Genomic DNA, 115,343 nt, shown 5'->3' with positions numbered 1-115,343 from the left:
GTCTCGATGACACGGTGATCCTCGACGGCGCCAGCCGCCGCAACCTGGAGCTGGATATCAACCTCAGCGGTGGTCGCGAGAACACCCTGCAATCGGTGGTCGACCGTTGCCAGACCGCCATGGCCAGCCGCCTGATGAGCCGCTGGCTGAACCGTCCGCTGCGTGACCGCGCGGTGCTGGAGGCCCGCCAGGAGTCCATCGCCTGCCTGCTCGAACGCTACCGCTTCGAGAACCTGCAACCGCAGCTCAAGGAAATCGGCGACCTCGAACGTATCCTCGCCCGCATCGGCCTGCGCAATGCCCGCCCTCGCGACCTGGCGCGCCTGCGCGACGCGCTGGCGGCGTTGCCGGACCTGCAGAACGCCATGACCGAACTGGAGGCGCCGCACCTGCAGGCGCTGGCCACCACCATCGGCACCTATCCCGAACTCGCCGAACTGCTGGCCAAGGCGATCATCGACAACCCGCCGGCGGTGATCCGCGATGGCGGCGTGATCAAGACCGGCTATGACGCCGAACTGGACGAGCTGCAGGCACTGAGCGAGAACGCCGGACAGTTCCTGATGGACCTGGAGGCCCGCGAGAAAGCCCGCACCGGGCTGCCCAACCTGAAGGTCGGCTACAACCGCATCCACGGCTACTTCATCGAGCTGCCGCGGGTACAGGCCGAGCAGGCCCCGGCCGACTACATCCGCCGCCAGACCCTGAAGGGCGCCGAGCGCTTCATCACGCCGGAACTGAAGGCCTTCGAGGACAAGGCGCTGTCGGCCCAGAGCCGCGCCCTGGCACGCGAGAAAGCGCTCTACGAAGAGCTGCTGGAACGCCTGATCGGCCATCTCGCCCCGCTCCAGGACAGCGCCTCGGCGCTGGCGGAGCTGGACGTGCTGGCGAATCTCGCCGAACGCGCGCTGAACCTCGACCTGAATCGCCCGCGGTTCGTCGAACATACCTGCCTGCACATCGAGCAGGGCCGCCATCCGGTGGTCGAGCAGGTGCTGGAGACGCCGTTCGTGGCCAACGACCTGGCGCTGGACGCCGACACCCGCATGCTGGTGATAACCGGCCCGAACATGGGCGGTAAATCCACCTATATGCGGCAAACCGCGCTGATCGTGCTACTCGCTCACATCGGCAGCTTCGTTCCCGCCGCACGCTGCGAGCTGTCCCTGGTGGACCGCATCTTCACCCGCATCGGCTCGTCCGACGACCTTGCGGGCGGCCGCTCGACCTTCATGGTGGAGATGAGCGAAACCGCCAACATCCTGCACAACGCCACCGACAAGAGCCTAGTGCTGATGGACGAGGTCGGCCGCGGCACCAGCACCTTCGACGGCCTGTCGCTGGCCTGGGCGGCGGCCGAGGACCTGGCGCGGACCCGCGCCTTCACCCTGTTCGCCACCCACTACTTCGAGCTGACCGTGCTGCCGGAAAGCCAGCCGGCGGTAGCCAACGTGCACTTGAACGCAACCGAGCACAACGAGCGCATCGTGTTCCTCCACCACGTCCTGCCGGGTCCGGCGAGCCAGAGCTACGGCCTGGCAGTGGCCCAGTTGGCCGGCGTGCCGAGCCCGGTGATCCAGCGCGCCCGCGAGCACCTCAAGCGCCTGGAGACCACCAGCCTGCCGCACGAGGTGCCAAGCCAGCAGAGCGGCAAGCCCGCTTCGCCGATGCAGAGCGACCTGTTCGCCAGCCTGCCGCACCCGGTGATCGATGAATTGTCGAGGATCAATCCCGACGATATCAGCCCGCGGCAAGCTCTCGATCTGTTATATGCATGGAAGATGCGGGTCTGACGGACCACCGCACAAGCTGCTAGAATCGCGCGCGCTTAGCCGCCCGCCTGAGGAGAGAATTAGAAAATGACCTTCGTCGTCACCGACAACTGCATCAAGTGCAAATACACCGACTGCGTGGAAGTCTGCCCGGTAGACTGCTTCTACGAAGGACCCAATTTCCTGGTCATCCACCCGGACGAGTGCATCGACTGCGCCCTGTGCGAGCCCGAATGTCCGGCCCAGGCGATTTTCTCCGAAGACGAAGTGCCGGAGAACATGCAGGAGTTCATCGAGCTGAACAGCGAGCTGGCGGAAGTCTGGCCGAACATCACCGAGAAGAAGGATGCTCTGCCCGACGCCGAGGAATGGGACGGCGTCGCCGGCAAGCTCCAGCACCTGGAGCGCTGATACGCCAAGGCCCGCAAACAGCGGGCCTTTTATTTGGCGATGGGTAAAACGGCAGGTAAAAAAAAGGGGCGGGGTATTCCCCCGCCCACTCTTCAGTCCCTCGTCATCATCCTGATGAATCGCCTCCCTGGCGATGTCCCTTCCCCGATCCTTCGGGGCTGCGTGTTCCCTGTACGCAGGAGTGATATTAGCGATTCCCCAAGAGCCCGCAACCTGGCAGAAACCGCAGCGAGGCTTTGTCAGCGAGCACTCCTTGAAAAATAAACCTTTTATTTTCAATAAGTTATATTTATACGCGAGAATTCTTCACCATCTTCCCGGGGTTTTATCTACTTAGGCTCACACACCGTGTAAGTTAATGCTTACAAGAGCAGACACAAAAAACCCGGCGAACGCCGGGTCTTGTGGGGGTCCAAGGATTCCTGTCACTGGAACAGCGCGTCGCTCGACAGGCCGTTCTTCTCCAGTATCTCGCGCAGGCGCTTGAGTGCCTCCACCTGGATCTGGCGGACCCGCTCGCGGGTCAGGCCGATTTCCTGGCCAACCTCCTCCAGCGTGCTGCTTTCATGCCCGCGCAGACCGAAGCGGCGAATCACCACTTCACGCTGCTTGTCGGTGAGTTCCGACAGCCACTGGTCGATGCTTTCGCTGAGGTCGTCGTCCTGCAGCAACTCGCACGGGTCGGTGGGGCGATCGTCGGTCAGGGTGTCGAGCAGGGTCTTGTCGGAGTCCGGGCCAAGGGAAACGTCTACCGAAGTGACCCGCTCGTTCAGGCCGAGCATGCGCTTGACCTCGGCGACCGGTTTTTCCAGCAGGTTGGCGATTTCCTCGGGGGACGGTTCGTGGTCGAGCTTGTGGGTCAGCTCCCGCGCCGCACGCAGGTAGACGTTCAGCTCCTTGACCACATGGATCGGCAAACGGATGGTCCGGGTCTGGTTCATGATGGCCCGTTCGATGGTCTGGCGGATCCACCAGGTGGCGTAGGTCGAGAACCGGAATCCGCGCTCCGGATCGAACTTCTCCACGGCGCGGATCAGGCCGAGGTTGCCTTCCTCGATCAGGTCGAGCAGGGACAGTCCGCGATTGACATAGCGCCGGGCGATCTTCACCACCAGTCGCAGGTTGCTCTCGATCATCCGCTTCCGACCAGCGGGATCGCCCTTCTGCGCCAGACGGGCGAAGTGGACTTCCTCTTCGGGCGTCAGCAGGGGCGAGAAACCGATTTCGTTGAGATACAGCTGCGTTGCGTCCAACGCGCGCGTGTAGTCGATGTGCTTGTGTTGCTTGGAAGAGAAGGAGGTGGTGGCTTTTGGAGTTGCCCGGAGAGAAGGCTGCTCGTCGGCAGACAGCTCGTCCAGCATGATGCCGGGCTCCAGGAGGAGCACTTCGTCATCGTGGTCAAACTCCGGCCCTTCTTTTTTGAGTGCCATGTCGTTATCCCTTGCATGAGTTCGACTCAAGCCCGGACGACTCCTTTTCCGCTGGGAACGCCCGGACCCGCTCACCTACATGTGGGCGGGCGAACTCCGGTCAGCGACGTGGCAAGTATTGCAGTGGATCGACAGGTTTACCCTGGCGGCGAATCTCGAAGTGCAGCTTCACCCGATCGGTTCCTGTGGAGCCCATCTCGGCAATCGATTGCCCTACCTTGACCTGTTGCCCTTCCCGCACCAGCAGCCTGCGGTTGTGACCGTAGGCACTCACGTAGGTCTCGTTGTGTTTGATGATGACCAACTCGCCGTAGCCCCGCAAACCACTACCGGCGTATACAACGGTCCCACCAGACGCAGCCAGGACAGGCTGGCCCAATTGACCAGCTATATCAATCCCTTTATTCAAACTTCCGTTTGAGGCAAAACGACCTATCAGCGTACCGCTTGCCGGCCATGCCCAACCGCCTGCCGCAGCCCCTGCGACGACGGGAGTCGCGCCGCTGCTGGGTGGGCTGGAGGTCGCGGCCGGAGCCGGCGCGGGTTTGGCAGGTACCGACGTACTAACAGCGGGTGGAACCGGGGCCGGCCTGGTCGCCACCGGCGGAGCGACGACCGGCGTGTTTTTCGCGACGGACGGCTGGCTCGGCGCCCGCCCACCAAATTGGATAGCTTGACCGACATGAATGGTATAGGGCGGCGCGATGCCATTGCGTGCGGCCAGCGCCTTCCAGTCCCAGCCAAAGCGGAAGGCGATGGAATACAGGGTGTCGCCGCGACGGACGATGTACTGCCCGCTGGTGACAGGCGCACGGCGCGCCGCAGCGGATGCGGAGCCGTTGCGGTCGACGACCTTGACCCCACCGGGGGGGGACGACGAACAGGCGGCGAGAAGGGAACAGACGACGGCGCCAAGCACCAGGTGGCCACCACCGTAGACCCGAGTCCATTGCCGCAGGGTCGCTGCTAGCCTCAATCCTTCCCCCTTATCCATCTGTTCGCGTTCGGTCGGTTGGGCCGGCATCCACCAGCCACAGGCTCAGGCGATCGGGCCGTTGAGCAGCGGGACGAAACGCACCGAGTCGAGCACCTGCCGACTGAAGCCGTCCTCGGTACGCACGATCAGCATCAATTGCTGGACTTCCCCGCCACCCACCGGGATCACCAGGCGGCCGCCCGGCGCGAGCTGGTCCAGCAGCGACTGCGGGACTTCCGAAGCCGCCGCGGTGACGATGATTCCATTGTAGGGAGCCAGCGCCGACCAGCCCTCCCAGCCGTCGCCCCAACGAAAGACAACATTGCGCAGGTTTAGCTCCGCAAGACGTTCCTTCGCCTTGTCCTGCAGTGCCTGGATCCGCTCGACGGAGAACACCCGCTCGACCAGTTGCGCCAGTACCGCGGTCTGGTAGCCGGAACCGGTGCCGATCTCCATGACCTTGTCCAGCGGGCCGGCGGCCAGCAGCAACTCGGTCATCCGCGCCACCATGAACGGCTGGGAAATGGTCTGGTTGTGGCCGATCGGCAGGGCGGTGTCTTCGTAGGCGCGATGCGCGAGCGCTTCGTCGACGAAAAGATGCCGCGGCGTACGGCGGATCACCTCGAGCACGCGGGCATTCGACAGGCCTTCCTCGTACAACCGCTGGATCAGGCGTTCGCGGGTACGCTGGGAGGTCATGCCGATACCGCGGCGGTGCAGGTCTTCGGACATCACTTCAGCCCTCCCAGCCATTCGTCGAGACCACCGAAGGCTTCATGGAAGGTGCGGTCCAGTTGCAGCGGGGTGATCGACACGTAGCCCTGCATCACGGCGTGGAAGTCGGTTCCGGGGCCGCCGTCCTCGGCGTCGCCGGCGGCGGAAATCCAGTAGCCTTCCTTGCCGCGCGGATTGACCACCTTCACCGGCGCGGCGGCGCGGGCGCGATGGCCGAGGCGGGTCAGCTGGATGCCACGCACGCGCTCCAGCGGCAGGTTGGGGACGTTGACGTTGAGCACGGTGCGCGGCGGCACGGCCAGCCGCTCGTGGGCGGCGACCAGCAGGCGGGCGAAATGCATGGCGGTGGGCAGGTTGTCCGGCAGCCGCGAGACCAGCGAGAAGGCGAAGGCCGGGCAGTTCAGGAAACGCCCCTCGATAGCCGCGGCCACGGTCCCTGAATAGAGCACGTCGTCGCCGAGGTTGGCGCCCAGGTTGATCCCCGACGCCACCATGTCCGGCAGTTCCTCCAGCAGGCCATTCAGGCCCAGGTGCACGCAATCGGTCGGCGTGCCGTTGAGGCTGATGAATCCATTGTTCAGGCGCTGCGGATGCAGCGGGCGGTCCAGCGTCAGGGAACTGCTGGCGCCGCTCTTGTCCTGGTCGGGGGCGATCACTACGCAATCGGCATGATCCGCCAGCGCGTCGTAAAGCGCGGCGATACCGGGTGCGGTCACCCCGTCGTCGTTGGCAATCAGTATGCGCATGGGTTTTCCGTCTGCCCTGTCGGTACCAGGTCGAGGATTTCGCGCACCACTACGGTGGCGAAACAACCGGCCGGCAGGACGAATTCCAGTTGCAGAACATCAGGTTCGGGATAATGCCACGCCAGCCCCTGGATGGGGAGCCGCAGGATGCGCCGTTCGTGCGCCATGCCCGCCTTCGCCAGCCAGCGGCACAGCGCCGGCTCGCTCCCGGCCAGGGCCAGCTCGCGTTCGAGGGTGCCAGCGCCGCTCGGCGGATCGCCCTCGCCCCAGAGCGGGCCGGTGGGGTGCAGGTCGAGGGCGGCCAGGCGGGCATCGCGGCATTCTTCCTCGCCGGCGGGGAAAAAGCTGCGGCTGTCGGTGAAGGCCAGCAGGTCGCCGACCGCTGCACGGTTCCAGCTGCCCTCCGCGACCCGCTCGGCGAGCAGGCGGTTGAACAGGTAGCTGCGCCCGGCGGAAAGGAAGCGCGAACGCAGGTTGCGATTCGCCGGCAGCAGGTCCTGCTCCGCGCAACTGCGCGCGTCGACCAGGTTGCCGCCGCCATGGCCGAAGCGCTGCAGGCCGAAATAGTTGGGCACGCCGACCGCGGCGATACGTTCGAGCCGCGCGTCGAGAAGGACGCGCTCCGCCCGCAGAGCGGTCAGGCGCAGGGTGAAGCCGTTGGCGGCATGCGCGCCCCGCTGCAACTTGCGCGAGTGACGGGTGCGGCGAAGGATCCGCAGGTCTTCGCCCTCGGCTGCGCCCAGGTCGGGGTCGGCCTTGCCCGGCAGGTGCAGGCTGAACCATTGCCGGGTCAGGGCCTGGCGATCCTTCAGCCCGGCATAGCTGACATGCTTCTGCTGCACACCGGCGGCGCGGCCCAGGCGTCGGGCCGCCTCCTCGGTGTTCAGCCCGCGCTTTTCCACCCAAAGCCAGAGGTGCTCGCCTTCACCGCTGAGGGGAATGTCCAGCACCTCGTCGACCTGGAAATCCTCGGCCACCGCCTTCAAGACCGCCTCGCCGCAGGCCGCGCCATGGGCGCGCGGTCCGAGCAGGTCGAGCTCGCCGAGAACGCTCATCGGGCCATCAGCAAAGCGACCGCATGTACAGCAATGCCCTCTTCGCGTCCGGTGAAACCAAGCCGTTCGGTAGTGGTGGCCTTGACGTTGACCTGGTCGAGCGCGACACCGAGATCCTCGGCGATCAACCCGCGCATGGTCTCGATGTGCGGCGCCATCTTCGGCGCCTGGGCGACGATGGTGGCGTCGACGTTGCCGACCTTCCAGCCCTTCTCGGCGACGATGGCGACCACATGTCGCAGCAACGCGCGACTGTCGGCGCCCTTGAAGCGCGGGTCGGTGTCCGGGAAGTGCTTGCCGATGTCGCCCAGCGCCGCCGCGCCCAGCAGCGCGTCGGACAAGGCGTGCAACAGCACGTCGCCGTCGGAGTGGGCGACCAGCCCGTGTTTGTGGGGAATGCGCACGCCACCGAGGGTGATGTAGTCGCCCTCGCCGAAGCGATGCACGTCGTAGCCATGGCCAATTCGCATGAAAAAACGCCCTGGTTGGAATCAGGGCGTGATTCTACCCCGGATCGGGACAGGCTTCAGGTATCGCGGATCAACCGTCGAGAACCCGGGCATGGTGTCGCAGGTGATCCTCGATGAAGCTGGCGATGAAGTAGTAGCTGTGGTCATAGCCCGGCTGCAAACGCAGCTCCAGCGGATGACCGGCCTCCCGCGCGGCGCGGCGCAGCGCTTCCGGCTTGAGCTGGACGGCGAGGAAGTCGTCGCGCTCGCCCTGGTCGACCAGGATCGGCAGGCGTTCGGAGGCAGTTTCGAGCAACGCGCAGGCATCCCACTCGCGCCAGGCCGCCGGCTCCTCGCCGAGATAACGGGAGAACGCCTTCTGCCCCCAGGGACAATCGCTCGGATTGCAGATCGGGGCGAACGCCGACAGCGACAGGTAGCGTCCCGGGTTGCGCAGGGCACAGACCAGCGCGCCATGCCCGCCCATCGAGTGGCCGCTGATGCCGCGCCGCTGCGACACCGGGAAATGCGCCTCGATCAGTGCCGGCAGTTCGTGGACCACATAGTCGTGCATGCGGTAGTGCGCGGACCAGGGCTCCTGCGTGGCGTTCAGGTAGAAGCCTGCGCCCAGGCCGAAATCCCAGGCGCCGTCGGGATCGCCGGGCACGCCGCTGCCGCGCGGGCTGGTATCCGGCGCCACCAGCACCAGGCCGAGTTCGGCGGCGACGCGCTGGGCGCCGGCCTTCTGCATGAAGTTCTCGTCGTTGCAAGTCAGACCGGACAGCCAGTACAGCGCCGGCAGCGCAGCCTCCGGCTCGGCCTGGGGCGGCAGGTAGATGGCGAAGACCATCTCGCAGTTCAGGGTCCGGGAAAAATGCCGGTAGCGCTGGTGCCAGCCGCCGAAGCTCTTCTGGCTGCCGATCAGTTCGAGGGAATCCTTCACGTGACCTCCGTGAAACGGTCGTGGCGAGCCGCAGGGTCCGCCACGATGGCTTGTCAGTAATGAATGACGGTGCGGATGCTCTTGCCTTCGTGCATCAGCTCGAAGGCCTCGTTGATGTCCTCCAGCCCCATGGTGTGGGTGATGAAGGTATCCAGCGGGATCTCGCCCTGCTGCGCCTTCTCGACATAGCTCGGCAGCTCGCTGCGTCCGCGCACGCCGCCGAACGCCGAACCGCGCCAGACGCGCCCGGTGACCAGCTGGAAGGGCCGGGTGCTGATTTCCTGGCCGGCACCGGCGACACCGATGATCACCGACTCGCCCCAGCCCTTGTGGCAGCACTCCAGGGCGGCGCGCATCAGTTGCACATTGCCGACGCACTCGAAGGAATAGTCGACGCCGCCATCGGTCAGTTCGACGATGACGTCCTGGATCGGCCTGTCATGTTCCTTCGGATTGATGAAGTCGGTGGCGCCCAGTTCCCTGGCGATGTCGAACTTGGCCGGGTTGATGTCGACCGCGATGATGCGCGAGGCCTTGGCCATCTTCGCCCCGATGATCGCCGCCAGGCCGATGCCACCCAGGCCGAAGATGGCGACGGTGGCGCCCTCTTCCACCTTGGCGGTATTGAGCACCGCGCCGATCCCGGTGGTGACGCCGCAGCCGAGCAGACAGACCTTTTCCAGCGGGGCGTCCTTGGGAATCTTCGCCAGGGAGATTTCCGGCAGCACGGTGTACTCGGAGAAGGTCGAGCAGCCCATGTAGTGGTAGACCGGCTCGCCCTTGTAGGAGAAGCGACTGGTGCCGTCGGGCATCAGGCCCTTGCCCTGGGTGGCGCGCACCGCCTGGCAGAGGTTGGTCTTGCCGGACAGGCAGAACTTGCACTTGCCGCATTCGGCGGTGTACAGCGGGATGACGTGGTCGCCCACCTGGAGGGAGGTCACGCCCTCGCCCACCGCTTCGACGATACCGCCCCCTTCATGACCCAGGATGCATGGGAACACCCCTTCGGAATCCTGGCCGGACAGGGTGTACGCGTCGGTATGGCAGACGCCGGTGGCGACGATGCGCACCAGTACCTCGCCCTTCTGCGGCGGCGCCACATCCACTTCGACGATTTCCAACGGCTGGTTGGGGGCGAAGGCGACGGCGGCACGGGACTTGATCATCTCGGAACTCCTGAACGATGGAAGCCGGCAGGCCTCGACGCGACCCGCCAAAACGGAAAGTGTAGAAAACCCCGTTTCAAGGAATAATCAGGCAATAATCAAAACATTATTGCCATGCAGGGACAATCCAGATGAATCGCTGGGAAGGACTGGACGAATTCGTCGCCGTCGCCGAAACCGGGCAGTTCACCGCCGCGGCCGAACGCATGGGCGTCTCCTCTTCGCACATCAGCCGCCAGGTCGCCCGCCTGGAGGAACGCCTGCAGACCCGCCTGCTCTACCGCAGCACCCGGCGGGTATCGTTGAGCGAGGCCGGGCAGACCTTCCTGCAACACTGCCAGCGCCTGCAGGACGCCCGCGACGAGGCCCTGCGCGCGGTCAGCGACCTCTCCGCGGAGCCCAAGGGCCTGCTGCGCATGACCTGCGCGGTGGCCTACGGCGAACGTTTCATCGTGCCGCTGGTGAATGCCTTCATGGCCGACTATCCGCAACTGCGGGTCGACATCGAACTCTCCAACCGCCAGTTGGACCTGCTCCACGAGGGCTTCGACCTGGCCATCCGCCTCGGCCGCCTGAGCGATTCGCGTCTGGTCGCCACGCGCCTGGCGCCGCGCGTCATGTACCTCTGCGCCACCCCGGAATACCTGCGCCGCCACGGCACTCCGCAGTCACCGGCGGAACTCGGCCAGTTCAACTGCCTGATCGGCAGCAGCGACCTGTGGAGCTTTCTCGAGGACGGCCGGGAAACCCAGCACCGGGTCCAGGGCAACTGGCGCTGCAACAGCGGCCAGGCGGTACTCGACGCCGCGCTGCGTGGCTTCGGTCTATGCCAGTTGCCCGACTACTATGTGATCGACCACCTGCGCAGCGGCCGGCTGGTCTCCCTGCTGCAAGGCCACCAGCCACCGAACACCGCGGTGTGGGCGCTGTACCCGCAGCAGCGGCACCTGTCGCCGAAAGTCAGGCAACTGGTGGACTATCTCAAGGAAGGCCTGGCGCGGTCCCATCCGGGGCTCGCCGAGGAGAAAAACCTGCGCTGAAGCAGTAAGGAAAATCCACGCTGCGATAGACTTGGCGGTTTCCCGTTCCACCCGCCATCGATTCAAGGAAGTCGCATGTCTGCCTTCAACGCGTTTCGCCAACGCTACCTGGTGAGGTTCTGGTCGCCGCTGCCGGCGCTGGTCGCCCTCGGCGTCGCCTCCGCCTACTACTTCGCCATCACCGGCACCTTCTGGGCGGTGACCGGCGAATTCACCCGCTGGGGCGGCCACGTGCTGTCCTGGTTCGGCTACCAGACACAGGACTGGAGCTATTTCCGGCTGATCGGCCTGCAAGGCACGCCGCTGGACCGGGTCGACGGGGTGATGATCATCGGCATGCTCCTCGGCGCCCTGTGCTGCGCGCTGTGGGCCGGCAATGTCAGCCTGCGCTGGCCGACCAGCAAGCGGCGCCTGTTGCAGGGCCTGGTCGGCGGGATCATCGCCGGCTTCGGCGCGCGCCTGGCGATGGGCTGCAACCTGGCGGCGTTCTTCACTGGCATCCCGATGTTCTCCGTGCACGCCTGGGCCTTCATGTTCGCCACCGTCGGCGGCGCCTGGATCGGCGTGAAGATCAGCCTGCTGCCGTTCCTGCGCACGCCGCTGAAGGTCGGCGCCGGCGCCAGCGCGCTGCCCAGCGCCGAAAGCCTGGCCCGGCGCGCACGCCTGCAGGCCCGCCTGGGCCTGGCGGTACTGGCGTTCGCCGCACTGTTCGCCGCCTGGCGCTTCGAAGCATCGCTGGTGCTGGGCATGGCCTGCCTGTTCGGCCTGCTGTTCGGCGGCCTGATCGAGCGCGCGCAGATCTGCTTCACCAGCGCCGCGCGCGACCTCTGGACCACCGGCCGGACCCGCGCCGCCTTCGGCATCCTGCTCGGCATGGCGGCCGCCTGCATCGGCACCTTCGCCGCGATCCGCCTGGGCGTCGCGCCGAAGATCTTCTGGATGGGACCGAACGCGATCATCGGCGGCATCCTCTTCGGCATCGGCATCGTCCTCGCCGGCGGTTGCGAGACCGGCTGGATGTACCGCTCGATGGAGGGCCAGGTGCACTTCTGGGTGGTCGGCATCGGCAACGTCATCGGCGGCACCCTGGTGGCGGTGTTCTGGGACCAGTTGGGTACCCGCCTCGCCCTGCCCTATCCCAAGATCGACCTGCTGGAAAGCTTCGGCCCCGGCAACGGCCTGCTGCTGACCTTCGCCGGCCTCGCCCTGTGCCTGCTGCTGGTACAACTGAACGCCTCCCGATTCACCCGACCGCGGAAACCGAACCATGAGCCAGCCCGACAAACCGACCCTGTCGCTTGACCTGCGCGGCGAACATTGCCCGTACAACGCCATCGCCACCCTGGAAACCCTGGCCACCATGCAGCCGGGCGAACGCCTGGAAGTGGTCACCGACTGCTCGCAGTCGGTCCACGGCATTCCCGAAGACACCCAGCGACAGGGCTACAAATGCCTGGCGGTGGAGCAGCACGGCGCGCTGTTCCGCTTCCTCATAGAGGTGCCGCTGGAAGGCTGAGCGGCGATCGCGCAGATACGGAAAAGCCGACCCCAGGGTCGGCTTTTTTACTGCACGTGCATACCGTCAGTGCGGAAAACTTCGCTGCAGGCGCAGCAGGTCTTCCGGGGTGGTTATCTTCAGGTTGTCGGCGCGCCCTTCCACCAGCTTCGGTGCATAGCCGGCCCACTCCATCGCCGAAGCCTCGTCGGTGATCGCCACGCCGGCCACCAGCGCATCGGCCAGCGCCCGATGCAGGGTGCCGAGGCGGAACATCTGCGGCGTGTAGGCCAACCAGACCACCGAGCGGTCGATGGTTTCGCTGACCCGGCCGTCGCGGTCGGCGCGCTTGAGAGTGTCCCGCGCCGGTACCGCCAGCAGGCCACCGACCGGATCCTCGGCGAGTTCTTCGAGCAGGCGGTCGAGGTCGCCGCGTGTCAGGTTCGGCCGGGCCGCATCGTGCACCAGCACCCAGTCGTCGGCCCGGGCGCCCAGTTCCAGCAGGCGCAGCAAGCCGCTGAGCACCGAGTCGGCCCGTTCGACGCCGCCGGCCGCTCGCTGCACGTGCCGGCTGGCGGCGCAATCCAGCCCGGGCCAGTAGGGATCGTCCTCGGCCAGACAGACCACCAGGCCCCTGAGCATAGGATGCTCGAGGAAACAGTCGAGGGTGCGTTCGATCACGGTGCGACCGGCAAGATCGAGGTATTGCTTCGGGCGGTCGGCGCGCATGCGCGAACCCACGCCGGCGGCGGGGATCACCGTCCAGAAGGCGGGAAGGTCGGAAGTCGTCATCGGGAAAAGGGTCGTCAGCTCACTTGGCGAGCTGGTAGAGGGTTTCGCCGTCCTTGACCATGCCGAGTTCGTGTCGCGCACGCTCCTCGACGGTCTCGGTGCCTTTCTTCAGCTCGGCGACTTCGGCTTCGAGAATCCGGTTGCGCTCCAGCAGGCGCTCGTTCTCGCCATGCTGGTCGGCGATCTGCTTCTGCAGGTCGCGCACCTGCGCCAGGCTGCCATCGCCAACCCAGAGGCGATACTGCAGGCCCGCCAGCGCGAGGATCAGCACCACGAACAGCCAGTAGGGGCTACGTAACCTCAAGCCTCGAACTCCTTGAGAAGAAAAGGGGTGGCTCTTGCCACCCCTTCACCGTACCAGACCAGGCTCAGCCGCGGAATTCCGCGCGACCACGGTACGGCGCGTTGGCGCCCAGCTGCTCTTCGATACGCAGCAGCTGGTTGTACTTGGACACGCGGTCGGAGCGGCACAGCGAACCGGTCTTGATCTGACCGGCGGCGGTGCCCACGGCCAGGTCGGCGATGGTCGAGTCCTCGGTTTCACCGGAACGGTGCGAGATCACCGCAGTATAGCCGGCGGCCTTGGCCATCTGGATGGCTTCCAGGGTCTCGGTCAGCGAACCGATCTGGTTGAACTTGATCAGGATCGAATTGCCGATGCCCTTCTCGATGCCTTCCTTGAGGATCTTGGTGTTGGTCACGAACAGGTCGTCGCCGACCAGCTGGACCTTGGCGCCGATCTTGTCGGTCAGGCCCTTCCAGCCGGCCCAGTCGGACTCGTCCATGCCGTCCTCGATGGAGATGATCGGGTAACGCTGGGTCAGGCCGGCCAGGTAGTCGGCGAAACCGGCGGCGTCGAATACCTTGCCTTCGCCTTCGAGGTCGTACTTGCCGTCCTTGAAGAACTCGCTGGAGGCGCAGTCCAGGGCCAGGGTCACGTCGTCGCCCAGCTTGTAGCCGGCCTTCTCGACGGCCTCGGCGATGGCGGCCAGGGCGTCTTCGTTGGACGACAGGTTCGGCGCGAAGCCGCCTTCGTCACCGACCGCGGTGTTCAGGCCACGGGCCTTCAGCACGGCCTTGAGGTGATGGAAGATCTCGGCGCCCATGCGCAGCGCCTCGGCGAAGTTCTTCGCGCCGACCGGCTGGACCATGAATTCCTGGATATCGACGTTGTTGTCGGCATGCTCGCCGCCGTTGATGATGTTCATCATCGGCACCGGCATGGAGTACTGGCCGGGGGTGCCGTTGAGGTCGGCGATGTGCGCGTACAGCGGCACGCCCTTGGCCTGGGCGGCGGCCTTGGCGGCGGCCAGGGACACCGCGAGGATCGCGTTGGCGCCCAGCTTGGCCTTGTTCTCGGTGCCGTCCAGCTCGATCATCGCGTGGTCGAGGGCTTTCTGGTCGGCCGCGTCCTTGCCCAGCAGCAGGTCGCGGATCGGGCCGTTGATATTGGCCACGGCTTTCAGCACGCCCTTGCCCAGGTAACGGCTCTTGTCGCCATCGCGCAGCTCGAGGGCCTCGCGGGAACCGGTGGAAGCACCGGAAGGCGCGCAGGCGCTGCCGACGATGCCGTTGTCCAGGATCACGTCCGCTTCAACGGTCGGGTTGCCGCGGGAGTCCAGGACCTCACGGCCCTTGATGTCGACGATCTTTGCCATTCTTGTTAACACTCCGGAGTGAATGAACGGGGCGGTCTGAGGAGACTAGGCAGTCTCGATTGCAGGAAAGCTCTTGATCAGCTCGTCCAGTTGCTTGAGCTGGGACAGGAAGGCTTCGAGTTTGTTCAGGCGCAGCGCGCACGGACCGTCGCACTTGGCGTGCTCGGGGTCCGGATGGGCCTCGAGGAACAGCCCGGCGAGCTTCTGGCTGAGCCCGGCCTTGGCCAGGTCGGTGACCTGGGCGCGCCGGCCGCCGGCGGAATCCGCGCGACCGCCGGGCATCTGCAGGGCGTGGGTGACGTCGAAGAACACCGGGTACTCGAACTGCTTCATGATGCCGAAGCCGAGCATGTCGACCACCAGGTTGTTGTAGCCGAAGGAGGAGCCGCGCTCGCAGAGGATCAGGCGGTCGTTGCCGGCTTCCTCGCACTTGGTCAGGATGTGCTTCATCTCCTGGGGCGCGAGGAACTGGGCCTTCTTGATATTGATCACCGCGTTGGTCCTGGCCATCGCCACCACCAGGTCGGTCTGCCGCGAGAGGAAGGCCGGCAGTTGGATGATGTCGCAGACCTCGGCCACCGGCTGGGCCTGGTGCGGCTCGTGGACGTCGGTGATGACCGGTACCTTGAAGGTCTTCTTGATCTCTTCGAAGATCTTCATCCCCTCCTCCAGGCCCGGGCCACGGAACGAGTGGATCGAGGAGCGGTTGGCCTTGTCGAAGCTGGCCTTGAATACATAGGGGATACCGAGTTTCTCGGTAACCCGTACGTATTCTTCGCAGACCTGCATGGCCAGGTCGCGCGACTCCAGCACGTTCATGCCGCCGAACAGCACGAACGGCAGGTCGTTGCCGATCTGGATATCGCCGACGCGAACGATCTTCTGTGCCATGCTCAGGCCTTCCCGGAATATTTCAGCGCGGCGTTGACGAAACCGCTGAACAGCGGGTGGCCATCACGCGGTGTGGAGGTGAACTCCGGGTGGAACTGGCAGGCGACGAACCACGGATGTTCCGGGGCCTCGACCACTTCCACCAGGGCGCCGTCGCCGGAGCGGCCGGAAATCTTCAGGCCGGCCTGCTCCAGTTGCGGCAGCAGGTTGTTGTTCACTTCGTAGCGATGACGATGGCGCTCGACGATCACGTCCTTGGCATAGCAGTCGTGCACCAGGGTGCCGGTCTGCAACTGGCATTCCTGGGCGCCCAGGCGCATGGTACCGCCCAGGTCGGAAGCTTCGGTGCGGATCTCGGTGGCGCCGGTCGCGTCCTGCCATTCGGTGATCAGGCCGACCACCGGATGGCCGCTGGACTTGTCGAACTCGGTGGAGTTGGCATCGCTCCAGCCGAGCACGTTGCGCGCGTATTCGATGACCGCGACCTGCATGCCCAGGCAGATGCCCAGGTAGGGGATCTTGTTCTCGCGGGCGTACTGCACGGTGCTGATCTTGCCTTCCACGCCGCGCAGGCCGAAGCCGCCCGGGACCAGGATGGCGTCGACGCCTTCCAGCAGACTGGTGCCCTGCTGCTCGATGTCCTCGGAGTCGATGTAGCGCAGGTTGACCTTGGTGCGACTCTGGATGCCGGCGTGGGTCATCGCCTCGATCAGCGACTTGTACGCGTCGAGCAGTTCCATGTACTTGCCGACCATGGCGATGGTGACTTCACGCTCGGGGTTGAGCTTGGCATCGACCACCCGGTCCCACTCGGACAGGTCGGCCTGGCCGCATTCCAGGCCGAAGCGCTCGACGACGATGTCGTCCAGGCCCTGGGCGTGCAGCACCGACGGGATGCGGTAGATGGTGTCGACGTCTTCCAGGGCGATCACCGCGCGCTCTTCCACGTTGGTGAAGAGCGCGATCTTGCGCCGCGAGGAGACGTCGATCGGGTGGTCGGAACGGCAGACCAGCACGTCCGGCTGCAGGCCGATGGAGCGCAGCTCCTTGACCGAGTGCTGGGTCGGCTTGGTCTTGGTTTCGCCGGCGGTGGCGATGTACGGGACCAGGGTCAGGTGCATCAGCATCGCGCGCTTGGCGCCGATCTCGACGCGCAGCTGGCGGATCGCCTCGAGGAACGGCTGCGACTCGATGTCGCCGACGGTACCGCCGATCTCCACCAGGGCCACGTCGGCATCGCCGGCGCCCTTGATGATGCGCCGCTTGATCTCGTCGGTGATGTGCGGGATCACCTGCACGGTGGCGCCCAGGTAGTCGCCGCGGCGCTCCTTGCGCAGCACGTCCATGTAGACGCGGCCGGTGGTGAAGTTGTTGTTCTGGGTCATGGTGGTACGAACGAAGCGCTCGTAATGGCCCAGGTCCAGGTCGGTCTCGGCGCCGTCCTGGGTCACGAAGACCTCACCGTGCTGGAACGGGCTCATGGTGCCCGGGTCCACGTTGATGTAAGGGTCCAGCTTGAGCATCGTGATCTTCAGGCCACGCGCTTCCAAGATCGCAGCCAGAGAAGCCGAAGCGATGCCTTTCCCCAATGAAGAAACAACACCACCCGTGACGAAGATGTAGCGCGTCATGAAAAACCCTAGAAGTCAGCGTTTAGGCGGGATCAGCCGCCGGGGATTCGGAGAAGGGAGGCCAGCTCCCGCCACGGACAAATCCGTGGGCAAAGCAAACTCCTGCTGATTCCGGAGGGAATCGGCGGGAGCAGTACAAGACGGGAGCGTAGTCTACTGGAAACGGCTTACTAGCTCAAACCCGGGTCGTTCGTCGGCGGGCTCCAGGACAACCGCCAGCCTCCCTCGCGGGGACCGTCCAGGCCAGGAATGTTGGCCACCGCGAGCAGTTCGTCGGCGCGGAAGAGTAGCGGCAAACGACCGCGCAGGAAGCTCGGTACGCCCGCCTCGTTGAGCAAACGCTTGAGGTCGCGGCGACCGCGCCCGGCCAGGGCCAGTACTTCCCCACCCCGCCGGTAGTCGACGCGCAGCGGACCGGGCGGAAGTTCGCCGAGCAATGCCAGTCGACCGTTGCCGGGCAGCGCCAGCGGATGGGCGGGATGTTCCCAGACGAACGGTCCCGCCGCCGCGCGCCAGGCCGCCGGCAGCCACCAGAGCCGCCCCGCGCCGCGGCGCAGCTCGCCGCTCTCCAGGCGCCAGATCGGGTCGGCATCTTCGCCGGCGTCGCGCAGCGATTCCCAGCCGGCCCAGTGGTCGCTGTCCGGCAAGCGCGTCAGCGGTGCCAGCCACGCCCGCAGCAGGTTGCGCTGGCGCGCGGCGCCGAGGCGGCGCAAAGGTTCCAGGGCGATCCGGGGCAGGTCCAGCCAGTCCGGATCCGAGGGTGCGCGGCAGGCTCGGAGGTCGATGGCCGCCAGCTCACCCAGCAGCTCTTCGGCCTCGCGCAGGTGCGCCGCGCAGCGCGCCATGCCGGCGGCGGCCTGCGGCCAGTGGGAGGCGAGACGCGGCATGACCTCCTGGCGCAGGTAGTTGCGCGAGAAGCGCGGGTCCTGGTTGGAAGGATCCTCCACCCAGTCCAGCCGGTGCGTCTGCGCATAGGCTTCCAGTTCGGCGCGGGAAACCCCGAGCAAGGGTCGGCACAGGCGGCCGCCGCCCAGCGGCCGGCTCGCCGGCATCGCCGCCAGGCCGCGCAGGCCCGCTCCACGCAACAGGCGGAACAGCAAGGTCTCGGCCTGGTCGTCGAGATGCTGCGCGGTGAGCAGCACCTGCCCTTCGCCCAGGCTCGCCTGGAATGCGCGATAACGGGCAGCGCGCGCCGCCTGCTCGATGCTGCCGCCAACGGCGACCTGCACCCGCTCGACCCGCAGCGGGATGCCCAGCGACCGGCAGACCACCTGGCAGTGCGCCGGCCAGGCGTCCGCCGCAGTCTGCAAGCCATGATGGACATGCAGCGCCGACAGCGCCGGCAGGGCTTCGCTCCGAGCCAGGCGGGCCAGGAGGTGCAGCAACACCGTGGAATCCAGCCCGCCGGAAAAAGCCACGCACCAGCCCCTCGCTTCGCGCCAGGGCGCCAGGGCCTGTAACAGACGGGATTCGAGCGGCACTGCCGGCATGCTTGCGCTCCTCATGCGACAAGCCCGGCGAATGCCGGGCTTGTCGATCGTACCAGTGCGCCGGATGGCTTACGGCGCGCCGTAGCTCATCAGGCGGTCGTAACGACGCTCCAGCAACTCACCCATTTCCAGGCCCTGGAGCATCTTCAGTTGCGCCAGCAGTTCGCCACGGATCGATTCGGCCATGCTCGCCGGATCGCGATGGGCGCCGCCCAGCGGTTCGTCGATGACCTTGTCGACGATGCCCAGGCCTTTCAGGCGCTCGGCGGTGATGCCCATGGCCTCGGCGGCTTCCGGCGCCTTCTCGGCGGTTTTCCAGAGGATGGACGCGCAGCCTTCCGGCGAGATCACCGAGTAGGTGGAGTATTGCAGCATGTTCAGTTGGTCGCAGACGCCGATGGCCAGCGCGCCGCCGGAACCGCCCTCGCCGATCACGGTGGCGATGATCGGCGTCTTCAGCCGTGCCATCACCCGCAGGTTCCAGGCGATCGCCTCGCTCTGGCCGCGTTCCTCGGCATCGATGCCCGGGTAGGCGCCGGGCGTGTCGATGAAGGTCAGGATGGGCATCTTGAAGCGCTCGGCCATTTCCATCAGGCGGCAGGCCTTGCGATAGCCTTCCGGACGCGGCATGCCGAAGTTGCGCCGGACCTTCTCGCGCACCTCGCGGCCTTTCTGGTGGCCGATGACCATCACCGGGGAGCCGTCGAGACGGGCAACGCCGCCGACGATCGCCGGGTCGTCGGCGAAATGCCGGTCGCCGTGCAGCTCCTCGAAATCGCTGAACAGGTAGCCGATGTAATCGAGGGTATAGGGACGCTTGGGATGGCGCGCGAGCTGGGCGATCTGCCAGCTGGACAGATTGCCGAAGATGTTTTCGGTGAGCGCCTTGCTCTTGTCCTGCAGACGCGAGATTTCGTCGCTGATGTTCAGCGCATTGTCGTTGCCCACCAGGCGCAGCTCTTCGATCTTGGCTTGCAGGTCGGCGATCGGCTGTTCGAAATCAAGAAAGTTCGGGTTCATAGGCTTCCGTCGTGCGCAGATTCTAGTGGGCCGTTTCCGTTTGGCGCCCTACCTTACGGGATCGGGCGCCAGGGGTCGAGCCGGGAGCAAGGGCGATCCGCGTTTTCCCGCCGCAGAGCGCGGAACAACGGCGTTATCGCCCATCGCGATTAACGATAATTGAGGAAGACGTTGTCGCGCCCGAACTGGTCACGCAATGCCTGGATCAGATCGTCCGCCGGATCCACCCGCCAGCTCTCGCCGAACTGCAGCAGGGCCTTGGCGTCGGCGCTGGTGTAGTCCAGGGTGATCGGACAGGAACCGCGATGGCGGTTGAACAGTTCGCCCAGCCAGCGCAGGCGGTCGCCCTTCAACAGGTCGGCGTGCAGTTTCATCCGCAGGCTCTCCGCCAGCCCGGTGCGCGCCTCCTCCAGGCTCATCACGCGCTTGGCGCGCAGGCGCAGGCCGCCGGAGAAGTCATCCTGGCTGACCTCGCCCTCGACCACCACCAGCGCGTCGGTCTGCAGCAGCGACTGGGCCGCGGCGAAGGCTTCGGAGAACAGCGAGGCCTCGATCCGCCCGGAGCGGTCGTCGAGGGTGACGAAGCCCATCTTGTCGCCCTTCTTGTTCTTCATCACCCGCAGGTTGACGATCAGCCCTGCCACCGTCTGGGTATCGCGCGCCGGCTTCAGCTCGACGATGCGCTGGCGGGCGAAGCGCCGCACCTCGCCTTCGTATTCGTCGATCGGGTGGCCGGTCAGGTACAGGCCGAGGGTGTCCTTCTCGCCCTTCAGGCGTTCCTTGAGGGTCAGCTCCTTGACCTTGCGGTGGTTGGCGTAGACATCCGCCTCCGGCTCGGCGAAGACCCCGCCGAACAGGTCCATGTGCCCGCTGTCGTGGCTGCGCGCGGTCTGCTCCGCGGCCTGGATCGCTTCCTCCATCGCTGCCAGCAGCACCGCGCGATTGAGGTCGACGGTGGCCTGGTAGGCCTTGAGCTCGTCGTGGTAGTGCGGCCCGAGGCGATCCAGCGCGCCGGCGCGGATCAGCGCTTCCAGGGTGCGCTTGTTGATGCGCTTGAGGTCGACGCGGTCGCAGAAGTCGAACAGGGTGTTGAACGGCCCGCCTTCGGCGCGGCACTCGGTGATCGCCTCCACCGGCCCTTCGCCGACGCCCTTGATCGCACCCAGGCCGTAGACGATGCGGCCGTCGTCGTCGACGGTGAAGCGGAACTCGGAGTTGTTCACGTCCGGCGCGACGATACGCAGCTTCATGTGCCGGCATTCTTCGATCAGCGTCACCACCTTGTCGGTGTTCTGCATATCCGCGGTGAGCACCGCGGCCATGAACGGCGCCGGGAAGTGGGTCTTCAGCCAGGCGGTCTGGTAGGAGACCAGGCCGTAGGCGGCCGAGTGCGACTTGTTGAAGCCGTAGCCGGCGAACTTTTCCACCAGGTCGAAGATGTTGCCCGCCAGGTCGGCATCGATGCCGTTGTTCTTGCAGCCCTCGATGAAGCCACCGCGCTGCTTGGCCATTTCCTCCGGCTTCTTCTTGCCCATGGCCCGGCGCAGCATGTCCGCGCCGCCGAGGGTGTAGCCGGCCATGACCTGGGCGATCTGCATCACCTGTTCCTGGTACAGGATGATGCCGTAGGTAGGCTTGAGCACCGGCTCCAGGCCGGCGTACTGGTAGTCGGGATGCGGATAGGACAGCTCGGCGCGGCCGTGCTTGCGGTTGATGAAGTCGTCCACCATGCCCGACTGCAACGGGCCCGGGCGGAACAGCGCCACCAGGGCGATGAGGTCTTCCAGGCAGTCCGGCTTGAGCTTCTTGATCAGCTCCTTCATGCCGCGCGATTCGAGCTGGAACACCGCGGTGGTCTCGGCTTTCTGCAACAGCGCGTAGGTCGGCTTGTCGTCCAGCGGAATGAAGTCGATGTTCACCGGTTCCAGGCCCTTCTTGGCCTGTTCGCGGTTGATGATCTCCATCGCCCACTTGATGATGGTCAGGGTCCGCAGGCCGAGGAAGTCGAACTTCACCAGGCCGGCCGCCTCCACGTCGTCCTTGTCGAACTGGGTCACCAGGCCGCCGCCTTCCTCGTCGCAGGCGATCGGCGAGAAGTCGGTCAGCTTGGTCGGCGCGATCACCACGCCACCGGCGTGCTTGCCGGTACCACGGGTGATGCCTTCCAGCTTGAGGGCCATCTCCCAGATTTCGGCGGCTTCCTCGTCGCTCTTGAGGAAGTCGCGGAGCATTTCTTCCTGCTCGTAGGCTTTTTCCAGGGTCATGCCGACTTCGAACGGGATCATCTTCGACAGCCGGTCGGCGAGGCCGTAGGACTTGCCCTGGACCCGGGCCACGTCGCGCACCACCGCCTTCGCCGCCATGGTGCCGAAGGTGATGATCTGGCTGACCGCGTTGCGCCCGTAGGCATCGGCCACGTAGTCGATCACCCGGTCGCGGCCTTCCATGCAGAAGTCGACGTCGAAGTCGGGCATGGAGATCCGTTCCGGGTTGAGGAAACGTTCGAACAGCAGGTCGTAGGCCAGCGGGTCGAGGTCGGTGATCTTCAGCACGTAAGCCACCAGCGAGCCGGCGCCCGAGCCCCGCCCGGGGCCTACCGGCACGCCGTTGTTCTTCGCCCACTTGATGAAGTCCATCACGATGAGGAAGTAACCGGGGAAGCCCATCTGGATGATGATGTCGAGCTCGAAGTTCAGACGGTCGACGTAGACCTGGCGCCTGGCCTCGTAGTCCGGGGTATCCTTCGGCAGCAGCACCTCCAGGCGCTCCTCGAGGCCTTCGAAGGAAGCGTGCCGCAGGTAGTCGTCGATACCCATGCCATTGGGCGTGGGAAAGTCCGGCAGGAAGTACTTGCCCAGCTGCACCTCGATGTTGCAGCGCTTGGCGATCTCCACGGTGTTCTCCAGCGCCTCGGGGAGGTCGCTGAACAGCTCGGCCATTTCCGCCGGCGACTTCAGGTACTGCTGGTCCGAATAGGTGCGCGGCCGCCGCGGATCGTCGAGGGTCCGTCCCTCGCCGATGCAGACGCGGGTCTCGTGGGCCTCGAAGTCTTCCTGCCTGATGAAGCGCACGTCGTTGGTCGCCACCAGCGGCGCATTGCAGCGTGACGCCAGGGCCACCGCCGCATGCAGGTGCTCCTCGTCGTTGACCCGGCTGGTGCGTTGCACTTCGACGTAGAAGCGTTCGGGGAACACCTCCATCCATTCGCGCAACAGCGCCTCGGCCTTGGCCTCCTCGCCGTCGAGCAGCGCGTGGCCGATCTCGCCTTCCTTGGCCGCGGACAGCGCGATCAGGCCCTCCGCCGCCGCCTTGACCCAGTCGCGCTCGATGATGATCTCGCCGTTGCGCTGGCCTTCGCTCCAGCCGCGGGAAATCAGCTCGGTGAGATTGCGGTAGCCCCTGGCGTTCATCGCCAGCAGGCTCAGGCGGCTGAGCGGACCGTCTTCCTCGCGGCTGGCGAGCCAGATGTCGGCCCCGCAGATCGGCTTGATGCCGGCACCCATGGCGGTCTTGTAGAACTTCACCAGCGAACACATGTTGCTCTGGTCGGTGACCGCCACCGCCGGCATGCCCAGTCCCGCCACCGCCTTGGCCAGGGGCTTGACCCGGACCAGGCCGTCGACCAGGGAGAATTCGGTATGCAGACGCAGGTGAACGAAGGATACGGTCATGAAGGCCCCGGAGCAGAAATAACGCAAAAACGACAAGGCCCGGATTGTACCGGGCCTGGTGGCAAAGCTACAGGTTCAAGAGCGGGCGATGCGCGTGGGGTTCGTCACGCGACGTCGCCCCGCCCACGCGCTCAGGCGCGGCGGTCGTCCCAGATGCCCGGCTCGAGCTTCCGCTGGACTTCCGGGAACTGGCTGGCATCGAAGGTCGGCAGCTTGCCGGCCTTGCGCTGGGCGTTGTAGTCCCTGGCCAGCTTGATCGCCAGGTTGGACAGCAGCAGGATCGCGATCAGGTTGGTGATCGCCATCAGCCCCATCGACACGTCGGCGAGGTTCCAGACGAACGGCAGCGAAGCCATCGCACCGAACATCACCATGGCCAGCACGATCAGGCGGAAGATCAGCAGGCCAGCCAAGTGGTTGTGCTCGAGGAAGACCAGGCAGTTCTCGGCATAGAAATAGTTGGCGACGATGGAGGTGAAGGCGAAGAACAGGATGATCACCGCCAGGAAGTAGCGGCCCCAGTCGCCGACCTGGCTGGTCAGGGCATTCTGCACCAGCATGATGCCCTCGCCTTCCTGCGGTCCGGCCAGCAGGATGATGGCCGCCGAGGCGGTGCAGATCAGCAGGGTGTCGATGAACACGCCGGCCATCTGCACGTAGCCCTGGGACGCCGGGTGCGGCGGATAGGGGGTGGCCGAGGCGGCGGCGTTGGGCGCCGAACCCATGCCCGCCTCGTTGGAGAACAGGCCGCGCTTGAAGCCATTGAGGATCGCCGCGCCGAGGCCGCCGGCGGCGGCCTCGTGCCAGCCGAAGGCGCTCTTCACCACCATCGCCAGGACGCCCGGCAGCTCGCTGAGGTTGAACAGGATGATGCCGACCGCCAGCAGCAGGTAGGCCACCGCCATGAAGGGTACCGCCAGCTCGGAGAAGCGCGCGATGGAGCGCAGGCCGCCGAAGATGATCAGCGCGGTGAGGATCACCACGGCGATGCCGCTGATCCAGGTCGGCACGCCGAAGGCGCCCTGCATGGCGCCGGTGATGGTGTTGGCCTGCACCGAGTTGAAGACGAAGCCGAAGGCGATGATCAGGAAGATCGAGAACAGGATGCCCATCCAGCGCGCACCCAGGCCTTTCTCCATGTAGTAGGCCGGGCCGCCGCGGAACTGGCCCTTGTCGTCGCGGATCTTGAACAACTGGGCGAGGGTCGCCTCGACGAAGCCGGTGGCCATGCCCACCAGGGCGATCGCCCACATCCAGAACACCGCGCCGGGCCCGCCGAGAGTGATCGCCACCGCCACGCCGGCCACGTTGCCGGTACCGACCCGCGCCGCCAGCGAGGTGCACAGCGCCTGGAAGGAGGAGATACCCGAGTCGTCGGACTGCCGGCTGCCCTTGAGCACGCTGAAGGTGTGGCCGAAGTGGCGGAACTGGATCAGGCCCAGGCGCACGGTGAAGTACAGGCCGCAACCGACCAGCAGCCAGATGAGGATCTTGCCCCAGATAAGGCCGTTGAGCAGGTCGACGACCTGAGTGGCGAATTCTTGCATGGATAACTCCCCTGTTCCGCTTGTGGCGGATTGTTGTCAGCCGACCCTCCGGGCAGAAGGCCGCGTGTTTCGGACACATACGGTATGACGTGCGAGCCGAACGAAATTTCGCTGTGATTGGCACTTGGCAGGAAGGGGCAGGACTTTCCGCTATTGACACGGCCCACCGCTTGCCACCAGGCGACGGATACGATCATCCACGCGACATGCGATCGATTATCCGATCAATTACTCGACAGAGGCATCCAGCAATTCGCGAACCGGCGCAAAGGAACGCCGGTGGATCGGCGTGGGCCCCAGGCGGGAAAGCGCCTCGAGATGGACCGCGGTCGGGTAGCCCTTGTGCCCGGCCATGCCGTAGCCCGGGTAGAGCCGGTCGAGTTCGACCATTTCCCGGTCGCGACTGACCTTGGCCAGGATCGATGCCGCGGCGATCGCCGGCACCTGGCTGTCCCCCTTGACCACCGGTGCGCTGGGCACCGCCAGCCGGGGACAACGGTTACCGTCGATCAGGGCCAGGCGCGGGGTCACGCTCAGGCCCTCGACCGCGCGCTGCATGGCGAGCATGGTGGCATGGAGGATATTCAGGCGGTCGATTTCCTCGACCTCGGCGCGGGCGACGCACCAGGCCAGGGCCTTCTCGCGGATCTCTTCGAACAGCGCCTCGCGGCGGGCTTCGCTGAGCTTCTTCGAGTCGTTCAGGCCGAGGATCGGCCGGCTCGGATCGAGGATCACCGCGGCGGTCACCACCGGCCCGCACAAGGGGCCGCGACCGACCTCGTCGACACCGGCGACCAGGTCCTCGACCAGGTTGAAATCCAGGCCCAGTTGCATCAGCGGCGCTCCACCAGTTGCAGGACGGCATCCGCCGCCTGTGCCGACGCATCCTGGCGCAGGGCGCGGTGGATGGCGTCGAAGAATTCGACCTGCTGCGAACCGTCGTCCAGCAGCGGCGAGAGGGTCGTGGCCAGCGCTCGCGGGGTCGCGGCGTCCTGGATCAGCTCCGGCACCAGCAGGCGCCCGGCCAGCAGGTTGGGTAGAGAGATGTAGGGGCTTTTCACCAGGCGCTTGAGGATCCGGTAGGTCAACCCGGCGACCCGATAGGCCACCACCATCGGCCGCTTGTAGAGCAGCGCCTCGAGGGTCGCGGTGCCGGAGGCGATCAGCACCGCATCGCAGGCGGCCAGCGCTTCGTGGGAAGCGCCGTCGAGTAGCGTCAATGGCAGAGGCTCACGGCCCTGGAGCATCCGCTCGATCTGTTCGCGCCGTGCGGCACTGGCGCAGGGCAGCACGAAACGCAGGCCCGGCCGCTCGCCGAGCAGGCGCTGGGCGGTGTCGAGGAACAGTTCGCCAAGCTTGCCGACCTCTCCGCCACGACTGCCCGGCATCAGCGCCACGACCTGTCCGTCCAGCGGCAGCCCGAGCCGCTCGCGAGCCGCCACGCGATCCGCCTGCAGGGGAATGGTGTTGGCCAGTGGATGGCCGACGAAACGCACGGGAACGCCATGCTCCTCGTAGAAACGCGCCTCGAAGGGAAACAGCGCGAGCATCAGGTCACAGGCCTCGCGGATCTTCAGCACCCGCTTCTGCCGCCAGGCCCACACCGAAGGACTGACGTAGTGCACGGTACGCAGGCCGGCCTGGCGCAACCGGTGCTCGACGCCGAGGGTGAAGTCGGGAGCGTCGATGCCGATCATCACGTCCGGGCGGGCGTCGATCAGCGTACGGATCAGGCGCTTGCGCCGCCGCAGCAGCTCCGGCAAGCGACCCAGCACTTCGACCAGGCCCATCACCGACAGGCGCTCCATGGGGAAATAGCTGGACAGCCCTTCGGCCTCCATGCGCGGACCGCCGACGCCGATGAACTCGATCTCCGGATGCCGCGCCCGCAGCGCCTGCATCAGGCCGGAACCGAGGATATCCCCGGACGCCTCGCCGGCGACCAGGGCTACACGCAATCTGCCAGCCATGGGTCAGCGGGTGATGCCGCGGGTGGCGCTCTGGATCGAGTCGCGGAACACCGCGACCTCGGGGAACTGCGCCGCGCTTTCGGCCAGTTCGGCCAGGGCCTCCTCGACGGTATGCCCCTGGCGATAGACCACCTTGTAGGCACGCCGCAGGGCATGGATCGCCTCGCTGCTGAAGCCGCGCCGGCGCATGCCTTCGAAGTTCATGCTACGCGCCTCGGCCGGGTTGCCGAAGACCGTCACGTAGGCCGGGACGTCCTTGCCGATGGCGCTGCCCATGCCGGAAAAGCTGTGCGCGCCGATCCGGCAGTACTGGTGCACCAGGGTGTAGCCGGAGAGGATCGCCCAGTCGTCCACGTGGACATGCCCGGCCAGCGCTGTGTTGTTCACCAGGATGCAATGGTTGCCGATCACGCTGTCATGGCCGATATGCGCATAGGCCATGATCAGGTTGTGGTCGCCAATGGTGGTTTCCGCGCGATCCTGGACGGTTCCGCGATGAATGGTCACCCCTTCGCGGATCACGTTGTGGTCACCGATCACCAGGCGCGTCGGCTCGCCCTTGTATTTCAGGTCGGGAGTGTCCTCGCCGACGCTGGAAAACTGGTAGATGCGGTTGTGCTTGCCGATCTTCGTGGGCCCCTTGAGCACCACGTGCGGACCGATCACCGTCCCTTCACCGATCTCCACTTCCGCCCCGACGATGGACCACGGGCCCACCTGGACGTCAGGCGCCAGTCTGGCGCTCGGATCGATGATGGCGCGAGGATCGATCAAACTCATAGTTTGCGTTCCGCACAGATGATTTCGGCCGAGCATACCGGCTTGTCGTCGACGGTAGCGTGGCAGTCGAACTTCCAGATGCTGCGCTTGACGCTGATGAACTTGGCGTGCAACTGCAACTGGTCGCCCGGCAGGACCGGCTGGCGGAAGCGCAGCTTGTCCGAACCGACGAAGTAGTACAGGGTACCGTCGGCCGGCTTCACGTCGAGCATCTTGAAACCGAGGATACCGGCCGCCTGGGCCATCGCCTCGATGATCAGCACGCCCGGCATGATCGGATGTTCCGGGAAATGTCCGTTGAAGAACGGCTCATTGATGCTGACATTCTTGTAGGCGCGAATGCGCTTGCCTTCGATGTCCAGCTCTACCACCCGATCCACCAGCAGGAAAGGGTAGCGATGAGGCAGGTATTCGCGAATCTCGTTGATGTCCATCATGTTAGGGGGAGCCTGTTCAGAAAAGGGTGACGCAAAAAACGTCAATTACGCATCAGATGAAGCGTCACCGCTTGAGGTCACGGCAGCCAGGCGTTTTTCCAGCTGCTGAAGTCGACGCGCCATGTCGTCCAGTTGACGAATGCGCGCGGCGCTTTTTTTCCATTCGGCCGCCGGTTGCATGGCGGTACCGGAGGAATACGATCCCGGCTCGGTGATCGAGCGGGTCACCATGGTCATGCCGGTCACGAAAACGTTGTCGCAGATCTCGATATGCCCGACCAGGCCGACACCGCCGGCGAGCATGCAGTGCCTGCCGATCTTGGCGCTGCCGGAAATGCCGACGCAAGCGGCCATGGCGGTATGATCGCCGATCTGCACGTTGTGCGCGATCATGATCTGGTTGTCCAGCTTCACACCGTTGCCGATCAGCGTATCGGACAACGCGCCACGGTCGATGGTGGTGTTCGCGCCGATCTCGACGTCGTCGCCGATGGTCACCCCGCCGATCTGGGCGATCTTCTGCCAGACGCCCTTCTCGTTGGCGAAGCCGAAGCCTTCGCCGCCGATCACCGCGCCGGACTGGATGCTCACCCGTGCGCCGATGTTGACGTCGTGGTAGAGCGTGACCCGCGGCGCCAGCCAGCCGCCTTCGCCGATCACGCTGCGGGCGCCGACCACGCAGTGCGCGCCGATGCTGACGCCGGCGCCGATGCGCGCGCCGCCCTCGACCACCGCGTAGGCGCCGATGCTGGCGCTCGGATGAACCTCGGCGTCCGCCGCGACGATGGCGGTCGGATGGATGCCGGCAGCAGCCCTGGGTTTGCGGTCGAACAGGTGCGACAGGCTGGCATAGGCCAGGTAGGGGTTGGCCACCACCAGTGCGGTACCGGCGAACCCGTCGGCGTCGGCAGCCGTCAGCAGGACGGCGCCAGCACGGCTTTCGGGCAGGTACTTGCGATACTGCGGATTGGCCAGGAAGCTCAGATGGGCCGGTCCGGCTTCCTGCAAGGTCGCCAGGCCCTGGATCGGCAGGTCCGCGTCGCCACGGACTTGCGCGCCGACATGCGCGGCCAGCTGGCCCAGGGTGTAGGACAAGGTACTCATCATCAACGCAGCTGGTTCATCCGCTCGATCACCTGGCGGGTGATGTCGTACTGCGGCTTGACGTCGACCACGGCGCCACGCTCGATGACCATGTCGTAGCCGCCTTTCTTGATGGTTTCCTCGACGGCCCGGTCCAGCTTCGGCTTGAGCTTCTTCAGCATGTCGCGGTCGGCGGCGGCCTTCGACTCGTTCAGCTCCTTGGACTGGAACTGGAAGTCACGGGCCTTCTGCTTGAAATCCAGCTCGGCCTTCTCGCGGTCGCCCTGGGACATCTTGCTGCCGTTGGAAACCAGCTTGTCCTGCAGCGCCTTGGCGTCGCGCTCGAGGTTCTTCAGCTTGTTCAGCTGGGGGCCGAACTTCTTCTCGGCATCCACGGCGTATTGCTTGGCGGCATCGGACTCGAGCAGCGCCATCTGGTAGTTGAGCACCGCGATCTTCATTTCAGCGAACGCCGAAGGAGCCGCCATGATGGCCGCGGTGATCAGGACGAACTGGGTGAACTTACGCACGATGCACTCCTGCACAAAGCATGGTTTCGTTACTCGGTACTACGTACAAATCAGAAGGTCTGGCCCAGGGAGAACTGGAAGACCTGGGTTTCCGCGTTGTCCGGCTTCTTGATCGGGGTCGCCAGGCTGAAGCTCAGCGGGCCCAGCGCGGTGATCCAGGTCAGGCCGACACCCACCGAACTGGCGATGTTGTCGGTCTTGATACCGTCGCAGTTGGTGGTGGTCTTGGTCGGGCAGTCGGTATCGAAGGTGCTACCCACGTCCCAGAACAGCACGGTACGCAACTGGCGCTGGTCCTTGACGAACGGCATCGGGAACAGCAGCTCGGCGCCGCCGGTGATCAGGATGTTACCACCGAAGGCTTCGGGATCCTGGTCCGGGTCGGTATAGCGACCTTTTGAATCTGGTACTCCGTCGGGCAGACGATTGCCATTGGCATCGCGAGCGACTGACGGAGTACTGCGCGGCCCTAGCGTACTGTCCTTGAAACCCCGCACCGAGTTGAAGCCGCCGGCGTAGTAGTTCTCGTAGAACGGCAGGCGCTCGGTGGATCCGTAGCCGTCGCCATAGCCCAGCTCGGTGTGGAAGCGCATGGTGTAGTTGTCGGTCAGCGGGGCGAAGACCTGCCCGCGGTAGTCGATTTTGTAGAACGACAGGTCGCTGCCCGGCAGGGTGGTTTCCAGGGTCAGGCTCTGCGAGTGACCACGGGTGGCCAGCACGCCCTTGTTCAGGGTCGACTCGGACCAGCCGATGGAAGCCTTGAAGTTGGTGAAGTTGTCGCCTTCCTTGTCGAGGAAGTCGTAGATCTCGTCCACGGTATAGCGGCCGGTGTCGATCTGGTCGCGCTGCACGCTCAGGCCGTAGGTCAGGCGCGAGGTCTCGCTGATCGGATAGCCGATGCTCATGCCGGCGCCCAGGCTGTTCACCGAGTAGCTGGCGACGTCGACGTCGAGCTCGTCGTAGTCGGTCTTCCGATAGAAGGCGTTGTAGCCGAGGCTGACGCCGTCGACGGTCCAGTAGGGGTCGACGAAGCCGAAGTTGTAGCGGGTCTGGTACTCGCTGCGGGTCAGGCCGATGCTGACCTTGTTGCCGGTACCCAGGAAGTTGTTCTGGCTGATCGAGCCGCCGAGGATCAGGCCGGCGCTCTGGGCGAAGCCGACGCTGGCGGTGATCGAGCCGGACGGTTGCTCTTCGACGCTGTAGTTGACGTCGACCTGGTCGTCGGTGCCGGGAACCGCCGGGGTCTCGACGTTGACTTCCTTGAAGTAGCCGAGGCGCTCCAGGCGGGCCTTGGACTGGTCGATCAGGTAGGTGGAGGCCCAGCCGCCTTCCATCTGGCGCATTTCGCGGCGCAGCACTTCGTCCTCGGTCTTGGTGTTGCCGCGGAAGTTGATGCGGTTGACGTAGGCGCGCTTGCCCGGGTCGACGACGAAGGTCACCGAGACGGTCTTGTCATCGTCGTGGGCTTCCGGCACGCCGTTGACGTTGGCGAAGGTGTAGCCCTCGTTGCCCAGGCGACGGGTGATCAGGTCGGAGGTGGTGGTCATCACCTTGCGCGAGAACACCTGGCCCTTCTGCACCAGCAGCAGGCGCTTCACTTCCTCTTCCGGCACCTTCAGGTCGCCGGTCAGCTTCACGTCGCGGATGGTGTACTTCTCACCCTCGTTGATGTTGACGGTGATGTAGACGTGCTTCTTGTCCGGGGTGATGGATACCTGGGTGGAGGCGATATCCATGTTGATGTAGCCGCGGTCCAGGTAGTAGGAACGCAGGCGCTCGAGGTCGCCGGAGAGCTTCTCGCGGGCGTACTTGTCGTCGTTCTTGAAGAACGACAGCCAGTTGGTGGTCTTCAGTTCGAACAGGTCGGTCAGGTCTTCTTCGGAGAAGACGGTGTTGCCCACCACGTTGATGTGGGAAATCGCGGCGACCGTGCCTTCGTTGATGTTGATCTTCAGCGCGACGCGGTTGCGCGGCTGCGGGATCACTTCCGCGTTGATCTCGGCCGAGTAGCGGCCCTGGGCCACGTACTGGCGTTGCAGCTCGTTGCGCACGCCTTCGAGGGTGGCGCGCTGGAAGATCTCGCCCTCGGCCAGGCCGGACTGTTTCAGGCCCTTGAGCAGGTCTTCCTTGGAAATCGCCTTGTTGCCCTCGATCTCGATGCTGGAGATCGACGGGCGCTCTACTACAGTGACTACCAGCACGTTGCCATCGCGGCCGAGCTGGATGTCCTGGAAGAAACCGGTCTTGAACAGGGAACGGGTGGCCTGGACGAGGGACTGGTCGTCGACGGTCTCGCCGACGTTCAGCGGCAGGGCGGCGAACACGCTGCCGGCGGACACCCGCTGCAAACCATTGACCCGGATATCGGAAACAGTGAAGGACTCGGCGTGAACCTCGGCGATCATCAGCGCTGACAGCAGCGCGGGTAGCAGAAAGCGTTTCATGGAGTCCTTTTTTTCCAACTGACAAATAGAGAATCTGCCGCAAAGGGCGGCAGATTCGAATTCAACATGACTACAGACGACTCAGATCGTTGACCAGAGCGAGCAACATCACGCCAACGACCAGACTGATGCCGATCTGCATCCCCCAAGCCTGTACCCGTTCGGATAATGGGCGCCCGCGCACCCACTCAACCAGATAGAACAACAGATGCCCGCCATCGAGGACAGGGATCGGCAGCAGGTTGAGAACCCCCAAGCTAATGCTCAGATAGGCCAGGAAATTGAGAAAATCCCCCACGCCAGACTGGGCTGAAGCGCCCGCCACTTTAGCAATGGTTATCGGCCCGCTCAAGTTTTTTACCGAGAGCTCGCCGAGCAACATTTTCTTTATGGAGTCGAGCGTTAGCAGGCTCATGGTCCAGGTTCGCGAAAGCGCCTGACCCACCGCTTCCAGCGGTCCGTAGCTCACTTCGCGGAGCATTTCCGCCGGCCATTCGCTGCCCGAAACCCCCGCGCCCATGTAGCCGGTCCGGGCCTTGCCCTCGCCGCGCGAGGCCAGATCCAGGGCAATATCCAGCACTTCGCCGTCGCGCAGCACCTTGAGCTGGACGCGCTGCCCGGGGCGGGCGCGGACGCTGTCCACCACCTGCTGCCAGTCGTCGACGGCGACGCCATCGATGCCCTGCAAGCGGTCGCCGACCTTCAGCCCGGCGGCCTGCGCCGGCCCCTTGGGGTCGAGCTCGGCCAGCACCGGCGGCAAGGCCGGCCGCCAGGGCTGGATACCCAGCGAGGCGATGGGATCGGGATTGTCCTCGCCCTTCAGCCAGCCATCCAGACGCACCTGGTGGGTGGAATCGACATTCGAGCCTTTTTCCTGCACCCGCACTTCCAGCGTACCGCTCTCGCCGAGACGGCGAACCAGCTGCAGGTTGACCCCGTTCCAGCCGGTGACGGGCTCGCCATCCACCGCCAACAGCTCCTGTCCGGCCTCCAGGCCAGCCTGGGCGGCCAGGCTCTCCGGCGCCACGGAACCGATGACCGGGCGTACCTGCTGGCTACCGAGCAGGGCGACGACCCAGAAGAACAGAATCGCCAGTAGGAAATTGGCGATGGGACCAGCCGCGACGATGGCGATCCGCTGACGCACCGTCTTGCGATTGAAGGACTGCTCGAGCAGATGGGCCGGTACTTCCGCCTCGCGCTCGTCGAGCATCTTGACGTAGCCGCCCAGCGGAATGGCCGCCACCACGAACTCGGTGCCGTGCCGGTCGTGCCAGCGCAGCAGCGGCGTGCCGAAGCCGACGGAGAAGCGCAGGACCTTGACCCCGCAGCGTCGCGCGACCCAGAAGTGGCCGAACTCGTGGAACGTCACCAGCACGCCCAGGGCCACCAGGGTGCCGACGATCATGTAAAGCGCACTCATCTCCTACCTCCAGGCCGTCCGAGGACTAGCCGGCGTACCGGGTCAACCACTGCCCGGCGACCGAACGCGCGCGGCGGTCGGCGGCCAGTACCTGGTCGAGCGATTCGACTGCGGTCACCGCTTCGCGGTTCAGCACGTCCTCGATGATAACCGCGATGTCGCTGAAACGGATGTGCCGCTCGAGAAACGCGGCCACGGCCACCTCGTTCGCGGCGTTCAGCATGGCCGGAGCGCTGCCGCCGGTTTCCGCGGCCTGGCGCGCCAGGCGCAGGCAGGGGAAGCGCTGTTCGTCGGGACGCTGGAAATCCAGGCGACCGACGGCGAACATGTCCAGCGGCGCAACCCCCGACTCGATCCGTTCCGGCCAGGCCATCGCATAGGAAATCGGCGTGCGCATGTCCGGATTGCCGAGTTGAGCAATCACCGAGCCGTCGACATAGTCCACCATCGAATGGATCACGCTCTGCGGATGGATCACCACCTCGACCTGGCTCGGCTGGGCGTCGAACAGCCAGCACGCCTCGATCAGCTCCAGGCCCTTGTTCATCATGCTGGCGGAGTCGACGGAGATCTTCCGCCCCATCGACCAGTTCGGGTGCGCGCAAGCCTGTTCCGGCGTCACCGAAGCGAGCTGCTCCAGCGGAGTCTCGCGGAACGGGCCGCCGGAGGCGGTCAAGAGGATCCGGCGCACGCCGACCCGCTCCAGGCCATCCGCATAATTGCGCGGCAGCGACTGGAAGATCGCGTTGTGCTCGCTGTCGATCGGCAGGAGCACTGCGCCGCTGCGCTTGACCGCCTGCATGAACAGCGCGCCGGACATCACCAGCGCTTCCTTGTTGGCCAGCAGTACGCGCTTGCCGGCCTCGACGGCGGCCAGGGTCGACGGCAGGCCGGCGGCGCCGACGATGGCCGCCATCACCATGTCCACTTCGGGCGCGCTGGCCACTTCGCACAACGCCTGCTCGCCGAACAGCACCCGGGTGCGGATGCCCGCCGCGGCGAGCGAGCCCTGCAAGGCGATCGCCGCGGCCTGCTCCGGCACCACCGCATAGACCGGGCGGTGCCTGAGGCACAGCGCCTCGAGTTCGGCGAGGCGGCTGAAGCCGGTCAGGGCGAAGGCCTCGTAACGATCGGGATGGCGCTGGACGACATCCAGGGTGCTCAGGCCGATGGAACCGGTCGCGCCGAGCACGCTGATCCGCTGCGGCCGGCTCATGGCGCGCCCCAGCCGGCGGCCCAGAGCAGCGCCGCGAACACCGGGATAGCGGCCGTCAGGCTGTCGATGCGGTCCAGCACGCCGCCGTGGCCGGGCAGCAGGCTGCTGCTGTCCTTGATCCCGGACTGGCGCTTGAACATGCTTTCGGTGAGGTCGCCGACGATGGAGACGAACACCACCAGGGCTGCGCCGAGCAGGGCCAGCAGCAGCGCGCCGAAGGACCAGCCGCGATAGAGGCCGACCACCAGGGTGATCGCCAGGCTTGCCGCCAGGCCGCCGTATACGCCTTCCCAGCTCTTGCCGGGGCTGACCCGCGGCGCCAGCTTGCGCTTGCCGAAGGCCTTGCCGGAGAAATAGGCACCGATATCCGCGCCCCAGACCAGCACCATCACCGCGATGATCAGGCCGTTGGCAAGCGGCCACTGCTTGAGCAGGACCAGGCCCTGCCAGGCCGGCAACAGGATCAGCAGGCCCATTCCCAGGCGCCGCCAGCGGCCGCCCCAGTAGCCGACGCTTTCCGGGTAGGTGAGCACCAGCACCGTGGCCAGGGTCCACCAGACCAGCGCCAGCAGGAGCACGGCGCCCGCCAGTTGCGGCAGGTGGTAGAGCGCGACCATCAGCAGGGCCACCAGCGCGGCATAGGCGACGCGGGCGAACTGCCGCTCATAGCCGGCCAGGCGCGCCCATTCCCAGGCCCCCAGGCTGACCACCACGCCGATGAACAGGGCGAAGGACGCCCCTTCGAGAAGGAAAAAACCACCCAGCGCGATGGGCAGCAGCACCAGCGCCGTGATGATCCGTTGTTTCAGCATGACGGACGGGCCTCGGCCTCGACTTGCTCGCTGGTCTTGCCGAAGCGGCGCTGGCGCTTGGAGAAATCCGCCAGGGCAGCCCGCATCGCCGCGTGCTTGAAGTCGGGCCAGAACAGGTCGGAGAAATACAGCTCGGCATAGGCCAGCTGCCAGAGAAGGAAATTGCTGATGCGATGCTCGCCGCCGGTGCGGATGCACAGGTCGGGCAGCGGTTGGTCGCCAGTCACCAGGCAACCCTGGAGCAGCTCGGCGGAGATATCGTCCGCCGCCAGGTGCCCGCCCTGGACCTCGCGCGCCAGGCGCTGGGCGGCCTGGACGATATCCCACTGGCCACCGTAGTTGGCGGCGACCTGCAGGAGGAAACGGGTGTTGCCCGCGGTGGCGGCTTCCGCTTCGCGCATGGCCGCCTGCAGCTCCGGATGGAAACGCGTGCGATCGCCGATGATGCGCAGGCGGATGCCGTTCTCGTCGAGCTTGCGCACCTCGCGGCGCAGGGCCACGAGGAACAGCTCCATCAGCGCGCTGACCTCGTCGGCCGGACGCTGCCAGTTCTCGCTGGAAAAGGCGAACAGGGTGAGGACCTCGACCCCCGCCTCGGCGCAGACCTCGATCACCGCCCTGACGGCATCGACACCGGCCTTGTGGCCGGCGACGCCGGGCAGAAGACGCTTCTTCGCCCAGCGGTTGTTACCGTCCATGATAATGGCCACATGGCGTGGCACGCACACATCCTTCCGGGTCTTTTCCATGACGTCAGCCCGGCCTCAGACAGCCATGAGGTCCGCTTCTTTGGCTTCCAGTGCCTTCTCGATCTCACCGATGAACTTGTCGGTCAGCTTCTGCACGTCGTCGCCGGCGCGGCGCTCGTCGTCCTCGCTGATTTCCTTTTCCTTCTGCAGGTCCTTCAGCTGGGCCAGCGCATCGCGGCGGATGTTGCGCACGGACACCCGCGCCTGCTCGGCCTCGGCGCGCGCCTGCTTGGTGTAGCCCTTGCGGGTTTCCTCGGTCAGGGCCGGCATCGGCACGCGGATGGTGGTGCCGGCGGTAGCCGGGTTGAGGCCCAGGTCGGAAGTCATGATGGCCTTCTCGACCGCCTGGATCATGCTCTTGTCGAACACGGCCAGGGCCAGGGTGCGGGAATCCTCGACGGTGACGTTGGCGACCTGGCGCAGCGGCGTGTCGGCTCCGTAGTAGGACACCATGACGCTATCCAGGATACTCGGATGCGCACGCCCGGTGCGAATCTTGGCGAAGGCGTGGCCCAGCGCTTCCAGGGTCTTGCCCATGCGCTCCTGCGCTTCCTTCTTGATCTCGTTGATCATTCTCAACCCTCCTCGATCAGGGTGCCTTCGGCACCACCCACAACAATATTCAGCAATGCGCCCGGCTTGTTCATGTTGAACACCCGCAGCGGCATGTTCTGGTCACGGCACAGGCAGATGGCGGTCAGGTCCATCACGCCGAGCTTGCGGTCGAGCACTTCATCATAGGTCAGGCGCTCGAACTTCTCGGCATTCGGGTCCTTGAACGGGTCGGCAGTGTACACGCCATCGACCTTGGTAGCCTTAAGGACCACGTCGGCGTCGATCTCGATGGCGCGCAGGCAGGCCGCCGAGTCGGTGGTGAAGAACGGGTTGCCGGTGCCGGCGGAGAAGATCACCACCTCGCCGCCGTTCAGGTGGCGCATGGCCTTGCGGCGGTCGTAATGGTCGGTCACGCCGACCATGGAGATCGCCGACATCACCAGCGCGGGGATGTTCGAACGCTCCAGTGCGTCGCGCATCGCCAGGCCGTTCATCACGGTGGCGAGCATGCCCATGTGGTCGCCGGTCACGCGGTCCATGCCGGCCGCGGACAGCGCCGCGCCACGGAACAGGTTGCCGCCGCCGATGACCAGGCCGACCTGTACGCCGATCCCGACCAGTTGGCCGATCTCCAGCGCCATGCGGTCCAGCACCTTGGGATCGATGCCGAACTCCTCCGAGCCCATCAGGGCTTCGCCGCTCAATTTTAGAAGAATGCGTTTATAGCGAGGTTGACGAGCGCTCACTTGCTGAGCCATGACCTTTTTCTCCTGCGGCGATAAAAATTCGTGACGGCGCTGCCGTCCTGGGCGGAGACGCCTTCGCGCCTGCGTTGCGTGCAAGCCCGCCGAGCGGGCCGGCAACGCGGAAGCTGCCCCTGACGCTTCCCCATTTTGACGAAGAGGCCGCACGCATCAGCGGGCAGCCTCTTCCGGGGCGACAGTCGGAACCGTCTTTGTTACTGCTTGGTGGCGGCTACCTGGGCAGCTACTTCGGCAGCGAAGTCGACTTCGGCCTTCTCGATGCCCTCGCCCACTTCGTAGCGCACGAAGGAGACGATCTCGGCGCCGGCCTGCTTGGCCAGGTCGCCGACCTTCACTTCCGGGTTCTTCACGAACGGCTGCTCGACCAGGCTGGCTTCGGCGAGGAACTTGCTGATGCGACCCTTGACCATGTTCTCGACGATGTTCTCCGGCTTGCCGGCGATCTTGTCGGCGTTCAGCGCCAGGAAGATTTCCTTCTCTTTCGCGATCGCTTCTTCGGACACTTCCGAAGCGCTCAGGAACTGCGGGTTGCTGGCGGCGACATGCATGGCGATGTCCTTGGCCAGTTCCGGATTGCCGCCCTTCAGGTTGACCACGACACCGATGCGGTGGCCGTGCAGGTAGGCGCCGACCACGTCACCCTCGACCCGGGTCAGGCGACGGATGTTGACGTTCTCGCCGGTCTTGGCGACCAGGGCCAGGCGAGCTTCCTCGCGCGCTTCGACCAGCGGAGCGGCGTCGGTCAGCTTCTCGTTGAAGGCCTTCTCCAGGCTCTCGGCGACGAAGCCCTTGAAGTCGTCCTGCAGGGCCAGGAAGTCGGTCTGGGAGTTGACTTCGATGATCACGGCGGCTTTGTTGTCGGCAGCGATCTTGACTGCGATCGAGCCTTCGGCGGCGATGTTGCCGGCCTTCTTGGCAGCCTTGATCGCACCGGCAGCGCGCATGTCGTCGATGGCCTTCTCGATGTCGCCACCGGCGGCGGTCAGCGCCTTCTTGCATTCCATCATGCCCAAGCCGGTACGCTCGCGCAGTTCTTTAACCATGGCTGCAGTAATTTCTGCCATTTCGAAATCCTCTTGAGTGGTAGCTCTCAAAAAACCTTTGCGCCCGGCCGGGCCGGGCAGAAACTCGAAGGTGGCAAAAAGGGGGCCTAGCCCCCTTCCTGCGCACCGTAGGACGTCTGCACGCCCCGGAATCAGCCTTCGGCGGATTCGGCCGGCGCTTCCTCGACGAACTCGTCGGCGCTGGTGGCAGCGCCCTGCTTGCCGCGGATTACCGCTTCGGCCATCGAGTTCAGATAGAGTTGCACGGCGCGGATGGCATCATCGTTACCGGGAATTACATAGTCGACGCCTTCCGGGCTGCTGTTGGTATCGACGACGCCGATGACCGGGATGCCCAGCTTGTTGGCTTCGGTGATGGCGATGCGCTCGTGGTCGACGTCGATCACGAACAGGGCATCCGGCAGGCCGCCCATATCCTTGATGCCGCCCAGGCTGCGCTCGAGCTTCTCGAGGTCGCGGCTGCGCATCAGCGCTTCTTTCTTGGTCAGCTTGTCGAAGGTACCGTCCTGGGCCTGGGTTTCCAGGTCGCGCAGGCGCTTGATCGACTGGCGGATGGTCTTGTAGTTGGTGAGCATGCCGCCCAGCCAGCGGTGGTCGACGTACGGCATGCCGCAACGGGCGGCTTCCTCGCGAACGATCTTGCCGGCGGAACGCTTGGTGCCGACGAACAGGATCTTGTTCTTGCCGGCGGCCAGGCGCTCAACGAAGGTCAGGGCCTCGTTGAACATCGGCAGGGTCTTTTCGAGGTTGATGATGTGGATCTTGTTGCGCGCGCCGAAAATGAACTTGCCCATTTTCGGGTTCCAGTAACGGGTCTGGTGGCCGAAGTGCACACCGGCCTTCAGCATATCGCGCATGTTGACTTGGGACATGATAGTTCCTCGATAAGTCGGGTTAGGCCTCCACGCATCCCAATGACCAACCCTTGCGGGCACCCAGGTCATCGTGTCGATGCATGTGTGGGTTTGTGCTCCGGAAAAAGGCCGCAGCCTCGGAGCGGGGCGCTTTATACCATAACCGTGGACGCAGTGAAACCCGCGACGGATGGCCGGGCGGGAGTAGATCGGTCGGTCAGGTCTGCTAGAATCGCGTATTCCTTATTATTCATGCGTGCTTGCACGCCCCAAGAGAATTCGCATGACCGTCACCATCAAGACGCCTGATGATATCGAGAAGATGCGCATCGCCGGCCGCCTGGCCGCCGAAGTGCTGGAGATGATCGGCGAGCACATCAAGCCCGGCGTGACCACCGAAGAGCTGGACCGCATCTGCCACGACTACATCGTCAACGAACAGAAGGCGATCCCCGCCCCGCTGAACTACAAGGGCTTCCCCAAGTCGATCTGCACCTCGATCAACCATGTGGTCTGCCACGGCATCCCCAACGAGAAGCCGTTGAAGGAAGGCGACATCCTCAACGTCGACATCACCGTCATCAAGGACGGCTACCACGGCGACACCAGCAAGATGTTCCTGGTCGGGAAGACCGCGGAATGGGCCGAGCGTCTCTGCCAGATCACCCAGGAATGCATGTACAAGGGCATTTCCGTGGTGCGTCCGGGCGCACACCTGGGCGACATCGGCGAGATCATTCAGAAGCACGCGGAAAAGAACGGCTTCTCGGTGGTCCGCGAATACTGTGGCCACGGTATCGGCACGGTGTTCCACGAGGAGCCGCAGGTCCTCCATTACGGTCGCGCCGGCACCGGTATCGAACTGAAGGAAGGCATGATCTTCACCATCGAGCCGATGATCAATCAGGGCCGCCCGGAAACCCGCCTGCTCGGCGACGGCTGGACCGCCATCACCAAGGACCGCAAGCTCTCCGCCCAGTGGGAGCACACCGTGCTGGTGACCGCCGATGGCTACGAGATCCTCACCCTGCGCAACGACGAAACCTTCCCGCGCACCTCGGCCGCCTGATCCGGCCCGGCTTTTGCTGCCAGCCGTGCGCCTCGACGTCCCGCCCCATTCCGGCGGGGCCGACGCCCCGATCTGGCGCGCAACCCGCACCAGGATAGCGCACACCAGCACCAGGACGGGGCGTTCGCGTATCGAACCCAATCGCTAGCAGATAAAGGAAGGCCGCATGCCGCAGGTGGATCCCGAATTGTTCGATCGCGGGCAGTTCCAGGCGGAACTGGCCTTGAAGTCCAGCCCGATCGCCGCCTTCAAGAAGGCCATCCGGCAATTCCGCGAGGTCCTCGACCAGCGCTTCAACAGCGGTCGCGACATCCGCCGCCTGATCGAAGACCGCGCCTGGTGCGTCGACCAGGTCCTGCAGCAGGCCTGGCAGCGCTTCGACTGGGGCGACGACGCCGACATCGCGCTGGTCGCCGTGGGCGGCTACGGTCGCGGCGAGCTGCACCCCTATTCCGATGTCGACCTGCTGATTCTCCTCGACAGCGAGGACCAGGAAAGCTTCCGCGAACCGATCGAAGGCTTTCTCACCCTGCTCTGGGACATCGGCCTGGAGGTCGGCCAGAGCGTGCGCTCGGTACGGCAATGCGCCGAGGAGGCGCGCGCCGACCTGACGGTGATCACCACCCTGATGGAGTGCCGTACCATCTGCGGCCCGGACAGCCTGCGCCAGCGCATGCTGGAAGTGACCGGCAGCGCGCATATGTGGCCGAGCAAGGAATTCTTCCTGGCCAAGCGCCATGAGCAACAGCGCCGCCACGCCAAGTACAACGACACCGAGTACAACCTGGAACCCAACGTCAAGGGCTCGCCCGGCGGCCTGCGCGATATCCAGACCATCCTCTGGATGGCCCGCCGCCAGTTCGGCAGCCTCAACCTGCATGCCCTGGTGCGCGAAGGCTTCCTGGTGGAAAGCGAATGCAGCATGCTCGCCTCCAGCCAGGAGTTCCTCTGGCGGGTCCGCTATGCCCTGCACATGCTCGCCGGGCGCGCCGAGGACCGCCTGCTGTTCGACCACCAGCGCAGCATCGCCCGCCTCTTCGGCTACGAGGACAACGACGTCAAGCTGGCGGTCGAACGTTTCATGCAGAAGTACTACCGGGTGGTGATGGCGATCTCCGAGCTGAACGACCTGATCGTCCAGCACTTCGAGGAAGTCATCCTGCCCTGCGAGCAGCCGGTGCAGATCCAGCCGCTGAACAGCCGCTTCCAGTTGCGCGACGGCTACATCGAGGTGACCCACCCGAACGTCTTCAAGCGTACCCCGTTCGCCCTCCTGGAAATCTTCGTGCTGATGGCCCAGCACCCCGAGATCAAGGGTGTGCGCGCCGACACCATCCGCCTGCTGCGCGACAGCCGGCACCTGATCGACGACGAATTCCGCCACGACATCCGCAACACCAGCCTGTTCATCGAACTGTTCAAGAGCAGCCAGGGCATCCATCGCAACCTGCGGCGGATGAACCGCTACGGCATCCTCGGCCGCTACCTGCCGGAATTCGGCCACATCATCGGGCAGATGCAGCACGACCTGTTCCACATCTATACGGTGGACGCGCACACGCTCAACCTGATCAAGCACCTGCGCAAGCTGAACCGGCCGGAGATGGCCGAGAAATATCCGCTGGCGAGCAAGATCATCGAGCGCCTGCCCAAGCCGGAGCTGATCTACATCGCCGGCCTCTACCACGACATCGCCAAGGGCCGCGGCGGCGACCACTCCGAACTCGGCGCGGTGGACGCCGAGGCCTTCTGCCAGAGCCACCAGCTGCCGCTGTGGGACACCCAGCTGGTGTCCTGGCTGGTGCAGAACCACCTGGTGATGTCGACCACCGCACAGCGCAAGGACCTCTCCGACCCGCAGGTGATCTTCGACTTCGCCCAACTGGTCGGCGACCAGACCCACCTCGACTACCTCTACGTGCTCACCGTGGCCGACATCAACGCCACCAACCCGACCCTCTGGAACTCCTGGCGCGCCAGCCTGCTGCGGCAGCTCTACACCGAGACCAAGCGCGCCCTGCGCCGCGGCCTGGAGAACCCGGTGGACCGCGAGGAGCAGATCCGCCAGACGCAGACCGCGGCCCTCGACCAACTGGTGCGCAACGGCATCGACCAGGACGACGCCGAGCAGCTCTGGAGTCAGCTCGGCGACGACTACTTCCTGCGCCACACCGCCGGCGACGTGGCCTGGCACACCGAGGCGATCCTCCAGCACCCGGACGACGGCACGCCGCTGGTGCTGATCAAGGAAACCACCCAGCGCGAATTCGAAAGCGGCTCGCAGATCTTCATCTACGCCGCCGACCAGCACGACTTCTTCGCGGTGACCGTGGCCGCCATGGACCAGCTCAACCTGAGCATCCAGGACGCCCGGATCATCACCTCCACCAGCCAGTTCACCCTCGATACCTACATCGTGCTGGACGCCGACGGCGACTCCATCGGCAACAACCCGGAGCGCATCGCCGAGATCCGCGAAGGGCTGATCGACGCGCTGAAGAACCCCGACGACTACCCCACCATCATCCAGCGTCGGGTGCCGCGCCAACTCAAGCACTTCGCCTTCGCCCCGCAGGTGACCATCTCCACCGACGCGCTGCGCCAGGTCTCGGTGCTCGAGGTCATCGCTCCCGACCGTCCCGGCCTGCTGGCGCGGATCGGCGGCATATTCCTCGACTTCGACCTGTCGGTGCAGAACGCCAAGATCGCCACCCTCGGCGAACGCGTGGAAGACGTCTTCTACATCACCGACGCGCGCAACCAGCCGCTCGCCGACCCCGACCTGTGCAAGCGCCTGCAGGCCGCGCTGGTCGAACAACTGTCACAGGACAACGGACGGGACACCCTGCCCACCCGGATAAACTTCTGAGAAGCCTTGCCAACGCCATGAATACCGCACTCGACAACCTGCAGCCCTACCCCTTCGAGAAACTCCGCGCCCTGCTCGGCGGCGCCCAGCCGCCCGCGACGCTGAAGCCGATCGCACTGTCCATCGGCGAGCCCAAGCACCGCTCGCCGAGCTTCGTCGCCGAGACCCTGGCGGAGAACCTGGACCAGCTTGCGGTCTACCCGACCACCCTCGGCCTGCCGGCCCTGCGCGAAGCCATCGCGCGCTGGTGCGAGCGGCGTTTCTCGGTGCCGGCCGGCTGGCTGGATGCGGCGCGCCATGTGCTGCCGGTGAACGGCACCCGCGAGGCGCTGTTCGCCTTCACCCAGACCGTGGTCCGCCGCAGCGAGCCCGGCGAGGCCCCCGGCCTGGTGGTCAGCCCGAACCCGTTCTACCAGATCTACGAAGGCGCGGCGCTGCTCGCCGGGGCCGAACCGCACTACCTGCCGTGCCGCGAGGAAAACGGCTTCAATCCCGACTTCGACGCAGTCGACGAGGCGACCTGGCAGCGCTGCCAGATTCTCTTCCTCTGCTCGCCCGGCAACCCCACCGGCGCCCTGGTGCCGCTGGAGACCCTGAAGAAGCTGATCGCCCTGGCCGATCGCTACGACTTCGTGATCGCCGCCGACGAGTGCTACAGCGAACTCTACTTCGACGAAAACGCCCCGCCGCCCGGCCTGCTCAACGCCTGTGCCGAACTGGGCCGCACGGATTTCAGCCGCTGCGTGGTGTTCCACAGCCTGTCCAAGCGCTCCAACCTGCCCGGCCTGCGCTCGGGCTTCGTCGCCGGCGACGCGGAAATCCTGAAGAAATTCCTCCTCTACCGCACCTACCACGGCTGCGCCATGCCGGTGCAGACCCAACTGGCGAGCATCGCCGCCTGGAACGACGAGGTCCATGTGCGCGCCAACCGCAGCCTGTACCGCGAGAAGTTCGACGCCGTGCTGGCGATCCTCGACGGTGTGCTCGACGTACAGCGCCCGGACGGCAGTTTCTACCTGTGGGCGCGCACCCCGGTGGACGACACCGTCTTCACCCGCGAGCTGTTCGAGCGGCAGCACGTGACGGTGGTGCCGGGTTCCTACCTGTCTCGCGAGGTGGACGGCGAGAACCCCGGCGCCAACCGCGTGCGCATGGCCCTGGTGGCTCCGCTGGCCGAGTGCGTCGAGGCCGCCGAGCGCATCCGCGACTACCTGCGGGCGCGCTGAAGCCTGCGCGGACAAACGAAAAGGGATCGCCGTGGCGATCCCTTTTCGTTCACACCCAGCGGGCGAAGCGATTGGTCAGCCAGCTTTCCTGCTGGTCCAGCTCGCGCAGGATATCGCCCAGGGTCTCGTCGTCGATCTCGTTGTTGCGCCGCTGCCGGTACAGTTCCAGGCGTTGCGCGCGCAACGCCTTCAGGCGCAGGGCCTTGTCGGCGACCTCCAGGGCCTGGGCCTGGTCGCGCGCCTCGTCGGTGGTCGGCGCGGCATCCAGCGACTGGCGGTATTCGGCCATGATCTGCGCACGCGCCTCGGCGACCCGCGAAGTGTTCGCCGCATCGTTGCCTTCCACCAGTGGCAGTTCCTCGTTCTCCAGGGCGCGGATCGCCGCCTCCGCGGTCTTGCGCCAGGCCTCGCGCCGCTCGCGCTCGTGGGCGCCATTGTTGCTCGCCGGCAGCCCGCGCAGCAGCAGTGGCAGGCCGATGGTCGCGCCGAGCAGGGAAATCAGGATCACGCTGGTGGCGATGAAGATGATCAGGTCGCGCTGCGGGAAGGCGCTGCCGTCCATCAGGCTCATCGGTACCGACAGCACCGCCGCCAGGGTCACCGCACCGCGCACGCCGCTCAATGCACTGAGGGCGGAGAGGCGGCGCAGAGAGATGCCGCTCAGCCCGGGCGGGCTCTTGCCGCGCCAGCGATCGATGCGCAGCGACAGCTTCCAGTAGCCGTAGACCCAGCCGTAGCGGATCAGCATCAGCACGGCGGTGATCGCCGCCACGTAGGCCAGCAGCAGCGAGGAACGCCAGAGCAGGTCGCCGTGGTGGTTGGCCACCGACTTCATGATGTCCGGCAACTGCAAGCCGAGCAGCAGGAACACCACGCCGTTGAAGGCGAACTCCAGCATCGACCAGACGCTGCGATTGAGCAGGCGCGTGGAAGTCTGCCGCGGCAGCAGGTCGACCCAGCTCTGCATCATGCCGGCCGCCACCGCAGAGAGAATCCCGGAGACGCCGAGGTGCTCCGCCACCATGTAGGAGGCGAACGGCAGCAACAGCATCAGTACCACGTGGGTTGCCGGGTCGTCCCAGCCACGGGAAATCATCCAGGCGCGGATGCGGCCCAGCGACCAGCTGAGGAACACCCCGATGGCCAGGCCGCCGATCGCAACCAGGAGGAAGTCGAGGCTGGCGTCCACCAGCGAGAACACCCCGGTCATGGCCGCGGCGATGGCGAACTTGAACGCCACCAGGCCGGAGGCGTCGTTCATCAGCGCCTCGCCTTCGAGCAGGTGCATCAGGCGCTTGGGCAGGCGCCCCTGGGTGATCGCCGAGACCGCCAGGGCATCCGTGGGCGAAAGCACGGCGGCGAGGGCGAAGGACGCCGCCAGGGGAATTTCGGGAATCAGCAGGTGGATGAAATAACCGGCGCCGACCACGGTGAAGAACACCAGGCCGAAGGCCATCATCAGGATCGGCCAGCGCATCCGCCAGACTTCCCGCTTGGGAATGCGCCAACCGTCGACGAACAGCAGCGGCGGAATGAACAGGAAGAGAAACAGCTCCGGGTCCAGGGCGATGTGCAGTCCCAGGGAAGGCAAGGCCAGCAGGGCGCCGGCGGCGATCTGGATCAGCGGCAGCGGCAACGGCAGCAACTGGGCGGCCAGGCGGGTGGCGCCGACGACCAGCAGCAGGGTCAGAACGGTGTACACGGTTTGCATGGGGGCGGGAATCTCCGGCTTCGTCCCAGGACGATGCGACTGCGCCGATTGCACCATCGCGATCGGTAGGCAGCTATCCGACATTCGCACAATCCGTACAGTCTTTCCTAGCCCTGCCGCTCTACCCCGCGCTTCCGCCCCTTCCAGGGCGATGACCGGAGCGCCCGGCCAAGGTTCCCGCACTAGTACATCCGAGCTATTTCATTGTGCCGCAAGACGCTCCTACACTCGCCTTCAATCCAGGCCCGCCTGCTGCGCCGGCCAGGACGACGCCCCGAAGGAGTACGGGGCGCAGCACCCCACCCAGACAAAGGAATGCCGCCATGACAAGCAAGGGACTTGCCTCCGCACTGCTGCTCACCTCGATGTTCGCCGCCACCTCCGGCTGCCTCCAGCAGAACGCACTGACCCAGGGCTACCGCACCACCCAGCCCGGACAACCCGGCCAGGCCCAGGTCGCCTCCGCCAACGCCCCTTGCACCCCCAGCGCCACCAATGACCTGATCGCCACCGGACGCAGCCTGCTGGACATCACCACCAGCCTGATCAAGACCCGCAATCAGATGAGCGACGGCGGCAGCATCATGCGCGACGTCGACGACGTGCAGAAGGTCGGCAAGGGCCATGCCGTGCTGGACAGCGTCGAGAGCATGACCGGCGGTCCGCAGCAGCCCTGCGGCTGAACGAACGCCAAGGATTCATCCCGGACAGCGAGCCCCCGCACGCTGTTCTCCCCCTGAGCCTCGCCTTCCCGGCGGGGCTTTTTTTGGTCCGCATGCTTCGTCTCCGCGTGCCACCGGGGAGCGGGGTCGGCCGTCCGCCGGCGGCCATCCGAACGGAGGTCTCTCGCAGCCGCGCCTATCTTGCGGAAAGCGTCTGGAACGCAGCTATTGTCCAACCCGCGAAGTGATGTCAATGTAGCATTACACCTTTGGATATAGCCGTTTCGGGTAGATCGCGAGATGGAACGAGCTTTTTCTCCCTGCCATGGGAACGCGGAGCGACGGTCCGTGACGCGCGCCGAGATACTGCTGCTCAAGAACCTGGCGGAACGACTGGTGGCCGACCGGGAAAACCGTCACGACGATCTGCAGGCAACGATGCGCCTGGCGCACCTGAGTTCGCCGGAAATGATTCTGTACATGGTCAACCGGGTGCTGGAACTGGAAGAGAGCATCGAGCGGATCGCCGCTGTCCTCCGGAATCTTTCGCCAGACGAGACGCGGCCCGCCACGGAATCGCCGGCCCTCGCCGCGCGCCCCGTGGAAACCTAAACCAGCACCTGGCGGGTGCTGGCGATCAACGCATGCACCTGGCGTTCCACATGGGCTTCCACCGGCACCTCGGGCCCCCTGCCTTCCGGACAGGGCAGGTTCGGCGTGGTGCCGAACAGGCGGCAGATCAGCGGGCGCTCGTCGTAGGCCTCGCAGCCATCCGGACCGAGGTGGACACAGTTCCAGGCGGCCAACGCCGCATCGTGCTCGGCCTCGCTCTTCACCGGCAACCGCGCCATCTCTTCCGACGACGCGGTGACCGGCCCGCAGCAATCGTGGCAACCGGGCTTGCAGGCGAAGCCCGGTATCTGCAGGCGCAACTGGTCTATCTGGCGACCGATGCAACTCATGTGGCTCTCTCCTCGACAGGGGGAAGGATTGTACAGCGCCCATCCGTACATTCCGAAAGACCCGGGCGGTTCGCCTCCCAGGCGCAGCGAAACGACCCGCCCGCCAAGGTAATTCTTCTTCCTGCCGCGGTGTGCCCGTGCGCCTCGCGGACGCGCCAGGAAACCAGGCAAGCTTCCCTCGCCGGACAAGCGCGGCACTCGACGATACGACGTGGCATAATCTGACGAGAATTTTTGAGGAATATTGGAGGGGTTTTGGAGGAGCCAAAACCCCGAAGGAAAAACAATGACTTACGTTCTCTACGGCATCAAAGCCTGCGACACCATGAAGAAGGCGCGGACCTGGCTCGACGAGCACAAGGTCGCCTACGACTTCCACGACTACAAGGCCGTCGGCATCGACCGCGAGCACCTGCGCCGCTGGTGCGCGGAGCACGGCTGGCAGACCATCCTCAACCGCGCCGGCACCACCTTCCGCAAGCTCGACGAAGCACAGAAGGCCGATCTCGACGAAGCCACGGCGATCGAGCTGATGCTGGCCCAGCCGTCGATGATCAAGCGCCCGGTGCTGGAACTGGGCGGCAGGACACTGGTCGGCTTCAAGCCCGACGCCTACGCCGCCGCACTGGCCTGACCCGGAGAGCGCCATGAGCATCGCCTGGGCCCTGTTCGTCCCCGCCTGCTTCGCCCTCAACCTGGCGCCGGGGCCGAACAACCTGCTGTCGCTGAACAACGCCGCGCGGTACGGTTTCGCCCGCGCCTCGCTGGCCGGCGGCGGGCGCCTGCTGGCCTTCGCCGGCATGCTCGCCCTGGCCGCGTCCGGGCTGGCGCTGGTGCTGCACACCTCGGCCTGGCTGTTCCTGGCGATCAAGCTGCTCGGCGCCGCCTACCTGCTGTGGCTGGCGGTGCAATTGTGGCGGGCCGATGCGCAGCCACTGGCGAGCGAAGCCAGCCCGGCGCGTCCCAGCCTCTGGCGCCTGGGGCGCCAGGAGTTCCTGGTGGCGGCGGGCAACCCGAAGGCGATCCTGATCTTCACCGCCTTCCTGCCGCAGTTCGTCGATCCCGGCCAACCGCTGGGCGCCCAGTTCGCCCAGCTCGGCGCGGCATTCCTGCTGCTCGAATGGCTGGCCATCGCCCTTTATTCCTATGCCGGGCTGCATCTCGGCCGGCTGCTCGCCGGCCAGCGCGCCCGGCGCCTGTTCAACCGCGGTTGCGCCGCGCTGCTCGGCAGCGCGGGGCTGGGCCTGCTGCTCAGCCGCCGTCCGGCCTGACCGCTCCACTCCGTTTCGAGGAACCCCACATGTCGCAATCCCTGTTCAGCCTGGCCTTCGGCGTAGGCACCCAGAACCGCCAGGAAGCCTGGCTGGAAGTGTTCTACGCCCTGCCGCTGCTCAACCCCTCGGCCGAGATCGTCGCCGCCGTGGCGCCGATCCTCGGCTACAGCTCCGGCAACCAGGCGCTGACCTTCACCTCGCAGCAGGCCTACCAACTGGCCGACGCCCTGAAAGGCATCGACGCCGCCCAGTCGGCCCTGCTCTCGCGCCTGGCGGAGAGCCAGAAGCCGCTGGTCGCCACCCTGCTGGCCGAAGACGCGGCGCCGTCCTCCACCCCCGAGGCCTACCTCAAGCTGCACCTGCTCTCCCACCGCCTGGTCAAGCCGCACGGAGTGAACCTGAGCGGTATCTTCCCGCTCCTGCCGAACGTGGCCTGGACCAACATCGGCGCGGTGGACCTGGCCGAACTGGCCGAACTGCAACTGGAAGCACGGCTGAAGGGCAAGCTGCTGGAAGTCTTCTCCGTTGACAAGTTCCCGAAGATGACCGACTACGTGGTCCCGGCCGGCGTGCGCATCGCCGACACCGCCCGCGTGCGCCTGGGCGCCTACATCGGTGAAGGCACCACGGTGATGCACGAAGGCTTCGTCAACTTCAACGCCGGCACCGAAGGCCCGGGCATGATCGAAGGCCGCGTGTCCGCCGGCGTGTTCGTCGGCAAGGGCTCGGACCTGGGCGGCGGCTGCTCGACCATGGGTACCCTCTCCGGCGGCGGCAACATCGTCATCAGCGTCGGCGAAGGCTGCCTGATCGGAGCCAACGCCGGAATCGGCATCCCGCTGGGCGACCGCAACATCGTCGAGGCCGGCCTGTACATCACCGCCGGCACCAAGGTCGCCCTGCTCGACGAGCAGAATACTCTGGTGAAAGTGGTCAAGGCCCGTGACCTGGCCGGCCAGCCTGACCTGCTGTTCCGCCGCAACTCGCAGAACGGCGCGGTGGAATGCAAGACCAACAAGACCGCCATCGAGCTGAACGAAGCGCTGCACGCGCACAACTGAGTCCAGCTTGCCTCCCCGCTCGCCCGATGGCGCTCGCCAGCGCCCTCGGGTGGGCTACCCTTTCTCCTGAAACCGTTCTCGCACAGTGTCCGCCATGTCCCTGCCGTCCCCCTGGCGCGCCGACTTCCCGGCCCTGTCCGCCCTCGCCGCGGAAGGCCTGACCTACCTCGACAGCGCCGCCACCGCCCAGAAGCCGCAGGCCGTCCTCGATGCCCTGAACGGCTACTACCTCGGCGGCGCCGCCAATGTCCACCGCGCCCAGCACGTCCCCGGCGAACGCGCCACCCGCGCCTTCGAGGCCGCTCGCAGCCGGGTCGCGCACTGGCTGCACGCCAGCAACCCGGCGGAAGTCCTGTTCACCCGCGGCACCACCGAGGCGATCAACCTGGTGGCCTATGGTCTGGAGCGGCATTTCCGAGCGGGCGACGAACTGCTGGTCAGCGCCCTGGAACACCACGCCAACCTGCTCCCCTGGCAACAGCTGGCATTGCGCCGCGGCCTGGTGCTACGCGTGCTGCCGCTGGACGACCGCGGGGTGATCGACCTGGAGCAGGCCCGGCGGCTCATCGGCGCGCGTACCCGCCTGCTGGCGGTCAGCCAGCTTTCCAACGTCCTCGGCACCTGGCAGCCAGTGGTGGAGCTGATCCAGCTGGCCCGCGAACAGGGCGCCTGGACCCTGGTCGACGGTGCCCAGGGCAGCGTCCATGGCCGCCACGACCTGCCGGGCCTGGGCTGCGATTTCTATGCGTTCTCCAGCCACAAGCTCTACGGCCCCGACGGCGTCGGTGTGCTCTGGGGCCGCCCTCAAGCGCTGGAACAGCTGGCGCACTGGCAGTTCGGCGGCGAGATGGTGCGCCATACCGACTTCCAGCACGCCAGCTTCCATGCCGCGCCGCTCGGTTTCGAGGCAGGAACCCCGGCGGTTTCGGCGGTGCTCGGTCTCGGTGCGGCCATCGACTGGCTGGCGACCCTCGACGAAGCCGAAGTCGCCGCCCATGAAGGTGCCCTTCATGCCCGCCTGCTCGCCGGCCTGCGTGCGCGCGACGGCCTCAGGCTGCTCGGCGAGCCGCAGGCGGCGCTGGCCAGTTTCTGCGTCGAGGGTGCGCATGTCGCCGACCTCGCCCACCTGCTCGGCGAACAGGGCATCGCCGTACGTGCCGGCCACCACTGCGCGATGCCACTGCTGCAACGCCTCGAGGTACCCGGTGCCCTGCGCGTGTCGCTGGGCTTGTACAACGACGCCGACGACCTGGAGCGGTTCTTCCTGGCCCTCGACCGATCCCTGGAGCTGCTGCGATGAATCCGGTCCTCCCCGAACAGGCCCAGGAAGCGCTGGATGCCTTCGGCCATACCGCCAGTTGGGAACAGCGCGCGCGCCTGCTGCTGCAGTGGGGCGAACGCCTGGCGCCGCTGGCGGAACACGAACGCCAGGAAGAACACCGCGTGCATGGCTGCGAGAGCCTGGTCTGGCTGCTCGGCGAGCAGCGCGACGGACACTGGCGCTTCCGCGCCGACAGCGATGCGCGGCTGATCCGCGGCCTGCTGGCGGTGCTGCTGGCACGAGTCGACGGCATCGAAACCGCTGAGCTGGCACGCCTGGACCTCAACGACTGGTTCACCTGCCTGGGCCTCTCCCGACAGCTTTCGCCCTCGCGCAGCAACGGCCTCAACGCCGTGCTGCAGCGCATGCGCGAACTGGTCGCGCAGGCTGGCGGCTGAGTTCCGCTCAGCGCCCGAGCAGTTCCGGCAGGTGCCTGGCCAGGACACGGTACTGCTCGTCCTCGATCCGATAGGCCCAGTCCGGATGCGCGCCGACCTCGCCGGCGGCGAAGCCCTCGATCTTCTTCGGCAACAGCCAGTATTGCCCGCCCTGGCGCCGAATCTCGCCATCCAGGCGCGCCCCGGAAAACGTCCGCAAGCTGAATGCCAACTGCAACGGCGCCTGCCGGAACCCGACCTGCGCCAGCGGCGCGGCGTCGACGAAGCGCAGGTCGGCGAACAGCGCCGCCGCGCCGTTGGCCACCGCCTCGTAGGCCAGCTTGCGCCCCCTGGGCAATTGCCGGACCAGCAGGTTGGCTTGCCCGGCGCGTTCGCGATACAGGTCCAGGCGCTCGCCGTTCGGATAACGCAATTGCAGTTCGCGCACCTCGGCGAAAGGCAGCGTGGCGATCCGCCGGTCGAGCCATTCGAGCTCATTGCGCGGCAGCGGCAGGACCCTGTCGATCAACCAGGCCTGATCATCACCCAGTTGCCGGACAAAGCTGCCGCCGCGCCGGGCAGGCTTGCCGACCAGCAGGACCAGGGGCTCGCCGGCCTGCCGCAGCAGGCTCAGGCGCACCGCCTGGCCCTCGCCGCGCTCCGCCAGGCCGAGCAGGGCCTGGTTCTGCGGATCGGCACTCTTCGCCTCGACCTTGCGCGCCTCGCCCAGGGCCCGCAACAGGGCGGTCATTTGCCGCGGATCGGCCGGATAACCGGCCTTGGCCGGCAGCACCCAGGCAGACTCGCGCCGCTCGAGGCGGATCTCCGGCGTTCCGTCGGGAAACTGCAGCAGCACGGCGCTCGGCGCCGAACGCTCCAGGCCGGGCAGCCAGCGCGGGTCCGCTGCCGGCGCAGGCGCCTCGGCCGCGCGCTCGCGCTGGAGCCAGGCGAAGGTTGCCGCCAGCGCCGCGAGAAACAGCAGAAGGGCGAACAGGGTACTACGGCGCACCTTCAGTGCCCTCCCCGCGCCTGGCGCCGCCGCCAGAGCCAGCCGAGCAACGCGGCGACGGTGAGCAGCGCGGGGAGCAAGGCGATGTTGGCCAGCTTAAGGCGCCGCCCAAGTGCATCGATGTCGGCGTTCAACTGGTACTGCACCTCGCGCAGTTCCTTGCGGATGCGCAGCTTCTCCTGCATGTACTGGCGCACCGTGGCCTGCTGTTCGGGGGTCGGTTCGACCGCCTTCGCCGGGTCGGCGCCCTGCTGGAGGGCGGCGAGTTGCTGCTCGGTATCGGCCAGGCGCCGCTTGAGCTGGTCCTCCTTCTGCCGGAAGCTCGCCTCGGCCTCGCGCTGCAATTGGTCGACCACCACGAACGGGCGACTGAAGCGCCCGCGGGAACGCACGCTGATCAGCGCATCGCTGCCCGACAGGTTGTCCAGCGCGTTGACCACCAGCGCGCCGTTGTCGGCCCAGGGCTGCGGCACGCGCTGGCCGAAGAAGTCCTGCACCTGGACCCACATGCGATCGCTGAGCAGGTCGGTATCGGCGACGACGATGACATTGATGTTGCGCGCCTCCTTCAGGCCTTCGCGATGGCCCTCGATGCCCTCCGCGAACGCGCTCTTCGCCGGCCCCTGGATACGCGCGGCGAGGGTATGCCGCTGGCCGCCCGGGCGCAGTTCGCGCATCAGCTCGGCAGGATCGCGGAGCAAGCCGAAGCGCGTGGCGTCGAACGGCATCGACTGGGTAGAGCTTTGCAGCAACGGCGTGAAGACGGTGCCCGCTCCGGGGAGGCCTTCGAGGATTCCGGGCGTCGCCAGGGTCAGGCTTTCCAGTCCGGCAGTGGCGATATCGTCCTGCGCCAGCGCCTCGCGCGGCAGGCTGAGCCAGGCCGGATGCCGGGCCGGACGCTGGCCCTGGCCAAGGCTGATGGACATCGCGTAGGCGCCGTCGCCAAGCACCTTGCCCGGCAGCAGGCGCAGCCCCCAGGCCTTGAACAGCGGCGCGAGGTCGGAGGACTTGTCACCATCCAGCGTACCGGTGAAAACGCTGCCGCTGTCGGCCTCGCTGAAGGGATCGACGAACGCCAGCAGCTTGCCGCCGCGCAGGACGAACTGGTCGATGGCGTATAGCGTCCGTTCGGGCAACTGCTTGGGGTGCACCAGCAGCAGCACCGAGACCTCCGGCGGGATCTCCGTGGCATCGCTCTCGAGGCTGCGCAGGTCGAATTGCTGGCGGATCTCCTCCATCACCATCCACGGCGAGGTCGGCTGCCGGCTGGCGATGTCGAAGCCGCCGTTGAGCGGCAGCGACGACATCAGGCCGACCACCGGCCGCTGCGGCTGGGCCAGGGTCTGCACCAGGCGGCTGATGTCGTATTCGAGGAACTCCTCCTGGTCGAGGGGGAAGAACGGGATGACCTGCACCCCATCCAGGGCGTTGCTGCCGGCCAGGCCGAAGTACAGGTTGTCGCCGCCCTGCTGCAGGGGGATGCCTTGCAGGCCGAACTCGGCGGCCTTGTCCTCGTTCTCGGAGAACGGCTGCGGGTCGATCACCTGCAGGCGAATCCTGCCGTTCGCCTCGCGTTCGTAGGCGCGCAGCAGCTCCTCCACGCGCCTGGCGTAGTTGCGCAGCGGCACCAGCTCCCGGGCGCCGCTGTCGGAATAGAAGAAATACAGGTTGATCGGTTCCTGGAGGCCGGCCAGGATCCGCTTGGTTCCGGGGCTGATGGTGTAGAGCTTCTGCTCGGTCAGGTCCAGGCGCGCGCCGCTGAACAGCAGGCTGGAGACCATGTTGAAGGCCAGGAACGACAGCGCGATCAGCAACAGGCCGGCGCCGGAATACAGCAGGCGTTTCATCGGCGGCACCTCACTCGGCTTTCTTCAGGTCGATCGCCACTGCCGTGGCGGCCAGCCAGGCGACGATCAGGCTGGCGAAGTACAGCAGGTCGCGCAGGTCGACCACGCCCTTGCTGATGGCATCGAAGCGGGTCAGCAGGCTCAGCGAGGCCACCGCGTCGAGCAGCCACTGCGGCGCCCACTGGCTGAACGCATCGAGCACCAGCGGAAAGCCACTGAGCATGAACAGGAAGCAGGCGGCCACGGCGAGGATGAAGGCGATCACCTGGTTCTTCGCCAGCGCCGACATGCACGAACCGATGGCCAGGTAGCCACCCGCCAGCAACCAGCTGCCCAGGTAGCCGGCGAGGATCGCGCCGTTGTCGGGCTCGCCCAGGTAGTTCACCGTCAGCACCATGGGGAAGGTCAGCAGCAGGGCGAGCCCGGCGAACGCCCAGGCGGCGAGGAACTTGCCGGCCACCGCGTCGAAACGGCTCAGCGGCAGGGTCATCAGCAGCTCGATCGAGCCGGACTTGCGCTCCTCCGCCCACAGGCGCATGGCCAGGGCCGGAACGAGGAACAGGTAGAGCCAGGGGTGGAAGCTGAAGAATGGCGCCAGGTCGGCCTGGTTGCGTTCGTAGAAATGCCCCAGGTAGAAGGTGAGTACCCCGGAGAACACCAGGAAGATCACCAGGAACACGTAGGCCAGCGGCGTGGCGAAGTAGCTCGCCAGCTCGCGCCTGAAGACCACCGGCAACTGCCTCATGCGCTTTCCCCCCGGGTCAGGCTGCGGAATACCTCGTCGAGCCGGCCACGCTCGACGTCCAGCTCACGGATCCGCCAGCCGCGCTCGGCGACCAGCCCGCTGACCTGCGGGAAGATCACCGCGCCAGGACGCGCCAGTACGGTCAGGCTGCCTTCGGCGGGGTTTTCCTCGATACCCGCCACGCCCGGCAGCACCGTCAGCGCCAGGCGATCGAGCGGGTCGTCGCTGAACAGGGTCACCGCCTGGTGGTAGCGCGAGCGGCTGGCCAGCTCCAGCGGCGTGCTGTCCGCCAGCAGGCGCCCGCCGCCGATCACCAGGGCGCGGCTGCAGAGCGCCGTGACCTCCTCGAGGATATGGGTGGAGATGATCACGATGCGATCCCGCGCCAACCCTCGGATCAACTCGCGGACCTGGTGCTTCTGGTTCGGATCGAGGCCGTCGGTGGGCTCGTCGAGAATCAGCGCGGGCGGCTCGTGGAGGATCGCCTGGGCCAGGCCGACGCGCCGGCGGAAGCCCTTGGACAGGGTCTCGATGGTCTGCCGGCGCACCTCGCCCAGCTCCAGCAGGCCGAGCACCCGTCCGACCCGCTCGCGCTTGCCGGCGCCACGGTAGCCGCGGATCTCGGCGATGAAATCGAGGAACCCCTGCACGGTCATTTCCGCATAGCAGGGCGAACCTTCCGGAAGATAGCCGATGAGGCGCTGCGCCTGCAGCGTGCGGCTACGGATGTCGAGGCCGAAGATGCGCGCCGTGCCGGCGCTGGGCGCGAGGAAGCCGGTAAGCATCTTCATGGTGGTGGACTTGCCGGCGCCGTTCGGGCCGAGGAAGCCCAGCACCTCTCCGGGCGCCACCCGGAAGGACAGGTCATCCACCACCGTCCGCGCGCCGAAGCGTTTGCCGAGGTTCGTTGTTTCGATCATGGTCCCCTACCTGTTCCGGCGGCCACCGCCACGTCCGGCCAGGCCGCGAAAAACGCGCAGGGACTATAGCCGAAGCGCCCCGCCGCCTGGCAATACGCCTGCGTCAGAGAACCTTGGCAAAACGTGACAGAACCCGGACTGCCGTCGAAGCTCTATATTCGCCGCCCGTTCGCCGCCGTTCGCCGGAGGACGCGCTGCGTTCTTTTGCGGCCCTCCGGGGATTGCGGCAAACTAGCCGCGCCCGTCACGCCGGGTCCCGATCAACTGCCAGTAGACACCGTATGCCCCGCTACCCGTTCCGCCGCTTTGGTTTTGGCGCCCTGCGCCGCCTGCTGTACCTCTGGGTACGCTCGGAAACCATCAACCAGTCGGCCTTCACCCTGAAGATCGACCGCAGCAAGCCGGTGCTCTACGTACTGCAACAGCCTTCGGTCAGCGATCTCGCGGTGGTGGATACCGAGTGTCGCAAGGCAGGGCTGCCGCGCCCGGTGATGCCGGTGGCGGTGGGCGACGCCATCGAGCCGGCGGCGTTCTTCTACCTGACGCCCGAACCCGACTGGCTGGGCCGCCAGGACAAGCGCGGCGCCTCGCCGACCCTGGTGCGCATGCTCGCCGCGGTCGGCCAGAACGGTCTCGACGACGCGCAGATCATTCCGGTCAGCGTGTTCTGGGGACAGTCGCCGGACAGCGAGTCGAGCCCCTGGAAGCTGCTGTTCGCCGACAACTGGGCGGTCACCGGGCGCCTGCGCAAGCTGGCGCGCATCCTCATCCTCGGACGCAAGACCCGTGTGCAGTTCTCCGCGCCGATCCACCTGCGCGAACTGGTGGAGCAGGGCAAGGGCCACGAACGCACGCTGCGCATGGTCAACCGTATCCTCCGGGTGCACTTCCGCAACCTGAAGACCGCGGTGATCGGCCCCGACCTGTCGCACCGCCGCAACCTGGTCAAGGGCCTGCTGCGCGCGCCGCTGGTACGCCAGGCGATCAGCGAGGAATGCGAGAGCGAACGGATCTCCCAGGAAAAGGCCGAAGGCATCGCGCTACGCTACGCCAATGAAATCGCCTCGGACTTCTCCTATCCGGTGATCCGCTTCCTCGAGGTCATCCTCAGCTGGTTCTGGAACAAGCTGTACGAGGGGGTCAAGGTCAACCACATCGAGCGGGTGCAGGACGTGGCCCAGGGCAACGAGATCGTCTACGTGCCCTGCCACCGCAGCCACATCGACTACCTGCTGCTGTCCTACCTGCTGTTCCGCAACGGCCTGACCCCGCCGCACATCGCCGCCGGGATCAACCTCAACATGCCGGTGATCGGCTCGATCCTGCGCCGCGGCGGGGCCTTCTTCATGCGCCGCAGCTTCAAGGGCAACCAGCTCTACACCGCGGTATTCAACGAATACCTGCACACCCTGTTCTCCCGCGGCTTCTCCACCGAGTACTTCGTCGAGGGCGGCCGTTCGCGCACCGGGCGCATGCTCCACCCACGCACCGGCATGCTCGCCATCACCCTGCGCAGCTTCCTCCGTGACTCGCGCCGACCGATCGTCTTCGTGCCGGTCTACATCGGCTACGAGCGCGTGCTGGAAGGCCGCACCTACCTCGGCGAACTGCGCGGCGCGACCAAGAAGAAGGAGTCGATCTTCGACCTGTTCAAGGTGGTCGGCGCGCTGAAGCAGCGTTTCGGCCAGGTCTGGGTGAACTTCGGCGAGCCGATCCATCTCGACCAGTTCCTCGACCGCCACCAGCCCGACTGGCAGGACCAGGACCTCGGCCCGGAATACCGCCCCGACTGGTTGCCGCAGACCACCAACCTGCTGGCCAAGGACGTCGCCCGCCACCTCAACGACGCGGCGGCGATCAATCCGGTCAACCTGGTCGCCCTGGCCCTGCTCTCCACCAGCCGCCAGGCCCTCGACGAAAGCGCCCTGGCGCGGATCCTCGACCTCTACCTGGCGCTGCTGCGCCAGGTGCCCTACTCGCCCAGCGCGACCCTGCCGGATGGCGACGGCCAGGCCCTGATCGAGTACGTGAAGAGCATGAACCTGCTGGCCGAGCAGAAGGACGCACTGGGCCGCATCCTCTACCTCGACGAGCAGAACGCGGTGCTGGCGACCTACTACCGCAACAACGTCCTGCATGTTTTCGCCCTGCCGGCGCTGATCGCCAGCTTCTTCCAGAGCAACTCGCGGATCAGCCGCGAACAGCTGCTGCGTTTCGCCCGCGCGCTCTATCCCTACCTGCAGGCGGAACTGTTCATCCGCTGGAGCCTGGACGAACTCGACGCGGTGATCGACCAGTGGCTGGCGGCCCTGGTGGAACAGGGCCTGCTACGCCAGGAGAACGACACCTTCATCCGCCCGGCGCCTAGCTCGCGGCAGTACGTCCTGCTGATTCTCCTCGCTCGCTCGGTGACCCAGACCCTGCAGCGCTTCTACATGGCCATCGCCCTGCTGCTAAACGCCGGGCAGAACGCCCTGACCGCCGAGGAACTGGAGAACCTCTGCACCGTGATGGCCCAGCGCCTGTCGATCCTGCACGGCCTGAACGCCCCGGAGTTCTTCGACAAGAGCCTGTTCCGCCACTTCATCCAGACCCTCCTCGACCTGCGCGTGCTGCGCAAGGACGAGACCGGCAAGCTGGGCTACCACGAACTGCTCGGCGAGCTTGCCGAAGGCGCCGCCAAGCGCGTGCTGCCGGCGGAGATCCGCCTGTCGATCCGCCAGGTGGCACTGGAGCGCCCTGCCGAGGAAGCCGCCGCCGAGAGCAACGACGCGGCGGCCAACTGATGCCCGGCGCCCGCCCCGTCAGGGACGGGCGCCGCTGCGCTGGAATATTCCTGCGACCTTTCCCGGTTACGGACCGGCAACCTATGCTGGTTCCCCGGGTCAGAGGCCCGCACGTTTTCTGTTCTGTCTGAAAGGAGGCTCCCATGAAAAAACTGCCATTGCTGCTCGCAGCCAGCATCCTTGCCGGCTGCGGCACCCAGCAATCGACATCGAACGCCAGCTTCGATGGCGAGGTCTTCTACCGTGAGCGCATCGCCCTGCCGCCCTCGGCGCGCCTGAGCGTGAGCCTGGAAGACGTATCCCTGGCCGACGCCCCGTCGGTGCAACTGGCCAGCCAGACCCGCGAGATCACCAGCCAGGTGCCGCTGGCGTTCCACCTCGAATACGATCCGAAGCAGGTCAAGCCGGGCCACAGCTACGCGGTCAGCGCGCGAATCGAACTGAACGGCCGGTTGCTTTTCATCAACACCACCCGCCACTCGGTGAAACTCGACGGCAGCGACCCGCAGCCGTATCGCGTGCAGGTCGAGTCGGCCCGCTGAAGCCCGCCGCGGCAACCCGCCGGTGCGAACCGGCGGCTCCCTCCAGTACACTCCACCTCCTATTCGCTACCGGTTGCCGATCCACCTCACGACGAGCGACCGGATACCCCGTACGTTCCACTTCAAGGACGCTGTCATGTTCCGACTCACTGCCCTCTGCGCCGGCCTGCTGCTCTCGGCCAACGCCTTCGCCCTGTCCCTCGCCGACCTCTCGCAGGGCGACGCCTCCAGCGGCCTGAAGGACGCCCTGACCCAGGGCGCGCAGATCGCCGTCCGCCAGCTTGGCCAGCCGGGCGGCTTCAACAACAACCCGGACGTGCGCATCGAACTGCCCGGCAAGCTGGGCAAGGCGGCGAAGCTGATGAAGCAGTTCGGCATGGGCGCCCAGGTCGACCAGCTCGAGGCGAGCATGAACCGCGCCGCCGAGGCCGCCGTGCCGCAGGCCCAGGGCCTGCTGGTGGAGGCGGTGAAGAAGATGACGGTGGCCGACGCCAAGGGCATCCTCAAGGGCGGCGACGACGCCGCCACCGAATACCTGGACAAGTCCAGCCGCGAACAGCTGCGCGCGAAGTTCCTGCCGATCGTCAAGCAGGCCACCGACGAGGTCGGCCTGGTCAAGCAGTACAACGCCTTCGCCAGCCAGGCGGCGACCCTTGGGGTGGTCGATGCGAAGAGCGCCAACGTCGAGGGTTATGTCACCGAACAGGCCCTCGACGGGCTCTTCGAGATGATCGCCAGACAGGAGAAGAGCATCCGCCAGAACCCGGCGGCGGCCGCCACCGGCCTGGCCAAGAAGGTCTTCGGCGCGGCGAAATGAGCCGGCGGACGGGGCGCGATCGCCCCGTCCCCTTCTTCCGTCAGGCCCGCGCCTCGTCCTTCCTCACGCGGAACCAGGCGGCATAGAGCGCCGGCAGGAACAGCAGGGTGAGCACGGTGGCGACGATCAGCCCGCCCATGATCGCCACCGCCATCGGCCCGAAGAACACGCTGCGCGACAGCGGGATCATCGCCAGCACCGCCGCCAGCGCGGTCAGCACGATGGGCCGGAAACGCCGCACGGTAGCCTCGATGATCGCGTGCCAGCGATCCAGTCCGTGGCTGATGTCCTGTTCGATCTGGTCCACCAGGATCACCGAGTTGCGCATGATCATGCCGGCCAGGGCGATGGTCCCGAGCATCGCCACGAAGCCGAACGGCTGGCGGAACAGCAGCAGGAACAGGGTCACGCCGATCAGGCCCAGCGGTGCGGTGAGGAATACCATCGCCATCCGCGAGAAGCTGCGCAACTGCAGCATCAGCAGGCTCAACACCACCACGATGAACAGCGGCACGCCGGCGTTCACCGAACTCTGGCCCTTCGCCGCGTCCTCCACCGTACCGCCCACCTCCAGCAGGTAGCCGTCCGGTAGCTCGGCGCGGATCGGCTCCAGGGTCGGGGCGATCTGCGCGACCAGGGTCGCCGGCAGCGAATCGTCGTAGATGTCGGCGCGTACCGTGACCGTCGGCAGGCGGTTGCGGTGCCAGATGATGCCCTCTTCGAAGCCGTATTCGAGCGTGGCGATCTGCGACAGCGCCACGCTGCGGCCATTCCCGGTCGGCACCGCCAGGCTCGGCAGCAGCGACAGGTCGCGGCGCTCGCGCTCGGTGCCGCGCAGGAGGATCTCGATCAGTTCGTTGTCCTCGCGGTAGAAGCTGACGTGCGAACCGGTCAGCGCGCTCTGCAGGAACTGCGACAGGCTGGCGGTACTCACTCCCAGGGCGCGGGCGCGCTCCTGGTCGATGCTCAGGTAGACCACCTTGCTCGGCTCTTCCCAATCCAGGTGCACGTTCACCACGTGCGGGTTCTCGCGCATCCTGTCGGCGACCTTGCGCGCCAGTTCGCGGACCTGCGGGATATCCTCGCCGGAAACCCGGAACTGCACCGGATAGCCCACCGGCGGGCCGTTCTCCAGGCGGCTGATGCGGCTGCGCAGGTGCGGGAAGTCCTCGTTCATCCGCTCGATCAGCCACTTGCGCAGCGTCTCGCGGCTCTCCAGGTCCTTGGCCAGCACCACCACCTGGGCGAAGCTGGCCGCCGGCAATTGCTGATCCAGCGGCAGGTAGAAGCGCGGCGAACCGGTGCCGACATAGGCCACGTAGTTGTCGATGCCGTCATGGCCTTGCAGCATCTTTTCCAGGCGCTGCACTTCCTCGGTGGTGGCACGCAGCGAGGCGCCCTCGGCCAGCTTGATGTCCAGCAGCAGTTCCAGGCGCGCCGAGGGCGGGAAGAACTGCTGCGGCACCAGACGGAACAGCAGCAACGCGCCGACGAAAGCGGCGAGGGTCAGGACGATCACCGTCTTGCGGTAGCGTACGCACCATTCAACCAGGCGCCGGAAGCGCTGGTAGAAGGCCGTTGCGTAGGGATCGTAGCCGTCGGCGCTGCCGCCGTGCTTCTGCGCATGCAGCCTGGCCAGGTCCGGCAGCAGCTTGGCCCCCAGGTAGGGAACGAAGACCACCGCGGCGAACCAGGAGACCACCAGCGCGATGGTCACCACCTGGAACAGCGAGCGGGTGTATTCGCCGGTACCGGACTGCGCGGTGGCGATCGGCAGGAAGCCGGCGGCGGTGATCAGGGTGCCGGTGAGCATCGGGAAGGCTGTGCTGGTCCAGGCGAAGCTGGCCGCCTTGAGACGGTCGTAGCCCTGCTCCATCTTCACCGCCATCATCTCCACCGCGATGATCGCGTCGTCCACCAGCAACCCCAGCGCCAGCACCAGGGCGCCGAGGGATATCTTGTGCAGGCCGATGCCGAAGTAATGCATGGCGGCGAAGGTCATCGCCAGCACCAGCGGGATCGACAGCGCCACCACCAGGCCGGTGCGCAGGCCGAGGGAGAAGAAGCTCACCAGCAGGACGATCACCAGCGCCTCGGCCAGCACCCGGATGAATTCGCCGACCCCGGTGCGCACCGCCGCCGGCTGGTCGGATACCTTGCGCAGTTCCAGTCCGGCCGGCAGCGACTGCTGCAGGCGGGCGAACTCGGCTTCCAGGGCCTTGCCCAGTACCAGGATGTCGCCGCCCGGCTTCATCGACACCGCCAGGCCGATGGCGTCCTCGCCCATGAAGCGCATGCGCGGCGCCGGCGGATCGTTGAAGCCGCGGCGCACCTCGGCCACGTCGCCGATGCGGAAGGTGCGGTCGCCGACGCGGATGGGGAAGTCGCGGATCTCCTCCACCGAATCGAAACGCCCGGAAACGCGCAACTGCACGCGGTCGCTGGCGGTCTCGAAGAACCCCGAGGAGGCCACCGCATTCTGCTCCTCCAGCGCCTTCTGCACCGCCGCCAGGGGCAGGCCGAGGGTGGCCAGCTTGGTGTTGGACAGGTCGATCCAGATCTTCTCGTCCTGCAGGCCGATCAGCTCGACCTTGCCGACGTTCCTGATCCGCTGCAATTGCAGTTGCAGGCGGTCGGCGTAGTCCTTCATCACCGCGTAGTCGAAGCCCTTGCCGGTGAGCGCATAGATGTTGCCGTAGGTGGTGCCGAACTCGTCGTTGAAGAACGGGCCCTGGATGCTCTGCGGCAAGGTGGCGCGAATGTCGCCGATCTTCTTGCGGATCTGGTACCAGAGCTCGGGGATCTCGCTGGAATGGATGTCCTCGCGGGCCATGAAGGTCACCTGCGAGACGCCGGGGCGGGAGAAGGACACGATGCGATCGTAGTCGCCGGTTTCCATCAGCTTCTTTTCGATGCGCTCGGTGACCTGCCGCGCCACCTCCTCGGCGCTGGCGCCCGGCCAGTTGGTCTGCACCACCATGGCCTTGAAGGTGAACGGCGGGTCTTCGCTCTGCCCCAGCTTGCTGTAGGACAGCGCGCCGACCGCGCCGAGCAGGATCATCAGGTACAGGACGATCTGGCGGTTCTGCAACGCCCAGGCGGAAAGATTGAAGGACATGCGACTACTCCTTGGCCGCCAGTTTCACCGTGCGGTTGGCCCGGTCGATCGGACGCACCTGCTGCCCTTCGCGGAGCACCTGGACCCCGCTGGCCACCACCCAATCGCCGGCCCGCAGGCCTTCGAGCACCGGCACCCGGTCCTCGGCATAGGGTCCGGTGCGCACCATCTGCCGACGCAGGGTCGAGCTGCCCGGTTCGACCACCCAGACGAAGGCCTGGCCGGCCTCGGCGGTCAGCGCCGACAAGGGAACCGACAACGGCACCGCCTCTGCCGCGGCGACGTGGACCCGCGCGCTCTGGCCCAGTTCGACAGGCGTCGCGCGGTCGTCGAAGGCCACCCGCGCGGCGAAGGTGCGCGATTGCGGGTCGGCGGCCGGCGACAGCTCGCGGATATGCCCGGCGAAGCGCTTGTCGCGCTGCGACCAGAGCTCCACCGAGACCGGCTGACCGATGCGGAAACGCTCGAAACTGTGCTCCGGCAGGCCGATCAGCACTTCGCGCTCGCCATCGGCAGCCAGGCTGAAGACCGTCTGCCCGGCGGCCACCACCTGGCCCACCTCGACCCGCCGGCTGGCGATCACGCCGTCCTGCGGGGAACGCAGCACGGCGTAGCCGGCCTGGTTGTCGGCGACGTTGAATTCGGCGCGGATCTGCTTCAGCCGCGCCTCGCCAGCACGGTAGCTGTTCTGGATGTTCTCGAACTGGGAATGGCTGACCAGGTTGCGGTCGAGCAAGGTGCGGTAGCGCTGGTACTCGGCGCGCACCGTCTGCAGGTTGGCTTCGGCGGCACTGACCTGGGCCCGCGCCGCCTCCATTTGCAGGCGCACGTCCTGGGGGTCGAGCTCGGCCAGCGGCTGGTCCTTCTTCACCCGTTCGCCGACCTCCACCAGTCGCCGGATCACCTTGCCGCCGATGCGGAACGCCAACTCCGGCTCATGGCGGGCGCGGATCTCGCCGGGAAAGGCCTGGCTCACCTCCGCCGCCGGCTGCGGCTGCACCACGAGCGCCGGGCGCACCGCCGCGGGCGGCGGCGTGCCATTGCCGCAGGCGAGGAGGAACAGGGAGGAAAACAGGGAGACGGCGACGAGCGGGATATGGCGGTACATGTGACACCTTCCGCAAACTGCGTTCGAGTTCTTATACTGGGCGGTATAGTAAAAATACAGAACCCATCAGTCCAGTATTTCAATTGTATAAGCGCATGTCAGAACCCACCTCCTCCGTCGGTCCCGGCCGGCCCAAGGACCCGGCCAAGCGGGAAGCCATTCTCGAAGCGGCCAAGCGCCTGTTCCTCTGCAACGGCTACGACGGCAGCAGCATGGAAGCCATCGCCTCGGAAGCCGGCGTTTCCAAGCTCACCGTCTACAGCCACTTCACCGACAAGGAAACCCTGTTCAGCGAAGCGGTGAAGGCCAAGTGCGCCGAGCAGCTGCCCGCCCTGTACTTCCAGTTGGCCGAAGGCGCGCCGCTGCAGGCCGTGCTGCTGAACATCGCACGCGGCTTCCACCGGCTGATCAACAGCCACGAGGCGATCGCCCTGACCCGCCTGATGGCGGCCCAGGCCGGGCAGAACCCGAAGCTGTCCGAGCTGTTCTTCGAGGCCGGGCCGAAGCAGGTGCTAGACGAGATGGAGCGTCTCCTCGAGCAGGCGCGGAACAGAGGCCAACTGGCTTTTCCCGACCCGCGCCACGCCGCCGAGCACTTCTTCATGCTGGTCAAGGGCTGCGCCAATTACCGCCTGTTGATCGGCTGCGCCGAGCCGCTGGACGAGGCCGAAGGCGAGCGGCACGTGGAAGAGGTGGTGGCGCTGTTCCTGCGCGCCTTCGCCGTGCGCGACTGACGCGGCTCAGGCGCGACGGAACAAACGCGCCCGCGCCCGTCGCGGGCGCAGGGAGAACCAGCCGCGCGGCGCCAGGTCGCCGTCGTGGACGATGTCCCAGTGCTCGACCCAGTAGGCCAGCGCCGCCGCCAGGTCGATCATCGCCATCGCGGTGCCGGGACAGGCGCGGTCGCCGAGGCCGAACGGGAAGTAGGCCCCACGTGGCCAGCGCGCCGGTTCGAGGAAGCGTTCGGGACGGAACTCCAGCGGCGCCGCGAACCAACGGGGATCGCGCTGGGTGATCCAGCTCGAGACCATGGTCACGTCGCCGCGCTTCAGCCGCTGGCCGAACACCTCGATGTCTGCCGTCACCTGCCTCGGCGCCAGGCCGTAGGCCGGCGGGTACAGGCGCAGGCACTCCTGCAGCACCGCCCGGAGCAGCGCGCAATCGCGCAGATCGGCGACCGAGCGGATCGCCGTCCAATCCACTCCCGCCAGCTCGGCGCGTAGCCGCGCGAGCAACTCGGGACGCTGGGCCAGCAGCAGCAGGCTCCAGGTCAGGGTCACGCCGGTGGACTGGTGGGACGCCATGAGCAGGGTGCAGAGTTCATCGCGCAGGTCCGCCAGCGGCCGCGGCGAGCGCTCCGCCACCTCGCCCACCGCCTCGCGCAACTGGCCCAGCGCCCAGCGCTTGCGCGGGCACAGTTTGCTCGGGAACCAGTGGCCCAGCGGCAGGCCGGTGCTCATCTCCAGCAACGCCACCCGCGACAGCAGGCGCACCGCCTTGGCGATCCGATAGGCCGAAGGTTGCAGGTCGACGTCGAACAGCGCGTGGCCGCTGAGGGTGACGCTGAACGCAGCCATTTCCAGGTCAAGGTCGTATTCGCGCCCCTCCTCCACCCGCTCGCCCCACTGCGCAGCCAGGCGGCGCACCTCGCTGGCCGGCGGCGGCGCCAGATGCGGTCGTACCTCCTTGCGCCGGGCCTGGGCCGGAGCGCCCTCGCGCATCATGAAGCTGCGCCCGTTCCACTGTTTCAGCATGCACAGCGCCGGCTGCCAGCGTTGCAGGTCGTCGCGGCGGTCGACCATCAATTCCTGCACCGCCTGCGGATGGAACAGGCACCAGAGGCGCTGCGGCCCCATGCGGGCGACCGCGACGTCCGGCTGCGCGACGTGCATCTTCTGCAACCAGGCCAGCGGATCGCGTTGCATCTCCAGCCAGTGGCGGGCGCCGGCTCGACCATCGTTGGCCCAGGGCAGATGGGCCAGGCGCCGGCGGATCGGACAATCGCTGCTCTGCTGCATGCTCGCCGCCTCCCTGCGGGTCGAGACTCAGGCCTTGTTCAGGGCCTTCTTCGGATAGATGTCGTAGCGGCTGGACTTGCCGTCCAGGCTGTAGCCGGGCTTGGCGCCGTCGATGACCGGCGCCTTGCGCGGGCGCTTCACCACCACCCGATGGCTGGCCAGGGCCAGGGCCGCCTCCAGCAGCGCCGGGGCGTCGAGATCGTCGCCCACCAGCGGCCGGAACAGGCGCATTTCCTTCTTCACCAATGCGCTCTTGTCGCGATGGGGAAACATCGGGTCGAGGTAGACCACCTGCGGCGCCTCGCCCTCCCAGGCGCGCATCAGGTCCGCCGCGTTGCCGCCGAGCAGGCGCATCCGCGCGGCGATCGGCGCCACGTCGGGATCGCGCCGGGCGCGCTCCAGGCCATCCTCGAGGAGGGCTGCGATCAGCGGCTGGCGCTCGACCAGGGTCACCTCGCAGCCCAGGCTGGCGAGGACGAACCCATCCCGGCCCAGGCCGGCGGTGGCATCGAGGACGCGCGGGCGAACGCCCGGCTGGATGCCGACCGCCTTGGCGATCATCTGCCCGCTGCCGCCGCCGAACTTGCGCCGGTGAGCGCTGGCGCCCTCGACGAAGTCGACCCGCACCGGGCCGGGCGAATCCGGCCCCAGTTGCAGGACCTGCAGGCCCTGCTCGCCGACCTGCACGGCGAAATCCGCCTGGTCGTCCGCCGCCAGCGGCAGGCCGAGCCGTTCCGCCCAGTGCTGCGCGGCCTCGGCCCAGTCGGTGGAAAGGGCTTGGACATGCAGGCGGGGAGCGGCGGAATCGGTCATGGATCGGGCAATCGTCGGAGAAAACGCCGATTTTGCCAGAGTTGGTCGGCGTGCGCTCAGCGGCAGACCTTCCACAGCCCCATGTCGAGGTGGAAGTGATCGCGGTGAGCGGCGTTGTAGTCGGGCCCCAGCACCGCATTGAAACTGGCGCAGGCGCCATCCCGCACGCGGCGCAGGAAGCGTCCGTCGGCACCGTCGTCGGCCCAGTCCGTGGCCAGGCGGATTCGCCTCCCGTCGGCCAGGCGGAAGCCACTGATGTCCAGGGCATTGGCCGAAGCATGCTGGCTGCGCCGGCCACTCTCGCGGTTGTAGACGTTGCGGCAGGCGAAGCTGCCGACATGCTCGACCCGCGCCAGCGGCTGGCCATAGATGTCCACGGCTGCCGGCCGCAGCACGTGTCGCTCGAACAGCGCATAGCTCACCGCCAGCGGACAACTGGCGAGGAAGCTGCTGCTCAACTCGAGCGCCGCCCCTCGCACGCGCAGGCTGTTGCTCAAGGGGCAGGTAGCCGCTGGCGGGTCGTCGGCGACCCGCTGGTAGCGCAGTTGCGAGGTGGCCAGGGCGGCGTCGCAAAGAGCCCGGTCGTCGGCCAGCCGCCACAGTTTGTAGCGGGTCAGCAGGTTCGGCGGTTCACGCACGTCCAGCGGCAACCAGGGATTCCAGCGCGCCGGCAGGTCGAGCCACTGGTAGCGCAGCGCGGCGCCGAACGCCGCCAGCAGCAGGAATGGCAGCAACCAGGCCAGCCGGCGCACGGGTTCAGCGGAACAGGTCGTTGATGCGGTCGAACGGCATCGCCGCACGGGTCGCATCCAGGTCGCGCCGCGCCAGCGCCTGCGCGGCGTCGTGGAATGCGCCGAAGGCCACCCGGGCAAGGTTCGAGCCCAGGCTCACGCGCTTGACGCCGAGGGCCTCCAGTTCGTCCAGCGACAGTTCCAGGCGCGGCGAGCCGACCAGCACGTTGACCGGCTTCGGCGCCACCGCCTCGAGCACCGCGACGATCTGTTCGCGGCGGCTCAACCCGGGCGCGTAGAGCACATCGGCGCCGGCCTCGGCGTAGGCGCGCAGGCGCCGCAGGGTGTCGTCGAGATCCTCGCGGCCGTGCAGGAAGTTCTCCGCGCGGGCGCAGAGGGTGAACGGGAATGGCAGCGCACGGGCCGCCTCGACCGCCGCCTCGACCCGCTCCAGCGCGGCGGAAAACTCATAGATGGGCTGTCCGGCACGCCCGCTGGCATCCTCGATGGAACCACCGACCAGGCCGGCCTCGGCGGCCAGGCGGATGGTCGTGGCGCAGTCTTGCGGAGCATCGCCATAACCGTTTTCCAGGTCGGCGGCGACCGGCAGATCGGTGGCGGCGACGATCGCCCGGGCGTTCTCCAGCGCCTCGGCCCGGCTCACCGCGCCTTCCCCATCGCGCCGGCCCAGGGAGAACGCCAGGCCGGCGCTGGTGGTGGCAAGGGCGTCGAAGCCGAGGCTGGCGAGCATTTTCGCCGAACCGGCATCCCAGGGGTTGGGCAGCACCAGCAGGCCGGGCCCCTGGTGCAGGTCGCGGAAACGTTCGGCGCGCTGGCGTTGGCTGGTCATGGCGGGCTCCGTGGCAGGCAAAGGATTTCCCAGCGTAGGCGCATGTCGGCGGAGCGTCGAGCGAGGCAGCGTTCAGAGCAGGCCCAGCTGCTCCACTTCGGGGGCCGGAATCGGCTCGGGCAGCGCCGGCAAGCCCGGCAGACGCTCGCCGAGCAGCGCGTGGAAACGCTGGGCCTGCTGGGCCGCCAGATGATTGTCAGGGGTATGCAGGAACACGTAGGGAGTCAGGCCAGCCTCGATCCAGTCGACCACCTTGTCCACCCAGGGCAGGAGGAACACCTCGTTGGCCGGCAGGTCGGGACCGCCGATGAAACGCACCTGCGGCGAATCGCCGAAGGCTGCCGGACGAACCGGCAGGCGCGGCTTCTTAGACTGGGCGTGGAGGACCGCCGGATCGTCCGAACGGCAACTGAACAATGCCCGCGAATCCAGGCAGATACGCTCCACGCCACGCTCGCGCAGGTGGCGGTTGAGCAGCCGCTCGTCCTCGCCCTTGTCGAAGAACGCCGGGTGGCGCACTTCCACGGCGATCCGCCGCGGACTCAGCTCATCGAGGAAATACAGCAGTTCGCCCAGGCGCTGCGGGGTGAATGCCGCGGACAGTTGCAGCCACGCCGGGCTGACCCTTTCGCCAAGCGGCGCCAGCAGTTCGAGGAAGTCACCGGCGGCGTCGAGCCGTTCGCGCAGGTCGCCTTCGTGGCTGATGTCACGGGGAAACTTGGCGCAGAAGCGGAACCCCGGCGGCATCGTCTCGGCCCAGCGCTGCACGGTTTCCGCCGACGGCCGGGCATAGAAGGTGGTGTTGCCCTCGACCGCGTTGAAGATGCCGCCGTAGTGTGCGAGGTAGTCCGCGGAACGCAGTTCGCGGGGATAGAAGCTGCCGCGCCAGGCCGCCTCGTTCCAGGAAGGGCAGCCGAGGTAATAAGGAAGGGAAACCACGAGGAACGCGCTGAGCCGCTCAGGCGTAGAGGTCGAGGCCGAGGACGTCCTCGGCGCCGGCGTCGATGTTCAGGCTGGCGGTGGCGTTGTAGCTGGCCAGGGCCATCGCCGCGTGGCTGCTCACCGGACGCTGGAACGCCAGCACGTCGCGGGCGCTCACCGGCAGGCTGTCGCCGCTGGCCGAACCGGCCTGGACCTTGCGCGCCTGCGGCGCCTGCTCGAAGCCCTGGCTGCCGGAAACCGGCGCCGGCTGCTCGCGACGCGCCTCGACCTCGCGCTGCACGTCGCGATACGGCGTGACCGCGGAGCCCGGTCGGGCGCTGCGCTCCAGCGGCAACGATGAGGAAGAAAGTCCGTCGATACGCATGATCAAAACCCGGGGAAGTCATCACACTCTAGCCAGCCCCGAAAGGCTTGGCAATTACCGCTGCGCGCCGTTTCAGGGCGCCTTTTTCGGCGTCGCCACGTTATCGCGCAGGTACACCGGCAGGGCCTGCTCGGCGTCGACGCCCTCGCCGCGCGCCCAGGCGAAACCGGCCAGGCCCAGCAGGTCCTCGGCGTGCGGCAGCAGGCTGGCGTCGAACGCGGCCGGCTGCACCGGCATGCGCCCGGCGTAGCCCCAGCCGGTGCCGGCGCCGAACCAGTCCGCGTCGGCGGCCTCCCCTGGCAAGGCAACCTGCTCCGGCGGCAATACCGCCTCGACGCCGGCCAGGCGCATCTCGCCCTGCTGCAACCGGTAGCAACCCCAGTAGACCTCGTCCATGCGCGCGTCGATGGCCGCCGCGACCCGTTCCACGCCCTGCTCGCGATGAGCGCGCTGGGCCAGGATCGCCAGGTCGGAAACCGCCAGCACCGGGCGCTGCAGGGCGAAGGCCAGGCCCTGGACCACGCCGATGGCGATGCGCACGCCGGTGAAGGCGCCCGGGCCGCGCCCGAAGGCGATGGCGTCCACCGCGGAAAGGGCGACGCCGGCCTCGTCGAGCAGGTCGCGGACCATCGGTAGCAGGCGCTGGGCGTGCAGGCGCGGGATCACCTCGTAGTGACTGAGCACCCGCCCCTCGTGGAGCAGGGCGACGGAGCAGGCTTCGGTGGAGGTATCCAGGGCCAACAGAGTGGACATCGACGATTCCGCATGGTGAAAAGGACGCCGATTGTACCAGCCTTCGCCGCCCCGCAAACGCCGACGGCCCGCTAGCGGGCCGTCGGTGCTACAGCGCTGCGGATCAGCTCAGGGCCGAGAGCACTTTCGCGGTGATCTGCTCGACCGAGCCGACGCCGGCGATGCTGTGGTATTTCGGGGTGCCTTCGGCGGCCGAGAGCTTCTGGTAGAAGTCGACCAGCGGCTTGGTCTGCGAATGGTAGACCGACAGGCGGTGACGCACGGTCTCTTCCTTGTCGTCCTCGCGCTGGATCAGCTCCTCGCCGGTGACGTCGTCCTTGCCGGCGACCTTCGGCGGGTTGTGTTCGGTGTGATACACGCGACCGGAAGCCGGATGCACGCGCCGACCGGCGATGCGCGAAACGATCTCCTCGTCGTCGACGGCGATCTCGACCACGTGGTCGATGGTCACGCCGGCGTCCTTCAGCGCTTCGGCCTGCGGGATGGTGCGCGGGAAGCCGTCGAACAGGAAGCCCTTGGCGCAATCGGCCTCGGTGATGCGTTCCTTGATCAGGGCGATGATGATGTCGTCGGAAACCAGGCCGCCGCTGTCCATCACGCCTTTCACCTGCTGGCCCAGCGGGCTGCCGGCCTTGACCGCGGCGCGCAGCATGTCGCCGGTGGAGATCTGCGGAATGCCGAACTTCCCGGTGATGAACCGTGCCTGGGTGCCTTTGCCGGCACCGGGTGCCCCGAGCAGAATCACACGCATCGATATGCTCCTTAGAATTGGTAAGCGAAAGTCTGGATCCGCCTCGTGGGGCCAATCTCGTATTTGCGGGAAACGGCACTGTATGGCGCCGAAAAGGCTGTCCAAGATACACAGCGCCCCCCCACCGCACAAGACACCGAAAGTTGGCCCCCACCCTCCCTCATCCGGTGTTGCGCAGCCCGGCGGCGATCCCCGCCACCGTCACCAGCAGCGCCTGCTCCAGGCCGCCGCAGGCATCGCCCCGACAGCGCCGCGAGCGGGCCAGAAGCTCGGCCTGGAGCAGGTGCAGCGGGTCTAGATAGCTGTTGCGCACGCTGATCGACTCGCGGGTCTCGCTGGCATGGGCGAGCAGCAGCGACTGCCCGGTGAGGCCCAGCACCACGCGCACCGCCTGCGACAATAGGTCGCGTAAACGGCGCCCCAGCGGACGCAGTTCGAGCGGCACTAGACGTTCGTCGTAGAGCCGCGCGATATCCGCGTCGGCCTTGGCCAGGACCATCTCCAGCATGTCGATGCGGGTGGTGAAGAACGGCCATCGCTCACGCATCTGCCCGAGCAGCGCGCCCTCGCCGCGCTCGATGGCATTCAGCAGGGCGGTCTCCCAGCCGAGCCAGGCCGGCAGCATCAGGCGCGTCTGGGTCCAGGCGAAGATCCACGGAATCGCCCGCAGGCTCTCCACCCCGCCCTCGCGGCGCTTGGCCGGGCGGCTGCCCAGCGGCAGGCGGCCCAGTTCCTGCTCGGGCGTGGCCAGGCGGAAATACTCGACGAACTGCGGATCGTCGCGCACCACCCGGCGATAGGCGTGCAGCGCATCCTTCGCCAGGCGGTCCATCTGCGCGCGCCAGGCCGGCTCGGGCGCCGGCGGCGGCATCAGGGTCGCCTCCAGCACCGCGGCCAGGTAGAGGTTGAGGTTCTGTTCGGCGATGTCCGGCAGGCCGAACTTGAAGCGGATCATCTCGCCCTGCTCGGTGACCCGGAAACGCCCGGCCACCGAGCCCGGCGGCTGCGACAGGATCGCCGCGTGGGCCGGCCCGCCGCCGCGGCCGACGGTGCCGCCGCGACCGTGGAAGAGCAGCAGCTCGACCTCGTGGTGGCGGCAGATCTCCACCAGTTTTTCCTGCGCCCGGTACTGCGCCCAGGCGGCCGTCAGGGTGCCGGCATCCTTGGCCGAGTCGGAGTAGCCGATCATCACTTCCTGCACCCCGGAAAGCCGCGAGCGATAGCCCGGCAGGGTCAGCAGGCGCTCCATGCAGGGGCCGGCGTTATCGAGATCGTCGAGGGTCTCGAACAGCGGTACCACGCGCATCGGCCAGTCGACACCGCTCTCCTTCAGAAGCAACTGCACCGCCAGCACATCGGAAGGCTGGCCGGCCATCGAGATCACGTAGGAGCCCAGCGAGGCCGGCGGCGCGGCGGCGATCGCCCGGCAGGTGGCGAGCACCTCGGCGGTCTCCGCCGAGGGCTGGTAGTGCGCCGGCAGCAGGGGGCGGCGGCTGTTCAGTTCCTCGAGGAGGAATTCCAGGCGGGTCTTTTCGTCCCACTCGGCGTAGCTGCCCAGCTCCAGGTACTCGGTGATCTCGCTGAGCGCGGCGGCGTGCCGGCCGGCGTCCTGGCGCACGTCCAGGCGCACCAGGAACAGGCCGAAAGTGGCGGCGCGGCGCAGGCAGTCGAGCAGCGCGCCATCGGCGATCACGCCCATGCCGCAGGCGTGCAGCGACTCGTGGCACAGTTGCAGCGGCTCGACCAGGTCGCGGTTGTGCTCCAGGACACCCTCCGCGGCCGGCACTTCGCCAGCCAGGGCCTGGTGGGTCCAGCTACGGGTCAGCCGCAGGCGTTCGCGCAATTGCTTGAGCAGCGCGCGGTAGGGTTCGGCGCTATCGCCGACCCGCGCCAGCAGTGCCGGCGAAGCCTCCTGCATGGACAGCTCGGCGGCCAGCCGGTCGATATCGCGCAGGTAGAGGTCGGCGGCCATCCAGCGCGCCAGCAGCAGGACCTCACGGGTCACGCCGGCGGTGACGTTGGGATTGCCGTCGCGGTCGCCGCCCATCCAGGAGGCGAAGCGCAGCGGCGCGGCGCTCAGCGGCAGGCGCTCGCTGGTGCTGCGCAGGAGCACCTCGTCGACATGCCGGAGGACATTCGGCAAGGCCTCCCAGAGGGAATGCTCGATCACCGCGAAGCCCCATTTCGCCTCGTCCACCGGGGTCGGCCGGACCTTGCGGATCTCGTCGGTGTGCCAGGCCTCGGCCACCAGCCGCTGCAAGCGCCGCTGGATGCGGCTGCGCTCCTCCGGCAGCAGATCGGCATGGTCCTTGGTCGCCAGTTGCGCGGTGATCGCGTCGTACTTCTGGATCAACGTGCGCCGCGCCACCTCGGTGGGATGGGCGGTGAGCACCAGTTCGATCTCCAGCCCGGCGAGCTGGCGGGCCAGTTGCCCCGGGGTATGCCCGGCGTCCTTGAGACGCCCCAGCAGTTCTTCCAGCGCCAGGTTCTCGAACGGTTCCGGCTCGTTCGGCCGGCGCCGGCGGATGCGATGGTACTGCTCGGCGATGTTGGCCAGGTTGAGGAACTGGTTGAAGGCCCGCGCCACCGGCAGCAGTTCGCTTTCCTCGAGGCCGTCGAGGGTCGCGGTGAGCTGCTGGGCGCCCTCCGCGGAACCGCGGCGGGCGGCCTTGGCGCCCTTGCGGATGCGTTCGATCTTGTCGAGGAACGCGGGTCCGTATTGTTCGCGGATGGTATCGCCAAGCAGTTCGCCCAGCTGGTGGACGTCCTCGCGCAGGCGCGCGTCGATTTCCGGCATGACCTGTCTCCACTGCGGGTGGGAAAGCCAGCTTGGCTCAGGCGCCCCCGCGCTTACAAGCCCGCAGCGTGCCAGCACGCCCCACCGGGCGGCGAACGGAACGCCGGAGGACTAACCTGTAGGAAGTGCCCGCACCGAGGCACGGCCCCACGAGGGCATACCCGCCGCGCCCGCCACGACCGGGCAGAAGAGGTCAGCATGAAGATCCGTGAGCTTGTCCGCCATTGGGAACACACCGCCAGGGGCCGCATGGCCCGCAGCCGCTACAGCGTACCGCTGGATGTCGAGAGCGCCGCGCGCCTCGCCGCCCTGCACGAGATGTACCCCAGGCGCAGCGTCGAGGAACTGCTCGGCGAACTGGTCGGCGCCGCCCTCGAGGAACTCGAGGCGAGCTTCCCCTATGTGAAGGGAAATCAGGTGGTGGCCACCGACGAACAGGGCGACCCGCTCTACGAGGACGTCGGCCCGACCCCGCGTTTCCTCTCGCTGTCGCGCAAGTACCTGCAGGAACTCACCGCCCAGCAGGACACTTCCAGCCACTGAGGCGCCTGCCTCAGCCGTGGCGCTTGTGCACCCCGGGCACGTGCAGGTGTCCGGCGCCGGCGCAGTCATCGGCGATCGGCGATAGCGGCGCCGGCTGCTCCAGTTCGCGGAGGATGCCGCAGGCCTCGCTGTTGCCGGCGACCGTGCAGCGCGAGCCGAGGTCCTGCAGTTGCTCGCGCAGCGCCTGGAGTTCGGCGATGCGTACCTCGACATGGTGCAGGTGCTCGTCGATCAGCCGGTTGGCGGTACCGCAGTCCGCCTCGGGGCGGTCGCGCAAGGCCAGCAGGGTGCGGATTTCCTCCTGGGTCATGTCCAGCGAACGGCAATGGCGGATGAACGACAGGCGTTCGACGTGCGCCAGCGTGTACTGCCGGTAGTTGCCTTCGCTGCGCCCCGGCTCGGGCAACAGTCCCTCGCGCTCGTAGTAGCGGATGGTTTCCACCGGGCAGCCGGTGCGTTTCGCCAGTTCACCGATCTTCATCGTCCCTCCTCGCCGCGGCCAGCCTCCGGCTATGGGAATTGCCAGTACCGCTTGACTCTGTAGTTGCTACAGGGTGTGCAATCGCATCCAACACGTCAAACGGGAATTGTTTCCATGAGCCACGAACACGCCGACACCTGCTGTCACGGTCACGGTCACGGTCACGGTCACGGTCACGGACATGATCATGGGCATCGCCACGCGCCCCGTCCCGCGCTGGCTGCCATCGGAACCCTGGCCGGCAACGCCGAGCTGCGCTGGAGCGACCTGCGCATCGAAGCGATGGACTGCCCCACCGAAGAGCGCCTGATCCGCGATGCCCTCGGCCGCCAGCCGGCGGTGGAGTCGCTGGAGTTCAACCTGATGCAGCGCCTGCTGCGGGTCCAGCATCGCTTCGACAGCGTCGAGCCGCTGCAGAAGCTGATCGCCGGCCTCGGCATGCAGGCGGTGCCGCTGGACGCTGGCGAAGGGCTCGACGGGCCCTCGGAAGCGCCGACGAAACCCTGGTGGCCATTGGCCCTGGCCGGCGTCATGGCGCTGGCCTCGGAAGTCGTCCACTGGTTCGGCCTGGCGCCGGACTGGGTGGTCGCCGGCCTCGCCCTGCTGGCGATCCTCGGCGCCGGCCTGCCGACCTACCGCAAGGGCTGGATCGCCCTGAAGAACCGCAACCTGAACATCAACGCGCTGATGAGCATCGCCGTGACCGGTGCCGTGCTGATCGGCCAGTGGCCGGAAGCGGCGATGGTCAGCGTGCTGTTCGCCATCGCCGAACTGATCGAGGCGAAGTCCCTGGATCGCGCGCGCAACGCCATCCGCGGTCTGCTGCAACTGGCTCCGGAACAGGCCACGGTGCTGGTCGGCGGCGAATGGAAGGAGTTGCCGGCCAAGCAAGTGGAGCTGGAAGCCACCGTGCGCGTGAAGCCCGGCGAACGCATCGCCCTCGATGGCGAGGTGATCAGCGGCCGCTCCAGCGTCAACCAGGCGCCGATCACCGGCGAAAGCCTGCCGGTGGAGAAGGAGGTCGGCGAGCCGCTGTTCGCCGGCAGCATCAACGGCGAGGGCGCGCTGGAATACCGCGTCACCCGCCGCGCCGACGACAGCACCCTGGCACGGATCATCCACGCGGTGGAGGAAGCCCAGGGCTCCCGCGCGCCGACCCAGCGCTTCGTCGACAGCTTCGCCCGCGTCTACACCCCGGTGGTGTTCCTCATCGCCCTGGCCACCGCGGTGCTGCCGCCATTGCTGCTCGGCGGCGCCTGGCTGGACTGGATCTACCGGGCGCTGGTGCTGCTGGTGATCGCCTGTCCCTGCGCCCTGGTGATCTCGACCCCGGTGACCATCGTCAGCGGCCTGTCCGCCGCGGCGCGCCTGGGCATCCTGATCAAGGGCGGGGTGTTCCTCGAACTCGGCCGCAAGCTGTCCTGGGTCGCCCTCGACAAGACCGGCACCATCACCCACGGCAAGCCGCAGCAGACCGATTACCTGCCGATCGCGGAAGATGAAGGGACGGATGCGCGCCTGCTCGCCGCCAGCCTGGCCGCGCGTTCCGACCACCCGGTATCGCGCGCCGTGGCCAACGCAGCGGAAGAGGACGGCCTCGCCCTGGGCGTGGTCGAGGACCTCACCGCGCTGCCGGGACGCGGTGTCAGCGGACGCATCGATGGCGTGCTCTACCACCTCGGCAACCATCGCCTGGTGGAAGAACTGGGGCTCTGCTCGCCAGCCCTGGAAGAGCGCCTGGACGCCCTGGAGCGCCAGGGCAAGACCGTCATCGCGCTGTGCGACCCGCAGCGGGTGCGGGCCCTGTTCGCGGTCGCCGACGGGGTCAAGGACAGCAGCCGCGAGGCGATCCGCGAGCTGCACCAACTGGATGTGAAGACCCTGATGCTGACCGGCGACAACCCGCACACCGCCGCCGCCATCGCCAGCCAGGTGGGTATCGACGCGGCGCGCGGCAACCTGCTGCCGGAAGACAAGCTGCGCGAAGTGGAAGCGCGTCAGGCCGACGGTTCGCGGGTCGGCATGGTCGGCGACGGGATCAACGACGCACCCGCGCTGGCGCGCGCCGACATCGGCTTCGCCATGGGCGCGGCGGGCACCGACACCGCCATCGAGACCGCCGGCGTGGCGCTGATGGACGACGACCTGCGCAAGCTGCCGCAGTTCATCCGCCTGTCGCGTACCACCCACGCGATCCTGATCCAGAACATCAGCCTCGCCCTGGGTATCAAAGCGGTGTTCCTCGCCCTCACCCTGGCCGGCGAAGGCACCCTGTGGATGGCGGTGTTCGCCGACATGGGCGCCAGCCTGCTGGTGGTGTTCAACGGCCTGCGCCTGTTGCGCAAGCGTTTCTGACAGCCGCCTGCGCTTCGACGAGCCCCACTCCGGTGGGGCTTTTTTCTGTCCGTGGGAACCCGGGGGCTCTGCGCTGCGCTGCCGCCGCAACCCACGTGCAGCGGGCCGCCGTCGCTGCGAATGAGCTGCCGCGACCACCTCGTGAGCCGACCGTTCGGTCAGAAAAATTCAGATTTTTTTTTGAACCCCTGAACAAACGGGGGAGTCACTAAACGTACATGGCCAATCGCCAACCCCCTGATCAGGGGTTCGCGCAGGCTTGCTCAGTGAGCAGGAAAAATCGCCAGGGAAATTCGGAAACGGGTCCCCGGCAATGGCCAGAAGTGAAAAAGCCAAGGAATCAGCATCCCTGTCAGAGGAAATTTCCCATGGAGCAAAAAGCGATGAGCAAGCAACACACCGGTTCCCTGCGTGGCCTCAAGCTGGCCCTGCTGGCCGTAGGCAGCAGCCTGGTCCTGGCCGGCTGCGCCGGCAACCCGCCGACCGAGCAGTTCGCCGTGACCGAGTCCGCGGTGAACAACGCGGTGAGCGCCGGCGGCCCGGAATACGCCCCGGTCGAGATGAAGTCCGCCCAGGACAAGCTGAGCCAGGCGCGCATCGCCATGAACGACAAGGAATACGACCAGGCCAAGCGCCTGGCCCAGCAGGCCGAGTGGGATGCCCGGGTCGCCGAGCGCAAGACCCAGGCCGCCAAGGCGCAGAAAGCCGTGAAGGATGCCCAGCAGGGCGTCATGGAACTGCGCGAGGAAGGCATGCGCGATACGCAGCCTTAAGCCCGTCCCCGCCCTTCTTTCGTCGATTCGTGATTAAGGATGACTCCTATGCGTAAGTACATTGCCCTCCCCGCCGTTTCCCTGCTGGCCCTGGCGTTGGCCGCCTGCTCGACGCCACCGAATGCCAACCTGGAACAGGCCCGCAGCAACTTCTCCGCGCTGCAGTCGCAGCCCGACGCGACCAAGGTCGCGGCCCTGGAAACCAAGGATGCCGGCGACTGGCTGGCCAAGGCCGACAAGGCCTACCAGGATGGCGAAGACCAGCGCGACGTCGACCAGTTGGCCTACCTCACCAACCAGCGCATCGAACTGGCCAAGCAGACCATCGTCCTGCGCAATGCCGAGTCGCAACTGCAGAACGCTTCCGCCCAGCGCGCCCAGGCCCGCCTCGACGCGCGCACCGCGCAACTGGACAAGCTGCGCAGCCAGCTGAACGCCAAGCAGACCTCGCGCGGCACCATGGTGACCTTTGGCGACGTGCTGTTCGACCTCGACAAGTCCGACCTCAAGCCCGGCGCCATGCGCAACATCCAGCAACTGGCCGAGTTCCTCCAGCAGAACCCCGAGCGCCAGGTGATCGTCGAGGGCTACACCGACAGCACCGGTTCGGCCAACTACAACCAGCGCCTGTCCGAGCGCCGCGCCGACTCCGTGCGCATGGCCCTGCTCAGCCGCGGCATCAGCCCGGAACGCGTGGCCACCCGTGGCTACGGCAAGGAGTATCCGGTCGCCAGCAACGGCACCAGCTCCGGCCGCGCCATGAACCGTCGCGTGGAAGTGACCATCTCCAACGACGCCAAGCCGGTCGCGCCGCGCTCTTCCGTCAGCGGCTGACCACCGTCGCGATACGCAAAAGCCCCGCCGCCCGGCGGGGCTTTTGCATTGGCACCCGCGAAGCGCCTCAGCGGGGGCCGCGCCGTTCGTCCAGCAAACGCCGGTAGCGCTCGGCCATCGACGCATCGAAGGCGACCAGGACGATCTCCTCCAGGCTTCCGCCCTCCGGGCGTGGCCGGCAGACTTCCTCGATGGCGATCGTCGCGGCCAGTTCCAACGGATAGCCGTAGATGCCGCAACTGATCGCGGGAAAGGCGACGCTGGCCGCCTCGGCCTGCTCGGCCAGGGCCAGGCTGTGTCGATAGCAACTGGCGAGCAGTTCCGCCTCGCCGTTGTCGCCACCGCGCCAGACCGGGCCGACGGTATGGATCACATGCGCCGCCGACAGGCGGAAACCAGGGGTGATTTTCGCCGCGCCGGTCTTGCAACCGTGCAGCAGGCGGCACGCTGCCGCCAGCTCGGGACCGGCGGCGCGGTGGATCGCGCCGTCGACCCCGCCGCCACCGAGCAGCGAGGAATTCGCCGCGTTGACGATGACATCCACCGCAAGACGGGTGATGTCCCCCTGCCAGACGCGGACCTCGGTCATTTCACTTCCTGCGGGACTTCCTGTCCGGCGCAGCGCACGGCGTGCTTCCGGTTGTCCACCAGCACGCCGGAAAGGCCTTTCTGCTCGGTGTCGAACAGCACCAGCACGCCGTCGATGCACTGCGCGACCTGCTTGGCCGGCTGCAGGGACAGCTTCACATCCTCGCCGGGGAGGCTCTTGAGCATGGTGAAGTCGGCCAGCAACAGGGCGTCCTGCGGCTTGGCGAAATGCAGGTAGCCGTAATACCAGAGCACGCCGACGGTGACGAAGATGGTACCGATGCCGGTCAGGATGCAGGGGAGTACGTTACGCTCGCTCATGGATTGCCTTCGGGTTGCGCGGATTCGCGGTTCGGGATTTCGGCCAGCCGGCGCAGGCCGGTGAAGCCATGGGGGTCGTCGAGAAAGCGCAGCATCACTTCCTGCCAGGTCGCTTCGGCGAAGGTCTGCACGTGGCCACCACGGGTCAGTTGCAGGACCTTCGGCGGCCGCGCCTGGCGATACAGGGCGATGCCGTTCTCGAGGGGCACAATGGTATCGTCGATGCTGTGAAAGAACAGCATGGGTGCGCCAGAAAGCCGCGCCACCGAATGGATCGCGCTGTCGCCGTCGGGCACCAGCCAGGACAACGGCACCTGCAGCGGCCAGGTCAGCCAGGCGCCGTCCAGCATGTGCCGGGCGATGCCGCGGTAGCTCGCCGGCACGCCGTCGAACACCAGCGCCTTGAACTGCGCCTGGCGTTCGGGATGTCCGGCCAGGTAGTGGATCGCCAGCGCGCCGCCGAGGCTCTGCCCGAGCAGCACGCGCTCGGTGCCTTTCACTTCCGGCGCCTGGTCGAGCCAGGCGAAGGCCGCGTCGATGTCGCGGTAGACCTCCGGCAGTCCCGGCTCGCCCTCCGACTGGCCATAGCCGCGGTAGTCGAGCATCAGCACCTGGTAGCCCTCGGCGGGCAGCCACCAGGTGCCGCCGAGGTGCCAGGAGAGGTTGCCACCGTTGCCATGCAGGTAGAGCACTGTGCCTTTCACCGGCACGCCTTTCTTCGCCGGCAGCCACCAGGCGCGCAGGCGCACGCCGTCGGCGGTGGTCAGGCTGACGTCGCGATACTCCAGGCCGGCGCGCGCCGGAGTGATCTGCACCACGGGCTCGGGATAGAACAGCAGCGAGCTGCAGCCGCCCAGCAGCAGGCCGGCCAGCGCCAGCAGGGGGATCAGCAGGCGCTTCATCCGTTGTTGGTCCTCACCTCTTCGCGCGCACGAAAGGTGGCGTCGTAGATGCGTCCGGCCAGGCGCGAGAATGGCAGGCTCTGCAGCCAGACGGTGCCGCTGCCCTTTAGGGTGGTCAGCAGCAATCCTTCGCCGCCGAACAGCATGCTCTTCAGACCGCCGGCCAGTTGCACGTCATAGTCGATGCCGTCGGTGAAGGCCACCAGGCAACCGGTGTCGACCCGCAGCGTCTCGTCGTGCAACTGGCGGCGGATCAGCGTGCCGCCGGCGTGGACGAAGACCAGGCCATCGCCCTCGAGCTTCTGCAGGATGAAGCCCTCGCCGCCGAAGAAACCGGCGCCCAGGCGCTTGGTGAAGGCGATGCCGACCCGGGTGCCATAGGCTGCGCAGAGGAACGAGTCCTTCTGGCAGAACAGGCGCCCGCCGACATCGTCCAGGTCCACCGGCAGCACGCTGCCCGGATAGGGCGCGGCGAAGGCCACGTGCTGCTTGCCCTGGCCCTCGTTGGTGAAGTGGGTCATGAACACCGATTCGCCGCCGAGCTTGCGCTTGCCGGCGCTCCACAGCTTGCCCAGCAGGCTGCCGTCGGAGCCGTCGCCCATCCGCGCGGTGAAGCGGATGTCGCCGGTCATGTAGTTCATCGCCCCCGCCTCGGCGATCACGGTTTCCCCGGGGTCGAGTTCGATCTCCACGGTCTGCATGGACTCGCCGAGGATGCGGTAGTCGAGTTCGTGGCTGGCCATCGCCGTTCTCCTTGCTTGCCGGCCGACCGCCCGCGCGCGCACCGGGAAGGACCGGTACGGCGGGAACGGTCAGAGGATGTTCGCGTAGTCCGCTTCGATGCGGTCCAGGCTGAGGTGATTGAGGAAGTTCGAGAAGCACATCCAGGCCGACAGCGCGTTGAGGTCGCGGAACTGCGGCGGCAGGTACTTCGGCGGCGCCACCAGGCCCTCGTCGACCAGTTGGCGCAGGGTACGCATGTCTTCCAGGGTGGTCTTGCCGCAGAACAGCAGGGGGATCTGCTCGAGCTTGCCCTTGCGCACCGCCAGCTGGATGTAGTTGTAGATGAGGATGAAGCCCTTCAGGTACGACAGGTCCTTGGTGAACGGCAGGCCGTCCGGTGTCGAGCCGCGGAACACCCGGCTGGCGTTCTGGTAGCTGTCTTCCAGGCTGTAGCCCTGCTCGCGGTAGAAATGGAACACGTCGAGGAAGTCGGCGCCCTCCTCGGCCATGTGGATCGCCCGGGTGCGGTTGGTCAGCTTGCGCAGGCGGGTCGGGTAGGAGGCGAAGGCGATCACCTCCATCAGGATCGCCAGGCCTTCCTGGGTCACCGTGGAGGACGGCGGGCCCTTGGCGAGGAAGGTGCAGATCGGCTGGTTCAGGCCGTTCAGGGTGGTGCCGACATGCACCAGACCTTCGTGGACCTCCAGCGCGCGCACGTCGCGCTCGTTGAACAGGGCATCGGCGCGCACCTTGATGTAGTCGGCGCCGGCCGCCGCGTCGGCGACGATGCCGTCGGACTCGAAGACGCGGATGGTGCCCTCCTCCTCGCCGAACACGGTGTTCAGCCGCGCCTGCAGGATCGGCACGACCTCCTTGGCGGTCAGGGTCTTGGGTTCGTCCTTGAGGTCGCCGCGGTCGGCGATGTTGTTCAGGTAGTCGGAGAGCATCAGGCCGAGGTCGGCCAGGGTCGGATCGCCGGCGTGGAAGGCATCCGAGGCCGAGCCGTAGAGTTCCTGGGAGATCAGCCCGAGGTCCGGGGTGCCGCGCGCCTCGAGCATGCGGATGACCATCCGGTATTCCTTGCACATCCGCCGCATGATCTGCCCGACCGGGTTGAACTGGCCGAGCTGGCGGGTGATGTCGCGCTCGATGTTCTGGAATTCCTGCTTCTTGGCGCTGGCGTCGAAGGCCAGCGGGCGGCTGTCGTAGTAGCCGCGATCGACCTTCGGCGCGTGCTTTCCACGGCCCTTGAGGAAGTCCTGGCGGATCCCGTCGTCCCACTTGATCGCGTCCAGCACGCGGATCGGCGTCTGCGCCTCGACGATGCGGTCGGACAGGGAGCGGATGATCTTCTGGTAGTCGTTCTGCGCCTTGCGCTGGCTCATCGGCAATCTCATTGGGTGACCCGCTGGAAGCGGGCGGCCTCGACGAACACGTCGGAATTGGCGGGATCGTTCAGGTAGGCGAAGACCTTTTCCAGCGGGCTGCGCACCAGCGCGCCCTTGCCCTGCTCGCTGTCGACGGTCTCGCCGTCGAGCTGGCCTTTGCCGAGGTCCTCGACGATGCGCTCGACATCGAGGTTGTAGATCACCAGTTCGTCGCCGTCGGTGATCTCGAAGCCGGCGATCGCGAAGTTGCCGCCCAGGCTCTTCGGCAGGCCGGCCGACAGGTACCAGCGCTTGCCCTGGTGGGACACGGTGAAGCCGTAGTCCTCCAGGCTCTCGGTATTGTCCTTGCTGTCCACGTAGCTGACCGCGCGGTAAACATTGCTGCCGGAACGGGTGATCTCGAGGAACTGTTCCTCCTTCCACTCGTTTTCCCGGCTCCAGGTGCCGAGCAGGTGGCTGGGCGCCGCCTCCCGCGGCGGGATCGGCTCCTTGAAGGTGACCAGGCATCCGCCCAGCAGCAGGAAACTCAGGACCACCAGGCAACGCCAGGCTTTCATCACACGCTCCTTAGGAACCCTCCAGCCCCTGCGACCCGCTGGCCGAGGCAAGGTTCGGCTATGAAAAACCCCGCCATGGCGGGGTTGGACGCTCGGGTCAGAGGCCCATGACCAGGTTCAGGTACCGTCTGAGTATGGCGCGCATTTCGTCCACGGCCAGTTGCTCCACCCCATCCACGAGGCCCTGATATTCCATCTGCAGAATAATCGACGTCAACACCTTGGCGTCCTGCTCGGGCTCGCTGGAGCCGAGCACCTGGAAGAAATGCACCGCGCCGAGGGAGAGGATCCGCTGGTGGGCGTCGGCCAGTTCGCGCAGGCGCGGGTTGAGCAGCACCTCCTGGCGAAAGGCCTGCTCGGCCAACAGGTGTTCGCGGCGCTCGGTGAGCTGGACCTGGACGTACTGCACGGCCAGCTCGACGATCTGCTCCACCAGCGAGCCACGGGCGCCGGGGTCGCCGGCCAGGACCGCGGCCATCTCCTGGAGGTCGCCCTCCACACTGCGCCAGAATGCCGACAGCGCCTCGGCGTTGCGCTCGACGAAGAGGGTGAAGGTGTCGGTGATGAGGTCGTCGATGTCCTTGAAATAGTAGGTGGTGGCCGACAACGGCACCTGGGCCTCGGCGGCCACCGCGCGGTGGCGCACGGCGCGCACGCCATCGCGGACGATCAGGCGCATGGCGGCGTCGAGGATCGCCTGGCGGCGCTGCTCGCTGCCCTGGCGGCTGGCCTTGCGGCCCTGGTACCTGACGCTCTCGGCCACCGCGCTGGCGGCCTGGGCGGCGCTGTCTCTGGGAGCTACTCGGGGCACGGTGTTTCCTCCGCTCGCGGACGATGGGGCATTGTTCGGGCTTTTTCGCGTGGAATCAATCGGCCGCTATCGGGGATCTCCGGTCCCGCCCGCACCTCCCGTGGTCAGCCGGCGGATCGGCGGCTATCGGCCCCAGGCCAGGCAGCCGGGATACCGCGTGGCCATGAAAAAACCGCCCGAAGGCGGCTTTTCCATGGACTGTTGCGGGACTCAGGCCTGCGGGCGCATGTGCGGGAACAGGATCACGTCGCGGATCGACGGCGAGTTGGTCAGCAGCATCACCAGGCGGTCGATGCCGATGCCTTCGCCGGCGGTCGGCGGCATGCCGTATTCCAGGGCGTTGATGAAGTCGGCGTCGTAGTGCATCGCCTCGTCATCGCCGGCGTCCTTCTCCTTGACCTGCAACATGAAGCGCTCGGCCTGGTCCTCGGCATCGTTCAGCTCGGAATAGGCGTTGGCGATCTCGCGGCCGCCGATGAACAGCTCGAAGCGGTCGGTGACGCTCGGGTCCTCGTCGTTGCGGCGGGCCAGCGGCGAAACCTCGAAGGGGTAGCGGGTGATGAAGTGCGGCTGCTCCAGCTTGTGCTCCACCAGCTCTTCGAAAATCATCACCTGCAGCTTGCCCAGGCCTTCGTGGCCGAGGACCTTGGCGCCGGCCTTCCTGGCGATGGCCCGGGCCTTCTCGACGTCGTTGAGGTCGGCGGGGGTGATCTCCGGGTTGTACTTGAGGATCGAGTCGTACACCGACAGGCGCACGAACGGCTCGCCGAAGTGGAAGACCTTGTCGCCGTACGGCACGTCGGTGCTGCCGAGAACCGCCTGGGCCAGCTCTCGGAACAGTTCCTCGGTCAGGTCCATGTTGTCTTCGTAGTCGGCGTAGGCCTGGTAGAACTCGAGCATGGTGAACTCGGGGTTGTGCCGGGTCGAGACGCCTTCGTTGCGGAAGTTGCGGTTGATCTCGAAGACCTTCTCGAAACCGCCGACCACCAGGCGCTTGAGGTACAGCTCCGGGGCGATGCGCAGGAACATGGCCATGTCCAGCGCATTGTGATGGGTCTCGAACGGCTTGGCCGCGGCGCCGCCGGGGATGGTCTGCAGCATCGGGGTCTCCACTTCGAGGAAACCGCGCTCGCTGAGGAAGCGGCGGATGTGGGCGATGACCTGGGAGCGCACGCGGAAGGTGTGGCGGGTTTCCTCGTTGACCATCAGGTCGACGTAGCGCTGGCGGTAGCGCTGCTCGGTGTCGGTCAGGCCATGGTGCTTGTCCGGCAGCGGGCGCAGCGACTTGGTCAGCAGGCGCACGCTGGTCATGTCGACGTACAGGTCGCCCTTGCCCGAGCGCGCCAGCACGCCTTCGGCGCCGATGATGTCGCCCAGGTCCCAGGTCTTGATCTCGGCCAGGGTCTCTTCCGGCAGGGTCTTGCGGTTGACGTAGACCTGCAGGCGCTCGCTGCTGTCCTGGAGGACGATGAAGGAACCGCGGTTGAGCATGATCCGACCGGCGACCTTGACCGGGATGGCTGCGGCTTCCAGCTCTTCCTTGGTCTTGTCCGCGTACTGTTTCTGCAGGTCCGCGAAATAGGCGTCGCGGCGGAAGTCGTTGGGGAAGGCGATGGCCCGCGCTTCGCGCACGGCGGCAAGCTTTTCCTTGCGCTGGGCGATCAGCTTGTTTTCTTCCTGTTGCAGTTCGTGCTGGTCGAGTTGTTGGTCGCTCATGGTCTTGGTGGTTCCTGGTTAGGCTCTCTTGCCTGTGGAAACGGATTGCGCAACAGGGGGGCGAGCGCGGGGCCTGGCAAGGCGAAAAATGGCGAGGGCGCGGAGTTTACGCCGGTAAACGCGCGGTCCGAGCCATTTTCCAACGCGGCATGGCCAAGCGCAGCGGCTTTACAGCCCCTGTTTGAGGCTGGCTTCGAGGTATTCGTCTAGGTCGCCGTCGAGCACCTTGTCGCAGTCGCTGCGCTCGATGCCGGTGCGCAGGTCCTTGATCCGCGACTGGTCGAGCACGTAGGAGCGGATCTGGTGACCCCAGCCGATGTCCGACTTGGTGTCCTCCAGCGCCTGCGAGGCGGCGGTGCGCTTCTGCATCTCCTGCTCGTACAACTTGGCCCGCAGCATCTTCATCGCGGTGTCCTTGTTGGCGTGCTGGGAGCGTTCGTTCTGGCACGCCACCACGGTGTTGGTCGGCACGTGGGTGATCCGCACCGCCGAATCGGTGGTGTTCACGTGCTGACCGCCCGCGCCGGAGGAGCGGTAGGTGTCGATGCGCAGGTCGGCCGGGTTGATCTCGATCTCGATGTTGTCGTCGATCTCGGGCGACACGAACACCGCGGTGAACGAGGTATGGCGACGGTTGCCGGAATCGAACGGGCTCTTGCGCACCAGGCGGTGCACGCCGATCTCGGTGCGCAGCCAGCCGAAGGCGTACTCGCCCTTGATGTGCACGGTGGCGCCCTTGATACCGGCGACCTCGCCCTCGGACAGCTCGATGATGGTGGCGTCGAAGCCGTGCTTGTCGGCCCAGCGCAGGTACATGCGCAGCAGCATGTTGGCCCAGTCCTGGGCCTCGGTGCCGCCGGAACCGGCCTGGATGTCCAGGTAGGCGTTGTTCGGGTCCATCTCGCCGCTGAACATGCGGCGGAACTCCAGCTTCTCGAGGATCTCGCGCAGGCGCTCGACTTCGCCGGCGACGTCGCCGGCGGCCCCCTCGTCGCCTTCCTCGACGGCCATGTCCAGCAGGTCGCGGGAATCGGCCAGGCCGCTGGTCAGGTCGTCCAGGGTTTCCACCACCTGCGCCAGCTGGGCGCGCTCACGGCCGAGGTTCTGGGCGTATTCGGGGTTGTTCCAGACGTTGGGGTCTTCGAGCTCGCGGTTTACTTCGACCAGGCGATCATGCTTCTGATCGTAGTCAAAGATACCCCCGAATGGTCTGGGTGCGCTCGGAGAGGTCCTTGATGCTGTTGAGGATCGGGTTGATTTCCATGGCTGGCGGTCACTCGCGGGGAAAACGTCGAAAAGCTGCGAAGTATACTGCACTTGCGCCGCGCCGGCAGTACGCCGAGCGCGATTTAACGCTACCGGCGACGCATGGCCGTCGCTCAGCCGGCCGCCGGCGGCGTCGGTTGCTCCAGCAGGCCGACCTGGTTGCGGCCATTGTTCTTGGCCTGGTAGAGCGCCTGGTCGGCCATCTCGATGAGGACCCGGAAGGTCTGCCCGCCACCGCCCGGCACCAGGGTGCTGACGCCGATGCTGACGGTCAGGTGCGAGCCGGGGCGCGGCTGGTCGTGGCTGATCTGCAGGCTCTCCACCGTGCGCCGGACCTTCTCCGCGAGCAATCGCGCACCGCCTGGCGAGGTGCCCGGCAGGACCATGGCGAACTCCTCGCCGCCATAGCGCGCCGCCAGGTCCGACGAACGGCTGCAGCCTTCGCGGATGGCCCCGGCGACCTGGCGCAGAGCCTCGTCGCCGGCGACGTGGCCGAAGGTGTCGTTGTAGCTCTTGAAATAGTCCACGTCGATCATCAGCAGCGACAGCTGCGACTGCTCGCGCAGCGAGCGGCGCCACTCCATCTCCAGGTATTCGTCGAAGTGGCGGCGATTGGACAGGCCGGTCAGGCCGTCGGAGTTCATCAGCCGCTGTAGCACCAGGTTGGTCTCCAGCAATTGCTGCTGGCTCTCGCGCAGCGCCCGGTAGGCCTCGTCGCGCTGCTGCAGGGCGATGTACGAGCGCGAGTGGTAGCGGATCCGTGCCACCAGTTCGATGGCATCCGGCAGCTTGACCAGATAGTCGTTGGCGCCGGCGGCGAACGCCGCGCTCTTCACCGTCGGTTCCTCCTTGGTCGACAGGACGATGATCGGGATGTCCCGGGTAGCCGGGTTGCCACGGTAGGCGGCGAGCAGCGTCAGGCCGTCGACGCCGGGCATCACCAGGTCCTGGAGGATCACCGTCGGCTTGATCTGGTTGGCCACCGCCACCGCCTGCTGCGGATCGGAACAGAAATGGAAGTCGATGCCCGCCTCGCTCGCCAGCGAGCGACGCACAGCCTCTCCGATCATGGCCTGATCATCGACAAGCAATACCATGACCGCGCCATCCACGGGGGCGCTCAGGTCTGTCTTGCTCTCATGAGGGTTGTGCATGTTTCTCTCCGGGACCGGGGCCCCTCGTATCAAATTGAATGCTGTTCCACCCACCGCGCGGGCGGGTGCCGGCGCCTATCCTGGCGCCTGGCCGGGCTCGCGCCCGGCTAGTCGAATACCTCGGCCAGGCGCGGGGCGATCTTCTCCAGGGACAGGATCTGCACCGCGGCATCGATCGCCGCCGCGGCCTTCGGCATCCCGTAGACCGCACAACTGGCCTGGTCCTGGGCGATGGTGAGGAAGCCGCGCTCGCGCATCTGCTTGAGCCCCTGGGCGCCATCGCGGCCCATGCCGGTGAGCAGCACGCCCACGGCGTCGCCACGCCAGAAGTTCGCCACGCTCTCGAAAAACACGTCAATGGACGGCCGGTAGACGAAAGAACGCGGTTCGGCGGTGTACACCAGCGAACCGTTGCGCAACAGGCGGATGTGGTTGTTGGTACCCGCCAGCAGGATCTGCCCCGGCATCGGCGGCTCGCCATCGCGCGCCAGGCGAACCGGCAGCTTCGATTCGCTGGCCAGCCATTCGGCCATGCCGGCGGCGAACACCTCGTCGACATGCTGCACCAGCACCACGGCGGCATTGAAACTGGCCGGCAGTTGCTTGAGCAATACCGCGAGCGACGCCGGGCCGCCGGCCGAGGCGCCGATCGCCACCAGGCGCTGGCGCGCCCCGCCGCTCTTCGGCGGAACCACCTGGACCTTGCCGCGGCTGTCGCGCTGGCCGATCAGCCAGCCGACGTTCTGGATCTTGCGCAGCAGCGGCGCCGCTGCCGTCTGCGGATTGCCGATGCCCAGCGCCGGCGTGTTCACCGCATCGAGCGCACCATACCCCATCGCTTCGAAGACCCGATGCACATTCTGCTCGATATCGACGGTGACTATCACGATCGCGCAAGGACTTTCCGCCATGATCCGACGAGTTGCCTCGACCCCGTCCATCACCGGCATCAGCAGGTCCATCAGCACCACGTCGGGGGTATCGGCGGCGCATTGGGTCACTGCCTCGGCGCCGTTGGCGGCGACCCAGACGATCTGATGCTCCGGCTCGAAGGCCAGGGCGCGACGCAGGGCCTCCACGGCCAGCGGCATGTCATTGACGATTCCGATCCTCACCCCTGTGCCTCTCCGATCAGGACGACGACGGCATCCAGCAAGGCCTCATCGTGGAAACTGGCCTTCGCCAGATAATAGTCGGCGCCGGCGTCGAGGCCGCGCCGACGGTCTTCCTCACGATCCTTGTAGGACACCACCATCACCGGCAGCGATTGCAGGCGGCTGTCGCGGCGCACCAGAGTGACCAGCTCGATGCCATCCATGCGCGGCATGTCGATGTCGGTGATGAGCAGGTCGAAATGCTCCGAGCGCAAGGCGTTCCAGCCGTCCATGCCATCCACCGCCACCGCCACGTCGTAGCCGCGGCCGAGCAGCAGCTTGCGCTCCAGTTCGCGCACGGTGAGCGAGTCGTCGACCACCAGGATCCGCTTGCGCTGCGCCCCGCCGGCCTGCCGGCGGCTGCGATCGATGCGCTCCAGGCGGCCGCTGCTGAGCAGCTTGCCGACCGAATGCAGGAGGTCCTCCACATCCAGGATCAGCACCGGCGAACCGTCGTCCAGCAAGGCTCCGGCGGAGACGTCACGAACCTTGCCCAGGCGTGGGTCGAGCGGCATCACCACCAGCGTGCGCTCACCGACGAAACGCTCCACGGCGATGCCGTAGACCGCGTCGCGGTCGCGCACCACCACCACCGGGATCGCCCCCTCGCCACGGCCGCCTTCCGGGCGCTGCAGCAGTTGCGCGGCGGACACCAGGCCGACGTGGCGGCCCTCGTACCAGAAATGCTGGCGGCCCTCGAGCTGGACGATCTCCTCGGCCTGCAACTCGCACATCCGCTCGATGTGCGCCAGCGGGAAGGCGTAGGCCTCCTCGCCGATCTCCACCACCAGGCTGCGCACCACCGACAGGGTCAGCGGCACCTCGATATGGAACAGCGTGCCCCGCCCCTGGCGCTGCTCCATGCGCACCCCACCACGCAACTGGCGGACCATGTGTTGCACGGCATCCAGGCCGACGCCGCGCCCGGAGACCTCGGTGACCTGCTCGCGCATGCTGAAGCCGGGCAGGAACAGGAAGGCCAGGAGTTCCTCCTCGCTGAGTTGCGCCGCGGTCTCGGCGGTGGCGAACTGGCGGTTGAGCACGGTCTCGCGCAAGCGCTCCAGGTCGATGCCGCCGCCGTCGTCGCTCAGTTCCAGCACCAGCATGCCGGCGTGATGACGGGCACGGATGGTGATCCGTCCCTCGGCCGGCTTGCCGGCGGCGAGGCGGGTTTCCGCCGCCTCGATACCGTGGTCGACCGCGTTGCGCAGCAGATGGGTGAGCGGCGCCTCGAGTTTCTCCAGGACATCGCGATCGACCTGGGTGGTCTCCCCCTCGACCAGCAGGCGCACCTGCTTGCCCAGCGAGCGCCCGAGGTCGCGGACCATCCGTGCCTGCCCGCTGAGCACATCGGCGAACGGCCGCATCCGCGAGGCCAGGGCCGCGTCGTAGAGCACCTGGGCGCGCTGCCCTCCTTGCCAGGCGAACTCGTCGAGATCGGCGATGTGCTGCACCAGCATCTGCTGGCACTCGCCGATCAGTTGCCGCGCCTCGCTGAGCATGGCCTGGGCCTGCGGGTCGAGACTGGTTTCCTGGACCGTCTCGCGCACCACGTCGAGCGCCCGGCTGGCGCTGGACTGCAGGCGACGCAGGCGCTGCAGGGAGTCGGCCAGCGGCTTGATGCGCTGGAACTCCACCAGCGACTTGCTGGAAATGTCCAGCAGCCGGTCCAGGCGTTCGGCGGTGACCCGCAGCACGCGGCTGCGGCGCTCGTCGGCCTGGCTCGCCGGCTCGTCGTCGCTCTCTTCGCTGGCGGGCGCGGGGACGGCCGACGGCGCTTCGGCATCCACCTCGGGCAGCACGGGGTTCGCCACCGGCAGTTCCGCGCGGGCCAGCGGCAGGCCGCTGCGCACCAGGGTCTCCAGGCGCTCCACCAGGCCATCGATCTCTTCCCGGCCGGCCCCGTCGGCCCAGCCGGCGTCGCCGGCGGGTGGCGTGCCGATGCGCAGCAGCAGGTCGCAGCCCTGCAACAGCGCGTCGATATGTTCCGATTGCAGCAGCAGGCGTCCATCCTGCGCCTCCACCAGGCAGTCCTCCATGACATGCGCCACGCGCACGCCGGCGTCCAGCCCGACGATCCGCGCCGCCCCCTTCAGCGAATGCGCCGCGCGCATGCAGGCTTCCAGCTGGTCGGCCTGGGTCGGGCTGCGTTCCAGCGCCATCAGGCCGGCATTGAGCACCTGGGTCTGGGCCTCCGCCTCGAGCCGGAACAGCTCGAGCAGCGATGCGTCCCTCATCTGGTCCGGAGTCATGCCAGGCTCCGCGCGACGGCTTGCAGGAGAGGGCCTTCGTCGAGCAGGGTGATGCTCCGTTCGCGCCATTGCAGCACCCCGGCCACGTGCCGGCGCGAGGCCTGGCCGTCGGCGTGGTTGGGCGGCAGCACCCGCGCCAGCGGCAGCGCATGGATGCCGTCGACTTCCTCCACCGGCGCCACCACCGGCCCGCCGACGGCGGAAATGATCAGCATGCGCGGCACCACCCGGCGCTCGCCGACCGTGGCGATGCCAGGCTCCAGGTCCAGCAGCTCGCTCAGCGACAGGCAGGCGACCAATGCGCCGCGCACGTTGGTCACCCCCTGCAGGGCGCGCGAACGCTGATGCGGCAGGGAGTGGATGGGATTCATCGGCGCCACCTCCACCAGGCTGCCGGTGGCCAGGCCGAACCACTCCTCGCCCAGGCGGAACACCAGAACCGAGCGCGTCTCGCCCAGGTCCGCCTCTTCGGACTGGCCGCCCAGCGCCTCCGCGCTGTCGAGCTGGTCCTGGCGCAAGGCGATGCGGTCGAGCAGGTGGGTCGCCGCGGCGGCATAGACTTCGCAGTTGCGGCAGTGGATATGACCGTGCAGGCGCTCGCAGGACTTATCACCATGCACGCCGATCCGGTTCCAGCAGTCGTCCACCTGTTGGGTATCGAGCAAGGTCAGGCTCGCCTCAACCATCTTTGTTCACTCCACGGGCCGCGCGCTGCTGCAGGCGCCGGGCGCCGGCGTGGTCGCCGCTGGCGGCGAGCAGCGCCGCCAGTTGCGCCAGGGCCTCGGCGTGCTGCGGCTGCAGATACAGGGCCTTGCGATAGAAATCCTGGGCTTCGCGAACCTGCCCGGCGACGTCGCTGAGCAAGCCGAGCCAGTAGAACGCCGCGGCCGAGGGACCGTGCGCGGCCAGTTGGCGTTCGCAGGCGACGCGCGCCTCGTCGTGCCGGCCGGCATCGGCCAGGCGGGCTATCTCGTCGAACTCGCCGCCAGCGCCAGCGGCCGGCTGGCCACTGGCGGGCGGAACCAGGCTGGACAGGCGCTGGCGCGGTTTCGCCGGCGGCGACGGGCGGCTACCCGTCCGCTCCGCGGCGACGACGGGCGCGGCGGCGCGTGGCGCCGTGGCTACCGGCTTGGGCCGGGCGCCGCGAGGCGCCTCGGCGGCCCGGCGGAAGACGAAAGACAGCGGCACGCCGATCGCCTGCATGCCGTGCTGGCTGAGCAGGCTGGCTTCGGCGGGCCCGATGAACATCGCCCCGTCCGGCCGCAACAGGCGCTTGAGCACCTCGACCACCTCGCTCTGGGTGGGTCGGTCGAAATAGATCAACAGGTTGCGGCAGAACACGAAATCGTAGGGCGCCTCGCCCGCCAGCAGACCGGGCTCGAGCAGGTTGCCGCAACGGAAGCGCACCTTGCGCCGGACCTGCTCGGCCAACTGATAGCCGTCGGCGACCTCGCTGAAATGGCGGTCGCGGAAACCCAGTTGGTCGCCGCGGAACGAGTTCCTGCCGTACACGCCGAGTCTGGCGCGCTCGATCACCCGGGCGCTGACGTCCAGCGCGTCGACCTCGAACAGGTACTCGGAAAGGCCGGCATCGAGCAGCGCCATGACGATGGAATAGGGTTCCTCGCCCGTCGAGCAGGGCAGGCTCAGGATCCGCAGCGCGCGTCCGCCGCCCAGGCTCGGCAGGCGCTCGAAGGCCAGCCTGGCGAGGGTGGTGAAGGACTCCGGGTAGCGGAAGAACCAGGTCTCCGACACCACCACCGCCTCGATCAGCGCCTGCACCTCGCCGGGCGAGCCGTTCAGGCGCATCCAGTATTCGTCCTCGTCGTGCAGCGCGTTGCTGCTCATGCGCTGGCGCACCGCGCGCTCGATCACCGCGCTGCCCACCGAGCTGGCGTCCAGGCCGATCCTGCTCTTGAGCAGGCGCTCGAAGCGCTCGTTCATGCAACCCCCTCGCCGGCCGCCGGCGGGAACAGCAGGCTGCGCACCGCTTCGGGCAGCAACGCCTCGACCCGCACCCACTGCACCAGTCCCTGCGGCCCCTCGTAGACCGGGCCGAGGTAGCGGGCGGCACCGTTGTCCAGGCCGTATTCGCGGAACGCCGAGGGTTCACAGCGCAGCGTGTCGGTGGCCTGTTCGAGAATCAGCCCGAGCCAGACCGCCTCCGCCTCCGCCCGGGCGCGGTACTCGACCAGCACGATCCGCGTACTGGTGCGCGCCAGGGCCGGACGGCCGAAGGCCATCGCGCAGAGATCGAGCACCGGCACCAGCGCGCCGCGATGGGAAAACACCCCGGCGACCCATTCCGGCGCCTCCGGAATACGTTTCAGGCGCAGCAGCGGCAACACCTCGACCACCTCGCGGGCATCCAGGGCATAGCGGTCACCCTCCATGCGGAACAGCAGGAACAGCTTGCTGGTGCGCCGGGGGTCGCCGGCCGAGCGGGGCACGGTCACGACCTCAGACTTTGAAGCGGGATACGCCGTTGCGCAGCCCGTTCGCCACCAGGTTCAGCTCGTCGATGGCGAAACTGGCCTGGCGCAGCGATTCCACGGTCTGTCCGGTGGCCTCGCCCAGTTGCACCAGCGCCTGGTTGATCTGCTCGGCGCCGGTGGCCTGCGCCTGCATGCCCTCGTTGACCATCTGCACCCGCGGCGCGAGCGCCTGGACCTGCTGGATGATCTGCGACAGCTGCTCGCCGACCTGGCCGACCTCGGCGATGCCGCGGCGAACCTCCTCGGAGAACTTGTCCATGCCCATCACCCCGGCCGATACGGCGGACTGGATCTCGCGCACCATCTGCTCGATGTCGTAGGTGGCGACCGCCGTCTGGTCCGCCAGCCGGCGCACCTCGGTGGCCACCACGGCGAAGCCGCGGCCATACTCGCCGGCCTTCTCCGCCTCGATGGCGGCGTTCAGCGAGAGCAGGTTGGTCTGGTCGGCGACCTTGACGATGGTGGTCACCACCTGGTTGATGTTGCCGGCCTTCTCGTTGAGGATCGCCAGCTTGGCGTTGACCAGGTCGGCCGCGCCCATCACGTGGTGCATGGTCTCCTCCATGCGCGCCAGGCCCAACTGGCCGGAGCCGGCCAGGGTCGAGGTCTGCTCGGCGGCGCCGGAAACCTCGCTCATGGTCCGCACCAGGTCACGCGAAGTGGCGGCGATCTCCCGGGAGGTAGCGCCGATCTCGGTGGTGGTGGCGGCGGTTTCGGTGGCGGTGGCCTGCTGCTGCTTGGAGGTCGCGGCGATCTCGGTGACCGAGGTGGTCACCTGCACCGACGAGCGCTGCGCCTGCGACACCAGGCCCTTGAGCTCCTCGGCCATGCCGTTGAAACCGGTCTCGATGGCGCCGAACTCGTCGCGACGGCCCAGGTCCAGGCGCGCGGTGAGATCGCCGCCGGCCATCAGGTCGAGGCTGCGGACGATCTTCTGGATCGGCTGAGTGATCGCGCGCAGCAGCAGGAAGCCGCAGACGCCGGCCACCGCCACCGCCAGCAGCAGGGCGACCAGCATGCTCAGCTCGGCATCGTCGACCGCGTTGACGATGTTGGCCGAGGCGCGGTCGGCGATGTCCTTGTTCAGTTCGATCATCTCGTTGAGGTACGTGCGACCGTCGCGCCAGTGCTGGGTCAGCGGGCCGGCGAGGAGCTTGCCGGCCTCTTCGAAACGCTTCTCGCGGTATAGCTCGAGGACCTTGTCGTGCTGCTCCAGGTAGGCCTTGCGCACGCCCAGGAAGCCGGCGAGCAGTTCGTGGTCGCGGGTCTCGTCCGGGTTCATGGTCTTCTGGTAGGAAGCGATCTGCCGGTCGAGCCGCTCCTCGCTGGCGCGGATGCTGTCGGCCTCGGCCTTGCTCAGCGCGTGGTCGTCGGAGAGGCCGAACAGTTCCTGGGTCTGCAGGTAGTTGTCGGTCCACGAGCTGCGCACCAGCGTGATGAAGTACATGCCCGGCATGGCGTCGTCCTGGACGCGGTAGGCACCCTTCTCCACCGTCAGCATCTTCACGTACGAAGTAGCGGCCATCAGCAGCATGATGGCGATGATCACGGCGAAACTTGCCAGGATTCGCTGGCGAACAGTCCAGTTCTTCACATTTTTCCCCAAGACTCGAGTCCGGAATCGTTCTGCCGCCACAACGGCCGTCAATCGCGCGGACTGTATAGGCCGTCCCCTGCACCGGCAAGCAGCGCCATAGGTTTTTCGAGTAATTGTAGGCGCTGGAAAGACGTTTTTTGACGCCAGAAGTGTGGCAGAAAGAGAAAGAAAGAAAACTGGCAAGCCAGACTTTTCTGAGAAGGCATGCACATCCCGGGTGGAACGCGCGCCCCGCTCCCTGGCCGGGAGCGGGGCGCGTTATCAGCGGTGGATGTCGGCGTGGCGGGTCTCGCGGAGGAACAGCAGGGCGCAGACCAGGCTGCCGCCGGTGATCAGCACCGGGTACCAGAGGCCATAGAAGATGTCGCCGGTGTACACCACCAGGGCGAACGAGACCGTAGGCAGGAAACCGCCGAACCAGCCGTTGCCGATATGGTACGGCAGGGACAGCGAAGAGTAGCGGATGCGGGTCGGGAACAGTTCGACCATCAGCGCCGCCAGCGGGCCGTAGCAGAGGGTCGAGATCAGCACCAGGGCGAAGATGATGGCGACCACCATCGGCTTGTCGACCTGGCTGCTGTCGGCCTGCTGCGGATAGCCCGCGGCCTTCACCGCGGCGGCCATGGCCGTCGCGTCGAAGCCGGCGATCTCGGTACTGCCGATCCTCACCCGCACCTCGCTGCCGGCGGGCGCGGCCGAGGTGGAATACGGCAGGCCGCTCTTGACCAGGAAGGTCTTGACCTTGTCGCAGGGACTGTCGAAGGTCGCCTTGCCCACCGGGTCGAACTGGAAGGTGCAGGTCGCCGGATCGGCCATCACGCTGATCGGCGACTGCCGGCTGGCCTGGTCGATGGCCGGATTGGCGTAGTGCGTCAGGGCCTTGAACAGAGGGAAATAGAACAGCGTGGCGAGCAGCAGCCCGGCCAGCAGCACCGGTTTGCGGCCGATGCGGTCGGACAGCCAGCCGGCGACGATGAAGAATGGCGCGCCCAGTAGCAGGGCGACGATCAGCAGGCCGTTGGCGGTGCCGCCATCGACCTTGAGCACCTGGGTGAGGAAGAACAGCACGTAGAACTGCGCGGTGTAGAAGGTCACCGCCTGCCCCGCGTTGATGCTGAACAACGCGGTCAGCACCACCTTGAGGTTGCCCCAGTTGGTGAAGGACTCGCGCAACGGCGCCTTGCTGACCTTGCCCTCGGCCTTCATCTTGAGGAATGCCGGCGACTCGCGCATCGACAGGCGGATCCAGGTGGAGATGCCCAGCAGGACGATGGACAGCAGGAATGGCAGGCGCCAGCCCCAGGTCTCGAACTCGTCGCCGGTCAACTGGCGGCAGGCCAGGATCACCAGCAGCGAGAGCAGCAGGCCGAGGGTCGCGGTGGACTGGATCCAGCTGGTGTAGCTGCCGCGCTTGTTCGCCGGGGCGTGCTCGGCGACGTAGATCGCCGCGCCGCCGTACTCGCCGCCCAGGGCCAGGCCCTGGAGCATGCGCAGGGTGACCAGGATGATCGGCGCGGCGACCCCGATCGAGGCATAGGTGGGCAGCAGGCCGACGGCGAAGGTCGACAGCCCCATCAACAGGATGGTCACCAGGAAGGTGTACTTGCGCCCGATCATGTCGCCCAGGCGGCCGAACACCAGGGCGCCGAAGGGCCGCACCAGGAAGCCGGCGGCGAAGGCCATCAGGGCGAAGATGAAGGCCGTGGTGTCATTGACGCCGGCGAAGAACTGCTTGCTGATCACCGCCGCCAGGGCACCGTAGAGGAAGAAGTCGTACCACTCGAAGACCGTGCCAAGCGAGGAGGCGAAGATCACCTTGCGCTCCTCCTGGGGCGTGGTCGCAGGCACTGTGTAGGAAGGGGTCGTTGCGTACTCGGTCATTGCGGCTCTCCCGCCCCTTGTGGGGGCTCTTATTGTTGTCTGCCATTTCCGTTTTCAGCGTCGACCGCTGCGGCGCCGGGCGCCACGCGATACGGGGTGTAGCGATCCTCAGGCCTCCACCGCTTCCTTGCCGCCGGCCGCCATGGCGCTCTCGACGACCTGCGGCGCGGCGTCGCGACGACGCTCGGCGAGGATCATCTGCGCCGCCTTCTCGGCGATCACCAGCACCGGCGAACAGGTATTGCCCGAGGTCAGGCTGGGCATGATCGAGGCGTCGGCGATGCGCAGGCCGGGAATCCCGTGCACGCGCAACTGCGCGTCGACCACCGCCAGCGGCCCCTGTCCCATGCGGCAGGTGCCGGCCGGATGGAAGATGGTGGTGCCGATCTGGGCCGCGGCGCGTCGCAGGTCTTCTTCGCTGCGGTACTCCGGGCCAGGCTTGTACTCCTCCGGGCGGAAGGCGGCCAGGGCCGGAGCGGCGGCGATCCGACGGGTCAGGCGGATCGCGTCGGCGGCGACCTCGAGGTCACGCGGATCGCTCAAATAGTTGGGCTGGATCGACGGCGCCGCGTCCGCTTCCAGCGAGCGGATGCGCACCGTCCCGCGGCTGTGCGGGCGCAGGTCGCAGACCGACGCGGTGAACGCCGGGAAGGCGTGCAGCGGCTCGCCGAAGCGGTCCAGCGAAAGCGGCTGGACGTGGTATTCGAGGTTGGCCGACGGCTGTTGCGGATCGGAACGGGCGAAGGCGCCCAGTTGGCTCGGCGCCATCGACAGCGGGCCGCTGCGGTTGAGCAGGTAGCGCAGGCCCATGCCCAGCTTGCCCCAGGCGCTGCCGGCGATCTGGTTGAGGGTCGGGACACCCTCGACCTTGTAGATCAGGCGCAGTTGCAGGTGGTCCTGGAGGTTGCCGCCGACGCCCGGCAGTTCGTGGACGACGCCGGCGCCAAGCCGCTCCAGCAGCTCGCGCGGGCCGATGCCGGATCGTTGCAGCAGGCAGGGCGAACCGATCGCGCCGGCGCTCAGGACAATCTCGCGCCGCGCCTCGAAGCGTCGCTCGCGGCCTTCCCAGCGGACCAGCAGGGCCTTGGCGCGACCGTCCTCGAGCACTACCCGCTGCACCTCGGCGTGGGTCAGGACGGTGAGGTTGGCGCGCTGGGCGATGCCGCGCAGGAAGCCTTTCGCGGCATTCCAGCGCACCCCGCCGCGCTGGTTGACCTGGAAGTAGCCGCAGCCTTCGTTGTCGCCGCCGTTGAAATCCTCGACGCTGGCGATGCCGGTCTGCGCCGCCGCCCGCTGGAAGGCGTCGAGCAGCGCCCAGGACAGGCGCTGGCGCTCCACCCGCCATTCGCCGCCGGCGCCGTGCAGCTCGCTGGTGCCGGCGAAATGATCCTCCATCCTGCGGAACAGCGGCAGCAGGTCCTTCCAGCTCCAGCCGGGGTTGCCTTCGGCCGCCCACTGGTCGTAGTCGCGGGCCTGGCCACGCATGTAGATCATGCCGTTGATCGAGGAGCAGCCGCCGAGCACCTTGCCACGCGGGTACTTCAGGGAGCGGCCGTCCAGACCGGGCACCGCGTCGGTGTCGAAGCACCAGTCGGTGCGTGGGTTGCCGATGCAGTAGAGGTAGCCGACGGGAATGTGGATCCAGGGGTAGTTGTCCGGGCCGCCGGCTTCCAGCAGCAGCACGCGGTTGGCCGGGTCGGCGGAAAGCCGGTTGGCCAGCAGGCAGCCGGCGGGGCCGGCGCCGACGATGAGGTAGTCGTAGGTATCCAGTACCTCGGGCATGGCGAGCCTCGTCTTGTCGTTCTTGTCGTGGGCCGTCGGACCTGCGGATGACCGGCAAGTCTCGAACGGCTTGAGGCTAGTCGTTCATTCGCGATAAAAAAACAAACGTTTCGGGGCAGCTATTGTTCGTTTTCTAACAACGCCCCTCGGCCCGGCAGAAGGCGCCTCCTCATGTTCGACTGGAATGACCTGCGTTTCTTCCTCGAGTTGCAGCGCAGCGGGCGCTTGCTGACCGCCGCCAAGCGCCTCGGCACCACCCACGCCACGGTGGCCCGGCACATCGAAAACATCGAACGCGACCTCGGCACCCAGCTGTTCGCCCAGCACACCGGCGGCTACCAGCTGACCCCGGCCGGCCAGGCGCTGCTCAAGCACGCCGAGGCGATGGAGAACACCGCGCTCCTCGCCCAGGAGGAAATGAGCCAGAGCATCTCGCCGCTGGGGCAGATCCGCATCGGCGTCACCGAAGGCCTCGGCAGCGTGTTCCTCGCTCCGCGCCTGGCGCAGCTGATGCGCCAGTACCCGGGCCTGGAGGTCGAGCTGGTCTCGGTGCCGCGCTTCGTCAGCATCACCAACCGCGAGGCGGACATCGCCATCTCCCTCGACCGGCCGGGGGCCGACCTGGTGATCACCCGCCTGCTGACCCGCTACCGCCTGGCCCTGTTCGCCAGCCCCGCCTACCTGGAACAGGCGCCGCCGCTGCGCGACCGCGACGACCTGGGCCGGCACCAGTGGATCGGCTACGTGGACGACCTGCTGTTCAGCCAGGAACTGATGTTCCACCACAGTTTCTGCCGCCACCCGCAGGTGGTGTTCCGCAGCACCAGCGTGGTCGCCCAGCAGCAGGCGGCGCAGGCCGGCATCGGCCTGGCGATCCTGCCGCACTTCATGGGCAGCCGCGATCCGCTGCTGGTGCCGGTGCTGCCGGAGGAAAGCATCCAGCGCGAGTACTGGATGAGCACCCGTCGGGAACTGCACCGCTCGGTGCGCTTGCGGGTGGTCTGGGACTTCCTGCTGGAGCTGTGCCAGCGCGAGCGGGAGGTCCTGCTGGGCGCATCGGCGGCGGCGCCGCTGTAACGGCGGATACCGCCAGGGGCGTTATCCGCCGGACCGGGGAGGATACTCAGGCCAGGCGCTGCAACGCCTGCCTGGCCTGGTTCTCCAGCTCCAGCTTGAACGAGGGCTCCAGGCGCAGCTGGCGCGCCAGTTCCTCGAGGTAGGAGCGCTCCATGAAGCTTTCCTCGTCGACCATCAGCAGGCTGGCCAGGTACATCTCCGCGGCGATTTCCGGGGTGCTCGCGGCGCGGGCGATCTCGGCCGGGTCCAGCGGCTTGTTCAGCTCGCGCTCCAGCCAGCCCTGCACCTCGCGGTCGCTGGTCAGCTTGGCCACCTCGCCCTCGATCATCTGCCGCTCGCGCTCGTCGATGTGGCCATCGGCCTTGGCCGCGCCGACGATGGCCTGGAGGATCGCGTGGCTGTGCACTTCGGCCTGGGCCTCCGGCAGGCGGTCGACGGTCTGCGGCTGCGCCTGCGGCACGGCGCCATTCTGCTGTTGCTGCCAGTTACTGTAGGCCTTGTAGGCGATCACCCCGAGCGCGGCGAGACCGCCGTAGGTGATCGCCTTGCCACCGAACTTGCGCGCCTTCTTGTTGCCCAGCAGCAGGCCGATGGCGCCCGCCGCCAGGGCTCCGCCTCCGGCACCGGAGAGCAGGCTGCCGAGCTGGCCGCCGCCACTGGCGCCAGGCTTGCCGCCCGTCTTGTTCTGCAGCATTTCCTGCCCGGACTTGAGCAACTGGTCGAGCAAACCACGGGTATTCATGAGGTACCTCCAGGGACGTTTCGGTGACAACCGGATTCGACCGACTCTAGCCCTTCGCATCCGCGCTGCCCGCCGGGAGTTTGCTTCGAGATATTGCGGATCGCCCTGGACGCCCTGGAAAAACGCGATCCATGTCACAGTTCTCCAGATAGAGGCCTAGTGCCAGCAGAAAGCCCTTCGATGCACCGGCACGGACCTCTAAACTCCGCGCCCGCCCGCGACAGCGGGCCGGCGACCGACGCCAGCCGCTCCGCGCGCATTCGCAACAGCAATCTGTGAACATGGCTCGCCCGAGCCACCCACTGCCTCGCAAAGGACTTCCCATGACCATCTCCCGCCGCGACTTCCTGAACGGCGTAGCCCTGACCATCGCCGCAGGCCTGACCCCCGCCGAGATCCTCCGCGCCGCGCCCGGCGGCCGCTACTATCCGCCCGCGCTCACCGGCCTGCGCGGTAGCCATCCGGGCGCCTTCGAAGTCGCGCACCAGATGGGCTGGGAGAAGAAGTCCTTCGACGTCGAACACCTGCCGATCGAGGAAGAATACGACCTGGTGGTGGTCGGCGGCGGCATCAGCGGCCTCGCCGCCGCCTGGTTCTATCGCGAGCGGCACCCCGCGGCGCGCATCCTCGTCGTCGAGAACCACGACGACTTCGGCGGCCACGCCAAGCGCAACGAATTCCAGGCCGGCGGACGGACCATCCTCGGCTACGGCGGCAGCGAGTCGCTGCAATCGCCTAATGCCCTCTACAGCGACGACGCCAGGCACCTGCTGAAGCGCCTGGGCGTAGAACTGAAGCGCTTCGAGACGGCCTTCGACACCGATTTCTACCCCGGCCTGGGCCTGTCCCGCGCGGTGTTCTTCGACAAGGCCAGCTTCGGCGTGGACAAGCTGGTCAGCGGCGACCCGACGCCGATGGTGGCCGACGAGGTTCCTCGCGACCGCCTCAACGCCCGCTCCTGGCGCGCCTTCATCGGCGACTTCCCGCTGCCCCGCGACGACCGCGAGGCGCTCATCGCGCTGTACGAATCGCCTCGCGACTACCTGGCCGGCAAGAGCCTGGAGGAGAAGGAAACCCACCTGGCGAAAACCAGCTACCGCGACTACCTGCTCAAGGATGTCGGCCTTTCGGAAAACTCGGTGAAGTACTTCCAGGGCCGCAGCAACGACTTCTCCGCCCTCGGCGCCGACGCCCTGCCGGCGGCCGATGCATACGCCGCCGGCTTCCCCGGCTTCGACGCCCTCGGCCTGCCGCAACCCAGCGAGGAGGCCCAGGCGGAAATGGACGAGCCGTACATCTACCACTTCCCCGACGGCAACGCCTCGCTGGCGCGGCTCATGGTGCGCGACCTGATCCCCGCGGTGGCGCCGGGCCGGGGCATGGAGGACATCGTCATGGCCCGCTTCGACTACGCCAAGCTGGACCTCGCCGGGCAACCGGTGCGCCTGCGCCTGAACAGCACCGCGGTCAGCGTGCGCAACCGCGCCGGCGGCGTCGACGTCGGCTACAGCCGCGCCGGGCGCCTGCACCGGGTGCGCGGCAGGCACTGCGTGATGGCCTGCTACAACATGATGGTGCCCTACCTGCTGCGCGACCTCTCCGAGGAACAGGCCCACGCCCTGAGCCAGAACGTCAAGTTCCCGCTGGTGTACACCAAGGTCATGCTGCGCGACTGGCAGGCCTGGAAGACCCTCGGCATCCACGAGATCTACGCGCCGACCCTGCCCTACTCGCGGATCAAGCTGGACTTCCCGGTCGACCTCGGCGGCTATGAGCACCCGCGCGACCCGCGGCAGCCGATCGGCGTGCACATGGTCTACGTTCCGACCACTCCGAATGCCGGCATGGACGCCCGCACCCAGGCCCGCGTCGGCCGCAGCAAACTCTACGCCATGAGCTTCGAGCAACTGGAGAAGGATGTCCGCGACCAGCTCCAGGCCATGCTCGGCCCGGCCGGCTTCGACCATCGCCGCGACATCACCGGCATCACCGTGAACCGCTGGTCGCACGGCTACTCGTACTTCATGAACACGCTCTACGACGACGAGGCGCAAAGCGAAGCGCTGATGGAACTGGCGCGGCGCAAGGTCGGCAACGTCACCATCGCCAATTCGGACGCGGCCTGGGACGCCTACGCCCATGCCGCCATCGACCAGGCGGTGCGGGCGGTACGCGAGCTGGGCTGAACCCGGGGCGACAGCGTGGCTGCGCTGTCGCCCGACCCTCTCTCGGCAAAGCTCTGACAGCGGAACCCTGACAGTCCCGCACCCAACGGAACTCCAAGGTTCCGCGCCGGAACATGGCCAGAAGCCACTATTCACGCCAAACCCAAGGCGCTCACCTCGGAAAAATCATAGGAAATTTCCTACCTCCAATCGGAAAAGTCCTGATTAAACTGACAGAACCGATCTATAGAATTCGAGCCCGTCCAGAGCAGATTCCCGTCAGAGAACCAGCCAGACGTCGGTACAGGTCCGGAGCTGCGGAAACTCCACTTCACTCGGGTTCGACTTCATGAAAACACGTGTCCTCCTCGTCGATGACCATGCGCTCACGCTGATCGGCATGCGCTGCCTGCTGGGTGCCTTCGACGACCTGCAGATCGTCGGCCAGGCCCAGGATGCCGACGGCCTGCTGACGCAGTTGGATACCCATCCCTGCGACCTGCTGATCACCGACCTGATGATGCCCGACAGCCAGCAAGCCGATGGCCTGCGCCTGGTGCAGAAGGTCCGCCGGCGCTATCCGCAGTTGCAGATCATCGTCGTCACCATGCTCAACAACCCGGCGCTGATCTCGTCCCTGCTCAAGCTCGGCATCCGTGGTCTGGTGAGCAAGCGCGGGGTGCTCAACGACCTGCCCAAGGCCATCCGCCACGGCGGCCGCCGGCCGTTCCTCTCGCACTCCATCGGGCACCTGCTGGACGTCGGCGCGGCCGAGCATGGCAAGCCGCTGGCCAGCCTGGAGGAGCTCACCCCGCGCGAGGTGGAGGTCCTGCGCCTGTATGGCAGCGGCCTGGCCATCGGAGAGATCGCCCTGCGCCTGTGCCGCAGCAAGCAGACCATCAGCGCGCAGAAGAGCAGCGCCATGCGCAAGCTCGGCCTGGATACCAATGCCGGGCTCTACCTGTATATCCAGGAGCACGGGCTGGCTTGAACGGCACTCGTCTCCTGCCAGGCGCGCGTCGCGGCGTGCGCCTTCTCGCCCGCCTGGCGCTGTGCATCCTGGCATCGCTGCCCTGGCAGGCGCCGCAGGCCAGCGCTGCCGCGCAGGCGCAACCGGCCAGCCTGGCGCAGTTGCTGCGGATGCGCCAGAACCTGCCAGAACGCCCCCTGCGCGTCGCCCAGGTGGCTCATCCGCCCGGACAGCAGGAAAGCAACGGCAGCCGGATACTCAACGGCATCAGCGACGACTACCTGCAGCTCATCGGTGATTTCCTCGCCCTGCCGCTGGAGCGCATCACCTACCCTTCGGTGGAGGCTTCCTTCGCCGGACTGCGCAACGGCGAGGTCGACCTGCTGCCACGCGCCAGCGACTTCGAGCGGCACCTGCCGGGGCTGATCTTCAGCCATCCGTACCTGAACAGCACGCCGATCATCATCGGCCGCAGCGACGACCAGAGCCTGCCCCCCGACCTCCAGGGCAAGCGCGTGCTGCTGCTCAACCACTACCTGCATCCGGACACGGTCCGCCAGGCCTATCCCGGGGCCATCCTGGAAAGCGTCAGGGGCACCGCCGCCGGTCTGCAGCGCCTGGCCGAAGGCGGGGCCGACGCCTTCCTCGGCGACAAGACCCGGGCCAACCGCTACATGCTCCAGCGCCCCGACCTCAAGCTGCAGAACAAATTCGCCGCCAACCTGCCCAGCGAGGGCTTCGCCTTCGCCGCCCTGGCCTCGCGCCGAGACCTGGTCACCCTCGTCGACCATGTCCTGGAAACCACCCCGGACACTCGCAAGCACGAGTTCCTGCAACGCTGGACACCGTCCCGCCAGCTGTTCGCACCCACCGACGCCTTCGCCCTCAGCCACGGCGAGCGCGAATGGTTGAAGAAAAAGCAGCCCCTGCGCCTGATCGCCCAGTCGGCGCCACCCTATTTCTTCCGCAACAGCCACGGCCAGTGGGACGGGCTCGGCCTGGACGTGCTGCGCTACCTGTCCGATGCCTACGAGCTGCCGCTCGAAATCCTCGACGCCCAATCGCCGGCGCAGGACCAGCGACGCCTGGAGCGGGGCGAGGCGCTGCTCGCCAGCAGCATCCCGCCCACCCCGGAGCGCCGCCGCCGGCTGGCCTTCAGCATGCCGTTCGGGGTCCAGGACTGGGCCTTCGTCATCCGCCGCCACGCCAGTTCGCCCAGTTCGCTGGAGGCCATGGCCGGGCGTCGACTGGCCATCGCCGGCAACCATCCCCTGCGCGACTACCTGGAAAATCGCTACCCGCGGATCGACCTGGTCCTCACCGCCAGCGGCCACGAATCCTTTTCCCTGGTCGAAAGTGGCGAAGTGGACGCCACGCTGCAGAGCATCCACAACAATCCCCGCTGGCTCCAGGAGCACGGCCTGCGCCAGGGCGAGCATATCGAGGCCACGCCCACGCCGCAGGTCTTCGCCCTCGCCCCGGGCCACGGCGAGTTGCTCGGGATCCTCGACAAGCTGCTCGGCAACCTGGCCCAGGACGGCGATGCCGGCTCCGGGCTGCGCCTGATGGCCAGCGGCGCGCAGGACGACAACCTCTGGCAGCACCTGCCCGAAGGCTTCTGGCACGCCCTGCTGCTGGCGGCGGTGATCATCCTGCTGTCGCTGCTGTGGAACTGGCGGCTGAAGAAACAGGTGCAGCAGCGGCGGATCGCCCAGAACCAGTTGCGCGACCAGCTGGCGTTCCAGTTCTCCCTGCTCAACGGACTGCCCACGCCGCTGTACGTGCGCGACCTGGAAGGCCGCCTGAGCACCTGCAACCGCGCCTACGAACAGTTCTTCGCCAGCTCGCTGGAGGAAATGCGCGGCACCACGCCTTCCGAACAGGGTATCTGCCCGCCGAGCCTGGCGCGGACCCTGGAGTTCGAATATGGCGAACTGCTGCAACATCGCCAGCCGCGCTACCTCGACTGCTGCATCGAAGTGGCTGGCGAGGCGCACCAGATCTACCAGTGGCTGGTGCCCTTCTACAACGCGCGCGGCAAGCTGCAGGGGCTGCTGGGCGGCTGGATCGACATCAGCGAACGCAAGCGCCTGGAAACCCAGCTGCGCGACGCGCGCCAGGCCGCCATGGCCGCCAGCGCCGCCAAGGGCCAGTTCCTCGCCAGCATGAGCCATGAGCTGCGCACGCCGCTCAATGCCCTGGTCGGACTGCTGGAACTGGAAGGCCAGCGCGCGCCCTCGGAAAACCTGCGCATCGCCCAGCGATCGGCCAGTTCGATGATCGACCTGATCGGCAATATCCTCGACCTGGACAAGATCGAATCCGGCCAGATGCAACTGGCGCCCCAACCGACCGACCTGGGTTCGCTGCTGTCGGACAGCCTCGAACTGTTCGTCGCCCAGGCCCGCCAGCGCAACCTGGCGCTGGAGCTGGACTGTTCGCTGCCGGCGCAGCGCCGCTACCGGGTCGACCCGCTGCGCCTGCGCCAGGTGCTGTACAACCTGCTGAGCAACGCCCTGAAGTTCACCGAGGCCGGCCGGGTACGCCTGAGCGTGGCAGAGCATCCGCAGGAGGACGGCCGCAGCCTGCTGGCGTTCCGCGTCAGCGACACCGGCATCGGTATTCCCCGCGAACTCCAGCCACGCCTGCTGGAGCCCTACCGCCAGGCGCATGCCGACACCGCCCTGCGCTATGGCGGCTCCGGCCTCGGCCTGAGCATCTGCAGCCAGCTGGTACAGCTGATGGGCGCACGCCTCTGGCTCGACAGCGAACCTGGCCAGGGCTGCGCAGCCGGCTTCGAACTGTCGCTGGAGTGGCTGGTCGCCGGCGACGCCCCGCTCAGCGCCGCACCAGCCGGCAGCGAGGCGACGGGGGCGTTGAAGGTGCTGATCGTCGACGACGTCTCCACCAATGGCCTGGTATTGCGCCAGCAACTGGCGAAACTCGGCCACGACGCCACCTTCGTCTGCAGCGGCGAAGACGCCCTGGACGCTTGGGAACGCGAGCGCTACGACCTTCTCATCAGTGACTGCAACATGCCCGGCATGGACGGCTACGACCTGACACGCTGCATCCGCGAGCGTGACAGGCAACGCGGCCTGCCGCGTCGCCTGGTGATCGGCTACAGCGCCAGCGCCCTGGCCGGCGAGGCCGAGCGTTGTCGCGACGCCGGGATGGACGAACTGATGATCAAGCCCGTCACGCTGGGCCGCCTGCGCGAAGTGCTCGCCGGCGTGCAGCCGGCACGCGCCGTCGAGGCGAGCCGCGAGGCTCCCGGCGCTGGTTTCGATCTGGGCCACGTGCAAGACCTGGCCGGCGCCGACCCGGACCTGCTCAACCGCCTGCTGGTCGAACTGCGCGGCAACCTGCGCGAGGAACAGCGCAGCCTGCGCCAGCCCGTGGCCGCCACCGCGGTGGACCAATTGGTCCATCGCCTCAGCGGGCTCGCCTGTACCATCGATGCTCCCGGCCTGATCCGCGCCTGCCTGGACCTGGAAGGCGCCGTCCAGCACGGCGAGGCGGCCCTGCAACGGCAACAGGCGCAGCTGCTGGCGGTCATCGGCGACCTGCTGGCGGACGTCGAACGGCAGTTGGACGGTACGCCTTCGCCTGACTGACAAAACCTCCAGGCCCTTTCCTACAGACTCCTAGCCACATTCGGACTCGTCCAATGTGAGCCCCGTTCTACCGACGGCATCCTCTCCCCCGCTTCGCCGCGGCCTCCCGACAGGCATCGACAACCACTCGGCCGGCTGCCGCGAGGCGACCCGATGAATCATTCACAACAAGGTAGAACGATGATCCACTCCCACCGCTCGCGCAGCATGAGCAAGCTTCCCCTCGCCCTGGCCATCGGCCTGGCCGCCCTGTCCTCCCAGCAGGCGTTTTCCCACGGCTACGTGGAAAGCCCGAAGTCCCGCGCCTACATGTGCAATGCCAAGGGTGGCAACCTGAACGCGAACTGCGGCGCGGTCACCTACGAGCCACAAAGCATCGAATACGCGGAGGGCGCCAACCATCACTACCCGAGCACCTACTGCCCCGGCGACTTCACCCAGTGCGGCCCGGCCGATGGCACCATTCCCGCCGGCGGCCTCAACAACTTCGCCCCGCTGAACGAGCAGACCGCCACCCGCTGGCAGAAGACCACCCTCAAGCCGGGCCTGAACGAATTCCGCTGGCGCTTCACCGCCGGCCACGCCTCGGCCTATTACCAGTTCTACATCACCAAGAAGGACTGGAACCCGAACCAGCCGCTGACCCGCGATTCGTTCGAGCTCAAGCCGCTGCTGAACCAGGATGCGGGCGGCGAGACTCCGCAGTCCGGCTCGAGCAAGTCCTTCAACGTGAATATTCCCGGCGATCGCAGCGGCTACCACGTGATCCTGGCCACCTGGAGGATCGCCAACACTTCCGCGACCTTCTACCAGGCCATCGACGTGAACATCGACAACAACGCCGTGCCGCCGAGCGAATGGACCAGCATCGGCACCGTCCAGCCCGAACCGCTGCAGATCGGCGACAAGGTGATGACCCGGGTCTTCACCAATGCCGGCGAGCAGGCCAACCGCCAGACCGTTCTGGACATCGGCAGCGCCACCGAAGCCCAGGCCAACACCTGGCCGTTCCTGCTCGCGCAAAAGGCCAACCAGGCCAACGCCGGCTATCGGATGGGCGTGCTCAACGCTGACGGCGAGGTAGTCCCGAACTATGGCGCCAACAGCATCTACACCAAGGCCGGCAGCGATGTCGTCCGCGTGGAGATCCAGAAGGACCAGCCGACCGTTCCCGGCGAGCTGAGCCTGTCCGGCCTGCAACCGAGCTACACGCTGAAGGACGGCGCCGCCGACCTGCACTTCACCGCCATCGCCCAGGGCGGCACCTACACCATCGACGCCACCGTGTTCAACGGCAAGGGCGAGAGCATCGCCCACCAGCAGGCCGAAGCCGGCAACAACGCGCCGCACTTCAGCATCCCGCTGCGCAATGCCAGCGCCGGTGACCATGACCTGGTCGTGGTAGCCAAGCCGGAGAAAGGCGAACTGCTGCAGGAAACCCAGCGCTTCAGCCTGAAGGCCGAGGACAACGGCAACGGCGGCAACGGCAAGTACGACTTCGTGTTCCCGGACGGCCTGTCCAGGTACACCGCCGGTACCACCGTACTGGCGAAGGACGGCAATACCTATGCGTGCAAGCCGTTCCCGTACAGCGGCTTCTGCAAGCAGTGGAACGCCGGTTCCAACCAGTTCGAGCCCGGCGTCGGCTCCAGCTGGAAGGACGCCTGGATTCGCCGGTAATCCAGCGCCCGGCAATACCGGACGTGGCGCTCCGGCGCCACGTTCCCCCGTTTCAGGAACCCCGCCATGACCTTCGACAAATACACGCGGCCGCGCAGGCTGCTGCACTGGTGCTTCGCCGTCATCATCATCTGGGCCAGCCTCAGCGGTTTCGTCAACGCGCTGTTCGAGCTGCCCGCGCCGATTCCGGACACCATCGCGTTCGTCAACGTGTCCCTGACCACCCTGCTGATCCCGTTGCTGGGCGCGCGCGTGTACTACGCCCTGGCCCACCCCGCGGCGGAAGAGCCCGAGCAACAGGGCGAGGCGCTGCGACTGTTGGCCAGGGCCGGACACCTGGCGCTCTATGTGCTGATCGGCCTGGTCCTGCTGACCGGAGTGCTGATGATGGAGCGGCCCATCGACTTCTTCGGCCTGCTGGTGTTCCCCCAGCCACTGCACGAACCGTTGCTGACCGGATTCTTCAACCGCGCCCACCGCTACAGTTGCGTGGTCCTGGCCCTGCTGGTGGTCGGGCACGTCGCGGCGGTCGCCTTCCATCACCTGCGCGGCCAACCGGTGCTGCGCCGCATGCTGCCCTGAGCGCCGCGATGCCGAGCCGGATACCCGCCCTGCCGTTCCTGCAACGCCTGCTCCTGCCCGCCACCGGCGTCGCCTTGTGCGCCTGGATGGCCTGGCTCGCCCTGGAGAGCTGGCAATACAGTCGCGCCCTTGCCGCTTCGGACAGCGCGCCGGCGCCACCCGCGGCGCCGTCACGCCCCGCCCCGGCGCCGCTGGACACCCGCGGCGTCGCCCGGCTGTTCGGCGCCATGCCGGCGGAACGGCAGCAGGCGGTGCCGCTGAGCCTGCTCGCCAGCCTCGCCGACACCCGCGCGGAACGTTCCCGCGCCCTGATCCAGTCGCCCGAGGGCGCGGCGTTCTATGGTCTCGGCGCACGCCTGCCGGGCGGCGCCATCCTCAAGGCGATCGCCACCGATCGCGTACTGATCCTGCTGGGCGGACGCGAACAGACCCTGACCTTCCCCAGCCACGCCACCCGCCTGCTGGCGCCACTGCCCGCCAGCCCCGGCGCGCCCCTCGCCCAGGCAGAGAACACACCATGAAACTGACCCGCCTCACTCGGGCGCTGCTGATGCTCGGCACCCTGTCTTTCCCCCTGGCGTCCCAGGCCAACGACCCGGACGGCCGCCTGTGGACCCTCAACATGAAGGACGCGGAGCTGCGCGACCTGGTCAGCGAGGTCGGTGAAATCACCGGCAAGACCATGGTCCTGGACCCGCGCATGAGCGGCAAGGTGACGGTGCAGTCGACCTCCGCCATGGACCAGGAAGGCATCTACTCGCTGTTCCTCAGCGTCCTGCGCAGCCAGGGCTTCGCCGCCCTCGACCAGGGCGACCGGGTGCTGATCGTGCCGGTCGCCGAGGCCAAGACCAAGGCCAGCCGGCACCGCGGCAACGCCAGCGAGGCCTTCGTCACCGAGGTCCTGGCGCTGGACAACGCCACCGCCAGCGAGGTGTCCGCGGTGGTCCGCCCGCTGGTGGCCAACGACGCCTACGTCGCACCGTCGGCCAGCTCCAACGCCCTGGTGGTGACCGACAGCGCCAACAATGTCGAGCGCATCCGCCAGGTGGTGCGCGAACTCGACGGCGCCGGGCACAAGTCCTTCACCACGCTGAAGCTCGAGCACGCCTGGGCCACCGAAGTGGCCAGGACCCTCACGGAAAGCGTGAGCCAGAACGGCGGCGGCCCCAACGCCGCGAAGGCCATCGGCGACGCCCGCAGCAACCGGCTGATCCTGGTCGGGCCGACGTCGCTGCGCGAGCAGATGGCGCGCCTGGCGCGCGCGCTCGACGTGCCCGGCGACGCCAACGCCAGCACCCGCGTGGTGCGTCTGCACCATAGCGATGCCAAGCAACTGGAAGAACTGCTCAATGGCATCGGCAAGCGCATGGAGAACGGCGCCCGCGGCGGCAAGGACGGCGGCGCCCAGGGCAGTCCGATCATGATCAGCGCCGATACCAGCCAGAACGCCCTGGTGCTGATGGCCGAGCCGGCGCAACTGGCGATGCTCGACAACGTCATCGCCCAGCTCGACCGGCCACGCGCCCAGGTGCTGGTGGAGGCGGCGATCGTCGAAGTCAGCGGCGACATCAACGAAGCCCTCGGCGTGCAGTGGGCCGCCCGCGCCGGCGACGTCGCCGGCGGCACCAGCTTCGGCAACGGCGGCCTGACCATCGGCAGCCTGCTCAACCAGGAAGCCGGCAAGCGCCCGAACCTGCCCGACGGCGCGATCATCGGCATCGGCAGTCGCAATTTCGGCGCGCTGGTCACGGCGCTGTCCAGCGACTCCAACAACAACCTGCTGTCGACCCCGAGCCTGCTGACGCTGGACAACGAGGCCGCGGAGATCCTGGTCGGCCAGAACGTACCGTTCCAGACCGGCTCCTACACCACCGACAGCGCCGGCGCCAGCAACCCGTTCACCACCGTGGAGCGCAAGGACGTCGGCATCACCCTCAAGGTGACCCCGCACATCAACGAGGGCGACACCCTGCGCCTGAAGGTGGAACAGGAGAGCTCCGAGCTGGCCAGCGCTCCGGCCGGCATCTCCACCAGCGACGTGATCACCAACAAGCGTTCGGTGAAGAGCACCATCCTCGCCGACGACGGGCAGATCATCGTCATCGGCGGCCTGATCAAGGACAACGTCAAGACCCAGGTCAGCAAGGTCCCGCTGCTCGGCAGCATCCCGCTGCTCGGCCGGCTGTTCCGCAGCACCAAGGACGTCAACGAGAAGACCAACCTGATGGTCTTCCTGCGTCCGACCCTGCTGCGCAATACCGCCAACGCCGACAGCCTCAGCCAGCGCAAGTACGACGGCCTGCGCCAGCTGCGCCCGGCCGCCGGCGGCGCCAACGGCCTGTTGCTGCCCGAGGATCCGCGCCGGCTGTTCGACGGCGCCGGGGACAAGGTCGTCGACATGCGCAAGGGAGCCCGTCGGTGAGCGCCGTGGACCGTCTGCCGTTCAGCTACGCGCGTCGTCACGGCGTGCTGCTGGACGCCGAGCGACTGTACTGCCGCGCCGACACCGCGCTGGCGATCCTCGCCGAAGTGCGCCGCCGCCATGCCGGCGCGCCGCGCTGCCAGGTGCTCGGCGCGGAGGACTTCGCCCGACGCCTGGCCGAGCTCTACCGCGACGGGCGCGACGACGCCATGCAGGTCGCCGAGGGTCTGGGCGAGCAGATCGCCGAGCAGGACGACCTGGCCAGCCTCGCCGAGCAACTGCCACGGACCACCGACCTGCTCGACCAGGAAGACGACGCGCCGATCATCCGCCTGATCAACGCCATCCTCGGCGAGGCGGTCAAGGCCAAGGCCTCGGACATCCACCTGGAGACCTTCGAGCAACACCTGTCGGTGCGCCTGCGGGTCGACGGGCTGCTGCGCGAAGTGCTTCGTCCGCGCCGCGAACTGGCCGGCCTGCTGGTCTCGCGGATCAAGGTGATGGCCAGGCTGGACATCGCCGAGAAGCGCATCCCCCAGGACGGTCGCATCGCCCTGCGCATCGCCGGCCACGAGGTCGACGTGCGCGTCTCGACCCTGCCCTCGGCCCACGGCGAGCGCGTGGTGATGCGCCTGCTCGACAAGCAGGCCGGACGCCTGGACCTGGGGCGCCTGGGCATGGCCGAGGCCACCCGCGGACGCCTGGAAGGCGCCCTGCGCCGGCCCCACGGCATCCTCCTGGTCACCGGTCCCACCGGCTCCGGCAAGACCACCACCCTGTACGCCGGGCTGGCCAGCCTCAACAGCCAGACCCGCAATATCCTCACCATCGAGGACCCGGTGGAATACCACCTCCCCGGGATCGGCCAGACCCAGGTCAACACCAAGGTCGACATGTCCTTCGCCCGTGGCCTGCGCGCGATCCTCCGGCAGGATCCGGACGTGGTGATGGTCGGCGAGATCCGTGACCGCGAGACCGCCGAGATCGCCGTGCAGGCGTCCCTGACCGGCCACCTGGTGCTTTCCACCCTGCACACCAACAGCGCGGTGGGCGCGGTCACCCGCCTGGTGGACATGGGCGTCGAGCCGTTCCTGCTCTGTACTTCGCTGCTCGGCGTACTCGCCCAGCGTCTGGTGCGCGTGCTCTGCCCGCAGTGCAAGCGACCGGCGCCGGCCGATGGCGGCGCCTGCGAGCGCCTCGGCCTCGACCCGCTGGCGCCACCGACGCTGTTCCATCCACAGGGCTGCCCGGCCTGCCAGCACAGCGGCTACCGGGGCCGCCAGGGCATCTACGAACTGGTCCTGTTCGACGAGGGCCTGCGCCAGCGGGTCCACGCAGGCGCCGGCGAGGCCGAGCTGGCCCGCTACGCCCGCCTGCACGGCCACAGCCTGTTCGCCGACGGCCGCGAAAAGGTGCTGCAGGGCATCACCAGCGTCGAGGAACTGCTGCGCGTGACCCAGGAGGACTGAACGC

The 115,343-nt window shown here is 67.1% G+C and carries 101 protein-coding genes (1 of these 101 cut by a window edge); 32 read left to right on the top strand and 69 right to left on the bottom strand.

The window, feature by feature from the left end:
- On the top strand, positions 1-1,793 hold the 3' portion of the coding sequence (gene mutS / locus B7D75_RS07050) for a DNA mismatch repair protein MutS (protein WP_003152354.1). 775 nt of this gene lie to the left of the window's left edge; 1,793 of the gene's 2,568 nt are visible here — the last part of the coding sequence; its start codon lies off the left edge, out of view; it ends in the stop codon at positions 1,791-1,793.
- Positions 1,794-1,859: 66 nt separating this feature from the next.
- The gene (gene fdxA / locus B7D75_RS07045) at positions 1,860-2,183 is read left to right on the top strand and encodes a ferredoxin FdxA (protein ID WP_003092272.1); all 324 of its coding nucleotides are present in this window, start codon (positions 1,860-1,862) and stop codon (positions 2,181-2,183) included.
- 425 nt (positions 2,184-2,608) lie between these two features.
- On the opposite strand, the gene rpoS is transcribed toward fdxA, so the two are convergent.
- The 8 genes from rpoS to B7D75_RS07005 all read right to left on the bottom strand — a co-directional run bounded on the left by rpoS (position 2,609) and on the right by B7D75_RS07005 (position 9,683).
- Positions 2,609-3,613: an RNA polymerase sigma factor RpoS gene (rpoS, locus tag B7D75_RS07040; RefSeq protein WP_034080333.1), complete on the bottom strand. Its 1,005-nt coding sequence runs from the start codon at positions 3,611-3,613 to the stop codon at positions 2,609-2,611.
- Between the two features lie 100 nt (positions 3,614-3,713).
- Positions 3,714-4,607: a peptidoglycan DD-metalloendopeptidase family protein gene (locus B7D75_RS07035; protein ID WP_071537287.1), complete on the bottom strand. Its 894-nt coding sequence runs from the start codon at positions 4,605-4,607 to the stop codon at positions 3,714-3,716.
- A 45-nt stretch (positions 4,608-4,652) separates the two neighbouring features.
- Positions 4,653-5,288, bottom strand: coding sequence for a protein-L-isoaspartate(D-aspartate) O-methyltransferase (locus B7D75_RS07030; protein WP_074197311.1), 636 nt, complete (start codon positions 5,286-5,288; stop codon positions 4,653-4,655).
- A gap of 32 nt (positions 5,289-5,320) precedes the next feature.
- Positions 5,321-6,070 (bottom strand): 5'/3'-nucleotidase SurE, encoded by a 750-nt coding sequence (gene surE, locus B7D75_RS07025; RefSeq protein ID WP_107113871.1) that lies wholly within the window; start codon positions 6,068-6,070, stop codon positions 5,321-5,323.
- A complete protein-coding gene (gene truD / locus B7D75_RS07020; RefSeq protein ID WP_053816832.1) occupies positions 6,058-7,125 on the bottom strand; it encodes a tRNA pseudouridine(13) synthase TruD in 1,068 nt (355 codons plus the stop codon). The genes surE and truD overlap by 13 nt, the downstream gene beginning before the upstream one ends.
- The gene (gene ispF, locus B7D75_RS07015; protein ID WP_003152340.1) at positions 7,122-7,595 is read right to left on the bottom strand and encodes a 2-C-methyl-D-erythritol 2,4-cyclodiphosphate synthase; all 474 of its coding nucleotides are present in this window, start codon (positions 7,593-7,595) and stop codon (positions 7,122-7,124) included. The genes truD and ispF overlap by 4 nt, the downstream gene beginning before the upstream one ends.
- A gap of 70 nt (positions 7,596-7,665) precedes the next feature.
- The gene (gene fghA / locus B7D75_RS07010) at positions 7,666-8,517 is read right to left on the bottom strand and encodes an S-formylglutathione hydrolase (protein ID WP_003152338.1); all 852 of its coding nucleotides are present in this window, start codon (positions 8,515-8,517) and stop codon (positions 7,666-7,668) included.
- Between the two features lie 53 nt (positions 8,518-8,570).
- Entirely contained in the window at positions 8,571-9,683 is a 1,113-nt protein-coding gene (locus B7D75_RS07005) for an S-(hydroxymethyl)glutathione dehydrogenase/class III alcohol dehydrogenase (protein ID WP_003152336.1), read from the bottom strand.
- 131 nt (positions 9,684-9,814) lie between these two features.
- On the opposite strand from B7D75_RS07005, the gene gfnR reads away from it, so the two are divergent.
- The 3 genes from gfnR (at position 9,815) to yedF (ending at position 12,239) form a co-directional block, all read left to right on the top strand.
- Positions 9,815-10,723 carry a glutathione-dependent formaldehyde neutralization regulator gene (gene gfnR / locus B7D75_RS07000; protein ID WP_003152335.1) on the top strand — a complete coding sequence of 303 codons (909 nt, stop codon included), beginning with the start codon at positions 9,815-9,817 and terminating at the stop codon, positions 10,721-10,723.
- A gap of 75 nt (positions 10,724-10,798) precedes the next feature.
- Positions 10,799-12,025 (top strand): selenium metabolism membrane protein YedE/FdhT, encoded by a 1,227-nt coding sequence (yedE, locus tag B7D75_RS06995; protein WP_053806605.1) that lies wholly within the window; start codon positions 10,799-10,801, stop codon positions 12,023-12,025.
- The gene (gene yedF / locus B7D75_RS06990; protein ID WP_012074702.1) at positions 11,991-12,239 is read left to right on the top strand and encodes a sulfurtransferase-like selenium metabolism protein YedF; all 249 of its coding nucleotides are present in this window, start codon (positions 11,991-11,993) and stop codon (positions 12,237-12,239) included. The genes yedE and yedF overlap by 35 nt, the downstream gene beginning before the upstream one ends.
- A gap of 66 nt (positions 12,240-12,305) precedes the next feature.
- Here yedF and ispD read toward each other — a convergent pair whose 3' ends face one another.
- The 24 genes from ispD to rpsB all read right to left on the bottom strand — a co-directional run bounded on the left by ispD (position 12,306) and on the right by rpsB (position 39,617).
- On the bottom strand, positions 12,306-13,010 hold the full coding sequence (ispD, locus tag B7D75_RS06985; RefSeq protein WP_043102910.1) for a 2-C-methyl-D-erythritol 4-phosphate cytidylyltransferase: 705 nt from the start codon (positions 13,008-13,010) through the stop codon (positions 12,306-12,308).
- A 19-nt stretch (positions 13,011-13,029) separates the two neighbouring features.
- Positions 13,030-13,314: a cell division protein FtsB gene (ftsB, locus tag B7D75_RS06980; RefSeq protein WP_003098569.1), complete on the bottom strand. Its 285-nt coding sequence runs from the start codon at positions 13,312-13,314 to the stop codon at positions 13,030-13,032.
- 64 nt (positions 13,315-13,378) lie between these two features.
- A complete protein-coding gene (gene eno / locus B7D75_RS06975) occupies positions 13,379-14,668 on the bottom strand; it encodes a phosphopyruvate hydratase (protein WP_058162325.1) in 1,290 nt (429 codons plus the stop codon).
- Positions 14,669-14,713: 45 nt separating this feature from the next.
- Complete coding sequence (kdsA, locus tag B7D75_RS06970) at positions 14,714-15,559, bottom strand: 3-deoxy-8-phosphooctulonate synthase (RefSeq protein WP_012074700.1); 846 nt, start codon at positions 15,557-15,559, stop codon at positions 14,714-14,716.
- Positions 15,560-15,561: 2 nt separating this feature from the next.
- Entirely contained in the window at positions 15,562-17,190 is a 1,629-nt protein-coding gene (locus B7D75_RS06965) for a CTP synthase (RefSeq protein WP_003092366.1), read from the bottom strand.
- A 170-nt stretch (positions 17,191-17,360) separates the two neighbouring features.
- Entirely contained in the window at positions 17,361-18,680 is a 1,320-nt protein-coding gene (gene tilS, locus B7D75_RS06960; protein WP_107113870.1) for a tRNA lysidine(34) synthetase TilS, read from the bottom strand.
- Between the two features lie 69 nt (positions 18,681-18,749).
- Positions 18,750-19,700, bottom strand: a complete 951-nt coding sequence (gene accA, locus B7D75_RS06955; RefSeq protein ID WP_003109333.1) for an acetyl-CoA carboxylase carboxyl transferase subunit alpha — start codon at positions 19,698-19,700, stop codon at positions 18,750-18,752.
- A gap of 149 nt (positions 19,701-19,849) precedes the next feature.
- On the bottom strand, positions 19,850-23,371 hold the full coding sequence (gene dnaE, locus B7D75_RS06950; RefSeq protein ID WP_033996792.1) for a DNA polymerase III subunit alpha: 3,522 nt from the start codon (positions 23,369-23,371) through the stop codon (positions 19,850-19,852).
- A 131-nt stretch (positions 23,372-23,502) separates the two neighbouring features.
- Complete coding sequence (locus B7D75_RS06945; RefSeq protein WP_012074697.1) at positions 23,503-24,918, bottom strand: alanine/glycine:cation symporter family protein; 1,416 nt, start codon at positions 24,916-24,918, stop codon at positions 23,503-23,505.
- Positions 24,919-25,146: 228 nt separating this feature from the next.
- The gene (rnhB, locus tag B7D75_RS06940) at positions 25,147-25,752 is read right to left on the bottom strand and encodes a ribonuclease HII (RefSeq protein ID WP_003153754.1); all 606 of its coding nucleotides are present in this window, start codon (positions 25,750-25,752) and stop codon (positions 25,147-25,149) included.
- Complete coding sequence (lpxB, locus tag B7D75_RS06935; protein ID WP_034080326.1) at positions 25,752-26,888, bottom strand: lipid-A-disaccharide synthase; 1,137 nt, start codon at positions 26,886-26,888, stop codon at positions 25,752-25,754. Before lpxB ends, rnhB begins: the two co-directional genes overlap by 1 nt.
- Positions 26,889-26,891: 3 nt before the next feature.
- Entirely contained in the window at positions 26,892-27,668 is a 777-nt protein-coding gene (gene lpxA, locus B7D75_RS06930; RefSeq protein ID WP_034080325.1) for an acyl-ACP--UDP-N-acetylglucosamine O-acyltransferase, read from the bottom strand.
- Positions 27,665-28,105, bottom strand: a complete 441-nt coding sequence (gene fabZ, locus B7D75_RS06925) for a 3-hydroxyacyl-ACP dehydratase FabZ (protein ID WP_003092375.1) — start codon at positions 28,103-28,105, stop codon at positions 27,665-27,667. The genes lpxA and fabZ overlap by 4 nt, the downstream gene beginning before the upstream one ends.
- 45 nt (positions 28,106-28,150) lie before the next feature.
- A complete protein-coding gene (lpxD, locus tag B7D75_RS06920; RefSeq protein WP_107113869.1) occupies positions 28,151-29,212 on the bottom strand; it encodes a UDP-3-O-(3-hydroxymyristoyl)glucosamine N-acyltransferase in 1,062 nt (353 codons plus the stop codon).
- Positions 29,212-29,718: an OmpH family outer membrane protein gene (locus tag B7D75_RS06915; RefSeq protein WP_003153759.1), complete on the bottom strand. Its 507-nt coding sequence runs from the start codon at positions 29,716-29,718 to the stop codon at positions 29,212-29,214. Before B7D75_RS06915 ends, lpxD begins: the two co-directional genes overlap by 1 nt.
- 50 nt (positions 29,719-29,768) lie before the next feature.
- The gene (gene bamA / locus B7D75_RS06910) at positions 29,769-32,162 is read right to left on the bottom strand and encodes an outer membrane protein assembly factor BamA (protein ID WP_012074696.1); all 2,394 of its coding nucleotides are present in this window, start codon (positions 32,160-32,162) and stop codon (positions 29,769-29,771) included.
- Positions 32,163-32,232: 70 nt separating this feature from the next.
- Complete coding sequence (gene rseP / locus B7D75_RS06905) at positions 32,233-33,585, bottom strand: sigma E protease regulator RseP (RefSeq protein WP_034080323.1); 1,353 nt, start codon at positions 33,583-33,585, stop codon at positions 32,233-32,235.
- A 25-nt stretch (positions 33,586-33,610) separates the two neighbouring features.
- Complete coding sequence (gene ispC / locus B7D75_RS06900; RefSeq protein WP_003153761.1) at positions 33,611-34,801, bottom strand: 1-deoxy-D-xylulose-5-phosphate reductoisomerase; 1,191 nt, start codon at positions 34,799-34,801, stop codon at positions 33,611-33,613.
- Positions 34,798-35,613: a phosphatidate cytidylyltransferase gene (gene cdsA, locus B7D75_RS06895; protein WP_003153763.1), complete on the bottom strand. Its 816-nt coding sequence runs from the start codon at positions 35,611-35,613 to the stop codon at positions 34,798-34,800. The genes ispC and cdsA overlap by 4 nt, the downstream gene beginning before the upstream one ends.
- Entirely contained in the window at positions 35,607-36,362 is a 756-nt protein-coding gene (gene uppS, locus B7D75_RS06890) for a polyprenyl diphosphate synthase (protein WP_003113863.1), read from the bottom strand. The genes cdsA and uppS overlap by 7 nt, the downstream gene beginning before the upstream one ends.
- Before the next feature lie 15 nt (positions 36,363-36,377).
- Entirely contained in the window at positions 36,378-36,935 is a 558-nt protein-coding gene (frr, locus tag B7D75_RS06885; protein WP_012074694.1) for a ribosome recycling factor, read from the bottom strand.
- A 2-nt stretch (positions 36,936-36,937) separates the two neighbouring features.
- Positions 36,938-37,675: a UMP kinase gene (gene pyrH / locus B7D75_RS06880; protein ID WP_012074693.1), complete on the bottom strand. Its 738-nt coding sequence runs from the start codon at positions 37,673-37,675 to the stop codon at positions 36,938-36,940.
- A 200-nt stretch (positions 37,676-37,875) separates the two neighbouring features.
- Positions 37,876-38,745, bottom strand: a complete 870-nt coding sequence (gene tsf, locus B7D75_RS06875) for a translation elongation factor Ts (protein WP_003092393.1) — start codon at positions 38,743-38,745, stop codon at positions 37,876-37,878.
- A 131-nt stretch (positions 38,746-38,876) separates the two neighbouring features.
- Positions 38,877-39,617 (bottom strand): 30S ribosomal protein S2, encoded by a 741-nt coding sequence (gene rpsB / locus B7D75_RS06870; RefSeq protein WP_003153771.1) that lies wholly within the window; start codon positions 39,615-39,617, stop codon positions 38,877-38,879.
- A 265-nt stretch (positions 39,618-39,882) separates the two neighbouring features.
- On the opposite strand from rpsB, the gene map reads away from it, so the two are divergent.
- The 3 genes from map to dapC all read left to right on the top strand — a co-directional run bounded on the left by map (position 39,883) and on the right by dapC (position 44,763).
- A complete protein-coding gene (map, locus tag B7D75_RS06865; RefSeq protein ID WP_034080321.1) occupies positions 39,883-40,668 on the top strand; it encodes a type I methionyl aminopeptidase in 786 nt (261 codons plus the stop codon).
- A gap of 166 nt (positions 40,669-40,834) precedes the next feature.
- Positions 40,835-43,537 (top strand): [protein-PII] uridylyltransferase, encoded by a 2,703-nt coding sequence (locus B7D75_RS06860; RefSeq protein ID WP_043102929.1) that lies wholly within the window; start codon positions 40,835-40,837, stop codon positions 43,535-43,537.
- 17 nt (positions 43,538-43,554) lie between these two features.
- Complete coding sequence (gene dapC / locus B7D75_RS06855) at positions 43,555-44,763, top strand: succinyldiaminopimelate transaminase (protein ID WP_034080319.1); 1,209 nt, start codon at positions 43,555-43,557, stop codon at positions 44,761-44,763.
- A gap of 49 nt (positions 44,764-44,812) precedes the next feature.
- Here dapC and B7D75_RS06850 read toward each other — a convergent pair whose 3' ends face one another.
- Entirely contained in the window at positions 44,813-46,558 is a 1,746-nt protein-coding gene (locus B7D75_RS06850; protein WP_079383493.1) for a Na+/H+ antiporter, read from the bottom strand.
- Between the two features lie 239 nt (positions 46,559-46,797).
- On the opposite strand from B7D75_RS06850, the gene B7D75_RS06845 reads away from it, so the two are divergent.
- Entirely contained in the window at positions 46,798-47,157 is a 360-nt protein-coding gene (locus B7D75_RS06845) for a hypothetical protein (RefSeq protein ID WP_043102935.1), read from the top strand.
- 327 nt (positions 47,158-47,484) lie between these two features.
- A complete protein-coding gene (locus B7D75_RS06840) occupies positions 47,485-47,748 on the top strand; it encodes a hypothetical protein (RefSeq protein ID WP_012074688.1) in 264 nt (87 codons plus the stop codon).
- On the opposite strand, the gene B7D75_RS06835 is transcribed toward B7D75_RS06840, so the two are convergent.
- Positions 47,745-48,098, bottom strand: coding sequence for a YkgJ family cysteine cluster protein (locus B7D75_RS06835; protein WP_012074687.1), 354 nt, complete (start codon positions 48,096-48,098; stop codon positions 47,745-47,747). The genes B7D75_RS06840 and B7D75_RS06835 overlap by 4 nt on opposite strands.
- 286 nt (positions 48,099-48,384) lie before the next feature.
- Here B7D75_RS06835 and B7D75_RS06830 point away from each other — a divergent pair, with 286 nt between their 5' ends.
- From B7D75_RS06830 to B7D75_RS06810, 5 genes are all read left to right on the top strand, one after another.
- The gene (locus B7D75_RS06830; protein WP_034080315.1) at positions 48,385-48,732 is read left to right on the top strand and encodes an ArsC family reductase; all 348 of its coding nucleotides are present in this window, start codon (positions 48,385-48,387) and stop codon (positions 48,730-48,732) included.
- Positions 48,733-48,745: 13 nt separating this feature from the next.
- Positions 48,746-49,369, top strand: a complete 624-nt coding sequence (locus B7D75_RS06825) for a LysE family translocator (RefSeq protein ID WP_034080314.1) — start codon at positions 48,746-48,748, stop codon at positions 49,367-49,369.
- Between the two features lie 29 nt (positions 49,370-49,398).
- Positions 49,399-50,433 carry a 2,3,4,5-tetrahydropyridine-2,6-dicarboxylate N-succinyltransferase gene (dapD, locus tag B7D75_RS06820; RefSeq protein ID WP_043102938.1) on the top strand — a complete coding sequence of 345 codons (1,035 nt, stop codon included), beginning with the start codon at positions 49,399-49,401 and terminating at the stop codon, positions 50,431-50,433.
- A gap of 94 nt (positions 50,434-50,527) precedes the next feature.
- The gene (locus B7D75_RS06815; protein ID WP_043102940.1) at positions 50,528-51,733 is read left to right on the top strand and encodes an aminotransferase class V-fold PLP-dependent enzyme; all 1,206 of its coding nucleotides are present in this window, start codon (positions 50,528-50,530) and stop codon (positions 51,731-51,733) included.
- Positions 51,730-52,152 carry a SufE family protein gene (locus tag B7D75_RS06810; protein WP_003157898.1) on the top strand — a complete coding sequence of 141 codons (423 nt, stop codon included), beginning with the start codon at positions 51,730-51,732 and terminating at the stop codon, positions 52,150-52,152. Before B7D75_RS06815 ends, B7D75_RS06810 begins: the two co-directional genes overlap by 4 nt.
- Positions 52,153-52,159: 7 nt before the next feature.
- Here B7D75_RS06810 and B7D75_RS06805 read toward each other — a convergent pair whose 3' ends face one another.
- From B7D75_RS06805 to B7D75_RS06790, 4 genes are read right to left on the bottom strand one after another with little or no spacing between them, the layout of a single operon-like run.
- Complete coding sequence (locus tag B7D75_RS06805) at positions 52,160-53,140, bottom strand: DUF4340 domain-containing protein (RefSeq protein ID WP_107113868.1); 981 nt, start codon at positions 53,138-53,140, stop codon at positions 52,160-52,162.
- 2 nt (positions 53,141-53,142) lie between these two features.
- Entirely contained in the window at positions 53,143-54,987 is a 1,845-nt protein-coding gene (locus B7D75_RS06800) for a GldG family protein (protein WP_107114660.1), read from the bottom strand.
- Positions 54,988-54,997: 10 nt separating this feature from the next.
- Entirely contained in the window at positions 54,998-55,732 is a 735-nt protein-coding gene (locus tag B7D75_RS06795) for an ABC transporter permease subunit (protein ID WP_107113867.1), read from the bottom strand.
- Positions 55,729-56,652, bottom strand: coding sequence for an ABC transporter ATP-binding protein (locus tag B7D75_RS06790; protein WP_012074681.1), 924 nt, complete (start codon positions 56,650-56,652; stop codon positions 55,729-55,731). The genes B7D75_RS06795 and B7D75_RS06790 overlap by 4 nt, the downstream gene beginning before the upstream one ends.
- Positions 56,653-56,933: 281 nt before the next feature.
- Between B7D75_RS06790 and plsB the strand changes: the two genes are divergently transcribed.
- The 3 genes from plsB to B7D75_RS06775 all read left to right on the top strand — a co-directional run bounded on the left by plsB (position 56,934) and on the right by B7D75_RS06775 (position 60,797).
- Complete coding sequence (plsB, locus tag B7D75_RS06785; RefSeq protein WP_034080309.1) at positions 56,934-59,438, top strand: glycerol-3-phosphate 1-O-acyltransferase PlsB; 2,505 nt, start codon at positions 56,934-56,936, stop codon at positions 59,436-59,438.
- A 143-nt stretch (positions 59,439-59,581) separates the two neighbouring features.
- On the top strand, positions 59,582-59,980 hold the full coding sequence (locus tag B7D75_RS06780; protein WP_003119337.1) for a YbaY family lipoprotein: 399 nt from the start codon (positions 59,582-59,584) through the stop codon (positions 59,978-59,980).
- A gap of 136 nt (positions 59,981-60,116) precedes the next feature.
- Positions 60,117-60,797: a DUF4197 domain-containing protein gene (locus tag B7D75_RS06775; protein ID WP_003154351.1), complete on the top strand. Its 681-nt coding sequence runs from the start codon at positions 60,117-60,119 to the stop codon at positions 60,795-60,797.
- Positions 60,798-60,837: 40 nt separating this feature from the next.
- Here the strand turns inward: B7D75_RS06775 and mexK are convergent, their stop codons facing one another.
- Positions 60,838-63,915 carry a multidrug efflux RND transporter permease subunit MexK gene (gene mexK, locus B7D75_RS06770; protein WP_012074679.1) on the bottom strand — a complete coding sequence of 1,026 codons (3,078 nt, stop codon included), beginning with the start codon at positions 63,913-63,915 and terminating at the stop codon, positions 60,838-60,840.
- A gap of 4 nt (positions 63,916-63,919) precedes the next feature.
- Positions 63,920-65,023, bottom strand: coding sequence for a multidrug efflux RND transporter periplasmic adaptor subunit MexJ (mexJ, locus tag B7D75_RS06765; protein WP_107113866.1), 1,104 nt, complete (start codon positions 65,021-65,023; stop codon positions 63,920-63,922).
- A 95-nt stretch (positions 65,024-65,118) separates the two neighbouring features.
- On the opposite strand from mexJ, the gene mexL reads away from it, so the two are divergent.
- Positions 65,119-65,757, top strand: coding sequence for an efflux system transcriptional repressor MexL (gene mexL, locus B7D75_RS06760; protein ID WP_012074677.1), 639 nt, complete (start codon positions 65,119-65,121; stop codon positions 65,755-65,757).
- 6 nt (positions 65,758-65,763) lie between these two features.
- Here the strand turns inward: mexL and B7D75_RS06755 are convergent, their stop codons facing one another.
- From B7D75_RS06755 to ppc, 9 genes are all read right to left on the bottom strand, one after another.
- On the bottom strand, positions 65,764-67,041 hold the full coding sequence (locus B7D75_RS06755) for a cytochrome P450 (protein WP_058129848.1): 1,278 nt from the start codon (positions 67,039-67,041) through the stop codon (positions 65,764-65,766).
- A gap of 27 nt (positions 67,042-67,068) precedes the next feature.
- Positions 67,069-67,854, bottom strand: a complete 786-nt coding sequence (locus tag B7D75_RS06750) for a class I SAM-dependent methyltransferase (RefSeq protein WP_107113865.1) — start codon at positions 67,852-67,854, stop codon at positions 67,069-67,071.
- 56 nt (positions 67,855-67,910) lie between these two features.
- A complete protein-coding gene (locus B7D75_RS06745; protein ID WP_033996815.1) occupies positions 67,911-68,606 on the bottom strand; it encodes an extensin-like domain-containing protein in 696 nt (231 codons plus the stop codon).
- Positions 68,607-68,610: 4 nt separating this feature from the next.
- Entirely contained in the window at positions 68,611-69,435 is an 825-nt protein-coding gene (locus B7D75_RS06740) for an isocitrate lyase/PEP mutase family protein (RefSeq protein ID WP_003156669.1), read from the bottom strand.
- Positions 69,436-69,507: 72 nt separating this feature from the next.
- Entirely contained in the window at positions 69,508-70,374 is an 867-nt protein-coding gene (locus B7D75_RS06735; RefSeq protein ID WP_012074672.1) for a DUF72 domain-containing protein, read from the bottom strand.
- 19 nt (positions 70,375-70,393) lie between these two features.
- The gene (locus B7D75_RS06730) at positions 70,394-70,741 is read right to left on the bottom strand and encodes a hypothetical protein (protein WP_023443263.1); all 348 of its coding nucleotides are present in this window, start codon (positions 70,739-70,741) and stop codon (positions 70,394-70,396) included.
- 72 nt (positions 70,742-70,813) lie between these two features.
- Positions 70,814-71,494, bottom strand: a complete 681-nt coding sequence (gene tsaB, locus B7D75_RS06725; protein WP_012074670.1) for a tRNA (adenosine(37)-N6)-threonylcarbamoyltransferase complex dimerization subunit type 1 TsaB — start codon at positions 71,492-71,494, stop codon at positions 70,814-70,816.
- A gap of 103 nt (positions 71,495-71,597) precedes the next feature.
- The gene (gene adk / locus B7D75_RS06720; protein WP_107113864.1) at positions 71,598-72,245 is read right to left on the bottom strand and encodes an adenylate kinase; all 648 of its coding nucleotides are present in this window, start codon (positions 72,243-72,245) and stop codon (positions 71,598-71,600) included.
- Positions 72,246-72,405: 160 nt separating this feature from the next.
- Positions 72,406-75,042: a phosphoenolpyruvate carboxylase gene (gene ppc, locus B7D75_RS06715; protein WP_107113863.1), complete on the bottom strand. Its 2,637-nt coding sequence runs from the start codon at positions 75,040-75,042 to the stop codon at positions 72,406-72,408.
- 198 nt (positions 75,043-75,240) lie between these two features.
- On the opposite strand from ppc, the gene B7D75_RS06710 reads away from it, so the two are divergent.
- Positions 75,241-75,585: a hypothetical protein gene (locus tag B7D75_RS06710; protein ID WP_003154107.1), complete on the top strand. Its 345-nt coding sequence runs from the start codon at positions 75,241-75,243 to the stop codon at positions 75,583-75,585.
- Between the two features lie 10 nt (positions 75,586-75,595).
- Here B7D75_RS06710 and cadR read toward each other — a convergent pair whose 3' ends face one another.
- Entirely contained in the window at positions 75,596-76,066 is a 471-nt protein-coding gene (gene cadR, locus B7D75_RS06705) for a Cd(II)/Pb(II)-responsive transcriptional regulator (RefSeq protein WP_003154109.1), read from the bottom strand.
- A 114-nt stretch (positions 76,067-76,180) separates the two neighbouring features.
- On the opposite strand from cadR, the gene B7D75_RS06700 reads away from it, so the two are divergent.
- From B7D75_RS06700 to B7D75_RS06690, 3 genes are all read left to right on the top strand, one after another.
- Positions 76,181-78,421, top strand: a complete 2,241-nt coding sequence (locus tag B7D75_RS06700) for a heavy metal translocating P-type ATPase (protein ID WP_107113862.1) — start codon at positions 76,181-76,183, stop codon at positions 78,419-78,421.
- A 368-nt stretch (positions 78,422-78,789) separates the two neighbouring features.
- On the top strand, positions 78,790-79,194 hold the full coding sequence (locus B7D75_RS06695) for a DUF4398 domain-containing protein (RefSeq protein WP_012074666.1): 405 nt from the start codon (positions 78,790-78,792) through the stop codon (positions 79,192-79,194).
- A 48-nt stretch (positions 79,195-79,242) separates the two neighbouring features.
- Positions 79,243-80,028 carry an OmpA family protein gene (locus B7D75_RS06690; protein WP_003154112.1) on the top strand — a complete coding sequence of 262 codons (786 nt, stop codon included), beginning with the start codon at positions 79,243-79,245 and terminating at the stop codon, positions 80,026-80,028.
- A 67-nt stretch (positions 80,029-80,095) separates the two neighbouring features.
- On the opposite strand, the gene B7D75_RS06685 is transcribed toward B7D75_RS06690, so the two are convergent.
- The 18 genes from B7D75_RS06685 to B7D75_RS06600 form a co-directional block, all read right to left on the bottom strand.
- Complete coding sequence (locus B7D75_RS06685; protein ID WP_058146072.1) at positions 80,096-80,617, bottom strand: O-acetyl-ADP-ribose deacetylase; 522 nt, start codon at positions 80,615-80,617, stop codon at positions 80,096-80,098.
- Complete coding sequence (locus B7D75_RS06680) at positions 80,614-80,937, bottom strand: hypothetical protein (protein ID WP_003154115.1); 324 nt, start codon at positions 80,935-80,937, stop codon at positions 80,614-80,616. The genes B7D75_RS06685 and B7D75_RS06680 overlap by 4 nt, the downstream gene beginning before the upstream one ends.
- Positions 80,934-81,839 (bottom strand): alpha/beta hydrolase, encoded by a 906-nt coding sequence (locus B7D75_RS06675; protein ID WP_012074665.1) that lies wholly within the window; start codon positions 81,837-81,839, stop codon positions 80,934-80,936. Before B7D75_RS06675 ends, B7D75_RS06680 begins: the two co-directional genes overlap by 4 nt.
- Positions 81,836-82,582 (bottom strand): TIGR00266 family protein, encoded by a 747-nt coding sequence (locus B7D75_RS06670; protein WP_034080296.1) that lies wholly within the window; start codon positions 82,580-82,582, stop codon positions 81,836-81,838. The genes B7D75_RS06675 and B7D75_RS06670 overlap by 4 nt, the downstream gene beginning before the upstream one ends.
- Before the next feature lie 69 nt (positions 82,583-82,651).
- Positions 82,652-83,947, bottom strand: a complete 1,296-nt coding sequence (locus tag B7D75_RS06665) for a flavohemoglobin expression-modulating QEGLA motif protein (protein ID WP_003154120.1) — start codon at positions 83,945-83,947, stop codon at positions 82,652-82,654.
- Between the two features lie 8 nt (positions 83,948-83,955).
- The gene (locus tag B7D75_RS06660) at positions 83,956-84,507 is read right to left on the bottom strand and encodes a hypothetical protein (RefSeq protein WP_003154121.1); all 552 of its coding nucleotides are present in this window, start codon (positions 84,505-84,507) and stop codon (positions 83,956-83,958) included.
- A gap of 97 nt (positions 84,508-84,604) precedes the next feature.
- Positions 84,605-85,318 (bottom strand): TetR/AcrR family transcriptional regulator, encoded by a 714-nt coding sequence (locus B7D75_RS06655; protein ID WP_012074664.1) that lies wholly within the window; start codon positions 85,316-85,318, stop codon positions 84,605-84,607.
- A gap of 210 nt (positions 85,319-85,528) precedes the next feature.
- Complete coding sequence (gene lysS, locus B7D75_RS06650; RefSeq protein WP_003152290.1) at positions 85,529-87,034, bottom strand: lysine--tRNA ligase; 1,506 nt, start codon at positions 87,032-87,034, stop codon at positions 85,529-85,531.
- A 168-nt stretch (positions 87,035-87,202) separates the two neighbouring features.
- Positions 87,203-88,298 (bottom strand): peptide chain release factor 2 gene (gene prfB / locus B7D75_RS06645; protein ID WP_107113861.1). Its coding sequence is split into 2 segments (ribosomal slippage): positions 87,203-88,225 and positions 88,227-88,298, totalling 1,095 coding nucleotides; the frame shifts between segments, so codons are not numbered across the junction.
- A 115-nt stretch (positions 88,299-88,413) separates the two neighbouring features.
- Positions 88,414-89,454: a Wsp signal transduction system regulator diguanylate cyclase WspR gene (gene wspR, locus B7D75_RS06640; protein WP_003152286.1), complete on the bottom strand. Its 1,041-nt coding sequence runs from the start codon at positions 89,452-89,454 to the stop codon at positions 88,414-88,416.
- Between the two features lie 107 nt (positions 89,455-89,561).
- Positions 89,562-90,569 (bottom strand): Wsp signal transduction system protein-glutamate methylesterase WspF, encoded by a 1,008-nt coding sequence (gene wspF / locus B7D75_RS06635; RefSeq protein WP_003152284.1) that lies wholly within the window; start codon positions 90,567-90,569, stop codon positions 89,562-89,564.
- A complete protein-coding gene (wspE, locus tag B7D75_RS06630) occupies positions 90,566-92,860 on the bottom strand; it encodes a Wsp signal transduction system sensor histidine kinase WspE (protein WP_012074659.1) in 2,295 nt (764 codons plus the stop codon). Before wspE ends, wspF begins: the two co-directional genes overlap by 4 nt.
- The gene (locus tag B7D75_RS06625) at positions 92,857-93,546 is read right to left on the bottom strand and encodes a chemotaxis protein CheW (RefSeq protein WP_034080291.1); all 690 of its coding nucleotides are present in this window, start codon (positions 93,544-93,546) and stop codon (positions 92,857-92,859) included. The genes wspE and B7D75_RS06625 overlap by 4 nt, the downstream gene beginning before the upstream one ends.
- Positions 93,539-94,804, bottom strand: a complete 1,266-nt coding sequence (locus tag B7D75_RS06620) for a CheR family methyltransferase (protein WP_107113860.1) — start codon at positions 94,802-94,804, stop codon at positions 93,539-93,541. The genes B7D75_RS06625 and B7D75_RS06620 overlap by 8 nt, the downstream gene beginning before the upstream one ends.
- A complete protein-coding gene (locus tag B7D75_RS06615) occupies positions 94,801-95,316 on the bottom strand; it encodes a chemotaxis protein CheW (protein WP_034080290.1) in 516 nt (171 codons plus the stop codon). The genes B7D75_RS06620 and B7D75_RS06615 overlap by 4 nt, the downstream gene beginning before the upstream one ends.
- Positions 95,317-95,320: 4 nt before the next feature.
- The gene (wspA, locus tag B7D75_RS06610) at positions 95,321-96,949 is read right to left on the bottom strand and encodes a Wsp signal transduction system chemoreceptor WspA (RefSeq protein WP_034080289.1); all 1,629 of its coding nucleotides are present in this window, start codon (positions 96,947-96,949) and stop codon (positions 95,321-95,323) included.
- Between the two features lie 264 nt (positions 96,950-97,213).
- Complete coding sequence (locus B7D75_RS06605) at positions 97,214-98,833, bottom strand: MFS transporter (protein WP_034080288.1); 1,620 nt, start codon at positions 98,831-98,833, stop codon at positions 97,214-97,216.
- A 108-nt stretch (positions 98,834-98,941) separates the two neighbouring features.
- Positions 98,942-100,615, bottom strand: a complete 1,674-nt coding sequence (locus B7D75_RS06600; protein ID WP_043104067.1) for a GMC family oxidoreductase — start codon at positions 100,613-100,615, stop codon at positions 98,942-98,944.
- A 171-nt stretch (positions 100,616-100,786) separates the two neighbouring features.
- Between B7D75_RS06600 and B7D75_RS06595 the strand changes: the two genes are divergently transcribed.
- Positions 100,787-101,692, top strand: a complete 906-nt coding sequence (locus B7D75_RS06595; protein WP_033997404.1) for a LysR family transcriptional regulator — start codon at positions 100,787-100,789, stop codon at positions 101,690-101,692.
- A 46-nt stretch (positions 101,693-101,738) separates the two neighbouring features.
- Here the strand turns inward: B7D75_RS06595 and B7D75_RS06590 are convergent, their stop codons facing one another.
- Complete coding sequence (locus B7D75_RS06590) at positions 101,739-102,434, bottom strand: tellurite resistance TerB family protein (RefSeq protein ID WP_003156504.1); 696 nt, start codon at positions 102,432-102,434, stop codon at positions 101,739-101,741.
- Positions 102,435-102,757: 323 nt separating this feature from the next.
- On the opposite strand from B7D75_RS06590, the gene B7D75_RS06585 reads away from it, so the two are divergent.
- The 8 genes from B7D75_RS06585 (at position 102,758) to gspE (ending at position 115,339) form a co-directional block, all read left to right on the top strand.
- Positions 102,758-104,620 (top strand): flavin monoamine oxidase family protein, encoded by a 1,863-nt coding sequence (locus tag B7D75_RS06585; protein ID WP_053816816.1) that lies wholly within the window; start codon positions 102,758-102,760, stop codon positions 104,618-104,620.
- 328 nt (positions 104,621-104,948) lie between these two features.
- Positions 104,949-105,590 carry a two-component system response regulator TtsR gene (gene ttsR / locus B7D75_RS06580; RefSeq protein ID WP_012074649.1) on the top strand — a complete coding sequence of 214 codons (642 nt, stop codon included), beginning with the start codon at positions 104,949-104,951 and terminating at the stop codon, positions 105,588-105,590.
- The gene (ttsS, locus tag B7D75_RS06575) at positions 105,587-109,186 is read left to right on the top strand and encodes a two-component system sensor histidine kinase TtsS (protein ID WP_058129838.1); all 3,600 of its coding nucleotides are present in this window, start codon (positions 105,587-105,589) and stop codon (positions 109,184-109,186) included. Before ttsR ends, ttsS begins: the two co-directional genes overlap by 4 nt.
- Before the next feature lie 180 nt (positions 109,187-109,366).
- Complete coding sequence (gene gbpA, locus B7D75_RS06570) at positions 109,367-110,866, top strand: N-acetylglucosamine-binding protein GbpA (RefSeq protein ID WP_107113859.1); 1,500 nt, start codon at positions 109,367-109,369, stop codon at positions 110,864-110,866.
- Between the two features lie 66 nt (positions 110,867-110,932).
- Positions 110,933-111,448: a cytochrome b gene (locus B7D75_RS06565; protein ID WP_107113858.1), complete on the top strand. Its 516-nt coding sequence runs from the start codon at positions 110,933-110,935 to the stop codon at positions 111,446-111,448.
- Positions 111,449-111,456: 8 nt separating this feature from the next.
- Positions 111,457-111,969, top strand: coding sequence for a type II secretion system protein N (locus tag B7D75_RS06560; RefSeq protein WP_107113857.1), 513 nt, complete (start codon positions 111,457-111,459; stop codon positions 111,967-111,969).
- Complete coding sequence (gspD, locus tag B7D75_RS06555; protein ID WP_053813487.1) at positions 111,966-113,870, top strand: type II secretion system secretin GspD; 1,905 nt, start codon at positions 111,966-111,968, stop codon at positions 113,868-113,870. The genes B7D75_RS06560 and gspD overlap by 4 nt, the downstream gene beginning before the upstream one ends.
- Entirely contained in the window at positions 113,867-115,339 is a 1,473-nt protein-coding gene (gspE, locus tag B7D75_RS06550) for a type II secretion system ATPase GspE (protein ID WP_012074643.1), read from the top strand. Before gspD ends, gspE begins: the two co-directional genes overlap by 4 nt.
- The last annotated feature ends 4 nt before the right edge of the window (positions 115,340-115,343 follow it).

It is taken from the genome of Pseudomonas paraeruginosa (assembly GCF_003025345.2).
Lineage (GTDB): Bacteria > Pseudomonadota > Gammaproteobacteria > Pseudomonadales > Pseudomonadaceae > Pseudomonas > Pseudomonas paraeruginosa.
Note: the sequence above shows the minus strand (reverse complement) of the source record. Positions and strands in the feature narration are given on the sequence as shown.

Coding starts and splice junctions, on each gene's coding strand:
- tsaB (WP_012074670.1), bottom strand. CDS start 71,494: ATGTCCACTCTGTTGGCCCTGGATACCTCCACCGAAGCCTGCTCCGTC.
- B7D75_RS06860 (WP_043102929.1), top strand. CDS start 40,835: ATGCCGCAGGTGGATCCCGAATTGTTCGATCGCGGGCAGTTCCAGGCG.
- B7D75_RS06730 (WP_023443263.1), bottom strand. CDS start 70,741: ATGCGTATCGACGGACTTTCTTCCTCATCGTTGCCGCTGGAGCGCAGC.
- B7D75_RS06660 (WP_003154121.1), bottom strand. CDS start 84,507: ATGAAAGCCTGGCGTTGCCTGGTGGTCCTGAGTTTCCTGCTGCTGGGC.
- lpxA (WP_034080325.1), bottom strand. CDS start 27,668: ATGAGTTTGATCGATCCTCGCGCCATCATCGATCCGAGCGCCAGACTG.
- B7D75_RS06750 (WP_107113865.1), bottom strand. CDS start 67,854: ATGACCGATTCCGCCGCTCCCCGCCTGCATGTCCAAGCCCTTTCCACC.
- plsB (WP_034080309.1), top strand. CDS start 56,934: ATGCCCCGCTACCCGTTCCGCCGCTTTGGTTTTGGCGCCCTGCGCCGC.
- ispC (WP_003153761.1), bottom strand. CDS start 34,801: ATGAGCCGGCCGCAGCGGATCAGCGTGCTCGGCGCGACCGGTTCCATC.
- B7D75_RS06665 (WP_003154120.1), bottom strand. CDS start 83,947: ATGAGCCAGCGCAAGGCGCAGAACGACTACCAGAAGATCATCCGCTCC.
- dapD (WP_043102938.1), top strand. CDS start 49,399: ATGTCGCAATCCCTGTTCAGCCTGGCCTTCGGCGTAGGCACCCAGAAC.
- ppc (WP_107113863.1), bottom strand. CDS start 75,042: ATGCCGGAAATCGACGCGCGCCTGCGCGAGGACGTCCACCAGCTGGGC.
- truD (WP_053816832.1), bottom strand. CDS start 7,125: ATGAGCGTTCTCGGCGAGCTCGACCTGCTCGGACCGCGCGCCCATGGC.
- tsf (WP_003092393.1), bottom strand. CDS start 38,745: ATGGCAGAAATTACTGCAGCCATGGTTAAAGAACTGCGCGAGCGTACC.
- B7D75_RS06835 (WP_012074687.1), bottom strand. CDS start 48,098: ATGAGTTGCATCGGTCGCCAGATAGACCAGTTGCGCCTGCAGATACCG.
- tilS (WP_107113870.1), bottom strand. CDS start 18,680: ATGCCGGCAGTGCCGCTCGAATCCCGTCTGTTACAGGCCCTGGCGCCC.
- dapC (WP_034080319.1), top strand. CDS start 43,555: ATGAATACCGCACTCGACAACCTGCAGCCCTACCCCTTCGAGAAACTC.
- rpoS (WP_034080333.1), bottom strand. CDS start 3,613: ATGGCACTCAAAAAAGAAGGGCCGGAGTTTGACCACGATGACGAAGTG.
- kdsA (WP_012074700.1), bottom strand. CDS start 15,559: ATGGCACAGAAGATCGTTCGCGTCGGCGATATCCAGATCGGCAACGAC.
- lpxD (WP_107113869.1), bottom strand. CDS start 29,212: ATGATGAGTACCTTGTCCTACACCCTGGGCCAGCTGGCCGCGCATGTC.
- B7D75_RS06710 (WP_003154107.1), top strand. CDS start 75,241: ATGAAGATCCGTGAGCTTGTCCGCCATTGGGAACACACCGCCAGGGGC.
- B7D75_RS06675 (WP_012074665.1), bottom strand. CDS start 81,839: ATGAAGCGCCTGCTGATCCCCCTGCTGGCGCTGGCCGGCCTGCTGCTG.
- pyrH (WP_012074693.1), bottom strand. CDS start 37,675: ATGGCTCAGCAAGTGAGCGCTCGTCAACCTCGCTATAAACGCATTCTT.
- uppS (WP_003113863.1), bottom strand. CDS start 36,362: ATGGAAAAGACCCGGAAGGATGTGTGCGTGCCACGCCATGTGGCCATT.
- B7D75_RS06845 (WP_043102935.1), top strand. CDS start 46,798: ATGACAAGCAAGGGACTTGCCTCCGCACTGCTGCTCACCTCGATGTTC.
- B7D75_RS07030 (WP_074197311.1), bottom strand. CDS start 5,288: ATGACCTCCCAGCGTACCCGCGAACGCCTGATCCAGCGGTTGTACGAG.
- B7D75_RS07005 (WP_003152336.1), bottom strand. CDS start 9,683: ATGATCAAGTCCCGTGCCGCCGTCGCCTTCGCCCCCAACCAGCCGTTG.
- gfnR (WP_003152335.1), top strand. CDS start 9,815: ATGAATCGCTGGGAAGGACTGGACGAATTCGTCGCCGTCGCCGAAACC.
- B7D75_RS06565 (WP_107113858.1), top strand. CDS start 110,933: ATGACCTTCGACAAATACACGCGGCCGCGCAGGCTGCTGCACTGGTGC.
- B7D75_RS06850 (WP_079383493.1), bottom strand. CDS start 46,558: ATGTCGGATAGCTGCCTACCGATCGCGATGGTGCAATCGGCGCAGTCG.
- B7D75_RS06700 (WP_107113862.1), top strand. CDS start 76,181: ATGAGCCACGAACACGCCGACACCTGCTGTCACGGTCACGGTCACGGT.
- B7D75_RS06600 (WP_043104067.1), bottom strand. CDS start 100,615: ATGCCCGAGGTACTGGATACCTACGACTACCTCATCGTCGGCGCCGGC.
- B7D75_RS06945 (WP_012074697.1), bottom strand. CDS start 24,918: ATGCAAGAATTCGCCACTCAGGTCGTCGACCTGCTCAACGGCCTTATC.
- B7D75_RS06800 (WP_107114660.1), bottom strand. CDS start 54,987: ATGAAACGCCTGCTGTATTCCGGCGCCGGCCTGTTGCTGATCGCGCTG.
- rnhB (WP_003153754.1), bottom strand. CDS start 25,752: ATGCAACTGGGCCTGGATTTCAACCTGGTCGAGGACCTGGTCGCCGGT.
- lpxB (WP_034080326.1), bottom strand. CDS start 26,888: ATGGCTGGCAGATTGCGTGTAGCCCTGGTCGCCGGCGAGGCGTCCGGG.
- adk (WP_107113864.1), bottom strand. CDS start 72,245: ATGCGTGTGATTCTGCTCGGGGCACCCGGTGCCGGCAAAGGCACCCAG.
- accA (WP_003109333.1), bottom strand. CDS start 19,700: ATGAACCCGAACTTTCTTGATTTCGAACAGCCGATCGCCGACCTGCAA.
- B7D75_RS06625 (WP_034080291.1), bottom strand. CDS start 93,546: ATGGTTGAGGCGAGCCTGACCTTGCTCGATACCCAACAGGTGGACGAC.
- B7D75_RS06585 (WP_053816816.1), top strand. CDS start 102,758: ATGACCATCTCCCGCCGCGACTTCCTGAACGGCGTAGCCCTGACCATC.
- yedF (WP_012074702.1), top strand. CDS start 11,991: ATGAGCCAGCCCGACAAACCGACCCTGTCGCTTGACCTGCGCGGCGAA.
- B7D75_RS06830 (WP_034080315.1), top strand. CDS start 48,385: ATGACTTACGTTCTCTACGGCATCAAAGCCTGCGACACCATGAAGAAG.
- B7D75_RS06795 (WP_107113867.1), bottom strand. CDS start 55,732: ATGAGGCAGTTGCCGGTGGTCTTCAGGCGCGAGCTGGCGAGCTACTTC.
- gbpA (WP_107113859.1), top strand. CDS start 109,367: ATGATCCACTCCCACCGCTCGCGCAGCATGAGCAAGCTTCCCCTCGCC.
- B7D75_RS06825 (WP_034080314.1), top strand. CDS start 48,746: ATGAGCATCGCCTGGGCCCTGTTCGTCCCCGCCTGCTTCGCCCTCAAC.
- eno (WP_058162325.1), bottom strand. CDS start 14,668: ATGGCAAAGATCGTCGACATCAAGGGCCGTGAGGTCCTGGACTCCCGC.
- ttsR (WP_012074649.1), top strand. CDS start 104,949: ATGAAAACACGTGTCCTCCTCGTCGATGACCATGCGCTCACGCTGATC.
- B7D75_RS06965 (WP_003092366.1), bottom strand. CDS start 17,190: ATGACGCGCTACATCTTCGTCACGGGTGGTGTTGTTTCTTCATTGGGG.
- B7D75_RS07035 (WP_071537287.1), bottom strand. CDS start 4,607: ATGGATAAGGGGGAAGGATTGAGGCTAGCAGCGACCCTGCGGCAATGG.
- gspD (WP_053813487.1), top strand. CDS start 111,966: ATGAAACTGACCCGCCTCACTCGGGCGCTGCTGATGCTCGGCACCCTG.
- mexK (WP_012074679.1), bottom strand. CDS start 63,915: ATGTCCTTCAATCTTTCCGCCTGGGCGTTGCAGAACCGCCAGATCGTC.
- B7D75_RS06560 (WP_107113857.1), top strand. CDS start 111,457: ATGCCGAGCCGGATACCCGCCCTGCCGTTCCTGCAACGCCTGCTCCTG.
- fdxA (WP_003092272.1), top strand. CDS start 1,860: ATGACCTTCGTCGTCACCGACAACTGCATCAAGTGCAAATACACCGAC.
- wspR (WP_003152286.1), bottom strand. CDS start 89,454: ATGCACAACCCTCATGAGAGCAAGACAGACCTGAGCGCCCCCGTGGAT.
- mexJ (WP_107113866.1), bottom strand. CDS start 65,023: ATGTACCGCCATATCCCGCTCGTCGCCGTCTCCCTGTTTTCCTCCCTG.
- ispD (WP_043102910.1), bottom strand. CDS start 13,010: ATGACGACTTCCGACCTTCCCGCCTTCTGGACGGTGATCCCCGCCGCC.
- B7D75_RS06605 (WP_034080288.1), bottom strand. CDS start 98,833: ATGACCGAGTACGCAACGACCCCTTCCTACACAGTGCCTGCGACCACG.
- surE (WP_107113871.1), bottom strand. CDS start 6,070: ATGCGCATACTGATTGCCAACGACGACGGGGTGACCGCACCCGGTATC.
- B7D75_RS06685 (WP_058146072.1), bottom strand. CDS start 80,617: ATGACCGAGGTCCGCGTCTGGCAGGGGGACATCACCCGTCTTGCGGTG.
- B7D75_RS06740 (WP_003156669.1), bottom strand. CDS start 69,435: ATGACCAGCCAACGCCAGCGCGCCGAACGTTTCCGCGACCTGCACCAG.
- cadR (WP_003154109.1), bottom strand. CDS start 76,066: ATGAAGATCGGTGAACTGGCGAAACGCACCGGCTGCCCGGTGGAAACC.
- fabZ (WP_003092375.1), bottom strand. CDS start 28,105: ATGATGGACATCAACGAGATTCGCGAATACCTGCCTCATCGCTACCCT.
- rpsB (WP_003153771.1), bottom strand. CDS start 39,617: ATGTCCCAAGTCAACATGCGCGATATGCTGAAGGCCGGTGTGCACTTC.
- B7D75_RS06695 (WP_012074666.1), top strand. CDS start 78,790: ATGGAGCAAAAAGCGATGAGCAAGCAACACACCGGTTCCCTGCGTGGC.
- B7D75_RS06810 (WP_003157898.1), top strand. CDS start 51,730: ATGAATCCGGTCCTCCCCGAACAGGCCCAGGAAGCGCTGGATGCCTTC.
- bamA (WP_012074696.1), bottom strand. CDS start 32,162: ATGAAACGCTTTCTGCTACCCGCGCTGCTGTCAGCGCTGATGATCGCC.
- ispF (WP_003152340.1), bottom strand. CDS start 7,595: ATGCGAATTGGCCATGGCTACGACGTGCATCGCTTCGGCGAGGGCGAC.
- yedE (WP_053806605.1), top strand. CDS start 10,799: ATGTCTGCCTTCAACGCGTTTCGCCAACGCTACCTGGTGAGGTTCTGG.
- B7D75_RS06680 (WP_003154115.1), bottom strand. CDS start 80,937: ATGAGCGAGCGTAACGTACTCCCCTGCATCCTGACCGGCATCGGTACC.
- dnaE (WP_033996792.1), bottom strand. CDS start 23,371: ATGACCGTATCCTTCGTTCACCTGCGTCTGCATACCGAATTCTCCCTG.
- map (WP_034080321.1), top strand. CDS start 39,883: ATGACCGTCACCATCAAGACGCCTGATGATATCGAGAAGATGCGCATC.
- rseP (WP_034080323.1), bottom strand. CDS start 33,585: ATGAGTGCGCTTTACATGATCGTCGGCACCCTGGTGGCCCTGGGCGTG.
- frr (WP_012074694.1), bottom strand. CDS start 36,935: ATGATCAACGAGATCAAGAAGGAAGCGCAGGAGCGCATGGGCAAGACC.
- B7D75_RS06590 (WP_003156504.1), bottom strand. CDS start 102,434: ATGAATACCCGTGGTTTGCTCGACCAGTTGCTCAAGTCCGGGCAGGAA.
- mexL (WP_012074677.1), top strand. CDS start 65,119: ATGTCAGAACCCACCTCCTCCGTCGGTCCCGGCCGGCCCAAGGACCCG.
- B7D75_RS06790 (WP_012074681.1), bottom strand. CDS start 56,652: ATGATCGAAACAACGAACCTCGGCAAACGCTTCGGCGCGCGGACGGTG.
- wspE (WP_012074659.1), bottom strand. CDS start 92,860: ATGACTCCGGACCAGATGAGGGACGCATCGCTGCTCGAGCTGTTCCGG.
- B7D75_RS06815 (WP_043102940.1), top strand. CDS start 50,528: ATGTCCCTGCCGTCCCCCTGGCGCGCCGACTTCCCGGCCCTGTCCGCC.
- B7D75_RS06775 (WP_003154351.1), top strand. CDS start 60,117: ATGTTCCGACTCACTGCCCTCTGCGCCGGCCTGCTGCTCTCGGCCAAC.
- B7D75_RS06595 (WP_033997404.1), top strand. CDS start 100,787: ATGTTCGACTGGAATGACCTGCGTTTCTTCCTCGAGTTGCAGCGCAGC.
- cdsA (WP_003153763.1), bottom strand. CDS start 35,613: ATGCTGAAACAACGGATCATCACGGCGCTGGTGCTGCTGCCCATCGCG.
- B7D75_RS06670 (WP_034080296.1), bottom strand. CDS start 82,582: ATGGCCAGCCACGAACTCGACTACCGCATCCTCGGCGAGTCCATGCAG.
- B7D75_RS06780 (WP_003119337.1), top strand. CDS start 59,582: ATGAAAAAACTGCCATTGCTGCTCGCAGCCAGCATCCTTGCCGGCTGC.
- lysS (WP_003152290.1), bottom strand. CDS start 87,034: ATGAGCGACCAACAACTCGACCAGCACGAACTGCAACAGGAAGAAAAC.
- B7D75_RS06755 (WP_058129848.1), bottom strand. CDS start 67,041: ATGCAGCAGAGCAGCGATTGTCCGATCCGCCGGCGCCTGGCCCATCTG.
- B7D75_RS06620 (WP_107113860.1), bottom strand. CDS start 94,804: ATGAACGAGCGCTTCGAGCGCCTGCTCAAGAGCAGGATCGGCCTGGAC.
- B7D75_RS06690 (WP_003154112.1), top strand. CDS start 79,243: ATGCGTAAGTACATTGCCCTCCCCGCCGTTTCCCTGCTGGCCCTGGCG.